The organism is Pseudomonas sp. SMN11, from assembly GCF_052041945.1.
Lineage (GTDB): Bacteria > Pseudomonadota > Gammaproteobacteria > Pseudomonadales > Pseudomonadaceae > Aquipseudomonas.
The window spans coordinates 1-112,012 of record NZ_JBKGGW010000017.1 but is presented as its reverse complement, the minus strand read 5'-3'; the positions used below and the strand labels follow the sequence as shown (position 1 = coordinate 112,012).

The following is a 112,012-nucleotide window of genomic DNA, read 5'->3' as shown; positions in this document are numbered from 1 at the left end:
TGCCTCGGCCATCGCCTCCAGCACCTGGTTCATCTGCCCGCAGATACGCGCCGCACCGACCTCGCCAGGTGTCGTGGCGACCAGGCGGAAGCCTTCGCCCATGTCGTCCACATTGAGGCTCAGCGGGTAGTTGGTGCGCTCCTGCCCGTCGAGCACTTCGATGCCTTGCCAGGCCTTGCGCTGCTCTGCATTGGCCTGGGCACCGTGGCGGTAGTTGAGCATGGCGCTGAACAGTGGCAACGGCGCGGCCACGCCACTGCAGCGCTGGGCCAGTGCCAGCGAGGCGTGCTCGTGGGCCAGCAATGCGCTGAGGCGCTGGTGGGTGGCCTGCGCCGCCTCACGCAGGCTGACGCCGCCCAGGTCGATGCGCAGCGGCAAGGTGTTGATGAACATGCCCAGCGCCCGCTCGGCGCCTTCGCCGCCCTGCAGGCGACCCAGCAGCACGGTGCCGAACACCACCGTGTCCTGACCGCTGGCGGCGCCCAGCAGGCGTGCCCAGGCCAGGTGGAACAGGCTGGCGACGCTGATGCCCAGCACACGGGCCTGATGGCGCAGGCGAGTGGCAAGCGTGCTCGACAGCGTCAGCTTCACTTCCTGCATGTCACGGCCGTCGCCCTGCACGTCGCTGAGGCCGAACGGCAGGGTCGGTGCGTCGATGTCGGCCAATTGCGTGCGGAAGAACGCCTCGTGTTCGGCCTGGCTGGTGCCCAGGCGGGCTTGGGCCACATAGTTGCGGTAAGGCACCGGGGCGTGGGCCGGGGCTGGAGCGCCTTGGAGGAAGCCTTGGAGTTCTTCGCCGACCACTTCCAAAGCGGTGTGGTCGAGCACGATGTGGTGGAACTGGAGAGTCGCGTCGAGTGCGCCATCGCCCTGGGCATGGAACAGCCGGATCAGCGGCGCCTGGTCCAGGCGCATCGCCGGCAAGCTGCCATCCATAGCGCCCGCCAGTATGGAAGGCACTGCGCGCAGGACCACCTGTACCGGCTGCGGCAGCCCCTCCCAAAGCACTGCGGTGCGCAGCACATCATGGCGGGCGACGACCTGGTCGAGGGCGCTGGCAAAGGCCTGCAGGCGTCCGAGGTTGGCGAAGCGCAGGCGCGAGTAAAGCACATACGGGTCATGCTCGGCCGCACTCAGGTGGTGATAGAGAATGCCCTCCTGCAACGGCGCCAGCGGGTAGATGTCCTGCACATTGGCAGCGCCGCCCGGCACGCTGGCGACGATCCGGTCGATGCCGGCCTGGTCGAGATCGATCAGGCTGAGCAGCGCCGGGGTGATGTGGCGGCAGCCCGCCGGGATACGGTTCTCAGGCACCTCGATCTGTTGATCCTGCCCCAAGGTTGCCGCCAGTGCAGCGATGGTCGGCTGGCCGAACAGGGTACGCACATCCACCTGCAGGCCCTGCAGGCGCAGGCGCGCAGTCAGGCTCACAGCCAGCAGCGAGTGGCCGCCCAGTTCGAAGAAGTTGTCGTGCCGCCCTACGCGTTCCACGCCCAACAGCTCGCTCCAGATCGCTGCCAGCAGGGTTTCGGTGCTGCCTTGCGGCGCCTCGAAGGCACGCTGCTGCAACGCGGCGTCAGGGGCTGGCAGCGCCTTGCGGTCGAGCTTCCCGTTGGGGGTCAGCGGCAGTTGGTCGAGGTGAATGTACTGCGCTGGCACCATGTAATCCGGCAGTTGCGTCAGCAGCGCCTGGCGCAGGGCATCCGCCGCGTGTGGCTCACCGGTGTGATAGGCGACCAGGCGTGCATCGAACGCCAGCACCACGGCTTCGCGGACCCCGGCGATGCGGGTCAGGCAGGCCTCGATTTCACCCGGCTCGATGCGCAGGCCACGGATCTTCACTTGCTGGTCGTTGCGCCCGAGGAACTTGAGGCTGCCATCGGCACGCTGGCGCACCAGGTCGCCACTGCGATACAGCCGGTCACCCGCCACGAACGGGCTGTCGATGAAGCGCTCGGCCTGCTGTTGCGCCAGGCCCAGGTAACCACGGGTCACGCCGGCGCCACCGATGTGCAGGTGCCCGACCACACCCCACGGCACCGGCTGATCGCGGCTGTCGAGCACATAAAGCCGGGTGTTGTCGATCGGGTGGCCGATCGGCAGCGTGCCGCCTGGCAGCGCCGCATCGGTTTCCAGCGTCCAGGCGCTGCAGTCGACGGTGGCTTCGGTAGGTCCGTAGACGTTGTGCAGGCGAACGCCCGGAAGGCGCTCGCGCACCATGGCGGCCAGCGCTGCGGTCAGCTCGCCGCCGCCGCAGACAATGTCACTCAGGCTGGTGCAAGCGCTGCACTGCGCCTGTTCCAGGAACTGCTGCAGCAAGGCCGGTACGAACTGCACCACGTTCACCTGCTGCTGCTGGATCAATTGCACAAGATACTGCGCATCACGCTGGCCGTCCGGGCGCGCAAGCACCAGACGCAGGCCGCTGCACAAGGGCCAGAACAACTCCCATACCGAGGCATCGAAGCTGATCGGGGTCTTGTGCAGCACGCTGCCGGCGCCGGCGCACAGGCGCTGGCTCCAGTGCAGCAGGTTGACCACGTTGCGGTGCTCGACCATCACCCCCTTTGGCACGCCGGTGGAGCCGGAGGTGTAGATCACGTAGGCCAGGTGCCGCGCCGTCAGGCCCGCCACGCGTGGGTTGCTGAGCGGCTGCTCACCCCAGGCTGGGCGATCCAGGTCGACCTGCACCGCGTGCCGGGCCAGGTCGCGGGTCGCGGCATGCACCAGCAGCGCCTTGGGCGCACTGTCGTCCAGCATGTGGCGAATGCGCTCGGCCGGGTAGCTCGGGTCGAGCGGTACATAGGCGCCACCGGCCTTGAGAATGGCCAGCAGGCCGACCACCAGCGACACGCCACGCTCGACGCACACCGCTACGCGGTCATCGGGTTGCACACCCAGGGCGATCAGGTGATGGGCCAGGCGGTTGGCCTGTTCGTTGAGCTGGCGGTAACTCAGTTCACCGTCTTCAGCCACCAGTGCCGGTGCATCAGGCGTGCGCCGGGCCTGCGCCTCGAACAGGCGGTGCAGCGGTTGCTGCAGATCGTGTGGCTGCTCGCTGGCGTTGGCCGCGACCAGCAGCTGCTGGCGCTCCTCGGGCGCCAGCACCGGCAATTGCTGCAGCGCCAGTTGCGGCTGTTGCTCCAGCGCATCGAGCAGGCCAACCAGCACCTGCAGCAGTTGCCCGCAGACCCGTTGCGCGCCCACCTGCGGCGAGACCTGGGCGGTGATGCGCAGGCCGTCGCCCAGGTCGTCGACGTTGACGCTCAACGGGTAGTTGCCATGCCCGCCGCTGGGCAGCGCCTGGATGCCTTCCAGGGCTTCGCGTTGCGCCTGCTGCTGGCGGGCACTGGCGCCGTGCCGGTAGTTGAGCATGGCGCTGAACAAGGGCGTGGGCGCCGCCACGCCACTGCAACGCTGGGCCAGCGCCAGCGAGGCGTGCTCATGCATCAGCAGCGCGCTCAGGCGCTCATGGGCCAGGCGTACGCCCTCGCGCACGCCAAGGCCATCCAGGTCCAGGCGCAGCGGCAAGGTATTGATGAACATGCCCAGGCCGCGATCGGCGCCGGCTCCGCCCTGCAGGCGGCCGAGCAGCACGGTGCCGAACACCACGCTATCCCTGCCGCTGGTGGCCGAGACCAGCCGCGCCCAGGCCAGGTGCAGCAGGCTGGCGGCACTCACGCCCAGCTGCCGGGCCTGTTGGCGCAGGCGTTGGTAGTCGCTGCTGGCGAGTTGCATGGTGGCCAGTTCGAAGCCGTCGGCCTGGCCTTGCAGGTCGGTCAGGCCGTATGGCAGCGTCGGTTCGTCGATGTCGCCAAGCTCGGCACGGAAGAAGGCTTCGTGTTCGGCTTCGCTGATGGCCAGGCGGGCCTGGGCCACGTAATTGCGGTAAGGCACCGGCTGCTGGCTGGGTTGCCGGCCTTGCAAGTGGTCGCGGATTTCGTCCAGCACCTCTTTCATCGCAGTGTGATCGAGGGCGATGTGGTGGAACTGCAGGGTTGCCTCGATAGGGCCTTGCGCCTCGGTGTAAATCAGGCGGATCAACGGCGCCTGGCTCAAGTCGAGTGCCGTGTCGCCTGCTTCGCGGGCAAGCCCGCTGCCACAGAGGGCGAGAACCGCCCGGGGTGCCTGGCGCCAGACCACCTGCACCGGTTGTGGCAGGCTGTCCCAGAGCACGGCGGTGCGCAGCACGTCGTGGCGGGCGATGACCTTGTCCAGCGCGCTGGCGAAGGCCTGCAGGCGCGCCAGGCTGTCGAAGGCGACGCGCCATTGCAGCAGGTAGGGGTCGGCACCGCTGGCACTGAGGTGGTGATAGAGGATGCCTTCCTGCAGCGGGGCCAGCGGGTAGATGTCCTGCACGTTGGCAGCACCGCCCGGCACCGTGGCGACGATGCGCTCGATACTGGCCTGGTCCAGGTCGATCAAGGGCAGCAGGTCGGGGGTGATCTGATTGCAGCCGGCCGCAATGCGGTTTTCCGGCACCACGACCTGTCGGCCCTTGCTCAGTGCCGCAGCCAGTGCGGCCACCGTCGGCTGGCTGAACAGCACGCGCACGTCGGTGTCCAGGCCCTGCTGGCGCAGGCGCTCGATCAGGGACACGGCCAGCAGCGAGTGGCCACCCAGCTCGAAGAAGTTGTCGTGTCGCCCTACCCGCTCGACGCCCAGCACTTCGGCCCAGATGGCGGCCATGAGGTTTTCGCGCTCGCCCTGGGGCTCGACATGGCCTTGCTCCGCCGCATCGGGTTCGGGCAATGCACGACGGTCCAGCTTGCCATGGCTGGTGAGCGGCAGTTGCTGCAGGCGCATGAACGCGTGCGGCAGCATGTGCGCCGGCAGGCTGGCTTGCAGCGCCTGGCGCAGCGCATCGAGCTCGACTGCTGTGGCTTCGGTGAACCAGGCCAGCAAGCGCTCGCCACGCACCAGCACCACGGCTTGCTCGATGCCAGGCTGGGCCGCCATGGCCGCCTCGATCTCGCCCAGTTCGACGCGCATGCCGCGGATCTTCACCTGGTCATCGTTGCGGCCCAGGTAGTCGAGGCTGCCGTCGGCATTCCAGCGCACCAGGTCGCCGCTGCGGTACATGCGTGCACCCGGCAGGCGGCTGAACGGGTCGGCCAGGAAGCGTTCCTCTGTCAGTTGCGGGCGGTTGAAATAGCCCCGGGCAATCTGGCCGCCGCCAATGTACAGCTCTCCGGTGACCCCCACCGGCACCGGTTGAAGATGCGCGTCGAGCACATAGACGCGAGTGTTGGCGATCGGCTGGCCGATGTGCAGCGCACCGCCCGGCAGGACCTTGCCGGACGTGGCGACCACGGTGGTTTCGGTCGGCCCGTAGTTGTTCACCAGGTCGAAGCCCGGGTCGCGGTCGAACTGGCGCAGGCGGTCGCCGCCGATCAGCAGGGTGCGCAAGGTCGGGTGCTGGCGTTCGCGACGCAGCGCCTGCTCGGCGACCGGCGTCGGCAGGAAGCTGACCTTCAGCGGTTGCTCCAGCCACCAGTCGAGCAGCTCCTCGACGTGTTCGTTGCCGATGTGCGTGGGCGGCAGGTGCAGCGTGGCACCGGCGCACAATGCCGGCCACACCTCCCAGGCCATGGCGTCGAAACCGAAGCCGGCCACGCTGGAGGTACGCTCGCCGGCACTCAGCGCGAATGCCTGGCAGTGCCAGTGCACCAGGTTGGCCAGGGTCTGGTGCTCGATCATCACCCCCTTGGGCTGGCCGGTGGAGCCGGAGGTGTAGACCACGTAGGCCAGTTGATGGGCATCGAGCCCGGGCACTTGAGGATTGCTGTCGGTTGCAGGCCAGCTCGCGGGCTGGTCGAGGTCCAACCGTGGAAGCTCGCCTGGCAAGCCATCGACGGCCGAATCGGCCAGCACCAGCGCGGGTGAACTGTCGGCCAGCAGGTAGGCGATGCGCTCACGCGGGTAGGTCGGGTCCACCGGCACATAGGCAGCCCCGGCCTTGAGCACGGCCAGCAGGCCGATCAGCCGTTCGATGCTGCGCGGCAGGCACAGCGCGACCCGGTCGCCGCAGCGCACACCGTGTTCGATCAGGCGATGGGCCAGGCGGTTGGCGTGCTGGTTGAGTTCGCCGTAGCTCAGGGCCTGGTCGCCCTGGCTGATGGCCGTGACCTCAGGGGCGCGGGCGGCCTGGGCCTCGATCAGGGCATGGACGGTCTGGCCCTGCGGGTAAGCCTGCGCCGTGGCGTTGAAGCTGCCCAGCAGCTGCTGGCGCGCTTGCTCGCTGACAATCGACAGGCTGTCGACCGGGGTTTCGTGCTCTTGTTCCAATGCCTGCAACAGCTGCGTCAGTGCGTTGGCCATCCATTCGGTGACGCGGGCGGCACCGATGCCTTCGACGGCCAGCACGCTGAAACTGAAGCCCTCGCCGAGATCGTTGACGCTCAGGGTCAGCGGGTAGTTGCTGCGTTCCTCGCCGCCGAGCAGGCGCACACCCTCCCAGATGCCCTCGCCTTCGCGCGGCGCATCGGCGGCGCTGTGGCGGTAGTTGAGCAAGGCGCTGAACAGCGGCACCGACGCAGCCACCCCGCTGCAACGCTGGGCCAGGGCCAAGGGGGCGTGCTCATGGCCGAGCAGGCCCGACAGGCTGCGATGGGTGGCCATCACCGCCGCGCGCGCGCCGGCACGGGTGTCGACCCGCAGCGGCAAGGTGTTGATGAACATGCCCAGTGCCCGATCGGCGCCTTCGCCACCTTGCAGGCGGCCCATCAGCACGGTGCCGAACACCACGTCGCTGCGGTTGGCCAACACGCCCAGCACCCGCGCCCAGGCCAGGTGCATCACGCTGGCGGCGCTGACCCCCAGCTGCCGTGCCTGGCTGCGCAGGCGCAGGCTGAGGCCGGCATCCAGCGCCATGCAGGCGCTTTCGATATGACGCCCGTCGCCCTGCACATCGGCAAAGCCCAACGGCAAGGTCGGTTCATCGACATCCGCCAGCATCTCGCAGAAGAACGCCGCCTGGCTGGCCGGATCGGCCTGGCGGGACTGGGCCACATAATTGCGATAAGGCACCGCCGCCGGCAGCGCTGCGCCCTGGCCGAACAGCAAAGCGCGCATCTCTCGGGCGACCACGTCCATGGCGGTGTGATCGAGGGTCAGGTGATGGAACAGCAGGACCGCCACCACCTGGTGGTTGGCGGGGTCGAGGGTGTAGTACAGGCGCGTGAGCGGTGCCTGGCCCAGGTCCGGGCGGTGGTGGCGTGCATCGAAGCGCGTGTGCAACTGCTCGATGCGTGACACGCCAGGTTGGTCGGCCAGGTCATCGACCTCGCACACCGCCAGTTCCGCAGCCCGCCAGACCACCTGCAGCGGCTGCGCCAGCCCCTGCCAGAGCACCGAGGTGCGCAGGATGTCGTGGCGGTCGATGACCTGCTGCAAGGCACCTGCCCAGGCCAGCAGGCGCTCGACGCTGTCAAAGGCCAGGCGCGTCTGCAGCAGGTACGGGTCGCCCTGTTCGGCGCTCAGGTGATGGTAGAGGATACCTTCCTGCAACGGCGCCAGCGGGTAGATCTCCTGCACGTTGGCTGCCCCGCCCGGCACCGTGGCGACGATGGCATCGATGCTGGCCTGGTCCAGCTCGACCAGGCTGAGCATGTCCGGGGTGATCCGCGCAGCACCCTGGGGCACTCGGTTGGCCGCAACCTTGGCCTCACCGGTGGCCGTCGCGCCGGCCAGCGCAGCCACAGTCGGCTGGGCGAACAGCACGCGTACATCGATGACCAGGCCAGCCTTGCGCAGCCGCTCGACCAGGGTCACGGCCAGCAGCGAGTGGCCGCCCAGCTCGAAGAAGTTGTCATGCCGCCCTACCCGTTCCACGCCCAGTACCTCGGCCCAGATCGCGGCCATGGCAGCCTCGGTTTCACCTTGCGCTGCTTCATAGGCTTGCCCAGGCAGCGAGGCGCCGTCCGGGTCGGGCAGCGCACGGCGGTCGAGCTTGCCGTGGCTGGTCAGCGGCAGTTGGTCCAGGCGGATGAACGCCACTGGCAGCATGTGCGCTGGCAAGCTGGCCTGCAGGGCCTGACGCAACTGTTCTGAGTCTACCGGCGCGGATTCGGTGTACCAGGCCAGCAGGCGCCCTTCGCGCACCAGCACCACAGCGTCGTCGATGCCCGGCCGGGCGGCCAGGGCAGCTTCGATTTCACCCAGCTCCACGCGCACGCCACGGATCTTTACCTGGTCATCGTTGCGACCCAGGTAATCGAGGGTTCCGTCGGCATTCCAGCGCACCAGGTCGCCACTGCGGTACATGCGGCCACCGGGGTTGAACGGGTCGTCGAGGAAGCGCTCTGCGGTGAGCTCCGGGCGATTGAAATAGCCGCGTGCGACCTGCGCCCCGCCGATGAACAGCTCACCACTGACGCCAACCGGTACCGGCTGCAGACCTTCGTCGAGCACATACACGCGGGTGTTGGCGATCGGCTGGCCGATGTGCAGCGTACCGTTGACGATGATCTGGCCGGAAGTCGCCACCACCGTGGTTTCGGTCGGGCCGTAGTTGTTGACCAGGGTAAAGCCTGGGTCGCGGTCGAACTGGCGCAGGCGGTCGCCGCCGACCAGCAGCGTGCGCAAGGTCGGGTGCTGGCGGTCACGGCGCAGGGCCTGCTCGGCCACCGGGGTGGGCAGGAAGCTGACCTGCAGCGGCTGCCTCAGCCACCAGTCGAGCATCTCGTCAACGTGTTCGTTGCCGATGTGTTTCGGCGGCAGGTGCAGCGTGGCGCCCGCGCACAGGGTCGGCCAGAGCTCCCAGGCCATGGCGTCGAAGCCGAAACCGGCGACGCTGGCGCTGTGCGAGCCGGCCGCCAGCGCGAATGCCTGGCAGTGCCAGTGCACCAGGTTGGCCAGGGTCTGGTGCTCGATCATCACCCCCTTGGGCTGGCCGGTGGAACCGGAGGTGTAGACCAGGTAAGCCAGCTGCTGCTCATCGAGCCCGGGCAGTTCCGGGTTGCTGCTGTTGGCGGCAAAGGCGTCGGCCTGGTCGAGGTCGAGGCGCGCCATCGACGGCAAGCCTTCGATCGCGGTGGTCGCCAGCACCAGCGCCGGCGCGCTGTCCTGCAGCAGATAGGCGATTCGCTCCGCCGGATAGGCCGGGTCCACCGGCACATAGGCAGCACCTGCCTTAAGCACCGCGAGCAGGCCGACAATGCGTTCCGGGCTGCGCGGCAGGCACAGGGCAACCCGATCGCCAACCCTTACACCTTGCTCGATCAAGCAATGGGCCAACTGGTTGGCGCGCCGGTTCAGTTCGCCGTAGACGAGGGCCAGGCCGTCCTGCAGCAGCGCGATCGCCTCGGGAGCGCGGGCGGCCTGGGCTTCGAACAGCGCATGCACAGTCAGCCCTCGCGGGTAAGCCTGGGCGGTGCGGTTGAACTGTTCCAGCACCTGCTCGCGCTCGGCCTGGGGCAGCACAGCCAGGTTTTGCATTGGCGTTTCAGGCGCCTGCTCAAGTGCGTCGATCAGGCTTGCCAGCACCTGCTGGAACTGCTCGGCAATGCGCGCAGCGCCCCATTGCGGCAGGCTTTGCACGGTCAGGCGCAGATCATCGCCAAGGTCGTCGACGCTGACGGTCAGCGGGTAGTCGGTGCGTTCTTCGGCGCCGACGATGTCGATACCCGGCGCGACCGGGATGATTTCGGCAGCATCGCCGGCAGCACTGTGGCGGTAGTTGAGCATGCTGTTGAACAGCGGCGCTGGCGCGGCCACGCCGCTGCAGCGCTGGGCCAGGGCCAGCGAGGCCTGCTCATGGCCGAGCAAGGCGCTGAGCCGCTTGTGGGTGGCCAGCAAGGCCTGGCGCACGCCGTGCTGGCCGAGGTCGATGCGCAGCGGCAGGGTATTGATGAACATGCCCAGCGCCTGCTCACCGCCTTCACCGGTGGTCATGCGCCCCAGCAGCACGCTGCCGAACACCACGGCCTGGCGCGCGGACAGTTGCCCGACCAGGCGGGCGAAGCCCAGGTGCAGCACACTGGCCGGGCTCACGCCAAGCTGTCGGGCCTGGCGGCGCAGGCGCAGGCTCAGCGCGGGCGCCAGGGTCAGGCGCGCCTGCTCAAGTGGCTGCTGACCTTTGTCCGGCAAGCCGAAAGCCAGGGTCGGCTCGTCGATGTCGTCGAGCATCTCGCGGAAAAACCGCTCGTGGGCCTGTTCGTCCAGCGCCTGGCGCGCTGCGGCCAGCACGTTGCGAAACGGCATCGGCGGCGCCAGCTGCGCCGACTCGCCGGCCAGATGCGCCTGGATTTCGCGGCGCACGATGTCCAGCGCTGTGTGGTCCATGATCACGTGGTGGAACATCAACAAGGCCACCCATTGCCCGCCAGCGCCACGGGCGTGCATCAGCTGCATCAGCGGCGCCTGGCGCAGGTCCAGGCGGTAGTGATGCGGGTCGAAACGTGCGCACAACTGGGCCAGCGGATCGTCACCCTGGACCTCAATGGCATCACGCACCAGGGTCGCTTCGCGCCAGACCACCTGCACCGGCTCGTCGAGGTATTCCCAATGCAGCGCGGTGCGCAGGATGTCGTGGCGCTGGATCACCCATTGCAGGGCCTGGGCGAAGGCTTCGAGGTGTGCCTTGCTGGCAAAGCGCAGCTGCACCTGGGCCAGGTACGGGTCGCCGTCGGCGGCAGACAGGTGCTGGTAGAGCATGCCTTGCTGCAGCGGTGCCAGCGGGTAGATGTCCTGCACGTTGGCGGCGCCGCCGGGCACGCTGGCGACGATGCGGTCGATGGCCTGCTGGTCGAGCTGCACCAGCGGCAACATGTCGGGGGTGATGCGCAGCGCCGGGCTGAGCCAGTCGTCATCATGCTCGGCGAGCATTTCCAGCAAGGCCGGCTTGTGCCGTGACAGCGCCTCCCACAGGGTGTCGTCCAGGGCTTGGTCGTCGCCCAGGACGATCAAGTCCTGGTCTTCGCGCTGGAGTCGGATTGCATGGGTGGAGAGAACAGCCATCAGTTCGCTGAAGAGCATCGGTAAGCATCCTGCTTTGCCTGGAAGGGAATCGTCGACACGCTAATGGATCGTGACCGGGTGGTCTGACATGGGAAGCGGGGACAGGGTTGGATATGGGGTGGAGCGCGGGGGGCTGTGGTTTTCCTGGCTTGGGATTTTCAGCGCCTGTGAGATCGAGCGCCGCGCGGGCGGCGCTCGATCTCACAGGCAACAAAAACCTCGAGGCGAACGCTTCAGATCCGCCGCCGCTTCCCCCCCAGACTCGGAATGGTCGTCTGCGGTATCACCACCGCCATCTGCTCCCGGCTGGTACTGGCCGCCAGCCCCGCCAATGTCGGCTGGCTGAACAAGGTCCGGGCATCGACATGCAACCCGGCCTGGCGCATACGCGCCACCAGGCTCACCGCCAGCAACGAATGCCCGCCCAGCTCGAAGAAATTGTCCTCGCGCCCCACCTGCTCGATCTTCAACACTTCGGTCCAGATCGATGCCAGTGCGGTTTCCAGATCGCCCTGCGGCGCCTGGTACTCCCGGCTGATCACAGCCTCTGGCCCTGGCGCCGGCAGGGCCCGGCGGTCGACCTTGCCATTGGGGCTCAACGGCAGTTCGGCCAGCGCGACAAACGCCTGCGGCACCATGTACTCAGGCATGCGCGCCAACAGGTGACTGCGCAGGACCTCCAGGGCGGGCGGCGGGCAGCCATCGCGGCAAGTGAAGTACGCCACCAGGCGCTCCTCGCGCATCAGCACCACGCTTTGCCCGATCACCGGATGCGCCGCCAGCGCAGCCTCGATCTCGCCCAGCTCCACCCGCAGCCCGCGCAGCTTGACCTGGAAGTCGTTGCGCCCGACAAAGTCCAGCTCACCATCCTGGCGGTAGCGCACCAGATCGCCAGTACGATACAGCCGGTCACCCTCGACAAAGGGGCTGGCGATGAAACGTTCGGCCTGCAGCTGCCGCAATCCCAGGTAACCTCGGGCCACGCCAACGCCGCCAATGTGCAACTGCCCCACCGCCCCCAGCGGCACCGGGCGGTCATGGGCGTCGAGCACATAGAGGCGGGTGTTGGCGATCGGCCGGCCAATCGGTGGCGCCAGCGTGGGCAACGGCTCGAAGGGCTGCAAGGTCCAGGCAGTGCTGTCGACCGTCGCCTCGGTGGGCCCGTAGACGTTGTGCACGCGGACCTTCGGCAGGCACAGACGAATGCGCTGCAGCAGCGCCAGGGTCAGCTCGCCACCGCCACAGAACAGGTCGGTCAGGCTACTGCAACGCTCGACGCCCGGTTCCTCCAGGAACTGATGCAGCAGCGCCGGCACGAACTTCATGATCGTCACCTGCCGGGCCTGGACCAACTGCACCAGATAGGCCGGGTCACGGTGCCCGTCCGGCCGGGCCAAGACCAGGCGCAGCCCGGCCACCAGCGGCCAGAACAGCTCCCAGACCGAACCGTCGAAACTGAACGGCGCCCGCTGCAGCAACGCACCGCCCGGCTGAGGCGGGCAGATCTGCGAGCCCCAGTGCATCAGGTTGCACAGGCCGCGGTGCTCGACCATCACGCCCTTTGGCGTACCGGTGGAGCCGGAGGTGTACATCACGTAGGCCAGCCGGGACGGCCCAAGTTCTGGTACCTGCGGGTTTTCGGCACTGCACGCATGCCAGTCGTCATCGTCAAGGTCGAGCATCGGCGTGACGAGCGTGTCGAACAGCCCCCATGTGGCCGCGTGCACCAGCAACACGGTGGGTGCGCTATCGTCGAGCATGAAGCGCAGGCGTTCGGCCGGGTAGCTCGGGTCGAGCGGCACATAGGCGCCACCGGCCTTGAGCACCGCGAGCAGCGCGACCATCATCGATATGCCGCGCTCGACGCAGATCGCCACCCGCGAATCTGCAGCGACGCCCAACCCGATCAGGCGATGGGCCAGGCGGTTGGCCTGGGCATTGAGGGTGTAGTAGTCGAGGGCCGCGTCATCCGTTTGTACGGCCAGGGCCAGCGGGGTGCGCCGCACCTGGGCCTCGAACAGTGCAGGCAGGGTGCTGGCCAGCGGGCTGAGGCGGTCTTCGCTGCGGTTGAACGTATGCAGCAGTCGCTCCAGCTCGTCGCCCGGCACGCTGCACTGCGCCGTCAAGGGGCTGTCCATGCCGTCGGCGAACTGGTGCAGGGTCGTCAGCAGGCTGGCCAGCACCCGTGGTGCGCCAACCGCACGGGGTGCTCGCAGGCCAAGCTGCAGCGCGTCGCCCAGGTCGTCGACGCTCAGCACCAGGCCGTGGCTGAGCACTTCGCTGGCCTGCAGCAAGCTCACGCCCGGCAGCACCTCGCCGTGCGGCAAGGCACCCTGGCGGTAGTTGATCAGGCCCTGGAACAGCGAAGTCCCTGCGGGCAACCCACTGCAACGCTGGGCCAGCAACAAGGGGGCATCTTCGTGGCCGAGCAGGCTGGCAAGCCGTGCATGGGTCTCAGCCAGGGCCAGGTTCGCCGGCCGCCCGGCCAGGTTGATGCGCAGCGGCAGGCTGTTGATGAACATGCCCAAGGCGCGGTCGGCGCCGTCACCGGCCATGGTCCGGCCCAGCAGCACGGTCCCGAGCATGACCTCGTCACGGCCCGACAAGCTGCCGAGCACCTGGGCCCAGGCCAGGTGCAACAGGCTGGCCAGGCTGGCGCCATGGCGACGCGCCTGCTGGCGCAAGCGCTCGCTCAGCGCGACGTCCAGCGTGGCGCTATGGCTGTGCAGGTCGTTTTCGTCGACCGCTTTCCCGCCCAACCCGGGGATCGCTGCCAGCGGCTCGACGCCAGCCAGCTGCTCGCGGAAGTAGCTTTCGTGACGCGCCTGCCGTTCGGCATCGCCACTCAGTGCCACGTAGTCGCGGTACGGCACCGGCACCGGCAACTGCCCACCGCGCTGTTGCATGAAGGCTTCGAGTTCGCCCAGCAGCACCTGCAGGGAAACCGCGTCGTTGACCAGATGGTGAAAGCGCAGCAAGCCCAGCCAGCGGCCCTGGCCTGGGTCTTCGGCGGTGACCATCGCCATCATCGGTGCCTGGCGCAGGTCCAGCGGCCGCTGCTGCGGGTCGAAGGCCTTGCACAACTGCGCGGCCGGATCGCCTGGTGCCGGTGCAGCCCAGCTTTCCACTGGCAGGCGGGCCTGGCGCCAGACCACCTGCTGAGGATGATGCAACCCCTCCCAGGCCAGGCTGGTGCGCAGGATGTCATGGCGCTCGATCACCTGTTGCAGGGCTTCGACAAAGGCCTGCAGGTGCGCGTGACTGTTGAAGGCAAACAGAACCTGCTGCTGGTAAGGGTCCCGGGCTTCGCTGACATGGTGGTACAGCAGCCCCTGCTGCAGCGGCGCGAGCGGGTAGATTTCCTGCACATTGGCGGCGCCACCCGGCACAGTCGCGACGATCTGCTCGATGGTTGCCTGGTCGAGCGTGGTCAGCCGCAGCATCTCGGGGGTGATGTGCTGGCATCCCGGTTGCACACCATTGGCGGGCACCGTTGCAATCTCGCCGACCACCACGGCGGCCGCCAGGCTGGCCAAGGTCGACTGGCCGAACAGCACCTGCACGTCAGCCTGCAGGCCTTGCTGGCGCATGCGCTCGATCAGTTGTACCGCCAGCAACGAATGGCCACCCAGTTCAAAGAAGTGGTCCTGGCGCCCTACCCGCTCGACCTGCAGCAGTTCGGCCCAGAGCAGGGCCAGCCGCGCTTCGATGTCGCCTTGGGGGGCCTCATGCTCGCGGCGTACCTTCGCGGTTTCGTCCGCCGCCGGCAAGGCGCGACGGTCGAGTTTGCCGTTGGCTGTCAGCGGCCAGCCAGCCAGGCTGACGTAGGCCACAGGCAGCAAGGTGGCTGGCAAGCGCTCGCGCAAGTGCTCGTGCAACGCACGTGGCGCTACCGCGCAGGCACCGATGTACCAGGCCTGCAACTGCCCCTCGCGCAGCAGCACCACGCTTTCGCGCACGGCCGCATGAGTGTTCAGCGCGGCTTCAATTTCGGCCAGCTCGACCCGCACGCCACGGATCTTCACCTGGTCGTCGTTGCGCCCGAGGTATTCCAGGGTGCCGTCGGCCCGCCAGCGCACCAGGTCGCCGCTACGGTACATGCGCGCCCCCGGGTGCGCACTGAACGGGTCGTCGAGGAAGCGCTCGGCGGTCAGCTCGGGGCGGTTCAGGTAACCGCGCGCCACACCATGGCCGGCAATGTACAACTCACCGACGGCGCCAGGTGGCAGCAACTGCTGCTGCTCGTCCAGCACGTACAGCCGGGTGTTGGCGACCGGCCCGCCGATGTGCAGCGGCTGCCCCGCCCACACTTCGCCCGACGTGGCCACCACGGTGGCTTCGGTGGGGCCGTAGTTGTTGATCACCCGGTAGCGGCGCTCGCGGGCCAGGCGGCGCAGGCGGTCACCGCCGACCAGCAGGGTCTGCAGGGTCGGGTGCAGTTCGCCCTGGGCGAAGGCATGTTCGGCCACCGGGGTCGGCAGAAAGCTCACGTCCAGCGGCTGGGCGCGCCACCAGTGCAGCAAGGCGTCGATATCTTCGCCGCCCTCGCGTACCGGCGCCAGGTGCAGGGTCGCGCCGCTGCACAAGGCTGGCCAGATTTCCCAGGCCATGGCATCGAAGCCGAAACCGGCCAGGCTCGACTGATGACGGCCCGGGCCCGGGTGGAAGGCGTTGCAGTGCCAGTCGACCAGGTTGGCCAACATACGGTGCTCGACCATCACGCCCTTGGGCAGGCCCGTGGAGCCGGAGGTATAGATGACATACACCAGATTGCCCGCTGCCAGCTGTGCGACGGCGGGCGCCTCTGCACTCGGCGCTTGCCAGCTGCAGCGGTCCAGTTCGATCTGCGGCAGGCCGTGGGCTGGCAGGCGTGCACTGAACCGGGAATGGGTCAGCACCACGCACGGCGCGCTGTCTTCAAGCAGGTAGGCCAGGCGCTCCTGCGGGTGCGCCGGGTCGATTGGCACGTAGGCGGCGCCAGCTTTAAGCACCGCCAGCAGGCCGACCAGGGTATCTAGCCCGCGCTGGGCCACGACTGCGATGCGCTGGTCCGGGCCTGCACCCAGGCCGATCAGCCGCCGTGCCAGCTGATTGGCGAGGCCGTTCAGCTCGCCGTAGCTCAGCCGCTGGCCACCGTGCACGGCTGCCAGCGCCGCTGGCCGGCGCCTGGCCTGAGCTTCGATCCGTCGGTGGATCAACGGCTCTGGCTGCCCCTGGGCAACCGCTGCCTGGTGCCAATGCTGCAGTTGCCGCTGTTCTGCAGCCGTTATCAGGTCAAAATCGGCAACGCGCAGCGCCGGTTGCTCCAGCCCCTGCCGCAACACATGCAGAAGCCGCTCGGCCAAGGCCGCGACCTCTTCCTTGCTGAACCAGGCCAGGTTGTGCACCAGGTGCAGGTGGGCCTTGCCGCTGTGCGGGTTGCTGCGCAGGTGCAGGCTCAGGGGCGTCGGTTCGTGGCTGTTGCAGATCATCACCGTATGGCCGCAAGCACCGCCGAAGCGCAGCGCGTTGCCATCTTCTTCATAGGACACCATCAGTTCGAACAGCTGCGGCCGCTCTTCGCGCAGGGCGCCAAGCGTGCGGTTCAACTCGCTGAGGGCGAAGCGCTGGTGACGAAAGTCCTGCTTGAGTGCATCGCGAATGCTGTTCACCAGTTCGGCAAACGACTGGCTGCGGGCAAAATCCATGCGCAAGGCGCTGACCTGGGTGAACAGCCCGAGGGTCGACTTGAAGCGCGCGCTGGCACGGTTGCGCACCGGCACGCCGACCACCCACTGGTCGCGCTGCCAGGTGCGGGTGCAGCACACGTGCATCGCCGCCAGCAGCACGTGGAAGGCCGACGCCTGCAGTTCGCTGCCCAGTGCGTTCATGCAAGCCAGCAGCTGGCTGTCGAAGGGCAGCTCCAGGGCCGCGCTGGGTTCACCAGCCGTCAACCGCCCGCGCTCACGCGGCGCCAGCAAGGCATCGGGCAGCTGCTGGTACTTGCCCAGCCAGTAGTCACGGTCACGTGCATGGCGTGCCGACGCCTGGTATTGGTTGTCGTCTTCGACGAACTCACGGTAACCGGGCGCGCTGTCGGGCAAAGATGCGCCCTGGCCCAGCAGGCCATAGTAGTCGGCGATGCATTTGAACCACAGGTCCACACCCCAGCCGTCGAGGATCAGATGATGCGCCTGCAGTGCCAACAGGTAGCGCTGCTCGCCGAGCCTGATCAGCTGCGTGCCCCACAAGGCACCGGAGCCCGGCGCAAAAGGTTTTTGCATAAAGCTGTCGAGCAGCGCCCGGGCGGCGGTCATGGGGTCTGCGGCATCGCGCAGGTCATGTTCGGCCAACGCCACCGTCAGCGTTTCGGCAAAGCACTGCCGCGGTACGCCCCCTTGGCCCTCTGGCGCCAGCAGCACCGTGCGCAAGCCTTCGTGCAGTGCCACCAGGTGCGCCAGCGCCTGGCGCAGCCGCGCAACATCCAGCGCAGCGTCGAGCTCGACGTAGGCGCCGATGTTGTACAGCGGCGAATCGCCGTGGCCGATCTGGTCCAGCCAGATATCACGCTGGGCAACGGTCAGGGCAAAGGTTTCGGCGGCAGGCATGGGGGGGCAGGTCCTTCTTGGCTTGATCATCCGCGGATTCAAGCACCCCCTCCCCGCACTGTATGGCCCCTTAAACCCGGACAACCGGCGCGCGTATCAAGAGCGGCTGAAAAGCCTGTAGGAAATCAACTATAGCGTGCCGCCCTTGATCGCTTACGCCCACGCCGTTCAGCCGGAAACGGGCGTGCAACGTCAGGGTAATGACGCCAATCGACTGGCTGGCCAGGGCGTTTGCGTTATCGCGACCGTTTCATGCTCCACTCGCCGCGCCATCTTTGATGGCATTTTCTGTCCCGGTTTTCCATTACAGACGCAGCCCCCGCTGCGGGCTTGAATACCGTCACCCACCCACCACCCGGAGCACTTGACCGCGCGACCACCCGCCGTAACGCTTTGAATCAAGGAAGAAAGCACATGAAGCTGAGTGCCAGCCTCGCACACCGCCCCGACCCTCTGCTGTACCTGCAATTGGGCGAACTCATCGCCAGTACCGGCGCCGACGGTTTCGCCGCACAGATGTTACGCCTGGTCGATGCCCAGGTACCGGTCCACAGGCTCGAGCTGAGCGAATGGACCCTGGACCCGCGCCAGTCCCGTGTCAGCCACATCAGGCTGCTGGGCAGTGCCGGCCTGGAGCAGCAACGGCCGGGCAACGAGCCACTGCGCCACCCGCTGCTGCAGAGCATCATGCAGATGGATGACCCGCTGCTGATCGAGTTCAAGGCGCCGCTGGACGCCCAGCATCCCCACCAGTGCCACCTGGTGTCCTGCAGCGGTGACCGGCGCTGGGTCATCTGCTTCCATCGCCTGCCTGAGCAAAGGGCGTTTACCCTGGCTGAACTGTCACAGCTGAAGAGCCTTTCCGACACCTTGCTGCCCTTGGTCGAGCACCATGGCCAGCTGCTCGGCCAGGGCCTTGCGCGTCGCGTCGGCTCGCCCCTGGCCGACCTTGAAGCGGGCTCGTTGCGCCACTCCTTTGGCGAGCGCCTGATCCAGGAAGCCGTCAGGCTTTCCAGCCGTGAGGAGGAAGTGTGCCTCGGCCTGCTGACCGGCGGCACGGTGCCGGAACTGGCGCAGAAGCTGAATGTGAAGAACAGTTCGATCGAAACCTACCTCAAGCGCGCCACCGCCAAGCTGGGGGTCAGTGGCCGCCATGGGCTGGCGAAATGGATGGCCGGCGCCTGACCGTACGAGAGCCCCGTGATGCCCCGACATGCTCTTACCCTGTGCGCCGCACTGCTGTGCGGCTGCTCCCTGGTACCGGACTATCAGCGCCCCGCCGCCCCTGTGCCCGAGCAGTTCCCGCAAGGCCCGGCCTATCAGGGCGACGCGCTGGCGCGCCGGCACGCCGAGGACTGGCGCCAGGTGTTCCAGGACCCGGTTCTGCGCCAACTGATCGACAGTGCGCTGGCCAACAACCGCGACCTGCGCGAGGCTGCGCTGAACGTCGAAGCCTACCGCGCCCAGTACCGCATCCAGCGTGCCGACCTGCTGCCGAAGGTGTCGGCCGATGCTCAAGGTAAGCGCCAGTACCTGCCCCGGGGCATGACCGGTACTGACCAGGGCATGATTACCTCGACCTACGCGGCGAAGCTGGGCATCAGTGCCTACGAACTGGACCTGTTCGGTCGCGTGCGCAGCCTCAGCGACCAGGCGCTGCTGACGTACCTGGCCAGTGAAGAGGCACGGCGCAGCACACAGCTGAGCCTGGTGGCCAGTGTTGCCAGCGCCTACCTGACCTGGCGTGCCGATCAGGAGTTGCTGGTGCTATCGCAGGATACCTTGGCGGCCGACGAGCGCAGCCTGCGCCTGACCACCGCACAGCGACGCGCCGGCACGGTGTCGGCGCTGGATCAGATCCAGTCACGCACCAGCGTCGACAGCACCCGCGCCACGGTGGCGCGCTACAAACGCCAGGTGGCCCAGGATCTCAACCAGCTGACCTTGCTGGTGGGTACGCCGGTGGATGGCGACCTGGCCGCGCTGCCCCTGGCCGACGATCAGATCGCCGGGCTGCCAGCGGGCTTGCCTTCGGACCTGCTGCGCCGCCGCCCGGACATCGTCCAGGCGGAATATCAGCTGCGCGCGGCCAACGCCAACATCGGCGCGGCGCGGGCGGCGTTCTTTCCCAGCATCAGCCTCACCGCCAACGCCGGCAGCACCAGCCCGCAGCTGAGCGGCCTGTTCGACGGCGGCAGCGGCACCTGGCTGTTCCAGCCACAGATCAGCCTGCCGATCTTCACCGCTGGCAGCCTGCGCGCCAGCCTGGATTATGCAAGGTTGCAGAAGGACATCCAGGTGGCGCAGTACCAGAAGGCCATCCAGAGCGCGTTTCAGGAAGTGGCCGATGGCCTGGCGGCACGGGCGACCTATCAGCGCCAGCTACAGGCCCAGCGCGAGCTGGTGGCGTCGAACGAGCGTTACTACAACCTGGCCGAGCATCGTTACCGGATCGGCGTGGACAGCAGCCTGACCTTTCTCGATGCCCAGCGCTCGCTGTTCACGGCGCAGCAAGGGTTGATCAGTGACCGCCTGGCGCAGCTGGTGGCGGAAGTGAACCTGTATGCAGCGCTGGGTGGCGGGTGGCAGGCCGGGGACCCAGGCATTTACTAAAAGCCGGCGCGTACCCTGTGGGAGCCGGGCTTGCCGGCTCCCACAGGGATCGCGCCAGCTGTCAGGCGGCGCTCAGGTGCTCGTAGAGAATGGTCGTACCGACCAGCATCAGCACGATGCCACCCATGATCTCGGCGCGCTTGCCGACCACCGAACCCAGCGCACGCCCGAGCATGGTGCCGATCGTCACCATGGTCATGGTCGCCAGGCCGATCGCCGCGGCGGCCACCCAGATGTTCACGTCGACGAACGCCAGACCGATGCCCACTGCCAGGGCGTCGATGCTGGTGGCTAGAGCCGTGACCGCGAGGATCCAGAACGAATGCTGGCTCTGTTTCTCTTCTTCTTCGTCATCCGGCTTCAACCCGGCATGCACCATGTGCGCGCCGAGCAGCAGCAACAGGGTAAAGGCGATCCAGTGGTCCCACTGTTCGACATACTGGCTGGCCGCCTGGCCCAGCAACCAGCCGATGACCGGGGTGATGGCTTCGATGATGCCGAAGATCAGGCCGGTGCGCAGGGCCTCGGCCAAACGTGGCTTGTGCAGGCTCGAACCCTTGCCGATGGCGGCCGCGAAGGCATCCGTGGACATGGCGAAGGCGAGAAAGACGAGGGAAATGGGGTTCAACGATCGAGCTCCAGCCGGGCAACGAGTCAACGACAGACGACCTGCAGGCCCGGCTTGGCTGCAGGAAGGTCGTTGGTCTCGCCAATCCGCGTGGATGCGCTGGCCATGGCAGGTTGCCAAATATGTTGACCAGAGCGCCTTCGCAGTGCGTGAAGGCAGGCTACTCCCCAATGAGTGGCGCGATGATACCAGCGCAGCGTGAAAAAATCGTGAAAAAGCTTCCACTCCGTTGAGCAATGAATAGGCCAGTTCCCTGACGGCATTTGGAAATGCGCGCTCACCTACTATTTTTGCTAGTTGCCACAATGTCATTAAAAGAAAACTATCCGTACTATCTGAATGCCAGGCACCTGAAGATGAATAGCAAAATTTTTTACTTTTTCGCCGGCGCGCGTTTGAAGAGTGTCGTACAACACCAGCACTCCCGAACCGCTTTTCGGCACAATCAAATCACTCTTGCTGAATTACACAGTGACCTAATCACCCCCATCCTCTTTGCTATCGACTCTCACGGCTCTCCCCTCAGGGTTGGTATCCCACGCGAATCATTTGGCATTGCCTATACACCTTATGGCCTGAATACCCCCTTTCCAATCCCAATCCTGACTGGCTACAACGGTGAGCATCTTGGGCCGGTCGGTGGGCTGTACCTGCTCGGACAACGTCGCATCTACAACCCGGTTAGTATGAGATTTTACTCCCCGGATGAGTACTCACCCTTCTCAACCGACGCAGGGCCCAATTGCTACGCATATTGCGGAGCCGACCCAACAAACTATACAGACCCTTCAGGGCAGATGCGTCGATTTTTCATGCGCAACCATGATGTGATGTGGGGTAGTGGCACTAAAGTCCCATGGCGCTATACATCGGCGAGCTCTCCGTTGAAAAGACTAACCGGAAAGAGTTCGAGCAACAGTCTCGCCAAGAGATCGACTTCACCTGTACACATTTCGCCTTACTCCATGGGCACACGCCATTCAGTAGCAGAAGCTAATCTTTTCCAAAATATTGAGCTTTATGCACAGGCCAGAAAAATTCTGCCTCTAATTCCCCTGACCAAGCAGCAAAAAAAAATACCAGGGTTTCGGCATTATCAAATCGAGGTACTGGATCTGTCTTTCAGAGAAGAAGAATGGATGCATTCCTTTTTTAAGCGCCACCCAACACTTAAAGGCACAAATGAAGCCTTCGATATATTCGAAGGCACGGAAAACTTCCTGGGCAAACTCCATGATGCGATGAGACAAACTCGAACGAGGTGAAACCCGTCTCAGCTGCTCATCAGATTTCAGATCTGCCACTACGCAAAACCACTAGACTGATTGCGTGACTACCCCATGCTTTGAGCACGCAGGGAAAGTCGTAAGACTCTTTACAGCAGGGGGGCTGCCACACGTGGAGGTGTGCGATGAGCCAGTTCAAGCGTCTGTTCGTCATGCTCGGCCCGCAAATGCGCCATACCCCGGCGCTACAACGCGCGGCGGCGCTGGCCGAGTCCAGTGGTGCCCTGCTGGATATCAATGTGTTCGTCGACGATGTCGACACCTTTGGCCTGATGAGCGACGGCCGCGAGCGTGAGCGGCTACTTGGCGACAATCGCCAGTGGCTGGCCGACGAAGCCGAGCAACTGGGCAACGCCGGGCTCGATGTCTCCACCGAACTGCTGTTGACCCGCGACCCGCTGGGCAGCGTGCTTGAACGCATCGAACGGCTGGGTTGCGACCTGCTGATCAAGGACGTGCAGCACGAACCGGTACTCAAGCGCTTGCTGGTCACGCCGCTGGATTGGCAATTGCTCAAGGAAAGCCCGGTGGCCGTGCACCTGGTCAGCGACATCCGCCTGCCGCTGCCCCGGCAGATTGCGGCGGCGGTGGACCTCAACTGCCTGGGTGCCGGCGAGCACCTGGACGATCAGGTAATCCACAGCGCCCATGCCCTGGCCCTGCAATGCAACGCCGAACTGCACCTGCTGCATGTGTGCGATGCGGCCAAGACCCATATCGCCGACTTTGGTGCTGGCACAGTCACCATGCCCGGGTTCGATGGCAGTGTGCGCACGGCGCAGCGTGCGGCGTTCAACCGGCTGGGCGACCACCACCAGATTCCGTTGGAGCGACGGCACTTTGTCGAAGGTGCGGCGATCCGGGCGATTGCCCAGTTCGTCAGCCACAGTCGGGTCGATGTGATCGTGATGGGCAGCCATCGGCATGATGCGATGCAGACGTTCCTCGGCGGCACCACGGCGCATGTGCTGGAGCATCCGCTTTGCAACGTGCTGGCAATCAAGGGATCTGGCTGAGATCCGGGCTGGCTGAACTGGCCCCTTCGCGGGGCAAGCCCGCTCCTGCAGGTATACCACCAGCCTGAAGGGCTGCGCGGGCCTTGTGGGAGCGGGTTTACCCGCGAATAGGATGGTCCTGCCAAACTCATGGTATCTGGCACACCAGTTCTAATTAAAAATAATGCATTTGATAATGATTCGTAGTAGTTTCTCAGCGCTTCCCACACTCCCCCTCAGCGCCCTACTCCAGGATCGTACCGTCGATGCGTCGCACGTTCGTTTCGCTTTGTGTGCTTCAAGCTATCTCCCCGCTGGCCCTCGCCGAGCCCGAGCCGCTCAATGACCCGGCCCGGATCGAACTCCAGGCCCTGAACATCACCAGCAGCGCCGACAGCGAACGCGCCGATGGCCCGGTGGACGGCTACAAGGCCAACCGCTCGGCCACTGCCACGCGCACCGACACCGCCCTGCACGAAACCCCGCAATCGATCAGCGTGGTGCCCAAGGATGTGCTCGAAGACACCGGCGCCACCCGCCTGCAGGACGGCCTGGACTACGCCGGTGGCGTCGGCCGCGCCAACAACTTCGGCGGCCAGGGCCTGACCACCTTCACCGTGCGCGGCTTCACCACCGGCGAGTTCTACCGCAACGGTTTCCCGATCAACCGCGGCTACCCCAATGCCCCCGATGCCAACACCGTCGAGCGCCTGGAAGTGATCCGCGGCCCGGCCACCACCCTGTATGGCCGTGGCGACCCCGGTGGCACCTTCAACGTGGTCAGCAAGCAGCCGCTGGCCGAGCCCAAGGTGACCCTCGGTAGCCAGTTCGATGACCAGGGCATGCACCGGGCGACCCTGGATGCCACCGGGCCGCTGAACGCCGATGGCTCGCTGGCTTATCGCCTGAATGTGCTGGGCGAAGCTGGCGACAGCTTCCGCGACGATGTCGAAAGCGAGCGCTATGACGTGGCGCCGGTGATCAGCTGGCAGGTCAACGATGCCACCAAGGTCATCTTCGAAGGTGACTTCATGCGCAACAATCACCCGCTTGATCGCGGCCTGACCCGCCTGCCCGGCCAGCGCGGCACAGCCTCGCGCGACACCAACATCTGGGAAAAAGGCAGCGACAACCTGCTGCACAACGACAACAACATGGCCCAGCTGCGCTTCGAGCACCTGCTCAACGACAACTGGACCCTGGGCGGCGGCATGCAATGGCTGGACGGCTCGCTCAAGGGCAACGCCGTGGAAGCCAACGGCCTGCAGGCCGACGGCCGCACCCTGGGGCGCAACTTCAACTACCGCAAGCTGGAGTGGACCGACCGCGACTACCAGCTCAATCTCACCGGCCACTTCGACACCGGTGGCTTCGCCCATACCCTGCTGACCGGCATCGAGTACGAAGACTACGACTACAACTCGATCATCCAGCGTTCGGCCGCAGGTACCGGAGCCTACCCGATCGACATTTTCGACCCGGTACTGGGCCAGCCTCGCCCTGCCCTGACCCGCACCACCACCCATGACAAGGAAAACCTCAAGACCTGGGCGGCCTTCATCCAGGACCAGGTGGCCCTGACCGAGCGCCTGAAAGCCCTCGCCGGCGTTCGCGTTGAGCGCTTCGAGCATGACTACGACAACAAGCTGAACAATGCCGGTGACTTCAACAAGGGCGAGAACGGCGTCACCCCACGCTTCGGCCTGATCTACGACCTGACCGACACGGTTGCCATCTACGCCAACACCGCGCGCTCGTTCAAGCCCAACAGCGGTGCGAGCCTGCAGGGCACAGGCTTCGATCCGGAAAAGGGCAAGTCTTACGAGCTCGGCGTGAAGTGGGAAGCGCTGGACCGTCAGCTGAGCGTGGACGCGGCGATCTACCACATCGTCAAGGAAAACGTGCTGACCCGCGACCCGAACGACCCGACCGGCACCTACAGCGTCGCTGCCGGGGAAGTGCGCAGCCGCGGCCTGGACATCAACGTCGCTGGCAACCTGACCCCGGAATGGCGGATGATCGGCGGCTACGCGTACGTCGACGCAGAGGTGACCAAGGACAACAGCATCCCCACCGGCACCCGCCTGGCGAACATCCCGCGCAACAGTTTCAGCCTGCTCAACACCTATGAGTTCCAGGATGGGCTGGCCAAGGGCCTGGGGCTTGGGGTTGGCGTGAAGTACGTGGATGACCGCGCCGGGCAGACGGCGGCCAGTACCTACACCATGGAGCGCTACAGCGTGGTCGACCTGCTGAGCTTCTACAAGGTCAACGAGCACGTGCGGTTGAACCTGGACGTGAAGAACGTGTTCAACAAGGGCTATGACGAGGGGGCGTTCAACACCTACGTATACCCAGGGGCACCACGCACGGTGCAGGCCGGGGTTTCCTACACCTTCTGAAAGGCTGGGGCCGCTATGCGGCCCCAAACATCAGAAGCCCTTGCTGTAGAACAGCGAGTAGGACTCGATGCCGTCGTTCGGTTGCTTGATGCCGGCGTTTGAGTAATGGATGGCACGCAGGCCGACTTTCTGCTCGCCCGGTAGCTTCAGGCCAAAACCGATGCGATCTTCGAAGTTGAATGCCGACCCCATGCGCTGATCGCCCACCTCGGTCTTGGAGAACACCGCCACGCCAATACCCGCTTCGATGTAAGGGGTGTAGCTGAAGCCGCTGAATTCGTAGGTGAATACCGGGCTGAACGAAAGGGAGTGAGCACCGCTGGCATCGCCTCCTTCCCAATAGGTGTAACCGGCATCCCAATAACCGGTTACATAGCCTGTGTCGCTTTCGAGCCACTTCTTGTCCCAGTCGAACGACATGCCGATACGGTAGGTCATGTCGCCCTGGCTGGTGGCACCCACGGCGGCGGAAACCTGCGCTGCCTGGGCCAGGTTGCTTGTGGCGCAGGCCAATACGGCGGCGGCCAGCATGCTGGCGAGACGAATTCTCATCGACGACTTCTCCTGATGGTCAACTAGGCCGTTGCCAAAGGGCGACGGCTTGGCAAACGGGGGCTTGAGCCCCTCGAATTTTGCGGTGACCGGTGCATCCCAACCGGTCACACGAGGTAATACTTTTCTGATTATTGTCCAGATAATCAGAAAGTTGAAAGTGAATTGCCACCATTGGCTGATTTCACCTGCAACACCACGCCTGCCCATCAGTCATATTCGGCCTCCTCATGCTCCCCCAGCAGGCGCCGTTGCCGAGCTGTCGCCTGCTCCAACACCCGTGAATTGAACTGCCAGCTCAGGTATGGGGAGAACTTCTGCGCCACCATGCGCCGGCCGTAATGCACCTGCAGCATGTCCCGCGTGCGGGTGCTGCTGTTGGCCCCGCCGCTGTGCCAGACATCGCTGCGAAACACCAGTACATCCCCCGCCTGGCACAGCATCGGCTGTGCCTCGCGGCCCTGCCATTGCTCCTCGCCGGCTTGTGGCGGGCGCGCAGCGCGGTGGCTGCCGGGGACCACCCAGGTGGGGCCGATGTCGAGGTCGATGTCGCTGAGGTACAGCTGAGCGGTCAGGATCTGCGCAGGCAGGCTGAAATCGCTGCGTTCACGCAGCCATGGCGGCAATGCCATGGGCAGATGATCCAGGTGCAACGCCATGCCTGGATAGCCTGGGTGGCTACGCCAGGCCGTCTGGCCGATGACGTGGCAATCCGCGCCAAGCACCGCTTCGGCCAGTTCGATCACTGGCGGCAGGTCGAGAAACGGCAACCACAGCGGGTTGCGGTTGAAGACGCATTTGTAATGTTCAAGCAACCCTTGGTAATCCCAGTGAATCGGCTGCAGGTCATCGATGGCGCAGCGCAGCAAGGCAATGCGCAACGGCTCGAGCACACCGGGCAGCCACAGGTAGCCTTGCTCATGCAGCTGCTGCAACCGGCCATCGATGCTCATCGGTCATGCCTCAACGCCAGTTCAGGTTGGCCGTGGCCGGTGCCTTGCCGTTTACGGTCACCTGCTGCTGGACAGTGGTGCCATCTGCCTGGCCGATGACCTTGTACTGGCCTGGCGGAAGCTGCACGTAAAGCAGTGGCCCGGCGTCCTGCACGTTCAGCAGCGACTTGCCCTGTGCATTCTGGATTTCGACCGTAGCGCCGCTTTGGAACTTGCCGTCAGGCCCGGTCGAGAGCTCGACATGCAAGTCATAGCCTTTGGTGCGCCGCATGGCATTGGCTTCGTCCTGGCCGATACCGCCTGCCAGGTAACGGATACCGTTCTGTTCCTGGGGCTGCAATTGCACAGCCTGCATGTCGATAGGGGCGTTGTGGTCTTCGACTTCCGCTGCAGCAGCCAGGGTCCAGGGCAGCGCCAGTGCAATCAGCAGCGTGGCGCCCAAAGCATAGTGATGGTTACGCATGGTCAGCTCCTCCTCAGGGAGATGGCTTACCTAATGTTGGACCCCATCCACCGCTGATGTTCAGGCCGTTCGCCGCTCTTCGAGAAGTTTCACGAACATGCTCAGGCTGCGTGAAACCGTGCCGCGACGCCACACCAGCCAGGTCTTCAGGTAGCGGAACTGCTCCTGCATCGGCCAGGCGCAGACCGTGCTGCAGCCGGGCATATTGTCGAGCATGCTGCGCGGCAGCATGGCCAGGCCGGCACCGGCGCTGACGCAGGCAAGCATGCCGTGGTACGACTCCATTTCATGGATCTTGCCGGGCACCGCCTGGTCCTGGACGAACCAGTTCTCGAAGTGGTGGCGGTACGAACAGTTGGCACGGAAGGCGTAGATGCTCGCGCCGTTGACATCCTGGGCGCGGGTGACCGGGGCGTGGTTGAGCGGCGAGATGATCACCATCTCCTCCTCGAACACCGGCATGCCTTCGAGCGTGGGGTGCAACACCGGGCCGTCGACGAAGGCCGCCACCAGTCGCCCCGCCAGCACGCCTTCGAGCATGGTCCCCGAGGGCCCGGTGGACAGGTCGAGGTCGACCGTGGGGTAGCGCTGGTTGTAGGCGGCCAGCAAGGCCGGAATACGCACCGCCGCCGTGCTCTCCAGCGAACCCAGGGCGAAAGTGCCCTGGGGGTCTTCGCCGGCCACGGTCAGCCGCGCTTCGTGCACCAGGTCGAGGATACGCCGGGTGTATTCAAGAAAATTCCAGCCCGCTGGCGAAAGGCGCAGGCGGCTTTTTTCGCGGATGAACAGCTCGACGCCGAGGTCTTCCTCCAGCTGCTTGATGCGCGTGGTCAGGTTCGACGGCACCCGATGGATGTGCTGGGCGGCGGCGCTGATGCTGCCCTGCTCGGCCACGGCCTTGAAGATCTCCAGTTGCACCAGGTCCACAGTCATTCTCCAAACGTGAATGTTTCGCTCATTATTATTCAGTTTTCATTAAAGCCATAGCCCACTAGTCTGGCGTCACTGATTAACAACAACGAGAGTGTCCAGCCATGAGTGCGATCAGCAGCCTGACCCACGCCATCTCCGTCGACCCGTTCAGCGGCGAGCAGATCGGCGCCTACCCCTTCGACACCGACGCCGCACTGGAAGCGGCGCTGCAACGTGCCAAGGCTGGCTACGGCCAGTGGCGCCAAGTGTCGCTGGGTCAGCGCAGCGAGTACCTGCTCGCCCTGGCCAGCACCCTCGAAGCCAAGGCCGAAGCCTTCGCGCAGATGATCAGCCGCGAAATCGGCAAGCCGATCGCCCAGGCCCGTGGTGAAGTCGCCAAGTGCGTCGGCCTGTGCCGCTGGTATGCCGAGCACGGCCCGGCCATGCTCGCCGCCGAGCCGACCCAGGTCGAGAAAGCCCGCATCGAATACCGCCCGCTGGGCCCGATCCTGGCCGTGATGCCGTGGAACTTCCCGGTCTGGCAGGTACTGCGCGGCGCCGTACCGGCGATCCTGGCGGGCAACACCTACGTGCTCAAGCACGCACCGAATGTGATGGGCAGCGCCTACTTGCTGGGTGAGCTGTTCAAGGACGCCGGCCTGCCTGAAGGGGTGTTCGAGGTACTGAACGTCACCCCGGACGGCGTCACCCGCGCCATCAACGACGTGCGCATCGCTGCCGTGACCCTGACCGGCAGCGTGCGTGCCGGCATGGCCATCGGTGCCCAGGCGGGTGCGGCGCTGAAGAAGTGCGTGCTGGAGCTGGGCGGTTCCGACCCGTTCATCGTGCTGGCCGATGCCGATATCGACGCCGCCGTGCAGGCCGCCGTGATCGGTCGCTACCAGAACACCGGCCAGGTCTGCGCCGCCGCCAAGCGGCTGATCATCGAAGAGGGTGTGGTCGAGGAATTCACGCGCAAGTTCGTCGAAGCCACTCGCAAGCTGAAAATTGGCAACCCGTTGGAAGACGACACCTACATCGGCCCGATGGCCCGCTACGACCTGCGTGACGAGCTGGATGGCCAGGTTCAGGCGACGCTGGCCGAAGGTGCCACCCTGCTGCTGGGCGGCAACAAGGTCGAAGGCGTGGGCAACTTCTATGCACCGACCGTGTTCGCCAACGTCACACCGGACATGACTGCCTTCAAGCAGGAGCTGTTCGGGCCGGTGGCGGCGATCATCACGGCCCGTGATGCCGATCATGCCGTTGAGCTGGCCAACGACAGCGAATTCGGCCTGGCATCGACCATCTACACCGCCGACTATGCACTGGCCGAGCGCATGACCGCAGCGCTGGATACCGGTGGCGTGTTCATCAACGGCTACTGCGCTTCCGACCCCCGCGTGGCGTTTGGTGGCGTGAAGAAGAGCGGTTTCGGGCGCGAGCTGTCGCACTTTGGTGTGCGCGAGTTCACCAATGCCCAGACCGTGTGGCTGGATCGTAACTAATTTCAGGCTTTGGGGCCGCGTTGCGGCCCTTTCCGACCGGTCCGGCGCCCCGGCAAGGCCGCTTCTACAGGGGATCGCGTTTCCCTGTAGGAGCGGCCTTGTGTCGCGAGAGGGCTGAAAAGCAGGCCCAGCAATATCAATCCCGAACCTGGTCCTTGACCCAGTCCAGCATCCCCCCCGGCACGATCAGTTCATGCCGCGCCCGCGAACAGGCGGTATACAGCCCCGCCAGCATCCGCGCCCGCTCGGTGCGATTGCCCGTCGTGCTCGGCGCCACCATCAGCTCCGGCGAGACCATCACCCGGGCGAACTCCATGTTCTTCACATCCCGCACCCGCCCGAGGAACAGCTTCGGCGCCTTGTCCCAGCGGTAGCGGCTCTTGGCCTTGGCGAAATGCTCGGCGGTGTAGCCTTTGCGCAACATGCCGGCCACGGCAACAAAGGCCTTGTCATCGCCCTTGTCCTGCTCCAGCGCCTGCCAGCTGGGGTAACGGAACAACATCGGGTGGCGTGCCCGGGTGCCGTAGCGGTGCAGCTCGATGCAGTCCTCGACGAACAGTTCGAAGTCCTTGCGCGCACTTTTCAGCAGCACGAACGGGACCCCTTGATGGGTCAGGCGCTGGAACCAGCCGAACAGGCCCCATTCGTCATCGACGATCAGGGCGGTGGGCTGTTCAGGCACCGTCACCGTGTCGAAGAAGCTCACCCGCGTGTAATGCTCGGCACTGCCACTGAAGGCGGCCTGGATCGCCGCCGGGTGCGCCTGGATCAGCGGGTTGAGCACGCCATCCATGGCTGGGCCGGCACGCAGCGAATGATCGATGTAGCGCTGGCGGATGAAGTTGCCATGGTGCGGGCTGAGGCCATTGAGGTTCTGCAGTTCATCGCCCAGGGCAATCACTGACTGCGGGCTGCGATCGAGCACGGCCAGCATCGGAGCCGAAAGCTCATGGGCCTCGTCGACGATGACGTGGCTGTAGCGGCTGTCGATGACCTCGGCCGTCAGCGACAGCAGCTTGACCCGGTGGTAGTCGCGTACCGGCAGCTGGATTTCACGGGCGGACGGGCGGATCAGTTCGTGCCAGTACAGGCGGGCCTTTTCCAGCAGCACTTCCTGGTCCAGCGGCGTGGTGCCCGGCCCGGCCCAAGGCAAGTGATGCAGCTGCAACTGGCTGTCACCGCTGCGGCAGAAGCTGCGCACGGCCTTGACGCACAGGGCCACCACGTCGCGCGCGGCAAGCGGGCCGATGTCGGGGATGTTCAGCCAGCGCACCACCTGTGCCTCTTGCGGGCGCCACGACAGTTTGGTGCGGTACGGGTCGCGCAGGCGCCAGCCGTTACTGGTGAGGTCACGGTTGAGGATGTCGTCGGCCAGCTGGCCGAAAGTCATCGCAGTGTAGGCTTGGGCATCTTTCACCCGTGCCTGCAATGCCCGCAGCTGGCCTTCGGTGAGGGCCAGCAACAGCGTGCGCTGGGGGTCGAGCAGACGCGCGAACTGGTGGATCAGGAAGGTCTTGCCGGTGCCGGCGAAACCCTGCACGGCAACCGATTCGTCGACGCCGCACAGGAACTCGCGCAGCAGGCGGTTCTGTTGGTCACTGAGCATCAGGTCGCTGGCCAGTGACGGCAGGTAGACCGGGTGCAGCGGGGTTACGCGCTGGCGGTAGCTGTCGGCGAACTGGAAATTCCACTGGCCTTCGGCGTCCTGGAACTCGTCGGCCTGGTACTCGGTTTCGGCCGACACCAGGGCGACGCCGTTCTCACCGAGCATGCCCAGCCCCATGGCGAACGCCTCGCGGTCGAAGTGCTGCGCGACCTGCCGCTGGAAGCGGCCTGGAGCTGCAGCTTCGACTTCGTTGGCGATGCGCACGATCTCGGCGAAGCGGCGCTCCTGTGTGTCCGCCGAGGCGCTGGCCGGTTGGCGCGGCAGGTTCTGCACGAACAGCACGGCGGCAGTTTCCAGCAGGCTGGCGCTCGGGAAGAAGTCGGTGGCGGGGGGCGCGCTGGCCAGGCGGTCGGCCTGGTCGCTGGGCAAAGGCAGGTAGAACATCGGGACCTCGGGTGGAAACTGCCGGGCACGATAGCAATTTTCCAATGGGAATGCTGGGTTGTCTGTACCGGCCTCTTCACGGGTGAACCCGCTCCCACAGGTACCGCGCTGCCTTCAAGACCTGTGATATCCCTGTGGGAGCGGGTTTACCCGCGAAGAGGCCGGTACAGGCAACAGAATTCTCAGGCCCTGCCCCGCTTGAGGGTCTCGCTCGGAAACTCCTTGAACAACTGCCGGTAACTTTCTGAAAACCTTCCCAAATGCCAGAATGACCAGCGCATGGCCACTTCCGCAACGGTCACCTCACCGCCGCGCAACAGATCCCGCCTCGCGCCATTGAGCCGACGCAAGCGCAGCCAGTGCGCCGGTGGCATCCCGGTGAACGCCTTGAACGCCTGCTGCAACTGGCGCAGTGACACACCGGCCACCTCGGCCAGTTCCACCAGGTTGAGGGTTTCTTCCGGGCAATCTGCGGCCCACTCACTGACCCGCTGCATGATCGCCCGCTCCTCGCCGCGCCGCCCCAGCGCCCCGCCCTGCAAGCGCTGGCAGGCGTTATCGAGAATGAACAGGCAGTCCTCGAGCAGCTGCTCAGCCAGTGCCTGCCCTTGCAGCGGGCAGTCCGCTTGGCCAAGGCGGGTCAAGGTGGCACTCAGCCAGCTGCCGAACAACGCATTCTGGCCGCTGCCTAGCGGCACCATGAACAAGCCTTCGAGACGTTGCGGGTCCAGGCCATGGCGGGCAAGAAACGCCTGGTCGAACACCACCGCCACTTCCTGGTAGTTCTCTGGCGTGATCCAGATGTTGCGGCTCTGTTCGTTGAGCAGGTACAGGCTGTTTTCACTCTGGTCGAAACAGAACGCCAATGAACCGCTCGGCGCACGGAAGAATTGCTCGACGCGGGTATTCAGGCGCTCTTCATACACCTCCACGCCGTCGAGCCCCAGGCAGCGCAGCTGGCCGCTGAAATGCCCTGGCGACATCTGCCGGTACTGCTGCTGCCAACCGGGGGTGGCGCGCACCTGTTCTGTGACATCGGTGGTGTGGAAAGCCTGAACCTGCAAGGCATTGGGCGTTATCACGCTTTGTCCTATTTGCACTCTTTTGGTGCATTCATTACCGAAGAAAGTGGATAGATGGCTTTGCGAGCCTGCGCTCAAGATAGTCTCCAGCGCGCCACCTGGGAAGTCACCGGCACCTGCCGCGCACACAAAAACCCAACCAAGAGGTCTGTATGAACGCCCCCTTCGATCAGCTGTCCACCTGGCTGAAAGAACACCGCATCACTGAAGTCGAATGCGTGATCAGCGACCTGACCGGCATCGCCCGCGGCAAGATCGCACCGACCGCCAAATTCCTCCACGAGCGCGGCATGCGCCTGCCCGAAAGCGTGCTGCTGCAGACGGTCACCGGCGACTACGTCGACGACGACATCTACTACAACCTGCTCGATGCGGCCGACATCGACATGATCTGCCGCCCCGACCCGACGGCGGTCTACCAGATCCCGTGGGCCATCGAGCCCACCGCCATCGTCATCCACGACACCTTCGACAAGCACGGCAACCCGATCGAGCTGTCGCCGCGCAACGTATTGAAGAAAGTGCTCAAGCTGTATGCCGACAAAGGCTGGCAGCCGATTGTCGCGCCGGAAATGGAGTTCTACCTGACCCAGCGCTGCGAAGACCCGGACTTGCCCCTGCAAGTACCACTGGGCCGTTCGGGCCGTGCCGAAAGCGGGCGCCAGTCGTTCTCGATCGACGCTGCCAACGAATTCGACCCGCTGTTCGAAGACGTCTACGACTGGTGCGAACTGCAGGGCCTGGACCTGGACACGCTGATCCACGAAGACGGCCCGGCGCAGATGGAGATCAACTTCCGGCATGGTGACGCGCTAGACCTGGCCGACCAGATCACCGTGTTCAAGCGCACCATGCGTGAAGCCGCGCTCAAGCACAATGTCACCGCCACCTTCATGGCCAAGCCGATCACCGACGAACCGGGCAGCGCCATGCACCTGCACCAGAGCGTGGTCGACATTGCTACCGGCAAGCCGATATTCGCCAATGAAGATGGCAGCATGAGCGAGCTGTTCCTGCACCACATAGGTGGCCTGCAGAAGTACATCCCCAAGCTGCTGCCGATGTTCGCACCGAACGTCAACTCGTTCCGCCGCTTCCTGCCAGATACTTCGGCGCCGGTGAACGTCGAATGGGGCGAGGAAAACCGCACCGCCGGCCTGCGCGTGCCGACCTCCAGCCCCGATGCCATGCGCGTCGAGAACCGCCTGCCGGGCGCCGACGCCAACCCTTACCTGGCAATCGCCGCCAGCTTGCTGTGCGGTTACCTGGGCATGGTCGAGAGGATCGAGCCGAGCGCGCCGGTCCAGGGCCGTGCGTATGAGCGGCGCAACCTGCGGCTGCCGATCACCATCGAGGACGCGCTGCAGCACATGGAAGACTGCGAGACCGTGCAGCAGTACCTGGGCAAGCAGTTCGTCCAGGGCTACGTGGCGGTCAAGCGCGCCGAGCATGAAAACTTCAAGCGCGTCATCAGTTCCTGGGAGCGCGAGTTCCTGCTGCTGAGCGTGTGATCCCCGGGGGGCGCCAGGCGCCCCCTTGCACCGAACTCAAAGAACAAGACCAACGAGGTGTCGACATGCGTCATCTGCAAGCCCTGATCCCCGCCACATTCGCCCTGCTGTTCGGCGCCGCCGCACAGGCCACGCCCAGCGTCAGCGTGTACAACTGGACCGACTACATCGGTGACACGACCCTGGCCGACTTCCAGGCCAGCAGCGGGATCAAGGTCGTCTATGACGTGTTCGACTCCAACGAAACCCTGGAAGGCAAGCTGCTCGCCGGCCGCACCGGCTACGACGTGGTGGTTCCTTCCAACCATTTCCTGGCTCGCCAGGCCCAGGCCGGTGCGTTCCTGCCGCTGGACCGCAGCAAGCTGCCGAACTGGCAGCACCTGGACCCGAAACTGCTCAAGCAGCTCGAGCAGAACGACCCTGGCAACCAGTACGCAGTGCCGTACCTGTGGGGCACCAACGGCATCGGCTACAACGTCGAAAAGGTCAAGGCCGCACTGGGTGTGGACCGTATCGATTCCTGGGCAACCCTGTTCGAGCCGGAAAACCTGAAGAAGCTCAAGCAATGCGGCGTGGCCTTCATGGACTCGCCCGACGAGCTGTTCCCGGCAATGCTCAACTACCTGGGCATGGACCCGCGCAGCGAGAAGCCGGGCGACTATGCCAAGGCCGAAGCACGCCTGCTCGAACTGCGCCCGTACATCACCTACTTCCACTCCTCCAAGTACGTCTCGGACCTGGCCAATGGTGATATCTGCGTAGCCTTCGGCTATTCCGGCGACGTGTTCCAGGCGGCCAACCGGGCCGTGGAAGCGAAGAACGGCGTGAAGATCGCCTACAGCATTCCCAAGGAAGGCAGCAACCTGTGGTTCGACCTGCTGGCCATCCCCAAGGACGCCCAGAACCCCGAACAGGCCCTGGCCTTCATCAACTACCTGCTCGACCCGAAGGTGATCGCCAAGGTCAGCGCCACGGTCGGCTACGCCAACGCCAACCCTGATGCCCAGGCCTACATGGACGAATCGCTGGTCGACAACCCCGAGATCTACCCACCCCAGGCGGTACTGGACAAGCTGTACATCTCCAGCACCCCGAGCCCGAAGATCATGCGCGTCATGACCCGCTCCTGGAGCAAGATCAAGTCCAACCGTTGAACCGAGAACGCGCCATGCCTTTCGATAACCAACATACCGCGTCGTACTACGCCGCCACGGCGCGCAACACGACGCCCTACCCCAGCCTCGACGGCGAACTGACTGCTGACGTGTGCGTGATCGGTGGTGGCCTGACCGGGGTCAACACCGCGCTGGAGCTGGCTGAACGCGGGCTCAACGTGGTACTGCTGGAAGGCCGCCGCATCGGCTGGGGCGCCAGCGGGCGCAATGGCGGCCAGCTGATTCGCGGCATCGGCCATGATGTCAGCGGTTTTGCCCGCTACGTCGGCCAGGACGGCGTGCGCTACCTGCAGCAGGCCGGCATCGAGTCGGTGGCCCTGGTTGCACGCCGCATAGAACAATATGCGATCGCCTGCGACCTGCGGTGGGGCTTCTGCGAACTGGCCAATACCCCGGCACAGTTCGCTGCCTTCAAGGCTGAACAGGAAGACCTGGCCAGCCTTGGCTACCGCCACGAAACGCGCCTGGTCGGGCCCGAACGCATACACGAGATCGTCGCCAGCGACCAGTACGCCGGCGGCCTGGTAGACATGGGCTCAGGCCATCTGCACCCGCTCGACCTGGTCCAGGGCGAAGCGCGCGTGGCCCATGGCCTGGGAGTGCGGATTTTCGAACAGAGCCCGGTGCTGCGCATCGAACATGGCTCCACGGTGACCGTACACACGGCACGGGGCAAGGTGCGGGCACAGAGCTTGGTGCTGGGCTGCAACGCCCACCTCGACGAACTGGAACCACGCCTGAGCGGCAAGGTGCTGCCGGCCGGCAGCTACGTGGTGGCAACCGAACCGCTGCCGGAAGCACTGGCGAGCAAGCTGATCCCACAGAACATGGCCATGTGCGACCAGAAGGTTGGCCTGGACTACTACCGCCTCACCGCCGACCGCCGCTTGCTGTTTGGCGGCGCCTGCCACTATTCCGGGCGCGACCCCAAGGACATCGCTGCCTACATGCGACCCAAGGTGCTCAAGGTGTTCCCGCAACTGGCCGATGTGCGCATCGACTACCAGTGGGGCGGCATGATAGGCATCACCGCCAACCGTTTCCCCCAAGTGGGGCGGTTGAGCCAGCACCCTAACGTCTTCTACGCCCAGGGTTATTCCGGGCATGGGCTGAACGTGACCCACTGGACGGCGAAGTTGCTGGCGGAAGGTATTGCGCTGGGGCAGAGCCAGGGGCTGGATGTGTTCAGCGCAGTGCCACACTTGACCTTCCTGGGCGGCAAGGCGCTGCGCTCGCCGCTGCTGGCGCTGGGGATGTTGTGGTACCGGTTGCGGGAGGCGCTGGGCTGAGCGCAAGTCAGGCCAAGCCTGTCGCGGGAGTGGCCTGCTCGCGACAGGCTGATTATTACAAACGACCTTATAGAAACAGCCTAACCACTTGATTTTAATCAACTATATCAACAATCAGGTAAATCGAATTAATCACTTAAAGAATGACCTGCAACCCTTTGATTGCAATGACATTTAGTAACTTCAGTGCAGAGCCTGCCGGACGCGTCTCTCCTTGCTCCCATTTACGCACTGTGGATGCGCTGGTATGCAGATGCAGTGCGAACACCGACTGGCTGAAATTCAGTGCCTCGCGAAGCTGGCGAATATCCTGAGCACTGAAATTCCGCACAGGAGCAGGGCAAAGCATTTCGAAATCCCGAAGCGTAACCTTGCCAACAGCCCCGGCCTCATGAAGAGCGAGAAGATCTTCACGCAACGATTCAACAATTTTGCTGCTCACAGCAAACCTCCATCAGAACACCTGATTGCAATGCCCGCCTGAGGGCTAGCGGACAAAGCTCCAGAAAAACCTTGCCAGCGAAGCTCAGTGCCTTTTGTTCTTCCAGCGTGATGGCATCTGATAGCCTTTGCGCGGCTTGCCAACGCGCAAAATCCTCGCGCTTGAGAACTTCCATGAGTGGCCTCCAAACCATACCCGTTACGGGCATAGTTTTTCAATGGTCGCTGCGATTGCATAGACAGCACATTCCTTACTCATCGTAGGAAAACTCAGCACCGTAGCTCCGTGCGGCCGGAGCCAGCCGTCAGCACTTAAGTCATTGCCCCACATCAAGTCGGTATCGATTGCCAAGCGACTTTCCATTCGACCCACTGGCCATCTTCCAAGCACCTGCTAGCGTTGTTCTGGCCGACCCATCATGGATGCATGATCATCATGAAATCATTGCCTCGCGTTACCTTGTTGTGTGCCGCATTGCTCGCTGTAGCCGCGTGCTCCAGCAACCGCGTGGACCCCAAGGACTATTCCGGCTTCCTCAAGGACTACAGCCGCCTGCAGGAAGCCAAGAGCCCATCTGGCGCACCGGTGATGCGCTGGATCGACCCCAAGGTCGATGTCAATCAATACACGCAGGTCTTCATCGAGCCGAGCCAGTTCTACCCCAAGCCGCAAGCGACGGCGGTCATTTCCCAGCAGACGTTGAGTGAAATCACCCGCTACTTCAACGAAGCCTTGCGCCGCGAGATGGGCAGCGTGCTGACCCTGGCCAAGGCGCCCGGCCCGGGCACCATTGTAGTCCGCCCGGCAATCACCGCGGTGTCCACCAGCAATGAAGGCCTCAAGCCCTACGAATTCATCCCCATCGCGCTGCTTGCGGCGGGGGCCAACACCGCGATGGGCGGCCGCGACCAGGAAGTGGATGTCGGTGTCGAAGCGGCCTTCCTCGATGGCGGCAACCAGAAGGTGCTGGCACAGGTAGTACGCAAGGGCACGGGTAAAGAGCTGGAGAACGACAAGACCCAGCTGACCCTCAACGATGTCAAACCGGTGCTCGACGGCTGGGCCAAGGACATGCGCGCCAGCTTCGTTACCCTCAAGAACAAGAGCAAGTAACGCAAAGCCGCTCCGCTCGTCGGAGATAATGCAAAAACGCCATCACTGCCGGGCAGCCTTGCTTTACTCAAGCGGGCTGCCAGGCAGGCGGCACCGCAGACCAGGGACTGGTTGCACAAGCTGGCTGGCAACAGCCGCTCGCTCCGGGCAAGCAACATCGCCGCCCGGCTCCCTCATCTCCTCGCCTTTTCCGCCCGCCTTCGCAGTTGTGTATCGGTTTTTCATTCATCGAATGCAACGGAGGCAATCATGTCTGATTCACTGCTCGCACCTTCGGTAGGCCTGTTCCCGGTGTCCTACCAGATCGGCAACAACGCCGCTGGCGCCCCGCGCCTGCAGCTGGATCTGCTGGTCCATACCCCGGACCGCAGCCTGAACGGCGCGGCCCAGATCACCCAGGCCATCAACCCCCCGCTGGACCTGCACCTGGACGTCTGGGGCAGCTACACCTACCTCACCGTCCAGCCACCGAGCGAAGGAAGGATCCTGATCACCGCCCAGGGCAACCAAGGCGGGCCGCACGCCAACTCACCGGTGCAGTTCAAGTTCAGGGCGCTGCTCGACCCGAGCTGGCAACACGGCGTGGCCGACTACGAGTACTACAATGGCCAGCGCTGGGTGAACGTGGACAACGTCCCGGTCACGCTGGAAGGCCAGCGCATCCAGCAGTTGGCCAATGTCGACCTGCACAGCGAACTGCACAACGCCACCCTTGAGGCCGCCATCGCCAATGGCGATCTCGCGCACCTCAAGCAGTTGGCCACCGGCGGCCTCGACCAGGCCCTCGCAGTGACCAAGTCCCCGGCTACCAAGGCCGCCAAGAAAGCCTGAGCAGGCAAGGAGAGACACCATGGCAATCGGACTGTTCCATGTTCGGCTGAACGTCAGCAACGGCTTGCTCGGAGCCCCGACGTTGACCCTCGACCTGCTGGTCAACACCGTGACCAAGAAGGTCTCCGGCAAGGCTCGCGCCAGCCAGGCCACCTACCCGTCGCAGCCATTCCAGGCCAACGTGTGGGGTGACTACAGCGAGCTGCAATTCGCGCCGGCCGGCGCGCCGTCGATCGTCCTGAGCCTGGACGGCAGCCCCAGCGGCCCGCTCAGCCAGATCGCGCAGACCTTCCACCTGCACGGCCTGCTGGACACCGGTTGGAACAACGGCTCGGCCAGCTACCGGTACTTCACTAACGGCCACTGGGTCGATCAGCACGGCAGAATGCGCAAAGCGCCGGATGTGACCCACCAGGGCCGTCCGCAATTGGCGCAGCGGCTGAAGGCGGCCGTCAGCCAGCTGGAAAGCGTGTAACCCGCAAGCAGCGTTCGCCGGCAAGGCCACTTGCCGGCGCAACGCCGATCAACATTCGACGAAGGCCACCGCCAGGCCGCCCCGCGACGTCTCCTTGTAGTTGGCATGCATGTCGGCGCCGGTGTCGCGCATGGTGCGGATGACACGGTCAAGCGAGATGAAGTGCTCGCCATCACCCCGCAGGGCCATCTGCACGGCATTGATCGCCTTCACCGCCGCTATCGCATTGCGCTCGATGCACGGCACCTGAACCAGCCCGCCGACCGGGTCGCAGGTCAGCCCGAGGTTATGCTCCAGGGCAATCTCGGCGGCGTTTTCCAGTTGCGGCGGTGTGGCGCCCAGCACTTCAGCCAAGCCCGCAGCGGCCATCGAGCAGGCTGAGCCGACCTCGCCCTGGCAGCCGACTTCTGCCCCTGAAATCGATGCATTCTTCTTGCACAGGATGCCGACTGCGGCAGCGGCCAGCAGAAACGCCACTACATCGTCGTCACAGGCGCTCGGGTTGAACTTCATGTAGTAGTGCAACACCGCCGGGATAATGCCCGCGGCGCCATTGGTGGGCGCGGTAACCATGCGCCCGCCGGCGGCATTCTCTTCATTGACCGCCAGGGCAAACAGGTTGACCCACTCCATGGCGCTCAAGGTCGAACCGATCACGTTGGGCTGCCCGGCCTCCTGCAGGCTGCGGTGCAGCCGTGCGGCACGGCGCTTGACGTGGAGCCCGCCGGGCAGGATGCCTTCGTTGCGCAGGCCGTTGTCGACGCAATCGCGCATTGCCGCCCAGATCCGCAGCAGGCCTTCGCGCACCTCGGCTTCTGGCCGCCAGGCGCACTCGTTGGCCAGCATCAGTTGGCCAACGCTCAGGTTGTTGGCCTTGCACAGGGCCAGCAACTCGGCGCCGCTGGAAAACTCGTACGGCAGGTGAACGGCATTGGCCTCTGCCTGTGGCGCGTCGATCTCGCCCTGCTCGACGATGAAGCCGCCGCCGATGGAATAGTAGGTCTGCTGGAACAGGCTGCCCTGCCCGCCCACGGCTTCCAGAGCCATGGCATTGGGGTGATAAGGCAGGCTTTCGTCCAGCAGCAGCATGTCGCGGGCATACTGGAATTCCAGCGGATGGCTGCCATCGAGCATCAGGCAATGCTCCTGCAGCAGCTGATGGATGCGCGGCTCGATGGTGGCCGGGTCGATGCGGTCCGGCCACTGGCCCATCAGGCCGAGCAGGCAGGCGCGATCAGTGGCATGGCCGACCCCGGTGGCTGAAAGCGAGCCGTACAGCCGCACTTCGATACGCTGTACCTGCGCCAGCAAGCCACGTTCGCGCAAAGCCTGGGCAAAGCTCGCCGCCGCGCGCATCGGGCCTACGGTGTGGGAACTGGACGGGCCGATGCCAATCTTGAAAAGGTCGAAAACACTGATAGCCATACTAATGCCTGAGCGTGTCGGCACTGATTGCTGCCGCACGCTGATCTAAGAAAATTGAACGGTATTGCCAATTTGCGCGATACTGCCGCGCTGACAGGCAGATGACCAACGAAACTTTCTAAGCGAGGCTTTAGCAGGGCTAAACGATGCGACGACAACTCAATGGCCAGATGTTCGTCTGGCTGCATGTTTTCTCCTGTGCGGCGCGCCACCTGTCGTTCACCCGCTGTGCCGAAGAACTGCACATCACCCCCGGTGCGGTCAGCCAGCAGATGCGCCAGCTCGAAGAACGCCTAGGCTACAAACTGTTCCTGCGCCGGGCGCGTGGCGTGGAGCTGAGTGCCGAGGGCCAGCGCCTGGCACAGACGGTCACCGAGGCCTATGGCAGCATCGAGGCCGAACTGCTGCGCCTGGATGCCGGAGAAATCCGCGGCACCTTGCGCCTGCGTTCGATCCCGTCGTTTCTGGCCAAGTGGCTCACCCCCCGACTGCCACGCTTTCAACAGCGCTACCCGGACATCGAACTGCGCCTGGTCGCCGAAGACAGCGCCCAGGCCTTGCACCCCGGGGACTTCGACCTGGCCATCGACCTCAACGACGGCAGTTACCCCGGCATGCTCTCGACCCCGTTGCTGGACGAACAGATCTTCCCGGTCTGTTCACCCGCGCTGCTGCGCGGCCGCCCACCGCTGCATGGCCCGGCAGACCTGGTGCATTACCCGCTGTTGCATGACATCACGGCCTGGCGCGGCAGTTCGGAATACGCGGAATGGGAGTTCTACCTGGAGGGTATCGGTGCCAGCGGGCTGGATGTGCGCCGCGGTCATACCTTCAACCGCAACCACCTGACCATCGAAGCGGCGATCGCCGGCATCGGCGTTGCCATTGCGCGGCGCACGCTGCTCAATGACGAGCTTGAGCGCGGCGCACTGATCGTGCCGTTCGGCCACTCCATCGCCAACCACAAGCGCTACATGGTGCACTACCCGCCAGGCGGGTTGAACCAGCCCGGCGCCCGAGCGGTGCACGACTGGCTGGTAGAGGAAGCCCAAGGCTTTCGCGCCTTGCACCCACTGGTGCTACCGGCCTGATCACTCGGCGGCGATGTGCTTGATGTCGAAGTCGAACGACGGCACATAGCCGGTACCGAGCAGGTGCGGGCACTCGGAGGTCTTGAAGTCATCGCTGAGCAAGTCCTGTGTGCTGTCATAGCCCGGCATCGATATCCCGGTCATGTTCAGCAGCGTGTGCGGTAGCGACGCGATGCTGACCTGCTGATCTTCCCTGGTCTTCAACTTCTGCAATTTGCCCGACTGCTCCGGCGAGAGGTTGCCGCTGGACCAGACAAACGCCGATGTCGCCAGGTCATACTCATTGCCCATGCCATGGCCCAACAGTTGCCGGCTGTCATCCAGAAGGTTCTCGCCATGGTCCGACGAGTAGACCAGCAGCGCTTTCTTCTGGCTGGCCGTCAACTGCTGCATGATCGAGGACAGTAGCCAATCGGTGTAAAGGACCGAGTTGTCGTAATCGGCCGTGATCCGGTCTTTCTGGCTACCGCTGGCAGGCTTGAACTGGGCGAAGTCAGTTGGGAAACGCCGCGCGTACTCGAAGTGGCTGCCCTTGATATGAATGAATATCGCCTGCCGATGCCCATGGGCCTTGCCCAGCACGCTCTGTAACACCGGTATCAGCGATCCGTCATAGCTGCGTTCCAGGTACTGACGGTATTGAGCTTCAGCGGCAATCTGGGGAATGATCCCGCCAAAACTGTCGACCTCCTGTGAAGACAGCCAGTAGGTGTCGTAGCCGGCCGCACGGAAGATCCCTACCAGCGATTTGTTCGACGCAATCAGGTCCCAGTCACGGATCGGTTCCAGGCTGAGCAGCGAAGGCACGGCGACCGAGGTATAGGGCGCGGTCGTGCACATGCGGTTGAACTTGAACAGCCCCGGTTGCTGATCGAGGTGGGGGGTGGTCCTGTTCTGGTAGCCGTACAACGACCAGTTGTGCGGGCGCGAAGACTCGCCGATGACGAACACCAGGGTCTCGATGTCGGCCTGGTCGGAGAGGCTGGTGATCTTCACCTCAGACTCCAGGCGCTGCTTGATGTACCCCTTGGACTCCACATACAAGGTCGCCGTCAGGCCGATCTGCGACAGGTAACCGACGGGCGTGCTCTGGTCTTTCGCCACCAGGTCGAGCACTGCCCCTTTACTCAGCGAGTTGGCCTTGACGGTTTTGTAGAAGTAAGCCCCATAGCCCAGCAGCAAGCCACCCAGCGCCAGCACAAGAATGGCCTTGTTGCGGTACAGCCGACGGCCATGTAACCCGGCCAGCCCCACCCCGTAGCACACTGCGAACACAGCCAGGATGCTGGCGATCGAGCGCCAGTAGGTGGCGAAGAAATCCGCCCCTTCCTTGTAGTTGGTCAAGGCAATGAACAGGTAGGCCGCCGTCAGGCGCGAACCGAAGTTCAGCACTACGAACAGATCGATGCTCGCCAACAGGTAGAAGGGCAGCAGCAGCAGATGCACCTTGAACTGGTTGGCGGATACGAAGCGGATCGCCAGCAGCCACAAGAATGAAATGGCAAAGGTGTACAAGACCAGCAAGTCGACCTTCGCGCATTGGCAATCCGCCAACAGCCTGGCCAGCAGCGGTGAAAACAGAAACGCCCATAGCAGCAGCGAGGGCCACTCGGCTTTCAACAGCCTGGCGGCACCTGCCCCTCCCGCTGACAAGCTGCTCATGCCCCTCCCCCTTTCCGCCGCACCAGGTTCCGGTGTCAGTAAGCCTGCTTGCCGGTAAAGGCATTGACCGTTCGCACCAGGATCACGAAGTCGAGCCACAACGACCAGTTGTTGATGTACTCGATGTCCGAATTGACCCGCTGGATCATCTGCTCGATGTCCTTGGTTTCACCCCGATACCCCCGCACTTGTGCCAGGCCGGTCATGCCGGGCTTGATGTTGTGGCGGGCGAAGTAATCGACGATGTCTTGCGAGTACAGGGTGTCGTGCTGCAAGGCATGGGGACGCGGGCCAACCAGCGACATATCGCCGGTCAGTACGTTGAACAGCTGCGGCAGCTCATCGAGGCTGGTGCGCCGAATGAATGCACCAACCCGGGTCAGCCGCTTGTCATTACGCTGCGCCTGTTCGACCACACCGTTTTCCGGTTGATGCACGTGCATGCTGCGGAATTTCCAGATGCGGAACGACTCTCCGGTCCAGCCCGTGCGATCCTGGCGGAAGAACACCGGCCCCGGGCTGTCGAACTTGATGATCAATGCGACCGCCAACAACACCGGTGAAGCGCACAGCAGGATGAGCGCGGCCAGCACGCGGTCCTCGAGGTTTTTCAGGAACAGGCTGGTCCCGGTCAGTGGCGTTTCCGACAGGGTCAGCACCGGAATCCCGGCGATTTCACGCACGCTGTGGTTGATCAGGCGCAACGAGAAGATGTCTGGCACCCAATTGACCGCGATGCACTTGTCCAGCAACTTGAGGTAGACATCCTGAATGACGGCGGAGCCGCCAAGGGGGGTTACCAGGTACACCGTGCGGATGCCATGCTGGGCAATGATCTCGTCCAGATCGGCGATGCTGCCCAACACTGGCAGGCGCAGCTTTGCATCTTGCGCCTCACGGGCCTGATCCTCCTCCTGGTCGACCCAGATGCAGCCCATTACCCGCTCACCGAACCACGGGTTGTTGCTGATCTTCTGATACAGGAAGTTGGCCAGGTCGCCATTGCCGATGATCAAGGCATTGTCCAGCCGCGCATGGGCCGTGAAGCGCTTCTGCAACTCGCGCATGGCCACATGCAGGAACAACTGGACGATATAGCCGATGACAAACAGTTGAACGACCAGCAGGCGTGAGTAGGTTTCGCTCTGCTTGGTCAGGAAGGCGATGACCACCAGGAAGCAGAACGTCGCCGACCACGCCTTGAACAGCCTGAAGGCCTTTACCGAAAGCCCCACATTGCTGCGGTAGATGGCGTAGTGGTCATAAATGACCGCCAGCGCGCCGATCAGCAGCAGGAGCATGATCACATAGTCTGAGGTGATGTAGCCAAACTGGTCGTAAATCAGGTACCACGCCACACCAGTGACGGCAATGCCGTCCAGACCCGCTTGAATGGCGTTGCTGACGCTGCTTCTACGCTGGAGCAATGACCGACTGCTTCTGGGTTCGAACACCATCGTAAGGCCTCACTGAACTGTGTGTGGCAAATGCCTGACCATCACAACGAAGCGATGGAAACTCACCTCAGGTACCTGAAAAACCTTTGGAAATCTGCAGCACGGCGCCCCGCGTCGATTGATATCACTGTAGCAGCACCCGGCGTTTGCTGCGGAGCCGTTCGACCACCCCGACAGGCAGCATTCAGCTTCATCACGACGCCCGATGCGCAGGTGCCCTGGCATAGAGCAGCGCACGCAACAGGAACAACGGATTACCAATCACATAGCGCGTAAACAGGCGCTTCGGCTCTTTGAGCAACCTGAAAACCCACTCACCGTTCAACCGCCTTACCCAGTGGGGTGCTCGGGTTACCTTGCCGCCCAGAAAGTCGATAATGGCGCCGCCGCATACGATCAGGCAGGGGCTGTCGAGTGCCGCCAGGCAAGCCGCCACCTGCTCCTGTTTGGGCATCCCCATGCCCAGCACGATCAGCGCTGGCTGGTGAGCCAAGGCGAGGCCGAGGTAGGTGTCTACCTCGGCAAAGCCATCGTGCCGTGACACCACGTGCACGCCATATTGCGCTTCGCAGCGCTGAGCGGCCGCGGACAGGAACGGCTCGCGCGTCCCCCAGAATGCCACGCGCCTGCCATTGAAGGCCGCCAGCAGCTTGGGGATGAAGTCCGTGCCGTTCATGTTGAGCCCGGGGGCCAGCCCCAGGCGCCGCAGCAATATCGCCATACCGGCACCATCACGCAGCAGCACGTCCGCTGCCGCCAGTGCCTGACAGTAATCGGCCTTGCCCGCGACCAGGTTCATGGCATGGGCGTTGACGAAGCCCAGCACAATTGCCCGCTGTGGCGAACTCAGCGACACCAGCAGGCGTTGCTCGTCGGTTGCATCCTGGACCAGGCGCAGCCTGCCCATGACCGACTTCCAGCGTTGCAGCCAGGCCCATGCTTCCATCAGCTGTCATCCCGCTTCGAACGCACCCAATCCACCTGGCGCTTGAGTAGAAACCCCAGGTACAGGGGAATTTTCCTGGCCGCATAGAAAGGCGCGTACATCAGTACAGCGAACGGGATCAGCTCCCGTGCGAAGCGCGCCCACGCCAGCAGGACAGCAGCGCCAAGCAGGCCCAACGCCAGCGTGGCAAGTAGCGCGGGCAACAGCACACCGAATACCCCGAACGCCAGCCAGGTGAGCGCAAAAAGCACCATCAGCAGCATTGACAACAAGGCCAGCGGCGGCACCAGCATGTCGGCAGCCATGCCCAACAGCGGCCAGTTGCGTTGCAACAGCGCGCGGCCCAAAAACCTTGGCCCTTCGGCCAGCACCACCCCCAGGTGACCATGCTCCCAACGCTTGCGCTGGATGCTCAGGCCTTCCTGGCTGGTGGGGAAGTGACTGTTGACGACAGCCTCCGGGCAAAACAGCGGCGGTTTGCCAAGCGCAGCACACTCCAGGCCCAGCTTCAGGTCTTCGACCAAGTGCCCGGTTGCCAGGTTGACGGCCGACACGTCTTGCCAAGCAAAGGCCATGCCCGCCCCCATCAACTGACAGGGCAAGCCCGCCCTGGCCCAACCACGCGGGCGGACCAGGTTCTTCACCCGCCAGGCAAAGGCGGCGACCTGCACCTTCAACCCGGCGCCGGCAGGCGCATGCATCAGATACAGCGCTTGTGCGGGCCGGGCGTTGTCGACACAACAGCGCGCCAGTTGTTCGAGCGCACCGGCCCCTACCTGGCAGTCTGCGTCAATGATGATCAGTACCTCGGGGGGCGACTGGCGCAGATGCTGCACCCCGAAGTCCAATGCGTAGCCCTTGCCTCGACGCTGGTGATCCTGGCGCTCGACCACCTGCGCGCCTGCCGCGCGGGCCAGGCTTGCGGTCTGGTCCGTGCAGTTGTCCGCAACCACCAGCAGCTGGTCGCCTTCACGCAATTGCGGCCGGATGCTGGCAAGCGTCGACGCGATCAGCGATGCCTCGTTGTGCGCGGGCACCAGCACGGCAACCCGTGTACGAGGACCTTGGCTGGCGCCTCGTACAGGCGCAGGCAGGCAGGCCAGCACCACCTGGGAGAACAGCACCAGCGTCGGCAACAGGACCAGCAGCGCCGCCAGGCCCAACAGCCCGCTCAACAGGGTCAGCATGTCGGCACCTTGAAATGGCCGACCAGCCTGGCGGCTTCAGTATCGATGTCGTGGCGCGTGAGCACGCGCTGGTAGGCGGCCTCCCCCATGCGCTGCAGAACCTCCACCGGTTGCTGCAGGCAGTCGAGCATGGCCTCGGTCAACGCCTCGACGGAACCTGCCGGGAACAGCCAGCCGTTCTCACCCGGGTGGACCAGTTCAGGAATGCCGGCCACGTAGGTGGTCAGCACTGGCCGGCGCAACGCCATGGCCTCCATGATCACCACCGGCAAGCCCTCGGCAAAACTGGGCAGTATAAGGGCACGCGCGGCGAGGAGTTCGTCCCGCACCTGTGCACTGCTGATCCAGCCGGTGATGCGCACGTGCGCCTGCAAGCCATACCGTGCAATCAACGTCTCGATCGGGCCGCGCAATTCGCCATCGCCGGCCAACACCAGTTCGAAGGCCACGCCCCGACTCAACAGGACACGCGCCGCCTCGATCAGCAGCAGCTGGCCTTTCTGCTCACACAGACGCCCCACGCAAACCAGCCGAGGCACAGCAGGCGGCGCAAGCGCTGTGCCCTCGTGGAAACTGCGCTCCAGCCCACAATGCACGACCTTGACCTTGCCCCAGTGCTCATGGGCCACCCAGCGGTACAACTGGCTACGACCGAAGGAGCTGACGGCAGCCACGAAAGCGGCCCGCCGCACCTTTTCGCCCAGGTGCAGGATCTGCGCCTTGTCGAATTCTTCCGGCCCATGCACGGTGAAGCTGTAGGCCGGCCCGCCGAGGGCATTGGCCAGCATCACCACCTCGGTCGAGTTGGTGCCAAAGTGCGCGTGCACATGTTCCGCAGCGGATGCCTGCAACCACTGCACCACCCGGCACGCTTCGGCCAGGTAGATCAGGTGATAGGGCCATGGACGATCAGCGCGCCAGCCCAGGCGAAGCGCCAGGCGCAGTGCGCCAAGAAACCGCTTGGGTTGTGCCCGCACGATCTCGAACAACGGCTTCAACAAGCCCCTCAGCCCTTCCTGCAGCACGTAGCGGGTTTTGCCCCGCTCAGCCAGGTCCTCGGCGTCGTGCAGTTCGGCATCCCAGCCTCGCAAGGCGATACGCTGAACCTCCATGCCCTGGCGCTCCAGCGCCAGTATTTCGCGGCGAATGAAACTGTGACTGACCTTGGGATACTGATTGATGAAATAAGCGATACGCATAGTGCCCCGAATCTGAGTCCGTTTACTGAATGGCCAGGCCTGCCGTGCTGTGCTGCACAGGGCTGCCGGCCAAGGCGGCTTGTATCTGGCCGAACGCGTCATCCAGCAACGCATGGCGCCTGCGGTACATGGCCCGTTTCTTCGCTGCGACTTCCTCAACCGCGCGTTGCGCGGGTGCCAAGGGGATGATGAAAAAGTCCTCGCGGTCCGAGGGCCCGGCGCCGTTTTCCTGCCAGATCACATCGTAGTTGGCCGCCAGGTCCTGATGCTTGTCGGCGCCAAAATAGGGATGGCGATGGTGGCGGTACTCGTCCCCCACCGCATAGATACGCACGGCCCCCAGCGTTCTTGCCACACACTTGATCGCTTCGATCAACAGGCTTCTGGGGCGCAGGCCTTCGAAGTCCTTGGTCAGGTCGCGGTAGATCGTCAGCGAGGTCTCGCTGTCCACGCCCTTGTGGATGCCCTGCACTGCGCCGATATACAGGCACAAGCCCTGCGCTTCACGGCACAGGGTAAAGGCGAGCGAGGCCACGCGCAGTTCGCCCTGGAACAGGTTGATCACCAGCTCCCCTTCGCGCTTGAACCAGATCGGCCGGTCAAGCACCAGGCTGCAGCCGCTGGAGTATGCCGACAGGTCGCACAGCTGCCGGTGCTCGTCACGTCGCAGCAGCAGCAACGGGGCACATTGCGCAGCGACCACTTCATAGTGCGACGCCACTGCTTCCAGACGCTGCGGGGCGCTCCAGCATTTGCTGATGTAAGGCCACTGAACGACGCCAATGCAATCGACGCCCAACCGCTCGAAGCGGTCCTGGCCCAGTGCCCGGGACATGCGCTGGGCGAAGGCCTGCAAGCCGGACCACTCCCGGGCCATGGATACCGTCAACTTGTACTTGTTGTTGAGCGCGCGCAGCGAATAACCGGGCTGCAAGGTGAGTACGCTCTTGGCCAGCGATCTGAACGTCATCGTCATGTCATTTGTACTCGATCAGCAGCGCCTTGCCGGCCGCATACCTGTTCAGCAGGAACTTCGCCTGGCCGAGCATTTCCGGGAACTTGCCCAGCACCAGGAACACCGCCTGCCACCAGTTTTCCCGCGTCGAACGCTCACCCCGGCGGGCCAGGCGCACGATCTGCAGCGGATAGATCAGCAACAGCAACAGCCCCCAACCGCCCGACAACAGACTCACGGCGAGGATTGCCAGCGGCAGGTTCAGGCCCCATAACCACGCGCGCCGTGATTCACGCAACCAATGGCGCTCCGGCGTCTGACCATGCAGGTACGCGCCTTCGGCGTAGGCATAACCGGCACGTAGACTACGCCGCCACCATTGCCCGAATCGGGTCATGGCGGCATCGTGCAGGGTCATTTCATCGGGCAGGCGCCAGACCTTCCAGCCGCCCGCGCGCAAGCGCACGCACAGCTCCGGCTCTTCGCCGGCAATCAGTTCCGGACGAAAACCGGACACCGCCATGAAGGCGTCGACACGCATCAGTGCATCACCGCCGCAGGCCTTGGCTTCCCCAACGGGTGTGTCCCACTCCAGATCGCACAGCAGGTTGTACACCGAGCGCTGTGGGAACCGTTCGCGGCGGCGGCCGCAAACCACTGCCACGTCCGGGTGCTCGTCGAGGAACGCCTGGGCCTTGCCCAGCCAGTTGGCATCCACTTCGCAGTCGCCGTCGACGAACTGTACATGGCGGATACCGGGCACGATGCCTTGCAGGCAGGCAAAGCCTTCGTTGCGCGCTCTTGCAGCGGTAAAGGGTTGCGTCATGTCCAGCGCCACCACTTCGACGCCCAGCCGATGCGCCAGCTGTACCGAGCCGTCGGAGGAGCCGGAATCCACGTACACCAGCTGGTCCGCACGCCCCATCAGCGACAACAGGCAGCGCTCCAGGCGCTGGCCCTCGTTGCGGCCGATCACCACCACTCCAATGCCTGTATCCATGGGCCTCACTCATCAGCTTCGGGCTGGGTCAGGTGTACTGCACCGCATCGCTGTGCTTGCGCGCCTTGATGGTCGCGGGCACTCCCACTGCCAGGCAGTTGTCCGGCACATCGATCAGCACCACCGCGTTCGAGCCTATCGTCACGTTGTTACCGATGCGTATATTGCCCAGCACCTTGGCGCCGGCGCCGATATCCACGTTGTTGCCGAACACCGGGGCGATGGGTTCGTCGACATTCTTCAGGCCCACCACCACGCCGTTGCGGATCCGGCAGTCATCGCCAAAACGCGCATAGCCACTGATGACGATGCCGCCGAAGTGGTCGATGACGAAGTTGCGGCCAATTACCACCTCGCAGGGCAGTTCGACCCCGGTGATGATCTGCACGAACTTGAACAGCACCTTGTAGACGAAGGAGCACACTTTTCGCAGTAGCGCCGGGCGTACGCCATAACGCCAGCGGCCAAAGCGGTAGACCAGCAGCACCCAGAAGCCCTGGGCGCCCCAATCACCCCCATGCGCGCGCAAGTCTGCACGGATGTTATCGAACATGGTTTCACCTACCGTGTGGGTTGGCTGGCAAACTGGGTCTTGAACAGCAGTGACCAGGTGGCGCGGGCATGCCGCCAGCACGCCTTGATCGCAACCAGGCCGCGGCCTTTGAGCAATGCCTTGAGCGCCAGCACCAGGTCGCCCAGGCTCACCAGCAGCATGTGCAGTGCCAGCCCCGCCGCGCCGTGATGCTTGCGGAAATACAACAGCTCGCTCTCGATCTGATAACCGGATATCTGCCGGCTCGCCGCTTCCAGTTCGGCCACCGACTTGGAGCTTTCACCACCGATATGCACCACGGTGGTGTCGGGGAAGTACACCACTTTCCAGCCGGCCGCCTTCACCCGCTTGCAGTGGTCCACTTCCTCGTAATAAAGGAAGTAGCGCGGATCGAACAGCCCTACCTGGTCGAGCACTTCACGGCGCACCAGGTAGAAGCAACCGGGCAGCCAGTCGCACTCACGTACCGAGGCGTGGTCCCAGTCCATTTCATCGACCATTTTCAGCCCCGGGAAGAAACGCCCGAGCCCGGTGCGCCCGACGAACACGTTCAACGGGGTCGGGAAATAGCGGCAGCTCGGCTGCAGATCGCCATCCCGGCCCACCAGGCGCACGCCAAGAATGCCGCATTCCGGGTGTGCTTCCATGTAGTCGACGGTTTTCTGCAAGCTGTCGGCAGCCACGAAGGCATCGGTATTGAGCAGCAGCGCGTACTTGCCTTGCAGGTGCGCCAGCAACTGATTGTTGGCGCGGCCAAAACCGACGTTGAGCTTGTTGCTCAGCAACAGCGCTTCAGGGCAGACCTTGCCCAGGCGCTCCACCGAGTCGTCAACCGAGGCATTGTCCACCACCAGGTAGCTGGCCAACGCCTCACCACCCGCAGCGCGCAGTGCATCGAACATCGGCTGCAGCAACGCTGCGGTGTTGAAGTTGACCACCATCACATCGACTGGCTTCTTATCCATTGCTGCCGTCCCCGAAGAAGAAGCGACGCCGGTGCATAGCCAACGTTGACTCCAGTGCCGGGTCAAACGAGCCTTTGCGTTGCTTGATCAGGTCTATCCAGGGGTAGGCGTTGCAACGCTCTTCGACCCGCTTGATCAGGTCTTCAGTGGTGCAGATGAACTTGGCCGGGTTGCCGCCGACCACGGTCCCCGGGGGCACGTCCTTGGTCACCACGGCACCAGCAGCCACCACCGAATCAGGCCCGATGGTCACGCGCGGCATGACGATCGCACCATGGCCGACAAAGCTGTTGTCCCTGACATCGATGACACCGACCGAGTCCAGCTTCTTGCCGTAGCACAGTTCGATCAGCGCGACCACGCCGTCGTGGCCAAGCAGCGTGCAATCGGACAAGCCGACGTTGTTGCCGATGCGCACCAGCGCCGGGTCGGTGACGTTGCAGCCCACATTCATGTGAAAGTTGTTGCCCACGGAATAGAACCTGCCCCATCGGTACTGGAATTCGCCCCACTGCCTCGGTGTCGGTTTGCAAAGTTTCAGGTAGGCCGTAACGCCTCGCCCGGTGGTGTTGGCATAATGCGCCACTGCATTGCGTATCCATCCAAACATATGGCAAGCCTCGCAAATCAAGCGATCCTGGACTGTCCCTGAGGCGAACACGGTCTCGTTCTTGTAGGTGCTGACCCTGTCGCACTCAACCCTTTCACACCGCTACTTCAGTTCTGCCGGTTCAGGCCGCCGCTCCCTTTATGGTGTTCATCTTCTCGTTGAGGTGGTCGGCCAGCCTCAAGGCGAACTGCAGCAGTGGCATGGTCGGGTTCGAGGCTCCGCCGGTGGCGAAGATACTGCTGCCGGCGACATAGAGGTTTTCGATGCCGAATACCTTGCAGTTGGTATCGACTACCCCGTCCTTCGCGGCGGCGGCCATTCGCGTGGTGCCCATGTGATGCGCATGCGGCGACAACGTCAGCGGCAGGCTGGTGTCGTAGACGTAATCGCTGAGCTTGATGAAACCCAGGCCCATTTCGGCAAACTGCTTGGCCAATTCGTTGCCGATGCACTTGATGGTGTGCCGGTCATCAGCGCTCAATACCCAGTTGACATTGACCTTGGCCACGCCCAGTTCGTCCTTTTCATCCAGCAACGAGATACGGCTCTGAACGTTGGGGAACTGCTCGATCAGCGTGGTGATCACGCCATCGCCCGGGCAGCTGAACTTGGCCACGAATTCGATCTTGCTGGCCACGCCCATTTCGCAGGCCAGGTTTTCCAGAAAGTGCTTCACTTCCGCCGTGCGGCCATAGGTCCGCACATCATCCAGCACCGACGCCAGTACATTGCCCTTGCCGGCGTGGTATTCGGCGACGAAGGCATCGGTGGTGAAGTATTGACGCGGCTCGGTGTCCTCCCCGCTGCGCAGTATGAACTTGCCCATGTCGATATTCAGGTGCTCCATGAAGCACCGACCGACCAGGCCGTCCTTGCGCACGATGCCCGCGTCCGCCAACGACTGGCTGTTGAGCAGCTGCCTGGCGTTTTCAATGGCGCCCATGGCCAGGATGTAGTTGCGCGCGGTGACCGGCTGACGCTTGCCGTCGTAATCGGACACCTGAACAGCTTTCAACCGGCCGTTGACCTGATCGAACAGGAGGTCGACGCAGTTGCAGTTGATGAACACATCCAGCCCAGGCGTTTCGTCGAGCGCCGTGGCGTACTTCTGCGCAAAGCGTGTTGGCGGGCTGAGCAGGAAACGGTCGGCATCGAAATCGCCACCTTTCAAGCCCGGGTTCACCGCGCGAAACTCCGCGCCCTGGGGCAGATCGACGATCTCCATGGCGCCCGGCAGATAGCGCTCGATTTCAGCGTAGGTGATCGGCCAACCGGGCATGTCGACGGGCGGTGGCACGGCAAAATCAGATTCAGTGAATGGCCGGCAACGCCCCATCCAGTGATTGGAGGTGCCGCCCAGGTAACGCAGGCGGGCTTCGCCGGGATACAGCTCGAGGCCGGTGGAGGTGCACTTGTACAGCGCCTGCGAGCGCGGCGTGTATTCGCGCGCGCCCCCTTCGAGCAACGCCACGCTCCATCCCGCAGCTGCCAGGCGCAAGGCCAGCGTGATCCCCGCAGGGCCTGCACCGATGATGCAGAAGTCGTAAGCATCACGCAGGGTCTTGTCGGTGTCGTAGTCCTTGATCATGCGCGTCCGTCCTGGAAGTACCCCACCGGCAACACCCAGCCATTGATGATGACGAAGCCGCCCTTTGGCTCTGGTTTGCGCGCTGCATTGGCGCTGGCATTGACGCAGACACCGAACACGGCCACTCCGGCACTCAACAAGACACAGTTACGTAGAAAGCCTCTCCGCCCCAGCAACGGAGTACAAAACTGCAGCTTCCCCATGATCACAGCCCCATACCGTTGATTTTCTTATGCCCCGCTCTCTACCGCGGGCCTTGTCGGGCGACCATCAGGGTCAATCGAAAAAGCGCGTCGACAGAGAGGCACTCTGTGCCCCTATCGCAATCATAGGCATAACCTGCGTCACGCGCCTGTGCTGGATTTTTCGCATCGCCACAACTTCAATCGACTGCATGACTTCAATCTCTGACCGAATGGCTAGAACTCACTATAGTTTCATTTAGCCACGATGCTAGCCTCCATCCAGTCCACCGAGGGATAGGTACCTACAACCCATGCCTGAACATTTAAGAGCCCTGGTCGTCATTGTGCTTGTGGCCAGTGTGGTTTTCTTCATGGCCCGGCGTCCGGCAACGGACCTGATCCCCCTGGCGGACTTCAAGCGACGCCGCAACCTGTGGTTTGTCCTGACCCTGGCGGCATTCTTCGCCCACAGCTTCTGGCTGTATGCCGGCGCCGCCACGGTCATCCTGCTGGTTGCCCAGCGCCGCGAGCACAACCCGCTGGCGCTGTTTTTCATGTTGCTGTTCCTGATCCCGCCAGCAATGACCGAAATACCCGGTTTTGGCGTGATCAACTACCTGTTCGACATCAACCATCAACGCGTCCTGACGCTGTGCGTGCTGCTGCCGGCGGCGCTGGTGCTGCGCAAGCAAAGCGAGAGCATTCGCTTCGGCCGCCTGCTGCCCGACAAGCTGCTGCTGGCCAGCCTGGTGCTGACCAGTGCGTTGGCGCTGCGCGAAACCACCGTCACCGACACGCTGCGCCAGGTGCTGAGCCTGTACATCGATGTGTTCCTGCCCTATTACGTGGCCAGCCGTGGCTTGCGTGAACTCAGTGACTTCAAGGACGCCATGCTCGCGTTCGTCCTCGTTGGCTTTCTCCTGGCGCTGCTCGGCGTTGCCGAGTACGTACGTAACTGGCTGCTGTACAACGCCCTGCTCGATGCCCTGGGCCTGCAATGGGACATGAAAGCCTATCTGAGCCGTGGTGGCTCGTTGCGTGCCAGTGTCACCACCGGGCAGGCGATCGTGCTCGGCTACGTGATGGCCGTGGCCATCGGCTTGTTCCTGTTCGTGCAGCACTTCGTGCAACGGCCTGTGCACCGCTACCTGGGCGCCCTGCTGCTGGCCGCAGGGCTGTTTGCCCCACTCTCGCGCGGCCCCTGGATTGGCGCAGGGGTAATCGTGGTGGTGTTCATCGCGCTGGGCAGGCGCGCCGTGTCGCGCCTGGCGTTGCTGGCCCTGGCCGGGGTGCTGAGCATACCGCTGCTGAGCGTCGTGCCCGGCGGCGACAAGATACTCGACCTGCTGCCCTTCATCGGCAAGGTGGACACGGAGAACATCACCTACCGCCAGCGCCTGCTCGACAATTCATGGATCGTCATCCAGCGCAACCCGCTGTTCGGCTCCTTCGACTACCGCAGCACCCCGGAAATGCAATCGATGATCCAGGGCGAAGGCATCATCGACATCGTCAACACCTACGTTGGCCTGGCCCTGCGCATCGGCCTGGTGGGGTTGGGGCTGTTCCTGGGCTTTTTCGGCTGCATCCTGCTGGGTATGCACCGGGCGATGCGCGCGATCAACGACAACGCTGACCCGTATCGCCTGTTGGGGCGGGTATTGCTGGCGACCTTGCTGGGGATCCTGGTCACCATTTTCACCGTCAGCAGCATCACGGTCATCCCGATCGTGTACTGGTCGATTGCCGGGCTCAGCGTCGCCTACATCCAGATGATGCGCCGACAGGCCGCTACAGAGACCAGCCAGGTGACCACCATCAGCCTTCAACCGAGGTAGTTCGATGCCCAGCCTTGCCCTGTGTACATGGACCCGCACATCGCTACTGGTCGGCCTGCTGGCATTGCCAGTGGGCGCCGGGGCATCCGATTGGGTCGTGCGTGTCGACGAACAGAACGGCCTGCCCACGCTGACCCACGGGGGTGGCCCGGCCTTCGTGCCCAGCTTCGACTTCTGGGGCGCGAACTGGGGCTGGACCGGGTTCTATCCTGCGCTCAAGGTCGATGGCCCCTACCGCTACACACTGACCGGCAGCAACAAGGACCTGGACTTCGACCTCAAGGCCGACATCCAGAAGCCCCAGGCGCAAACCCTCACCTGGGACTTCGACCTGCAGGCACACAGCAGGCAGAGCAACGTGATGGGGGGCGGTATCGTCTGGCGCTTCGACCCCACGTTGATTGCCGGGGGAATGGGCGACCCGGTGCTGTTGCCCGATAACCGCGGTTGGGCGTGGGGCAAGAACCCCCAAGGACCACACGTCGAAATGCGCTTCGACCCACCGCTGGCGAAGGTGTATTTCGAACGTGGCAACACCGACCAGGTGCGCACCTTCTTCTACACCGACCCGATCAAGCCTGGGCAACAGCAGATCAAGGCACAGCTGAGCGTGACCGGGGATATCATCATTGGCCAGACCGCCACTGAACGCTTTGGCATGACCGACCCCACGACGTGGCCGGATGACCAGCTCGACTGGCGCACTTCACCGGTTGACCTGTCGTTTCTCAACACGCCGGAAAAACCGGCCGGCAAGCGTGGCTTCGTCAAGGCCGATGGCGAGCAGCTGGTGTTTGCCGACGGCACCCCGGTGCGTTTCTGGGGCACCAACCTGTCAGCCTATTCGCTGTTCCGTACGCCCGACGAGGAAATCAAACTACAGGCCAAGCGCCTGTCGGCCCTAGGCTTCAACCTCGTACGCCTGCACCACCATGATTCCCCCTGGGTGACCCCCAACATCTTCGGCGACCTGCAGCAGATCAAGGACACCCAGCAGCTCAGCGCCGAGTCGCTGAAGAAGATCGACCTGTGGATCAAGAGCCTCAAGGACGAAGGTATCTACGTGTGGCTCGACCTGCATGTGTCGCGGCCAGTCACGGCGGCTGACAACATCTATGGCTTCGACGAGCTGCCCAAGGACCACGCTGTCGCTGGCCTCAAGGGTTACCTGTTCGTCAACGTCACCATGCAGCAGGCCTTGAAGCGCTTTGCCGAGCAGTACCTGACCCACGTCAACAGCTACACCGGGCTCGCCTACAAGGACGACCCGGCGATTGCCGCCGTGCTGATCACCAACGAGAACGATGTCACCCACCACTTCGGCAACGCCCTGCTGCCAGACAAGGATGTGCCCAAGCACAGCCGCCTGTATATGGACCAGGCCAAGGCCTTTGCCCAGCGCCACGACCTGCCTGCGGACAAGACCTGGCGCGCCTGGGAGCACGGCCCGTCGAAGCTGTTCCTCAACGACCTGGAACAGCGTTTCTATGCCGACATGATCGGTTACCTGCGCACGCTCGGGGTCAAGGTACCTATTGCCACCACCAGCACCTGGGGCCTCAATGGCCTGTCCTCGCTACCCGCATTGACGGCCGGTGACGTGGTCGACGCCCACAGCTACGGCGGCCTTGGGCAACTGGAGAAGAACCCGCTGAGCAGCGACGGCATGATCAACTGGCTAGGCGCAGCCCAGGTGCTGGGCAAGCCGATGACCGTCACCGAGTGGAACGCCGAGCCCTTCCCCCTGCCCGACCGCCACACGCTGCCGCTTTACGTGGGCAGCACCGGTAGCCACCAGGGTTGGGACGCGATCATGCAATACGCCTACAGCCAGCAGGCGTTCTTCGAACAATGGCGCCGGGCCGACAACTGGAACGCCTACAACGACCCGGGGCTGATCGCTACCCTCCCCGCGGCCGCCCTGCTCTATCGGCGCCAGGACGTGCACCCGGCCAAGACCCGCTACGTCTTCGCGCCCACGGCAGCGACCCTGTTCAACCAGGAGATCTCACCGGCCAACTCGGTATTGCTGCGCACCGCCATGGAGAAAGGCCGCCTGCAGATCGCCATGCCGCAAACCCCAGAGTTGCCGTGGTTGCAGGCCGGCGTGATACCTGCAGACGCACAGGTGCTGAAAGACCCTGGGCAGTCGCTGATCGATGCCAATGCCAGCGAAGCCGTAAGCGACAGCGGCCAGCTGCGCCACAACTGGCAGCAAGGCCTTTACACCATCGATACGCCCATGACGCAGGCGGCGACTGGCTGGCTGGGTGGCCAGTCGCTGAGCGTGGGTGACATTCAGGTCCAGCTGAAAACCGGCTATGCCAGTGTCGTGGTGCAGAGCCTGGACAGCAAGCCGCTCACCCAGTCGCGCAGCCTGCTCATTTCGCTGGGCAGCCGCGCCATCCCCAGGCCCGAAGACGTCACCCCGTTCCATGTCGAACCGCTCGAAGGCAGCCTGAGCATCAAGGCGCCAGCGGGCTTGAAGCTCTACAGCCGCAGCAGCGACGGCAAGGAAAATACCCTGCCTGCGAGCTACAAGGATGGGCGCTACCTGATCACGTTCGATGGCCTGCACATGGCCAACTGGCTGTTCTTGAAATAGGGCATATCGCCATCTACAGTCATTGAAGCCCTGTATTCCAGGCATTCGACGCTACGTCTGTTCCAGGAGGATTGGATGAAGTACTTGGTTGTCGGTGGTGCAGGTTATATCGGTTCACACATGGTCAAGCACCTGCTGCGTGCCGGCCATGAGGTGGTGGTTGCAGACCTTCACGCGCCGGCGCCCGGCATCGAGTGGGATTGCCTGGACATCGCCGACGGCCACGCGCTGGACGCCCTGTTCAACGACTATCACTTCGATGCCGTGTTCCATTTCGCCTCGTTCATCCAGGTTGGCGAGTCGGTGGCAGACCCCGACAAATACTACCAGAACAACGTCTGTGCGACCCTGAGCCTGTTGGAGGCGATGGTACGAGCAGGCATCAAGCGGCTGATCTTCTCCTCAAGTGCCGCCGTGTACGGCGACCCTCAGTATGTACCCATCGACGAGCAACACTCCAAGGTGCCGATCAACCCCTACGGGCGCACCAAATGGATGGTGGAGCAGATGCTCGAAGATTTCGACCGGGCCTATGGCCTGCGTTCGGTGAGCTTGCGTTACTTCAACGCGGCCGGTGCTGACCCGGACGGCGAACTGGGCGAATGCCACGAGCCGGAAACCCACCTGATTCCGCTGATCCTGCAGGCGGCCTCCGGGCGGCGCGAGGCCGTGACCGTGTTCGGCCATGACTACGACACCCCGGACGGTACCTGCATCCGTGACTATATCCACGTTGCCGACCTGGCTTCGGCGCACGCCCTGGCAGTGGAGTACCTGCTAGCTGGGGGTGCGACTGCGGCCTTCAACCTGGGCAACGGTCTGGGGTTCTCGGTGCAGGAAGTGATCGAGACGGCACGCACGGTGACCGGGCGATCGATCACTGTGATCGAGGCCACCCGCCGCGCTGGCGACCCACCCCGGCTGGTGGCGGATGCTGAAAAAGCCAGGTCGGTATTGGGCTGGCAGCCGGCGCACACTTCACTGGATGAGATCGTGAGCCATGCATGGGCGTGGGAGTTGAAATATCCCTGGAAGTGACGTTGCTGGTTGAAAGACGCTTCGATTCTCTCGCATAGACTCTTAAAATCGACGCGATCCCTCTGGGAGCCGCGCTTGCCGGCGATGGGCTGCGAAGCGGCCCCAGTGTGCAGGAGTCTTGATCGATAGCGATCACTCCCCGAGCGGCGACTTTCGATCTATTGCGGATATTCAAAGCGGGGGCCGCTTCGCAGCCCGTCGCTGGCAAGCGCGGCTCCCACAGGGGATAGCGCCAACTTTGAAAATGGAGCAAGGCGGTTGCTGGCTCCGAGGCACGCGCCCCTAGTAATAAGTCCGCAGCTGCTCATCCGCCTTGTTCAACACCGCCCCTACCAGGTTCGATGAGGCCAGGTGATACAGGCAATCCTCGATGTCCTTCTTGCTGTTCATGCCGTTGGCCACGACCAGCAACACGCAGTCGAACTTCGGCAGCACGGTGATCGCGTCATCCGAACTCAGCAATGGCGGCAAGTCAAAGATGCAGATCCTCGAGTCATAGCGGTCGCGCAGGTCGGTGATCAGGTTGTTGACCTTGGCTGACGACAGCACCTCGGTAGACATCGGTACCGGCTCTCGCGTCGGCAGCACGACAAAGCGTGGCAGTGTCGGGTTGACCAGCGCCTCTTCGAGCCAGGCCTTGCCATTGAGCACGTCGTTGAGCGCCTTCTCCATCGGCAACCCCAGGCTGCTGCCAACCCGTGGGCGGCGCAGGTCGAAGTCCACCAACAGGGCCGTCTTGTTGGTGTGGTGGGCGATGCTCATGGCCAGGTTGACGGCCAGCACCGTCTTGCCCGCCTCGGGGGTTGGCGAGGTGATCGCCAGCGTGCGCCAGCCATTGTCCTCCATGGCCTGCAGCACCTGGGTACGCAGCAGGTCGATCGCCCCGCTCATGTTCGAGTTCTTGTTGAAGGAAACGATCCGGTTACGCTCCAGGTGTTCCGCATTCAGCGGCACTACCTTGGTCTGCACGTAATCGAATTGCCCAAGCTCCCCAGGCTTCTGCATGACCGAAGGCACCTGCGCCGTATCGGAGGTGGCAGGTGAAACCTGGTGAATGTTCTTACCAATAGCCGGCGTACTTCTGTCCATCGCTGCGCTCCCTATTCAAACCGAGCCATAGCTTTGAAAAGCAGGAGGTCCAAAGGCATGTAAAAAATATGGACGCCCACCAACAGGATAGCAACCAGCAGCAATCCGGCACCGATCATCATCGACATCAGCCGCTTGCGCCTGGCTTTGTCCGCCTTGGTCGGGATATACGGCACCGCCACCAGCACGCGCCGGCCCAGTACGCTTTCCAGGGCACCGACACCGCGCACGCGCTGATTGAGCATTTCCAGCAGCATCACCAGGCCACCGCCAGCGGCCGGGGCCAGCACCAGGCCAAGGGCGACGATTTTCTTGCGGTTGGGCTTGACCGGTTTTTCGGGCATCAGCGGCGGCTCCAGCAGAACGAAGCGCTCGGCCTTGTTTTCCTGCTCGAGGCTTTCGGTGATCTTCGCGCCCATCTGCTTGTTGCGTATTTCTTCGTATTTCTTGCGTGCGTTGTCATGGTCACGCAGCAGCGTCACCAGGCCGCGCTCGACTTGCGGCGCCTCGAGGATATCGGCCTCATAGCCTTCCATCTTGGTGGTCAGCTGGCGCTTCTGGTCGGCCAGCGACGCGATGCGCGACTGGGCAGCAGCCATCTTGGTCCGTACGCGCGCGGCGTCGAGGTTGCCGCCGGCCACTGCCGCAATGCCCTGGTTACCGGATGCCTTGAGCGCGTCGATCTTGCGCTTTATCGCCACCACGTCCGGATGCGCTTCGGTGTATTTGGTCAGCAGTCGGGCGTACTCGGCCTTCAGCCCTGGCAGATCCTGAGGGTCTGGGGCAACGGCCCTGCCATTGGCCGCCTGGGTCGGCACGCCGGAGTTGGCCGCCGCCAGTTCCAGTTCCAGATAGCGCAGTTCTTCCTGCGCAGCCTTGTAGTCACGATCCACCTCACGGAACTCCAGTTCCGAGCGCGACAACATGCTCATGCGCAACTGCTGGTTTTCAGGCAAGGCATTGGAATGCGCCTGCTTGAAGTCCGCCAGCTTGTTTTCCAGATCGGCCAGCTCGGCGCCGAGCTTGTCAGCTTCCTGGGAGAGGAACTCGGTGGTTTCGGTGGCGCGTTCGGTACGCTGCTTCATGTTCTCGTTGAGGAACAGCGACACCAGTTCGTCAGCCACTTCCTTGGCCACGTCCGCGCGTTTGTCTTCATACGATACGGTGAAGGCCACGGTGGCCTCGCCGCGCCCCTTGACATACGTGCTGAGCGTTGCGACCACGATCGCACTGCGCATCTGCTCGATCTTGTCGGTTTCGCTGAAGCGGCTGCCGCGGTCAGCGAACAGGTTGTACTTCTCGATGATCCGCGCCAGGTTCTCGCGGGTCATCACCCGCTGGCGGATGACCTCGATACGCTCATCGGCGAAGGTGTTGTTGCCGGCCGAGACCAGGTCTGGGGAGATCTGCTGCGACTCTACCAGAATGGTCCCGGTCGATTGATAGATTGGCGGCACACTGATCGCCACCCCGATGGTAGCGGCCACCACGACCACTATGACGATCGCCAGCAGCAAGGCACGGTCCTTGATGATGGCGACGTAATCTTTGATAGAAAGCTCGTACTCAGATTTCATAGTGGCCACCAATCCGAAATTCAGATGTCGGGGTATCTATACGTCAGCGTCAAACCAGCGATGGTAGCGTCGGCATTGGGCAAGCCACTTTGCTGGCGCTCCTTGTACAGCAACGAAAAACGCAGGTCCCAGGCCGGCGAAAACGCCCGGCTGGCCCAGACGCTGTAGGTCTGCATCGTGTTGGGGTTCTGCCCTTTGCTGTCCTGCCACCAGGCATCTGCGCCGACTCGGGTGGTTTCTGTCACCAGGTAGCTCCAGCTGCCACGCACCATGTCCATTTCCGCCGCACCGCCCTGGGCGTTGGACATCGTGGTGCGGTCGGCACTGAAGCTGGCCTCGTGACGCGAGCCACGGTAGGTCAGCGAGGCGCCGCCTTCACCACGGCGCTGAGTACCGGCACCGTTGGTCTGGTTGACGCCGACATGCGCTGCACCCACCAGGCTGTCGGAAAACTGATACTTGATGCCAATGCTGGGGACATAGCTGTTGGTGGCGACTGCCGAGGTCGTGTCATCTGGCTCGTAACGCCGGGCTTCGAAGCCGCTGATGATGTCGGTGCGCTCGCTCCAGGCATACGTCCAGTTGAAGTCGTTGGCGTACTCGTCGTAACCGGTCAGCGTACTGATGTCGTAACTGGCATGGGAGTAGCGAAGCTCGTTGGACAGGGTGCTGCGCTCGCTCACCGCACTGCTCCAGTTGCCCGTGAGCCTGGACATCTTCTGGGTGCCGTCAGTGGTGGTAACCACACCGGTGTCCTGCACCGCACCGGACAGCGTCGAGCTCTCGTCGTATTGCGCCAGCAGGCCAAAGCCACCGCTTTCGGTTTCGCGCTGCCAGCCCAGGCGCAGGTTCGGGTCTTCACGGTCATCCATCACCGAGCGGTCCGATGAACGCAGCACATGCATGCCCACGCCCATGCGCAACTGATCGCGATCGAACTGACCTACCAGGGTGTAATCAGGCGCAATGATCGTACGCGTCACACCTTTCTCCTTGGACGTCAGGAGCAATGGGTTGCTGTCGTACTCGACAGTCGTGGGAACCTCGACTGAAGACTGCCAGTTGGCGGCATCAACCACCCCGGAGAACGGCATCATCATGATTGCCGTTACAACACTCGTCGTTTTATTGATAGGCACAAGTCGTTCTTAATTATTAGGAGAGTCAGGGTACGACCAGCGTATCGCCAGCCTGAAGTTGGAAGTTGGTGGACATGTCACGCCCAGAAACCAGATCCTTGTAACGCACCGGCATGACCTTTTGGCCGCGAATGACTTTGATGGCACTTTCGTCGGCGAATTTGTCCATTCCACCCGACATGCTCAAGGCCTGAAGCACCGCCGTAGGGCCTGCCATCGGCACCGGGCCGGGCTTGATCACTTTGCCTTGAACATACACAAGATTGCCAGCGGTACTGGTGACGACCACGCTGACATTCGGCTGGGCCAGGTAAGGTTTCAGTGCGGTCTCGATCTTTTTCGCCACGGCGGTGGCTTCGAGGCCGGCGACATCCACGCGACCCGCCAGCGGGAAGGTGATACTGCCATCGGGAAGGACCACGGTTTCCTGACGCAGGGTGTCTTCCTGCCAGACCGAGATCATGACTTTGTCACCGGGACTTAACAGGTAGGTAGAGGAAGTATCGGCGGCGGCGGTGCCAGACCAGACCACCAGGGCGCAGAGAACGGACATCAGCAAACGTACCATGAGGGATCCCTCCGGCCAGTCGGCCCAGGTTAAGAGCACTGAATGAGTACAACGACGAACCTCTCGCTCCGCTTCGCAGCGTATCTGCTGCGATGGCCTCACCCATCCTGGAGGCCCTTTACCGCGATGCCGCCCTGCCTGTCTCTTACTGCTGATCGCGCCGAGGACGCTGGCTACTGGAATATAGCAACAGCTGTAAAATTGACAAGCATTGGCGCCCCCGAAAAAACGTAAAGACCCACGTTTTAGCGTCAACGCATTGGCAACGTGATAAAAATGAGAAAATTTAGATCTTCTTTCTATTGGCGACCGCGATGAAACCGATCACTGCGGAAGCAAACAACCACCCCGCCGAAGACAGCGGAACAATGGTATTTTCAGTCAAGTAAGAGTCGGCCGCTCGCGCTGCACCCGTCAATAATACCAACAGGAAGAAAGACTTGATGAACAGAGTCGAGCGCATGTTCGCCCCCTGCAAGAGGTAAGTTGTTATTGATTTGGCGGAAGAGTGTATCGCTGTTGATTTGAGCTTATGGGCACAATGACATTACGTCAATGATCCGACACCATAATAAATCTCAATGGGACATGCCTGGGTTCGTCAAAATGCCGTCAGCATGATTTTGCTGGGATTTACACCCTGCCAGGGCTGTGTTTCTACGCGCACCCCTGGCAGTCGATTGGCGACAAATCGAGGATCAATAAGGGAACAGATCCAGCGTTCGCTCCACTTCATCGATATCGATGGTGAAGCCTTCTCCCTGCGGCGTCCCGACCACAAAACCAAAGTGCTGATGGTCGCGATCGGTCAGGTATTTGTAGTAACTCACGAAGCGGTTCGGCGGCTGTAGCGCCAGTATCGAACCACCGGGCTGCAAGACATTGACGCCATGCACCAGCTGGCTACCTTCGACGCCAATCACCGTCCTCGCCCCCGCACAGGCGGCGACGATACCTGGCACATCGGTCTTCATCGGGTCGATGATGCGAAAACCGCGGTATTTCTGCAGGTGCGAGGCGACTTCAAGCTCATTGCGCATCAGGCGCAGGTCGCCATCGCTGCCACGCAGTATGAACACCCCCGGGTGCGGCGACGGGTCGACGTGCGACAACAACTTGTCACCCATGGCCCGGTAGCGCGAATACCGGTTGCGGTTGTTGCTGAGGTCGTCGAACAGCACCAGTTCACGAAAGAACGCGCCACGCGTGCGCAGTGGCTGCATGCCCAGCCAGCGTTCATACGCCGGCCCTTGGCTGAACAATGGGTAGCGAGCCGAGGGCGCGGTGGTCACCGGCACGCCTTCTTCGCAGGCCAGGGCGTAGGTCGGGCAGTCTTCCATCAACCAGGTACCGAACCAGGTATTGCCGTTCTGGGTGCAGTAGATGGCCCCGCGGTCGATTTCGTGATCCACCGTGACGCCAGGGAACCGGCTCGGCTTCAACGACAACCAGTGGCTGGCATTGCCCTTGTACAACGCACCGTCGATCAGCCAGACATCCTTCAGCAGGTAGCCGCGTGTCGGCCCCTGCTCGATAGCGATGCCGCCTTCCATGGTCCGCGCAGGATGCACATACGGGTAGAAGCGCTTGGCCTCCCAGCCCGTTACCCGCTCCAACTGGTTGGGCAAGTAGAAGGCCGGTGGCGATACCGTTGTTTCACCGGGCGCGATATCCCAGACCTTCTCGGCGACACGCTTGATATCGATATCAGCCTTGCGTGCCAGGCGCTTGCGCGCGATGTGCTGGTAGGCCGCCAGGGTCCAGGTGTTCTGGCTGGCAACCGAAGAGCCACTGAAGTTCGAAATACCGCTGCCCATGAAACGCCCCTCCCGAAGTGACAGGTGTCTGGCCTGAGGCAAGGCATGCACTCCCGGCATGCCTTGAAGTCGGTTCAGCTGGAAACGACGACCCTTTCCATCGTGGGCGGGGACTGTAGCGTGGCGTAACGGCTGCGCAGGGTTTGCAGGAACGACTCGCCACTGCTCCCGACGCCGTAGAGGTAGATCTTGTGCAGGCCACCAAACACCATCTCGTGATAACGGCTGGCGACCTCATCATCACTGGGCCCTTCCGGCAGGCCCAGGTGGAGCGTCAATTTGTTGCCCTCGACGGCGAACAGCGGGGTGTCCCAAAGGAACTGCGCGGTCCCCGTGCGGGGCAAGCGGACGAACAGGTAGGCATGGTTGCCCAATTCATCGATATCACCGCCACGCCGGCGCTTCCACTTCAACAGGCCGTCGTCCGGCCGTGCCAGGCACATGCCGATGTCGTAGTAGTCGTAACCGTTGGCCAACGCCCACTCGAGGGCCATGAACGTGGTGATCGAATTGACCTCGCGCAACTTTTTCGGGTCTGAGAACACCGCTTCGCAATAGCCGAAACGCAGGGTGCTCCAGTAACGTTTGCCGTCCCGCGTGATCTCGCAGCCCAGGTGGCAACCGATGACCTCATCGCCACAGGTGATCAGATCCAGGCGCCCTACCCCTTTTGCCAGACGAAACACTTCGTCGGTTGGAAACTGCGCCGCATGAATACCCTGCCGGGCACTGGCATAGGGCCGCAACAGCTGTTGATCGGCCATGGCGATCTCGTCATCGGCGAGCGTCTGGCGCATCTGGTAGAGCGGGCGGTTCTTGCGAATGCTGCGGCGCAGTTCACTGTCGTAGCGGGCGGTGATGTCATCGAGCGAGCGGCCCAAGGGCACCACGGCGCTCAGGTAGTGGGGCACCGTCAACGCGCCGGAAGTCGGCATCTCGCTCACCACCACCACATGCCGGGGCTCGGTCGGAGCAGTCTCTTCGGCAGCTTCGGCCAGTTGCTGCTGGCCCTTGCCGCCGATCAGCAGCTTGGCCATTTCGCGCTGCTGCTTCCTGCCGATGTAGAGGATTTCGTAAGGGCTGGCGTGCTGCAGCCGGAAACGCGAGATTTCCCAGCGCCAGAAGCAGGTACGGGCCAGCAGCTCGCGTAACTTGCTTGAAACGGTTCGGATCTCGTAACGCATGGAAGGCGAGATCATTTTTCGCGCCACAGCCGCCAAGTTCTCTTTCATGTCTTCTTCGACGTCCTTTGATGTTGTCAACGGGGCTGATCGGAAAACAATAGAGCGGAGCTTGAAAGCCTGCATAACGTGTTGATTTGTAAACTATCAACGTCGGATGCCGACTTCACATTCAGTAACAATTTAAGATGCAGGTGCGCTGCTTGGCAAGCGGCATTTTGACAGCATCGCAGCTTTATTAATGGCGTCAAATTTATTGGCACAGGCAAAAGTCACGTACTGCTTTTGCTATATATCCTCCCTGTTTCAATACGCTGAAAGTTGTATTACTCCACTACCGCTGCAAGCGATTGCAGATGCTGCCTGATGGCTTCTTTCAACGAAGGAGCCTCCCTATGGCCAGCCCTGCTACCGCTTCGCCTCACGAAGAACTGATTACAACGCAACTGCCCACCTGGACCCGCTACACCACACCCCGGCACTGGCAAGCGCTGCGCCAGAGCCAGCAGCTCGATGCATTCGACCAGGACTGGTACAACAATGCCGCGCCTGACCTGCGTGAAGCCGTGCAGGCCAGCCACACTCGCCTGCTGCGCTCGCAAGCCAGGCTGGCGCGTTCGCTCAAGGGCCTGAAGCAGATCAGCGAATTTGCCGAACCGATCCTGCAGGCACGCCTGGCCGAACTCGGCTTCACGGCACCGCTGCGCGCCAGCGAACTGCTACGCGTCGAGCGCACCTGGAACTGGAACGCACTGGGTTACCTCTACAGCCACCGCCGTGACAATTTACTGCAAGCCGCATTGCAGAACTTTGCCGATGACGAAACCTTCACCCGCGAAAGTGCCATTGCCCTGAGCGGCGCCATCCATGTCACGCCCATCAAGGTGCCCGGAACGGCAGTGACTGGCCCGCAGACTCCCACCGCGCATTTTGCACTGGCATCGGAGCAGTATCAGGTCGAGCGCCTCGACCTCGCGCCCGAGACCTTTGCGCAACACTGCCGCGAACTCGACCTCGGTGGCGCTTACCAGGCCCATCTGCAGCAATGCTTCACTGCGCCCCAGGTGCGTAGCCAGGCCATTGCAGTGCAACAGGACCGCTTGCGCCTGGCAGCGGACCTGGGCTACCTGCGCCAGGCACTGAGTGGCAGGGCTCGCGATCAGGTCGACCGGTTGCTGCAGAACGGCGCCGTGCCGTGTTGGCAGCTGGCCCTGTTCGGCATCGTCTTGCACGAAGTGATGCTGATCGACGCAGACCATACCGGCTGGCTGCTCTATTTGCCTGGCAATACCCCTGCCCTTCACGCCTGTGCAGATCTGGGCGCCGTCAATCAGGTACTGGCAACCCTGCTGCGGGAGCCAGAAAATCGTCAGCGTTTCCAGGCCCACCTGAGCCAGGCCGACCAGCCGCGCTTCCTCGACGTGCTGCAACAGAACCTGGACAACGCCAGCCCACCCAACCTGCACCCCACCGTCCACGCCATCACCGGCGAACCCTTCGGCTTCTATCAGGACCTGCACCTGGCGCGCCTGAAAAGCGAGGCCGAACACCTCGCGGTGCCCACTGCCGTGGCCGACGCACAGGCCCGGGCCAAACGCCAGGAACAATGGGAAAGCCTCGGCCTGGACGCGCTCAACGTGGCAGGTTTCTTCATCCCGGCCATAGGCACCCTGATGCTCGCCGTGACCGCCTTCCAGTTGCTGGGTGAAGTCTACGAAGGTTATGAAGCCTGGCACGAAGGCGACCGCCACCTGGCCTTGCAGCACCTCGAAGCCGTCGGCCTGAACCTGGCCCTGATCGGCGGGCTGGTAACGGCAGGCCATGTCGTGCCAAAGCTGTTCAAAAGCCCTTTGCTGGAGAAGCTGCAGGAAGTTCACTGCAGCGATGGCCGCTATCGCCTCTGGCAGCCGGACCTGGCCCCCTACCGCAGCCCCCTGCAGCTCCCGGAAGGGCTGCAGCCCAATGCGCAAGCCCAGTACCTGCATGACGGTAGCCATTACATTCGCATGGATGGCCAGCTCTATAAACAGCGTTTCGAACCCACCACCCAGCAGTGGCGAATCATCCACCCCGAGGCACCAGATGCTTACCAACCGCCGCTGGAGCACAACGGTCATGGCGCATGGCGCGCTGCCCATGAACAGCCGCAGCAGTGGCCGTTCGCGGTGCTGGCAAGACGTCTGGGCGAAGCTTACACAGCCTATACCCCGGAACAACTGGAACTGGCCGGGCGCATCTGCGGTGTCGATGCAGCCCGCTTGCGCCAGGTGCACCTTGAAGGCCAGCCGGCCCCTGCGCTGATGCTCGACACCTTGAAGCGCATGGCGACGCGTGCTCCGGTCGAGCCGCTCAAAGGCGAAACTGCGCAGCAGCTTCTGCAAGGTCATCGCGAATGGCCGCTGGTACGCGCCCTGCAACAACTCAGCCTGCCGCTGCAGGCGACAACCGACAGTGAGCGGCTGTTGTTCAGCTACCTCGATGACCTGCCTGAATGGCCTGCGGACCTGCGCCTTGAACTGCGGGCTGGCAGCCCGCAGGGCCCGCTGCTCCACAGCAATGGAAGCAACCTGACTGGCAGGGTCTGCCGCGTCGTCAAATCCGCCGAAGGATATGAGGCGGATCTGGGCGAACGCCCCGCCCCTTCGACCCAGGACCCGGACCTGTGCCGGGCGGTCGAGCAAGCACTACCAAGTGCCTGGCGAGAGTCGCTAGGCATCTCGAGCAGTAATGGCAACACCCTGCGCGAGCGTGTACTGGCTTGGACCGAGCCCCGCCGCAGTGAGCTGCTCCGACGCCTCTGGACCGGAGGCATACGCCGCAGGGTCGAACCCGTTGGTTTGAAAGGCGGTCTTGAAACGACACCCAGCAGCCCCTATCGGCGGGAACCCTTGGCACTGCGCTATCGCCGTTTGTACCCCACCGCCACTGACGACCACCTCCGTCAGGCCGAACACGCCTGGCGGCAACAATTGATTTCGCCCACACAGGCCATGCGCGACCTTGAGCAACGCCTGCAGACCTTGCGTCAAAACCTGAGTGAATGGGCACGTCCCGACCCGCAGTTCCCGCACCGCCGCCAGGAGGCCATTACCCCTATCATCAATGCCTGGCGCCGCATATCCAGCCTGCCGCTGGGTCGCGACGCCGAGGTCTATAGCCTGGAACTCCCAGGCCTTGATCTGACGGACCACGACCTGGCCAGCCTGGCCTTGCCGGACGATTTCACCCACATCGAGCATGTGTCATTGTCAAACAATCGCAACCTGAGCCAGTTACCGGCCGAATTCTACGAACGTTTTCCCAGGCTCAAGCGCCTGTACCTGAGTGACTGCCGCTTCAGTCGCCTGCCTCGCCTGGCAAACCCACAGGAACTGGCCTGGCTGGACCTCGACAGTAACCGTATCACTTGGGATAACGACGCCCAGCAGATGCTCGATCAGTTCACCAACCTGGGTGTTCTGGACATGAGCAGCAACCCATTGTTGCGTGCTCCCGACCTTGGCCGCATACCGCGCCTGTACACGCTGTTCCTGGACAACTGCGCACTGACCGAATTGCCGCGCGGGCTGGAAAGCATCATCAGTTCGCCGGTGGCGATCGACCTGGGCGACAATCAGCTGCAACAACTACCAGCTGGTTTCCATGTGCCGCCACCGGTCGCCCAGGCGATGCGCCTTGAGAGCCCATGGCTGAGCCCGAGCATGCTCGATGAGGTCGAAGCCTACAATGCAGCACATCAGGTGGATCTGCTGGTGAACGAGAACGACTATGAGGACTTCTTCCACAATACCGGCCCCACTGAGGCGGCGCTCTGGAACCGTCTGCCACTGCAGTACCGACGAGATTTGCGGGTGCTGCTCGACCTTGAGCCTTTCACATCACACCCGCTCCAAGCCCACGTAGAGTTCTGGCGCCGCTTGGCTGCGATCGACCATAACCTGCCACTACGCCAGCACACCCTTGCACGCCCGGCTTATGAGCTGTTCGACATTACTCTGTAGGGGCCTTGCCGCTACCGCGGCATTCGCGCCCTGAGCGGGTTGCGCGCCACCCACTTCTGCAGCTCGGCGGCCGGCATCGGCCGCCCCAGCAGGTAGCCCTGGCCCTGGTCACACCCGGCATTGCGCAGAAAGTCATACTGCTGCTGGGTCTCGATCCCTTCGGCAGTGATGCGATAGCCCAAGGCATGCCCCAGGTCGATGATCGCCCGGGCAATGGCCACCGCGTCATCGTCATCCGGCAGGTCCTTGATGAACGCCCGGTCGATCTTCAGGTGGTCGATGGGCAAGGCACGCAGGTAGGCCAGCGACGAGTAACCGGTGCCGAAGTCGTCCACCGCTGTGGCCACGCCCATGGCTTGCAGCTGGGCCAGGGCCGCGCACGCCTGTTGCTGGCTTTCCATCAGCAGGCTCTCGGTGATCTCCACTTCCAGCAGATTGGGGGCCAGGCCATGGCGTTCCAAGGCAATGGCCAGGCTCGAGACATAGTCGCTACGCTCGATCTGCAACGCCGCCACGTTGACCGCCAGGGGCCCCGGCAGGCAATCGGCGGCGCGCCAGGCGGCCAGTTGCGCACAGGCCAGGTCGAGCACGCGCTCACCCAAGGGGATGATCAGGCCGGTGCGCTCGGCCAGCGGAATGAACTCGCCAGGCGGTATCAGCCCATGCTCCGGATCGCGCCAGCGCAGCAAGGCCTCGACCCCTTCCAGCTGGCCGCTGAACAGGTCGACCTTCGGCTGGTACCACAATTCGAACTCGTTATCCTGCAGCGCCCGGCGCAAGTTGCGCTCCAGCTCCAGGCGCTGGTGCAGGCGTGCCGTCATGTCCGGGTGATAGGGGCGCCAGGCGTTGCGGCCACCCTCCTTGGCCGCGTACATGGCCGTGTCGGCATGGCGCAGCAGGCTGCCAACATCTTCGCCATGTTGCGGGCACCAGGCCAGGCCAATGCTGCCCGTCACCAGCGCGGCATTGCCATTGAGGTCGAACGGCCGCTGCAGGCAGCGCAGCAGCTGCCGCAGCTGGTGGCTGACCTGGCCCTGGGTGCCCTGGAGCATGAACACGAATTCATCGCCGCCCAGCCGGCATACCCGGTCGCTGGTGTCGAGTTCCTGAAGAAAGCGCGCAGTTGCCTGCTGCAGCAACAGGTCGCCCATGGCGTGGCCCAGGCTGTCGTTGACCTGTTTGAAACCGTCGATATCCAGCAGCAGCACGGCCAGACCATGGCCTTCGGCAGTGGCTTCGGCCAACTGCTGCTGGAACAGCACGCGGTTAGGCAAACCGGTGATGGTGTCGTAATGCGCCAGGCGTTCCAGCTGCGCCTGCGAGCGCTGCAGCTCGCGGTTACGCTGTTGCAGCTGGCGCTGCTTGCGGTTGATCTGCGCGATGAACAGGCTGAGCAGGCCACTACAGGTCAGGGCGAACCAGAACAGCGGCGAGTGGAACAGGCTCGCGTCCTGCTGGCTGTGCTGGCGCTGGATGTCCACATGGCCAAGCGCCATGGACACGCCGATACCGGTCAGGGAAACGCCGACCGGCAACAAGCGGCGAAGGGCGCGGCGCAGCGTGCCGGTAGCCGGTATCTGTTCGTGGGTCATCGGGGAATTGGACGGGGTCATAAGCCTGCAGATATGGGCGATTGCCCCTGTATCGGCGCGGTGCGCGCAAAATTGAGCCAGACTGGTGTTTTTCTTGCCCAGGGTGCATGCTCGCAGCTGAAGCGTTTCACCCGCCAAGACACATGAGGTGCAGTACCCATGGAACATCTGCTCGATTCGCTGTTTCCCGCCGCTGGCGACATTCCCGAGAACTGGCGCCTGGGCGCACCACTGGAACAACGCGACTACCTGGTGAACGGTGAACTCAGGCGCTGGGACGGGCCACTGGCCACGGTGCGCAGCCCGGTCTGGCTGAAAGAAGCAGACGGTGAGCGCCAGGTGGTGCTCGGCAGCGCGCCCTTGCTCGATGCCGACACCGCCCTCACCGCCCTGGACGCGGCGGTAAACGCCTATGACAAGGGCCGTGGCGCCTGGCCGAACATGCGCGTGGCCGAGCGGATTCAGCACGTGGAAACCTTCCTCGCACGCATGCGCGAGCAGCGCACCGCTGTGGTCAAGCTGCTGATGTGGGAAATCGGCAAGAACCTCAAGGATTCGGAAAAGGAATTCGACCGCACCTGCGACTACATCGTCGACACCATCAACGCCCTCAAGGACCTCGACCGCCGCTCCAGCCGCTTCGAGCTCGAACAAGGCACCCTCGGCCAGATCCGCCGGGCGCCGCTGGGCGTGGCACTGTGCATGGGCCCTTACAACTACCCGCTCAACGAAACCTTCACCACGCTGATCCCGGCCCTGATAATGGGTAACACCGTGGTGTTCAAACCGGCCAAGTTCGGCGTGCTGCTGATTCGCCCGCTGCTCGAAGCGTTCCGCGACAGCTTCCCGCCGGGGGTGATCAACGTCATCTACGGCCGTGGCCGCGAGACGGTCAGCGCGCTGATGGCCAGCGGCAAGGTCGATGTATTCGCCTTCATCGGCACCCACAAGGCGGCAAGCGACCTCAAGAAGCTTCACCCACGGCCGCATCGGCTGCGCGCGGCCCTGGGCCTTGACGCGAAGAACCCCGGCATCGTCCTGCCCCAGGTGGACCTGGACAATGCCGTGGAAGAGGCCATTACCGGCGCCCTGTCGTTCAATGGCCAACGCTGCACGGCGCTGAAGATCCTGTTCGTTCACGAGGATGTGGTCGAACCTTTCCTCGACAAATTCAAGCGCAAACTGGCCGCACTCAAGCCAGGCATGCCTTGGGAACCAGGCGTTGCACTGACACCGTTGCCGGAACAGGGCAAGGTCGATTACCTCGACCAACTGGTCGCCGATGCCACGGCCAAAGGCGCACAGGTGATCAACGAGGGTGGCGGGCAGAGCCGCGGCTCGTTCTTCTGCCCCGCCCTGCTCTACCCGGTAAATTGCAACATGCGCGTGTACCACGAAGAGCAGTTCGGCCCGGTGGTGCCGGTGGTGCCCTACCGCGACCTGCAGACCGTGGTCGACTACGTGCTCGACTCCGACTACGGCCAGCAACTGAGCCTGTTCGGCAATGACCCGGCGACCATCGGCAGCCTGGTCGACATCTTTGCCAACCAGGTCGGGCGCATCAATCTCAACGCCCAGTGCCAGCGCGGCCCCGACACCTATCCGTTCAACGGCCGCAAGAACAGCGCCGAAGGCACCCTGTCGGTGCACGACGCCTTGCGCGTGTTCTCCATCCGCACCCTGGTCGCCACGCGCTTCCAGGAAGCCAACAAGGAACTGATCAGCGAAATCATCCGCAACCGCCAATCGAGCTTCCTGACCACCGACTACATCTTCTGACTGCCGCGCTTATAGAGAATCGATCTAGACTCATGGTCGATTTTCCATCTGCGCAGACGACTCTAAGCATCAGGGCGCCCCTCGGCGCCCATTGCAAAGGAGAATCGAACATGGCTGTCAAACCCATTCCGGAAGGCCAGCACAGCATCACCCCGTACCTGGCCATCAACGACGCCGCCGAGGCCATCGAGTTCTACAAGAAGGCCTTTGGCGCAGTGGAAATGTTTCGCCTCGATGCCCCAGGTGGCCGTGTCGGCCATGCCGAGCTGAAGATCGGTGATTCGTCGCTGATGCTCGGTGATCCCTGTGACATGGAAGGCGGCCTCACCGCCAGCCAGAAACTGGCGGGTGCAGGCGTAGGCATTCACCTGTATGTCGAGGACTGCGACAAAGTCTATGCCCAGGCCCTGGCCGCAGGCGGCACTCAACTGCACCCGCTGACAGATCAGTTCTACGGCGACCGCAGCGGCACGCTGAAAGACCCGTTCGGCAATATCTGGTTCGTCTCCACCCACAAGGAGGACCTGACCCCAGAGGAAATCCGCGCCCGCGCAGCCAAGATGTTCGGCGGCAGCTGAGCGACAAGTTGAAAGCGCAGCGCGTTTGCTTGAAGCTTGGGGCTCGTAGCTTGGAGCTGCCTCATGCGAATCATCGACAAAACCGCCGCGCAGGTGCGCAGCCTGACACCGGCCGAAGAGGAACTGCTGGTCGGTTTCGCCACCGGCAGCCTCGCCGGGCCACGCCTGCTGCAGGCCAATCAGCTGCTGATGAAGGTGCGCAGTGCCAACCAGTGGCTGGCCTGCGACTGCCGCAAGGATGCCTTGCCGGTGCTCAATGTGACCCTCAATGGCAGCACCGGCACGCTGTTTCTGAAGAACAACCCCGGCACCGCCGAGCATGCGCCCGGCTGCCCGTTCACCAAGGACGAACGCGAGGCCAGCGAGCGTGAAGACGAGCCAGCCGCACCTGCCGCCTGGCTGGCGCCTGATACCCCGCTGCGCCTGATCGGCGATTACCGCAAGGCCATTGACGACAGTGGTACGGCGGGCGAAGGCAGTGAGCGTCGCGAACAGCAACGGTTGCTGTCGCTGCTGCTGACCTGGATCGAGACCAGCGGCCTGAACCTCTATGCCACGCACCTTAAAAAAGACCTCACCGGCCAGTTCGCCGAGCTGCGCAGTGTCGCTAGCCGCTACCCCTTGCTCGAACGGGTGCCGGCCAGCAATTACCTGGAAACCCGTCTGGACATGAAGCACATGATGATGCTCAAGTCCCGCCTGCGTGAAGCCACGGTGTTCGGCAACCACCGTCGCCATGGCCTGCTGCTGGACTGCGTCGACCAGATCAAGGGGCGCAAGCTGTTCAACAACCGCAGCGAAGACGGCTTCGACTTCCAAGGGCATCACCTGTACTGGGGCGGCAGCCGGGCGTCGGGCCCGCTGTTGACGCTGGCCCTGTACTCGCCCACCACGGCAGGTAGCCACTTCTATGAATTGATTCATGTGGCCAGCGTGCCGGTGCTGTCGCGCGCGCAGATGTTCCCGGTGTACCGCGACGAAGAGCGCGAGCCACTCAAGGCATTGGTGTCGCTGATCGACTGGATGGCCAGCAAAGGGGTGAAGGTGCAGATGCGCCGGCCGGTGATCGGTGGGCAGGTGATGGATGAGCTGGTGCTGACCTCGGATCAGGACCGGGTGCTGTCGGTGTCGTTGTTGGAAAAGCCGATCGGGCCGGAGCCCGATGCCGAGAACTTCAAGCGCTATGCCGACTTCAAGAGCCTGGAGACCTTCCGCAAATATGTGGCGGGATTCTTCATGCGCGAGCGCTGATACACCTAGCATTTTTGCCAGTTGAGCTGAATTAGCCACTGAAACACGATGAGATCTCCCACGCAGGAGATTTCCGATGGCCACTCAAGAGTTCAACAAGGCAGCTGAAGAAGTCAAACAGTTGCAAACAAAACCAACCGACGCAGAAATGCTTGAGCTATATGGCCTTTACAAGCAGGCGACCGTCGGCGACATAAATACCACTAGGCCCGGCATGTTTGACGTCCAAGGCAAAGCCAGGTGGGATGCATGGAACAGTAGAAAAGGCTTAAAAACCGATGATGCCGAAAAGCAGTACGCTGCCATAGCTAATCGCCTTATTAGTACGTATGGCCTTCAATAAGTTAAAAATTTAGGTACCAACCCGCTTCGCGACTAAGCCGCTCATACAGGAACCGCGCCGAATCTGAAGCTGGCGCTATCCCTGTGGGAGCGGCTTTAGCCGCGAAAAGGTCGGTGCAGCCACACAGCTTTATCTATCAGAATGCCGCCCGAAAAATCCCCTCGATCTCGTCCTGGCTGGCCGGCCGCGGGTTGGTCAGCCCACAGGCATCCTTCAGGGCGTTCTCCGCCAGAATGCCCACATCCTCAAGCTTGGCCCCCAGCTCCGCCAACCCCGCCGGAATGCCCACCGCCGCCGCCAGGTGCTCGATGGCCGAAATCGCCGCCCCCGCCCCCTGCTCCGCGTCCAGCCCGCAAACTTTGATGCCCATGGCCTTGGCCACATCGCGCAGGCGCGCGGCACTGACCTTGGCATTGAAACGCTGCACATGCGGCAACAGCACCGCATTGCACACACCATGGGGCAAGTCGTAGTAACCGCCCAGCTGGTGCGCCATGGCATGCACGTAACCGAGCGAGGCATTGTTGAACGCCATGCCCGCCAGGAACTGCGCGTAGGCCATGTTCTCCCGCGCCTGCAGGTCGTTGCCATCGTTCACCGCCTGGCGCAGGTTCTCGCTGATCAGGCTGATGGCCTTGACGGCGCAGGCATCGGTGATCGGCGTGGCTGCCGTGGACACATAGGCTTCGATGGCGTGGGTCAACGCATCCATGCCGGTGGCCGCCGTCAGCCCCTTGGGCATAGCAACCATCAGCGCCGGGTCGTTGACCGACAGGATCGGCGTGACGTTGCGGTCGACGATGGCCATTTTCACGTGGCGGCGCTCGTCGGTGATGATGCAGAAACGGGTCATTTCACTGGCCGTGCCCGCCGTGGTGTTGATGGCGATCAGTGGCAGTTGCGGCTTGCGCGAGCGGTCGACGCCCTCGTAGTCTCTGATATGCCCACCGTTGGTGGCGCACAGGGCAATGCCCTTGGCGCAGTCATGGGGCGAGCCACCACCTAGCGACACCACGCAGTCGCAGCGCTCACGCAGCAACACGGCAAGGCCTGCCTCGACGTTGGCGATGCTGGGGTTGGGCTTGGCGCCGTCGAACACAACCGAGTCGATATCCTGCAAGGCCAGCATGCGCCCGATACGCGCGGCAACGCCGGCCTTGGCCAGGCCCTGGTCAGTAACGATCAGCGCCTTGCGCAAGCCATAACCAGCAATTGCGGCCATGGCCTCGTCGAGGCAGTCGATGCCCATGATGTTCACGGGCGGGATGAAGAAGGTGCTGCTCATGACCGGATCCTCCTGGTGGGTCTGTCTACCAACGAGGATCCGCCCGTTCAATGCAGCGAATGTTGATCCAGCGCAACGTTAGCCAAGGAACAACCGGTAAGCCGGATTATCGGTCTCGTCCCAATAGCGGTAGCCCATCTCGTCCAGCGCCTGGGGCAGACTCGCCTGCTCGTCGGCGGGCACTTCCAGCGCCGCGAACACCCGCGCTTCGGACGCGCCATGGTTACGGTAATGGAACAGGCTGATGTTCCAGCGCTTGCCCAGCCGCGCCAGGAAGCCCAGCAGCGCCCCTGGCCGCTCGGGGAATTCGAAGCGCAGCACCCGCTCATCGGCCCCCGGCGCTGCATGCCCGCCTACGGTGTGGCGCACATGCAGCTTGGCCAGTTCGTTGTCGGTCAGGTCGAGCACGCTGTAACCCTGCCCGCGCAGGCTGGCCAGCAGCTGCTCGCGCGGGTCATGCAACGGGTGGGTCTGCACGCCAACGAACAGGCGCGCTTCCTTGCCCGGGTAATAGCGGTAGTTGAATTCGGTGATCTGCCGCTTGCCCAGGGCTTGGCAGAAGGCCCGGAAGCTGCCGGGCTGCTCAGGGATGGTCACGGCGATGATCGCCTCGCGCTGCTCGCCAAGCTCGGCACGCTCGGCCACGTGGCGCAGGCGGTCGAAGTTGACGTTGGCGCCGGAGTCGATGGCCACCAGGGTCTGCCCCTTGACGCCCTCGCGGGCCACGTACTTCTTGATCCCGGCCACGGCCAGGGCACCCGAGGGTTCGGTGATCGAGCGGGTATCGTCGTAGATGTCCTTGATCGCTGCGCACAATTCATCGCTGCTGACGGTCACCACTTCATCGACAAAATGCCGGCACAGCTCGAAGCAATGGGCACCGATCTGCGCCACCGCCACGCCTTCGGCGAAGGTCCCGACCTGCGGCAGGATCACCCGTTCGCCCGCTGCCATGGCAGCCTGCAGGCAGTTGGAGTCTTCCGGCTCGACACCGATCACCTTGACCTCGGGGCGCAGGTATTTGACGTAGGCAGCAATGCCCGCCACCAGCCCGCCACCGCCAACCGGCACGAAGATCGCGTCCAGCGCACCCGGCTGCTGGCGCAGGATCTCCATACCCACGGTGCCCTGGCCGGCGATCACGTCCGGGTCGTCGAACGGCGGTACAAAGGTCGCCCCGCCGCTGTCGGTCAGTTGCAGCGCATGGGCAAGGGCATGGGGGAAGCTCTCGCCATGCAGCACCACATGGCCTCCCCGCGAGCGCACGCCTTCAACCTTGAGCGATGGCGTGGTGGTGGGCATGACGATGGTCGCCTTCATGCCCAGGTGCGCCGCCGCCAGGGCCACGCCCTGGGCATGGTTGCCTGCCGAGGCGGTGATCACGCCGCGTTCGCGCTGGGCCGTGGTCAGGCGCGACAGCCGGGTATAGGCCCCGCGGATCTTGAACGAGAAGGTCGGCTGCAGGTCTTCACGCTTGAGCAACACCTGGTTGCCGAGGCTGGCAGACAGCGCGGGGGCCGCTTGCAAGGGTGTCTCGATGGCCAGGTCGTACACCGGCGCGGACAGAATGCGGCGCACCTGTTCCGACAGCAGTTGCTGCGCGGTGGACGGGGTACGAGGGCTGACGTTGAGGCTGGTCATCGATTGCAACTCCTTGGCTTTTTTCACATTGCCCAGGAGTCAGAGAGAAAAAACCCGCCTCCAGGGCGGGTTCGGTGCACGTACGCGCTAGCCCGCCAAGCTGATAATGGCGGTAATAATAATGGCGTTCACGTGCAGGAAGGTGTTCATGGGTAGGACGTTATCCCGCCCGCCCTGGCCAAGTCAACACTTTGCTTGTTGCGCCGACAGCGGCACGTCGAACACCTTGTCGAAGCCCCACTGGAACACGAAGGCATAGACGAAGAAGAACACGAACAAGGCCAGGTTGGTGAGCAACGCCGCCCACAGGCTGACATCCAGCCAGTACGCCACCAGCGGCAGCAGGATCAGCACCAGCCCGCCCTCGAAGCCCAGCGCATGCAGGCCCCGGCGCAGCAACGTGCGCTCGCGCTTGCGCTGGCGAGCCTCCCAGCGCTCGAAGGCCCAGTTGTAGGCCATGTTCCAGCTCATGGCGATGCCCGACATCAGCACCGACAGCACCGTCGACTCCGCCATCCCGGCGCCGAACGCCAGCTCCAGCGCCGGCGCCACGCAAGCCACAGCGATGGCTTCGTAGAGAATGGCCTGGACGATCTTGCGTGCCTTGCCTTGCATGTTCAGCTCCCTAAGAAACGACCTACAAAATTACAAGATCAAGCCAGCAAGAAAAAGCCTGAAATACTTTATTGACTGACCGTTCAATCAGAAATTACTAAGCTTTATCGTTTCCGCAACCCCCTTCCCCTGGCGTCCGGCCCCTCCTTGCTCGACACGGCTTCCCCCGATCACGCATTGGACAACCCTGCATGCGACTGCTTGTATCTATCACTTGCAAGCGGCGACATGTCCTACCCCTTCGTCCAGGGAAATGAACGAGGAACAAGACGATGGCGTATAGCGTCATGATGGTGTTCGGCACCCGACCCGAAGCGATCAAGATGGCCCCGCTGGCCCGCGTGCTGCGCAGCTGGCCCGAGGTCGACCTGCATATCTGCTCCACCGGCCAGCACCGCGAGATGCTCGAGCAGGTGCTGACCGCCTTTGGCCTGAGCGTCGACCAGGACCTCAAGGTGATGACCCAGAACCAGACCCTGAACGGCCTGGCCCGCGACCTGCTGGACAAACTCGACCAGGCCTACGAGCAGGTCAAGCCCGACATCGTGCTGGTCCATGGCGACACCACCACCAGCTTCATCGCCAGCCTCGCGGCCTTCCAGCGGCACATCCCCATCGGCCATGTCGAAGCCGGCCTGCGCACCGGCAACCTGCAGCAACCCTGGCCCGAAGAAGCCAACCGGCGCCTGACCGGGGTGCTCGCCGACCTGCACTTCACCCCGACCCGCGACTCGGACGCCAACCTGATCCGCGAAGGCGTGCCTCCTGAGCACATCGAAGTCACCGGCAACACCGTCATCGATGCCCTGCTGTGGATGCGCGACCACCTGGCCGAACGGCAATGGCAGCCGGCCGCCGACTCGCCGTTGAGCGTGCTGCGCCCCGAGCAGCGCATGGTGCTGATCACCGGCCACCGCCGGGAGAACTTCGGCCCCGGCTTCGAGCGCATTTGCCTGGCCCTGGCGCAACTGGCCGAACGTTACCCCGACGTGCAATTCGTCTACCCCGTGCACCTCAACCCACAAGTGCAGAAGGCCGTGTATGGCGTGCTGTCGAACCGCAGCAACATCCACCTGATCGCCCCGCAGGACTACCCGCACTTCGTCTGGCTGATGAACCGCGCCCAGATCATCCTCACCGACTCCGGCGGCGTGCAGGAAGAGGCCCCGGCACTCGGCAAGCCGGTGCTGGTGCTGCGCAAGGTCACCGAGCGCCCTGCCGTGCTCAAGGGCGGCACGGTCAAGCTGGTCGGCACGCTGACCGAACGCATCGTCGAGGAAACCCGCCAGCTGCTCGACGACCCGGTGGCCTACGCACGCATGGCGCGGGTCTATACCCCGTTTGGTGACGGCCACGCCAGCGAGCGCATCGCCGAGCGCCTGACGCGCTGGTTTGCAGAAACGGCCAACCCGCGAGATGACGCATGAGCCTGGCCTTTATCGACTTCCTCACCTATGTGCTGTTCGGCCTCAAAGTCCTGGCGATCATCCTCGCCTCGCTGATGTTCCTGCTCGGCCTCGACGATTTGTTCATCGACCTGTGCTACTGGGGCCGCAAGCTGATCCGCCGTTTTCGCATCTACGACAAGTACGAAAAAGCCGACGAGAAACGCCTGTTCGAAGTGCCGGAAAAGCCCCTGGCAATCATGGTCCCGGCCTGGAACGAGGTGGGCGTGGTCGGCGAAATGGCGCGCCTGGCGGCCTCGACCATCGACTACGAGAACTACCAGATCTTCGTCGGCACCTACCCCAACGACCCGCAGACCCAGGCCGACGTCGACGCCGTGTGCCTGCACTACCCGAACGTGCACAAGGTGGTTTGCGCACGCCCCGGCCCCACCAGCAAGGCCGACTGCCTGAACAACATCATCGACGCCATCCTGCGCTTCCAGGACGATGCCCGCATCGAGTTCGCCGGCTTCATCCTGCATGACGCCGAAGACGTGATCTCGCCCATGGAACTGCGCCTGTTCAACTACCTGTTGCCGAACAAGGACATGATCCAGATCCCGGTGTACCCCTACGCGCCGGAATGGAAGGGTTTCACCGCCGGGCACTACGTCGACGAGTTCGCCGAGAACCACGGCAAGGACGTGATCGTGCGCGAAGCGCTGACCGGCCAGGTACCCAGCGCCGGCGTCGGTACCTGCTTCAGCCGCCGCGCCATCAGCGCCCTACTCGAAGACGGCGATGGCATCGCCTTCGACGTGCAGAGCCTGACCGAAGACTACGACATCGGCTTTCGCCTGAAGCAGAAAGGCATGAAGTGCATCTTCGCCCGCTACTCCATCACCGACCCGGCGCTGGCCCTCAAGCACGAATGGCGGCCGGGCATGAGCCGCGAGTTCTCCCAGGTGATCTGCGTGCGCGAGCACTTCCCGCGCGACTGGCAGCACGCCATCCGGCAGAAGTCGCGGTGGATCGTCGGCATCGTCTTCCAGGGCACCAGCAACCTCGGCTGGAGCCGAACCGGCGCGCTCAACTACTTCCTCTGGCGCGACCGTCGGGGCCTGTTCGCCTACCTGCTGAGCTTCCTGGTCAACCTGTTGCTGCTGGTGCTGCTGGCCATGTGGCTGGTAACCGTGATCGCCCCGGATTCCTGGCGCTTCATGTCGATCCTCAGTGACAGCCAGCTGCTTACCACCCTGCTCTGGCTCAACGGCCTGATGCTGGTCAACCGCCTGTTCCAGCGCGGTTGGTTCGTCACGCGCTACTACGGCATCTTCGAAGGCCTGCTGTCGGCGCCACGGATGATGTGGAGCAACTTCGTCAACTTCTTCGCCAACCTGCGCGCCCTGCGCCAGGTCATGGAGATGGGCGATTCGCGGCGGGTGGCGTGGGACAAGACCACCCACGAATTCCCTGCCCTCGCCTCGCCGGCGCGCACGCCACTGGGCCATCGCCTGGTGGAAAAAGGCTACATCACCGAGGAACAGCTGCAACAGGCGATCACCAGCCCGGTGCGCCGGCGCCTGGGCCGCGAACTGCTGCTGCGGGGCTGGCTGACCAGCGAGCAGCTGGTACAGACGCTGGCCGAACAGCTCGATCTGCCTTGGGCACCGCTCAACCCGTTCAAGCTCGACCCGCAGCTGATTGCCCAGTTGCCACGCCGGCTGGCCACGCACTATGGCGTGCTGCCGGTCGCCGAAGACGGCAACACCCTGATACTGGCCAGCGAAAGCCCGGTCAGCCAGGTGTCGCTGGGGGTGATCAGCCGCCAGCTGAAACGCCCGGTCAGCTGCCGCCTGGCACCCCAGGGCCGGGTCACCCTGGGCCTGCGCTATCACTACCCGAGCCCCTGGCAGAAGCCCGAAACCCACGACATGCTCACCGTGCTGGAGCGGCATCAGGATGATGCCGACCTGATCGAACGGGTGAGCCATCACCAGGTGATGCTTGGCGCCCTGCTGCAGGTGCGCGGCATGGTCCCGGTCACCCTGTTCAACCAGGCACTGATCGATTTCGACTCCGAACAGCAGAGCCTCGGCGAGCACCTGATCGCCCGCGGCATCATTACCGAAGAGGTGCTGCAGCAGGCCCTCGCCGAACAGGCCAGCGAACAGCAGGCTGCCTTTGATCTGACCCGGGAGGTGGCATGAAGCCGCGTCTGTCCCTCACCCTTTCCGGCTTGCTGCTTTGCTCCACTGCGCTGGCGACCCAGGCAGCACCGATGACCGAGTTCCAACGATTCACCAGTTATCCGTTCATGGAGCGCAGTTACCGCGAAGCGAAGAAAGACAACTGGGCCGAAGTCGAACGCCTGACCCGCCATGTACTCAGCCGCGTGCCGAACAACGACGAAGCCCGTACGCTGCTGGTCGAAGCCCTGGCCCACCAGCGCCGCTACAAGGAAGCCGAGGCCATGGCCGAGCAGTTTGGCGATGGCCCCGAATACGCCAACGCCCTGCTGGAGCTGCGCCTGACCTGGATCGAGCAGGACCCGCCAGCGGCCAGCCAGGTGGAAGGCTGGCTGGCCAACGCCGATGGCACCCAGCGGGTACGCCTGTGGCAGGCCTACAGCCTGAGCCTGGCCAAGTTCGGCGGTGCCGGCAAAGCCCTGGAGTGGCTCAACCAGCTGCCGCCACGGGACGATGGCCAGGTGCTGCGCCTGGCCCGGGCCAACTTCGCCGAGCAACTGCGCAACTGGAAGGAAACCATCGAGCAACTGCAGCCTTTGGCCGACAAAGGGCAACTGCCGCCAGAAGACTGGCAGCGCCTGGCCAACGCCTATGTCCAGCAGGTCGATGAAAAGGGCCTGGAAAAGCTGCTGCAAAGCGCCCCCTCTCCCGAAGTCGCCAACCAGACGCGCCTGACCATGGCCAATCGGGCTATCGCCGTCGGCCACAACCAACTGGCGCAGCGCTGGCTGGAAAAATTGCCCACCGAACAGTTGCAGCAACCTGAGCAACGCCAGCAGCTGTGGGAGCTGGCCCGTGAAGGGGATGACGCGCCGCTGGTACGGCAGCTGAGCAACGAGCTGCAGCGCCCTTGCCTGGAGACCGTCGACTGGTTGTCACGCCGCGATCCGGACGTTGCCCGCGAACAATTCAAGGACTGCCCGGCCAGCGCAGACCCGCGCGCTTATGCGGTGCTCAAGCAGCGGCTGTATGGCGACCCGGTGCAGCCGCCACAACCCCGTACAGCCACCGAGTGGGAAAAACGCTACCGGCAGAGCGGTGACCTGGCTGCGCTTGAGCAAGCAACCTACCTGTTGCTGCAACAAGGCCAGAGCGAACGCGCCCGCACCCTGCTGGAGCAGGCCTATGACCGTCGCCAGGGGCGCCTGACACCCTCCCTGCTGCAGCGCCTGGGTAACATCTATGCGCGCAACGATGGCCCGCTCAACAGCCAGCGCATGCTCGGGCTTATCCCCAGAGTCGACGCCAGTACCCGCGCCCAGCTGCTCGGCCGCCTGGCTGAAAACGGCCAGTGCGACGCGGTGCGCCGGGCTATTCCGGCGAACCCGACCGAAGCCGGCCAGTACCGGGCCCTGGGCCGCTGTGCCATGCCCGATCAACCCGGCGAAGCGGTGGTGTATTACCAAGCTGCCGAGCGCCTGGGCGACAGCGGCAACCGCCTACCCCTGGCCTATGCGCTGGAAGCCGCAGGTGACTCCGAAGCAGCCATGCCGATCTGGCGCAACCTGCCGGCCAGCGCCTGGAACGACAACGCCCGCCTGACCGCCGCCCGTGGCGCCTTGAATGCCGGCGATGCCGACGCCGCCCGACGCTTCTGGGACGCCGCCGCGCATAACAGCGCCGATGACTGGGCACTGGGTGCCGCCATCGCCCAACGTCAGGGCGACCTGCACGCGGCGCTGGGCTTCCAGCGCCAGGCCCTGGCGCACAACCCGCGTGCCGACCATTACTACGCCGCTGCCAGTACGGCGCAATTGGCCGGCGACAGTGCGCAGAGCACCGCCTGGCTGGCCGAAGCCGTGCGCCTTGAGCCCAATCAGCCGCGCTATCGCGCCGACTACGGCATGCGCCTGGCCGGCTCGCAGGACAAGGCCCAGCGACAGCAGTCGATCCCTTATCTGGAACGCGCCACCCACGATTTCCCCGAGGACTATCGCCTGGGCGAGACCCTCGCCCTGCGCTACGACGAAGCCGAGAACAGCGCCGCCGCTCGCCGCGAGCTGCGCCGGGTGATCGACGTGGAAGAGAACCTGGTCGATGGCGACGACGAATACGGCAGCCTCGAGGCCCGCAAGTACCGCCAGCGCCGCGCCCATGAAACCCTGTCACGCCGCGACACCATTACCCTGGCCAGCACCTGGTCACCCGCTGGCACCTCGACCAACGACAAGTTCCTCGACAACGGCGAGCGCAGCGGCACCTCGCGGCGCGCGCAATCGCAGAACGTGCAACTGGCCATGTGGGACCACGCCCTGGGCGAAGAACCCAGCCGCAACGGCAGCACCCTGTCGGTCTACGGCCGTGTGCTGTTCGGTGGGCAGAGCCGCACCGACTACGCGCAAAGCATGGGCACCGGCGTCGGCCTGCGCTACAAGCCGCTCGGCCAGGCCAACCTCAACCTGTACGCCGAGTTGTACCACCAGCGGCAGATCGACAACGACCATTACAGCGGCCTGAGCCTTGGCGAGCTGCTGAGCCCGGCCAAGGTCGGCAGCAACTGGGGCGACTTGCGCCACCATGCCGAATCGAGCAACGACCTGCTGCTGCGCGCCACCGCCTCGTTCCTCGACCAGGGCGACTGGCGCAACGACTGGCGGGTCGACGAAGACGACTGGAACGAACGTTTCCTCTACCTCGATGCCGCCTGGTGGACCCGCGCCGGCGACCACGCCTGGCTGTCGCGCTACCAGCAGGGCCATGCCTGGAAGCTGCCCGGTAACTCGCCACAAACGCTCATGCCTTATGGCTTCTTCGAGTTCTCCAGCCAGGACCCGAGCAACGACTGGCGCCAGGACGCCCGTGCCGGGGTCGGTGTGCGCTGGCAGTGGTGGTTCGATGACGACCGCTACAACGCCTACCGCGGCTCGCTGAAAGTGCGTGCCGAGTACCAGCAGTCGCTGGGTGGCAACCTCTACAAGAGCGCCAATGGCGTGCTGGTTGGCGCGGAGATGACCTTCTGATGCGTACGCTCCTGGCAATCTGCATGCTCGCCCTGTGCCTGCCGGCCTTGGCCGACCAGCGCCTGTTCTACCAGCCACTCAACCGCGATGCCGCCGTGGCCCCGGTGCAGTGGCAGCAACTGTGGCGCGCCACCAAGGCGCAAGGCGGCAAGACCCTGATCGTGCAATGGAGTGCCTACGGCGACAGTGATTTCGGCGGTGCCCAAGGCTGGCTGGCCAACAGCCTGCGCGAGGCCCACGCCCAAGGCCTGGAGCTGGTACTCGGCCTGTACCTGGACCCGGCCTATTACCAGCGCATCGACGAACTCGACGGTGACGGCCTGAACAATTACTGGAAGTCGCAATTGGGCCGTTCGCTGGGCCAGTACCAGCAGGTGCGCAAGGACTGGCAACTGCCCGTCGCCGGCTGGTACCTGCCTATGGAACTGGACGACCTGCACTTTCGCGATGCCGGTCGCCGCGAGGCGTTGTACAGCCAGTTGCAGGCCTTCAAGCGGCGGCTGGACAAGCCGCTGCACATCAGCGCGTTCAGCGCAGGCAAACTGGCACCGCGGGTCAATGGTGCCTGGCTGGATCAACTGGCCGGGTTGGGCTTGACTGTGTGGTGGCAGGACGGGGCCGGGACCGGGCGCTTGCCGCCGCTGGTGCGCCTGAGTTACGAACAGGCGCTGCCGTGTCGGGTGGGGGTGGTGCGCGAGGCGTTTCGCCAGGTGAGTGCGCCGGGGCAGGCGTTTCGGGCTGAGCCTGCGGAGCCGAAGCTGAGTGCGGGGTGCCATGCCGAAGCGGTGTTTGCGCTGCGCTATCGCCCTTGGGCCAAGGGTGTTCTGCCACAGAATTGAGTCAACCTGTACCGGCCTCTTCGCGGCGGTTCGGCGCCCCGATGAGCCCGCTCCCACAAAGACTTCACAACATTTGAGTGTTGCGCTGTACCTGTGGGAGCGGGTTTACCCGCGAAAGGGCCGGCACTGGTCACACAGCACTCCCAGGAGCCCGCCGATGTTCAAGACCATCGAAGAGCACGTGCGCAAGCAGGTCGCCCCCGCCGCTCTGCGCGCCGAGTTCCGCCAGCACGAATTCGAATCCATGCGCCCGTTCTGCATGCTGGTGTTCTGCATCAGCACACTGATCTGGCTGATCTTCGACCTGATCGTCAGCTTCCTCGGAGGCCAAGGTTTCACCTGGCTGTCCTACCTGTTCATCGCCCTGCTCGGCTGCCTCACCGTGGTGCTGCGCTTCACCCGCCGCAGCCACCATTTCGACGTGCTCAACCTGCTGTTCATCAGCGTCATCACCCTGGGCATGCGCCTGGTGATCGATGGCATTCCCGAGCCCCTGCGCCCCGTCTGGCTGGTGCTCGGGGTATCGACCGTGCTGTATGCCGTGTCAGTGCTGCCGGTGCGGCGCTGGTCGTTCTTCTGCGCCATGGTCATCAGTTGGGTGATGCTCAACCCGTTCTACCACACCCGTATCGACGCCGATCAACTCGAGGGCGCCATGCTCATCAGCTACGCAGTGTTCCTCAGCGGCCTGGTGAGCTACAGCTACCTGCAGATGCGCCAGGCCAAGCTGCACAACTTCTACCTGTCCAAGGTGCTGCTGGAGCAGGCCTACGTCGATGCCCTGACCGACATCCCCAACCGCCGCTCGTTCATGGCCAAGGCCGAACGCCAGCTGCGCCTGGCTACGCCCGGGCAGTACCTGGCGATGATCGACATCGACAATTTCAAGCGGGTCAACGACCGCTTCGGGCATGACATTGGCGATGAAGTACTCAAGCGGGTGGCCTTGCATATCAAAGCAGGCGTGACCGGCCACGAGTTCGCCCGCCTGGGGGGCGAGGAGTTTGCGATCTTCTTCGAAGGGTTGGACCAGCAAGGGGCCGAACAACGGGTCGACGCCCTGTGCCAGCGGGTGCGCGACGACCTTGGCGTACCGCCCGTGACCATCAGCATCGGCCTGGCCCGGGTCGAAAGCGGGGAGAGCCTGAGCATGGCGCTGGTACACGCCGACCAGGCTCTGTACCAGGCCAAGCACAACGGCAAGGATCAGTTCGTGATGTGGACTAGCCAGCTGGCAGCCGAATCCTGAACTGCGCCCCACCCAGCGCCGACTGCGCCACGGTCAGGGTCCCGCCCTGCCCTTCGATCGCCCGGCGGCTGATCGCCAGGCCCAGGCCAAAGCCACCGGTATTGCGGTCACGGCTGCGGTCCAGGCGGTAGAACGGCTGGAATATCCGCTCACGCTCCTCGGCCGGGATACCGATGCCGTCGTCTTCCACGGTCAACAGGCAGGCACCGTCCGCCTCCAGATGCAACCTCAGCAACAGGCTTTCATCGCAATAGCGCATGGCATTGCGCACCAGGTTCTGCACGGCCCGGGCGGTCAGCCGCGGGTCCAGCACGAAGCGGGGCAAGTTGTCCTCGGCCTGCACTTCCCACTGGATGCCCCGCGCATCGAGTTCCTCGGCAAACCCGCCGAGCACGCTGTCGACCAGCTCCAGCAACGACACTTCGACGCGTTCCCGCGCTTGGTCGGCGTTGTACAGGCGGCTGTACGACAGCAGTTCGAGCACCAGCTCGTCCAGCTCGCGCACATGCCCGACCAGTTCCAGCAGACGCTTGCGGCTGGTAGCAGGCACCTCGTCGAACAGCAGCACCAGGCCGAAATCCAGCCGAGTCAGCGGCGTGCGCAGCTCGTGGGAGACCGCATTCAGCAGCTCGCGCTGCTGGTTGACATGGCGTTCGAGGTCGCTGGCCATGGTGTCGAACACCCCGGCCAGTTCGCCGATGTTCGAGTGCGGCGAGATGTGCGTGCGCTCGGCCATCTGCCCCTGGCCCAGGCGCCGGGCTGTTTCCTTCAGGCGCTCCAGGTCACGCCAGTGCGGCCACACCCACAGCAGCAGGCAACCGAGCATCGCCGCGCCGATCAGCACGGTCACGCCCCAGGACAACACGTTGATGTCCAGTGGGTCTGGCGGTGAATGCAGGCTGACCAGCCAGTCCTTGTCCAGCGGTGCCATCACGGTCTGGTAATAGCCCCAGTCACCGATGCGCACCGCGTACAGCCCATGCTCCAGGCGCGCCTGTTCCTGCGGGCTCAGGCCGGCCTTTTCGCTGCGCAGCAGTTTGACCTCCAGGGGCGCGAAGGCCCTGGCCAGGTCCTCCTCCACTGCTGGCCATTGCGCCTGCGGCGCCTGGCGGAACTGGCGGACGATCAGCGACTGCACGCCCTTGGCCTGGTCCAGGTTGTAGGCCATGAAGCGGTCGTGGAACAGGCCGACAATGGTGTCCGGGATCAACAGCAGCGCCCCGGCGTAAGCGACGATGATCACCAGATACAGGCGCACCAGGATCTTCAGCATGGCGGGTCAGCACTCCCACTCGACACGGCTGAACAGGTAACCCTTGCCCCACACGGTCTTGATCTTGCGCGCCTCGCCGGCACTGTCGTCGAACTTGCGGCGCAGCTTGGAAATGGCCACGTCCACCGAGCGGTCGGTACCGTTGAACTCGATGCCGCGCAGTTGCTGGAGGATGCGGTCACGGCTGAGCACCACACCGGCATTGCGCGCCAGCACCACCAGCAGGTTGTATTCGCCGCTGGACAGTTCCACTTCCTCGCCGCGCCAGCTGACCAGCCGCTCGGCAAGGTCGATGCGCAGACCACCGATGAGGATCTGGTGGTTGTCCAGGCGCGGTTCGTTGACGCTGCTGCGGCGCAGCAAGGTACGCACGCGGGCCAGCAATACCCGTGGCTCGCAAGGTTTGGTCACGTAGTCATCGGCGCCCATCTCCAGGCCCAGCACCTGGTCGTGGCTGTCGTCGCGGGCGGTCAGCATCAGGATCGGCAGGCTTTGTGACTCCTGGCGCAACAGGCGGCACAGCTGCAGGCCATCGATGCCGGGGAGCATCAGGTCGAGAATCACCAGGTCGGGGTGGTCTTGCCGGAAGGCGTCCAGCACGTGGTCGCCACGGGCAATCACCCGGACATGGAAATCGTTGCGTTGCAGGTAGCTGGCGATCAGCTCGGACAGCGCACTGTCATCTTCGACCAGGAGAATGTTGGGCATATGAGAAGGAAATAGATTTGAGGAAAGCTTCACCGGCCTCTTCGCGAGTAAACCCGCGAAGAGGCCGGCACAGGTTCATGGAGAATATAGAAACCTACAAACCGGTAGGACTGTTCTTAACACTTTTTCACACAGGTCCTACAGGTGTTAACAGCCGCCCGAGGAACGGTTGCCTTAGGATAGGCACGGTCATCATCGGAAGATCCGCATGCCTATTACCCTCCCCCCGCGCCTGCGCCCCCTGGCGCTCGTGGCGCTGCTTGCCCTGCCCCTGGCCGGTTGCGACGACGCGGCCGAGCAGGAAGAAAAACAACCCGTTCCCCAGGTCCGGGTCGAAACCCTGCAACTTCAGCCCTTGGCCATCAGCACCGAGCTGAGCGGGCGCATCCTCGCCCCGCGCACGGCAGAAGTGCGTGCGCGCGTCGCGGGCGTGGTGCTCAAGCGGGTGTACCGCGAAGGCAGCGACGTCAAACAGGGCGATGTGCTGTTCCTCATCGACCCGGCGCCGTTCAAGGCCGACCACGACAGCGCCCGAGCGACCCTGGCCAAGGCCGAGGCCACGCTGTACCAGGCGCGCCTGCAAGAGAAGCGCTACCGTCAACTGGTCGACGACAAGGCGGTCAGCCGCCAGGAGTACGACAACGCCCGCGCCGCCTTCCTCCAGGCCGACGCGGCGGTTGCCGAGGCCAAGGCGGCGCTGGAGCGCGCCCGCCTGAACCTGGGCTACGCCACGGTCACCGCGCCGATCTCCGGGCGCATCGGTCGCGCCCTGGTCACCGAAGGCGCCCTGGTCGGCCAGAACGAGACCACGCCGCTGGCGACCATCCAGCAGCTGGACCCGATCCATGCCGACGTCACCCAGTCGACCCGCGAGCTCACCGCCCTGCGCCGTGCCTTGCGCGCGGGTGAACTGCAGCAGGCTGGCGATGGCCAGGCCCGGGCCACCCTGATCCAGGACGATGGCAGCGCCTACCCGCTGCCGGGCAAGCTGCTGTTCTCCGACATCAGTGTCGACCCAAGCACCAACCAGATTACCCTGCGCAGCGAATTCCCCAACCCGGACCTCGACCTGCTGCCGGGCAGCTACGTGCGCGTGCGCCTGGAGCAGGCGGTGCAGCCCAAGGGCCTGAGCGTGCCGCAGCGCGCCATCCTGCGTGACAGCGCCGGGGTGCCGAAGGTGCTGGTGGTCGACGCCCAGTCGCGCATCAACGAACGCCAGGTGGTGCTGGGCAACGCCCAGGGTGATCGCTGGCGGGTCACCGATGGCCTGGCGCCCGGCGAGCGGGTGGTGGTCGAAGGCCTGCAGCACGTCAAGGCGGGCGACCAGGTCCAGGTCGACCCCGGCGCCCAGTCCATCGTCCAGCACACCGGCCAGTGAGGGCCTGATCCATGCCGCAGTTCTTCATCGACCGCCCGATCTTCGCCTGGGTGGTCGCGCTGTTCATCCTGCTTGCCGGCGCCCTGGCCATCCCCCAGCTGCCGGTCGCGCAATACCCCAACGTGGCGCCACCCCAGGTGGAAATCTACGCCGTGTACCCGGGCGCCTCGGCGGCCACCCTGGACGAAAGCGTGGTCAGCCTGATCGAGCAGGAGCTCAACGGTGCCGACAACCTGCTGTACTTCTCGTCGCAGAGCAGCCTGGGCAGCGCCACCATTACCGCCACCTTCGAGCCCGGCACCCACCCCGACCTGGCCCAGGTCGATGTGCAGAACCGCCTCAAGGTGGTCGAGTCGCGCCTGCCGCGCCAGGTGACCCAGCAAGGCCTGCAGGTGGAGAAGGTGTCCACCGGCTTCCTGCTGCTCGGCACCCTCACCTCGGAGGACGGCAACCTCGATGAAACCGCGCTGTCCGACATCCTCGCGCGCAACGTGATGAACGAAATCCGCCGCCTCAAGGGTGTCGGCAAGGCACAGTTGTACGGCTCAGAGCGCGCCATGCGCATCTGGATCGACCCGCAGAAGCTGATCGGCTTCAACCTCACGCCCAACGACGTGGCCGAAGCCATTGCCGCGCAGAACGCCCAGGTCGCCCCCGGCAGCATCGGCGACCTGCCCGCCCGCGGCACCCAGGAAATCACGGCCAACGTGGTGGTCAGGGGCCAGCTGAGCACGCCCGAGGAGTTCGCCGCCATCGTCCTGCGGGCCAACCCGGACGGTTCCAGCGTCACCGTCGGCGATGTCGCCCGGGTCGAGATCGGCGCCCAGGAGTACCAGTACGGCACGCGCCTGAACGGCAAGCCGGCCACCGCCTTCAGCGTGCAGCTGGCACCGGGTGCCAACGCCATGGAAACCGCCACCCTGGTGCGGGCGAAGATGCAGGAGCTGTCGCGCTACTTCCCCGAAGGGGTCAAGTACGATATCCCCTACGACACCTCGCCGTTCGTCAAGGTGTCGATCCAGCAGGTCATCAACACCCTGTTCGAAGCCATGCTGCTGGTGTTTGCGGTGATGTTCCTGTTCCTGCAGAACCTGCGCTATACGCTGATCCCGACCCTGGTGGTGCCGGTGGCCCTGATGGGTACCTTCGCCGTGATGCTGGCCATGGGTTTCTCGGTCAACGTGTTGACCCTGTTCGGCATGGTCCTGGCCATCGGCATCCTGGTCGACGACGCCATCGTGGTGGTGGAGAACGTCGAGCGGATCATGGCCGAGGAAGGCCTGCTGCCCAAGGAGGCAACGCGCAAGGCCATGGGCCAGATCAGCGGCGCCATCGTCGGCATCACCTTGGTGCTGGTGGCGGTGTTCCTGCCGATGGCCTTCATGAAAGGCTCGGTGGGGGTGATCTACCAGCAGTTCTCGCTGTCGATGGCGGTGTCGATCCTGTTCTCGGCCTTCCTCGCCCTGAGCCTGACCCCGGCCCTGTGCGCCACCCTGCTCAAACCGCTGGCCAAGGGCGAACACCATGAACGCAAGGGATTCTTCGGCTGGTTCAACCGCCGTTTCGAAAGCATGAGCAACGGTTACCAGCGCTGGGTGCTGCAAGCGCTAAAGCGCAGTGGCCGCTACCTGTTGCTGTATGGCGTGCTGCTGGCCGTGCTGGGGTATGGTTTCAGCCAGTTGCCCACGGCGTTCCTGCCCACTGAAGACCAGGGCTACACCATCACCGATATCCAGCTGCCGCCAGGCGCGAGCCGCATGCGCACCGAGCAGGTTGCGGCCCAGATCGAGGCGCACAACGCTGACGAGCCGGGCGTGGGCAACACCACGCTGATCCTCGGTTTCAGCTTCTCGGGCAGTGGTCAGAACGCCGCGCTTGCCTTCACCACGCTCAAGGACTGGTCCGAACGTGGCGCCGATGACAGCGCCCAGTCGATCGCCGATCGGGCAACCCTGGCCTTTACCCAACTCAAGGACGCCGTGGCCTATTCGGTGCTGCCCCCGCCGATCGACGGCCTGGGTGAGTCGACCGGCTTCGAATTTCGCCTGCAGGACCGCGGCGGCATGGGCCATGAGGCGCTGATGGCCGCCCGTGACGAACTGCTGGCCGGTGCACACAAGAGCAAGGTGCTGGCCAACGTGCGCGAGTCCTCGCTGGCCGAAAGCCCGCAGGTGCAGCTGGAAATCGACCGCCGCCAGGCCAACGCCCTGGGCGTGTCGTTCGCCGACATCGGCTCGGTGCTGGACGTTGCCGTCGGTTCCAGCTACGTCAACGACTTCCCCAACCAGGGCCGCATGCAGCGGGTGGTGGTGCAGGCCGAGGGTGACCAGCGCAGCCAAGTGGAAGACCTGCTGAAGATCCACGTGCGCAACAACAGCGGCAAGATGGTGCCCCTGGGCGCGTTCGTCCAGGCCAAGTGGGTCAGCGGCCCGGTGCAGCTGACCCGCTATAACGGCTACCCGGCTGTGGCGATTTCCGGTGAACCGGCGGCGGGCTACAGCTCGGGTGAAGCCATGGCCGAGATCGAGCGCCTGGTCGCCCAGCTGCCGGCCGGTACCGGCCTTGAGTGGACCGGCCTGTCGCTGCAGGAACGCCTGTCCGGCAGCCAGGCCCCGGTGCTGATGGCGTTGTCGCTGCTGGTGGTGTTCCTGTGCCTGGCGGCGCTGTACGAAAGCTGGTCGATCCCCACCGCCGTGCTGCTGGTGGTACCGCTCGGCGTGCTCGGTGCAGTGCTGGCCGTGACGTTGCGTGGAATGCCCAACGACGTGTTCTTCAAGGTGGGCCTGATCACCCTGATCGGCCTGTCGGCGAAGAACGCCATCCTGATCATCGAGTTCGCCAAGCACCTGGTCGACCAGGGCGTGGACGCCGCCAACGCCGCCGTGCAGGCCGCCCGCCTGCGCCTGCGGCCGATCGTCATGACCTCGCTGGCGTTCATCCTTGGCGTGGTACCGCTGGCCATTGCCACCGGTGCCAGCTCGGCGAGCCAGCAGGCGATCGGTACCGGGGTGATCGGCGGGATGCTCAGCGCCACGTTGGCGGTGGTGTTTGTGCCGGTGTTCTTCGTGGTGGTGATGCGGCTGGCGGGACGCGGCCGTACCAAGGCCGATCAGACGCAGGCCAGCGAAGCCTGACTGGACAAGCCAGGCGTTGAATGAGAGGGTTCCGGGCATTGACTGCCCGGAACCCTTTTTCATGCCTGCTGCACTGCCCCCCTGCTCTATCCTGATTCTCGCCGGTGGCCGCGGCCAGCGCATGGGCGGGCGTGACAAAGGCCTGCTGGAATGGCACGGTGAGCCTTTGGTCGCGCATATCCAGCGCATCGTGCGACCGCTTACTGATGACTTGGTGATTTCCTGCAACCGTAACCAGCAGGCCTATGCCGCGTATGCCGACCAGCTGGTGGGTGATGCCGAGGCGGACTTCCCCGGGCCGCTGGCCGGGGTGATCGCCGGGCTGAAGGCTGCGAAGCATGATTGGGTGGTGGTGCTGGCCTGCGATGCGCCGCTGGTTGACCGGGATCTGCTCGATGCGCTGCGGCAACTGGCGGTGACCAGCGGCAGTGCCGCAATGGTGCGCCAGGGCGGCTATTGGCAGCCGATGTTCAGTGTATTGCCGTGCTCGGTGCTGCCGGTGTTGGAGCAGGCTTGGTCGGCGGGCGAGCGGAGTTTGCAGAAGGCCTTGTTGCGGGAGACGGTGCGGGGGTTCGAGTGTGCCGAGGATGATCGCAGGTTGAGCAATTTCAATAGTCCGGAGTTGCTGCAGGGGTAAATTTATGACGCCGCCCTTGTAGGAGCGGCCTTGTGTCGCGAAAGGGCCGCAAAGCGGCCCCGGCAATTGATGCAATGACGCTGAGATCCCGGGGCTGCTTCGCAGCCCTTTCGCGACACAAGGCCGCTCCTACAAAGGACCGCGCCGGGCGGTCAACCGGCAGTGAGTTCATCGATACTGATCTCGCGCATCCTGAACTTCTGCACCTTGCCGGTCACCGTCATCGGGAACTCGTCGACGAAGCGGAAATACCGGGGCACCTTGAAGTGCGCGATCCGAGCCTTCGCCCACTCGCGCAGCTCGTCTGCGCTCGCGCTGTGCCCCGGGTGCAGCCGCACCCAGGCGACGATCTCTTCGCCATACTTGCTGCACGGCACGCCGATCACCTGCACATCGGCCACCGCCGGGTGGGTGAAGAAGAATTCTTCCAGCTCCCGTGGATAGATATTCTCGCCGCCGCGAATGATCATGTCCTTGCTGCGCCCGACAATGCGCACGTAGCCCTGCTCGTCCATCACCGCCAGGTCACCGGTGTGCATCCAGCCCTCTTCATCGATGCTCTCGGCGGTGGCCTTGGGGTTGTTCCAATAGCCCAGCATCACGCTGTAGCCACGGGTGCACAATTCTCCGATCTCGCCGCGTGGCACCGTATTGCCGTCGGCATCCACCACCTTGCTCTCCAGCCGTGGCTGGGTGCGGCCTACGCTGGTAACCCGGCGCTCCAGGTCATCGCCGGGGCCGGTCTGCAGCGACACCGGGCTGGTCTCGGTCATGCCGTAGGCGATCTGCACTTCGGCCATGTGCATCTCGCCGATCACCCGGCGCATCACCTCGATCGGGCAAGTGGCGCCGGCCATGATCCCGGTGCGCAGGCTCGACAGGTCGAAGTCACCACGCTGCGGATGATCCAGCTCGGCGATGAACATGGTCGGCACGCCATAAAGTGCCGTGGCCTTTTCCTCGGCCACGGCGCGCAGGGTCGCCAATGGGTCGAAGGCATCATTGGGGTAGATCAGCGTGCTGCCGTGGGTCATGCAGCCGAGGTTGGCCATGACCATGCCGAAGCAGTGGTACAGCGGCACCGGTACGACCAAGCGGTCGTACTCGGTCAGGCCCAGGCTTTCACCAACCATGTAGCCGTTGTTGAGGATGTTGCTGTGGCTGAGCGTGGCGCCCTTGGGGAAACCGGTGGTGCCGGAGGTGTACTGGATGTTGATCGGATCGTCGCAGCGCAGTTGCGCCTGGCGCTCGGCCAAGGCTTCACGGCTCACCGAATCAGCGCGGGCCTGAAGGTCGTGCCAGGCGAGAAAGCCTGGCGGTGGAGTAACGGCCAGGCTCACTACCCCGCGCAACTCCGGGAAGCGCTCGCAGATCACAGCGCCGGGTTGGCTGACTACCAGGCCCGGGATCAGCCCCAGCAGCATGGCGTGGTAATCGGAGGTCTTGAATGCGTCGGCGCAAATCACCCAGCGGCAACCGGACTGGCCGAGGGCATAGTCCAGCTCGCTGGAGCGGTAGGCAGGGTTGATATTGACGAGGATCGCACCGACCTTGGCGCTGGCGAACTGACTGATGATCCACTCGGCGCAATTGGGCGCCCAGATCCCCAGGCGGTCGCCGGGTTGCACGCCCAGGGCCATGAGGGCGCGGGCGTGCTGGTCGACGGCCTCCGCCAGCTGCTGCCAGGTGTAGCGCAGGGTCTGGTGGCGGACCACCAGCGCTTCGCGGTCGGGGAAGCGAGCGACGGTGGTGTCGAAGGCGTCGCCGATGCATTGGGTAAGCAGGGATTTGTCCTGATTGCCCTGGGAATAACTGGGTTGGCTCATCAGATTGCGCACCCTTTGAGATTGCCGGGGGCGCTTTGCGCCCCTTTCGCGACACAAGGCCGCTCCTACAAGAGACCGCATTCCCCTGTAGGAGCGGCCTTGTGTCGCGAAAGGGCTGCGAGGCAGCCCCCCGGCGACTACCTGACAAACACCTGCGGCGTGGTGGTGGACATGTCACCGCCCGGCAGCTTGATGTTTTTCACCTTCTCCAGGGTGTCCGGGTTGAACACCGCCAGGTCATTGAAGGTGCCGCCCAGGTACAGCTTGTCGCCCTTCTTGTCGAAGGTCACGCAGTAATAGGTGTGCTCCAGGTTAGCCGCCTTGATCAGCTTGCGCTGCTTGATGTCGTACTTGGCCAGGCGGTTGAGCACGCCGTAGATCTGGTTCGGATCCTTCGGCGAACGCAGGCCGGTGAAATACAGCTCGGTGAGGTCGGCGAATTCCTGGGTGTGGGTCTTGCCGGTCTTGAGGTCGACGCTCAGGTAGCCGTACAGCAGCTCGGCCTCGTTCGGGTCCTGCTTGGCATCCTTGAACTTGGCAATGGTATAGAGCATCGAGAACTCATGGCGCGGGCTCTGGTGCGGCCAGAAGTACAGCACGTCCGGGGCGCTGTAGCCCTTGCGGTTCCAGGTGCGCAGCGGCAAGGCCACGGTGTACTTGCCGGTCTTCACGTCCATCTTGTAAATGTCCGGCCCGGCGACGAACAGGCTGCCATCGTCGGCGGCGCGCATCAGGTAGACCTGGCGCGGCATCGGGAAGGTACGCACCGGCTTGGCCTCCAGGCCATCGGCAGTGCTGTACACCTCCAGGCGCGGCGGCTTGACCACGTAGTGGTCATTCAGGCGCTGGGTCGGGTTGACCGTGGCGTACACCTCTTTGCCGTCGGGGCTCAGGGCGAACGAGTACATCGACTTGCCGACTTCCCCCGGCACGCTGGACAGGTTGGCGTGGAAAGTGGTCTTGCAGGTGTCCAGGTCGATGCCATAGATGTCGGCATAGTGGTTGTTGAGCACGTAGGCGGTGCGGTTGTCCGGCGCCATCATCGCGGTGCCTGGGCCGAACTTGTCGGGCATCTGGCAGCTCTTGTACAGCGTGTCGCTGGCCACGTCGATGACGTGCAGGTTGTTCGGGTAGTTGGTGGTGATCAGGTATTCCTGGCCAGCCTTGAGGGCCGGCCCGGCATCTTCGGCCTGTACCGCCCAGGCGCAGGCCGTGGCGGCGATGGTCAGCGCGAGTTGCGCGCAGCGTCCAGCTTTCATGCGGTTTCCCCTTGTCATTCTTGTTGGGCCGGTCACTTGTCTTTCGGGAACACGGTGCCGAGGTTGCGCCAGTCTTCCTGGGAGTTGTTCGCCTGGGCGTTCCAGTCCTGGTAGGTGCTCATCATGTCCGGCACCTGGGCCGGCCACCAGCAAGGGTCGGAGCAGCCATAGAGGTCGGCCTCCATCGGCTGGCACAGCGAGCTGACGCCGCCAAAGGCGTCCACCTCCCAACCCGGGTCGGTGGTGGCCGTGCAGCCGGCCACCGCGCTCATGGCCATGACTTCTTCGACGCGGTCTTCGGCGGCGGCCTGTTCGAGGATGCGCGCCTTGTTGTTCAGGGGCTTCAAGTGCTTCATGTCAGTGCGCCTTCCGCGGGGTGATGTAGCGGTCGATGAAGGCCGGGTTGGCGGCCATGATGCGGGTGTAGACCTCGATGCCGAAGTCGACCCAGTCGCGCATCAGCTCGCAGTAGTGATAGGTCGGATGTTGCGGGTCGCCGTAGCGGGCGTAGCTCTCGTGGTAGCAGCCTCCGGAGCACAGGTTGCGGATGCGGCAGCTGTCGCAGCCGGTGTTGCTGCGGTCCAGGCGCTGCGACAGGAAGTCGTTGAGCTGCGCCTGCTTCACGCCCTGGTGCACGTTGCCGAAAGTCGGCAGGCTGGAGCCGGTGAAGCGGTGGCACAGGTTCAGCTCACCCTCGTGGTCCACCGCCAGCATTTTCAGCCCGGCACCGCACGGCAGGGCCTTCTTGTGGCCTTCGTGGATATCGGTGATCAGCTGGTGCAGGTTGGAGAAGCCGATGTTGCGGTGCTCCAGCGCCGCCTCCAGGTACTTGCGGCCCAGTGCCTTCATGTTGGCAAACACCTGCACCAGCTCTTCGCCGGTAAGGTTGAAGTCGGCCATGTCGCCGGAGGTGACCGGGGCAAAACCGACTTCGGCGAAGCCCATTTCGTTGAACAGGTGGTTCCAGATGGTCTCGACGTCGGTGATGCCACGGGTCAGGGTGACCCGCGCGCCCACCGGGCGACTGGTGTAGCGCGACAGTAGCAGGTCGGCCTTGCGTCGCACCACGTCATAGGTGCCCTGCCCGCCCACGGTGATGCGGTTGCGGTCGTGCACGGTCTTCGGGCCGTCGATGCTGATCGACAGGCCGAAGCGGTGGGCGTTGAGCCAGTCGATGATCTCTTCGGTGAGCAGGGTCGCGTTGGTGGTCATGATGAACTCCACCTGCTTGCCGGCTTCGGCGAAGCGCCGCTCGCAGTAGGCGACCATGTGCTCGATCAGCGGCCGATTGGACAGTGGCTCGCCGCCGAAGAACACCACACTGTAGCGTTCCTCGTTGGGCGACTCCTTGAGCAGCATCTCCACCGAAGCCTCGGCGGTGGCAGCGCTCATCTTCTTGCCGGCGGACGGTTTGTCCAGGTCTTCCTTGTAGCAGTAGGTGCAGCTGAGGTTGCAACCGGTGTTGACGTTCAGCACCACGGTATTCAGCGCCGTGCGCTCGACCTGCTTGAGGGCGATTTCCGGGGTCAGCGGCGAGCCGTCGCTGACCAGTTCCAGCGCGATCAGCTCGCGCAGGGTGTCCTGGATATCGTCGCCGGCAAACTGCTGGCCAAGGCGCTGCATCAGCTCCTCGGCCGAACAGCCTTGCTGGCGCAGGGTGTCGATGATGCCGCCGGTCACCGCGTCGGCGGTGAACAGCGAACTGCTGGGGATATGGAACAGCATGCGGTCGGCATCGACCTGCACTTCGTGCAGGTTGCGTTCGACCAGGTTCAGTAGCGCGCCCATGGCGACCTCCCGATAATCGATCCGTTGGAAAACCCGTTACGCCCTGCCCTTACGGCAGCGGCGGGTTGTTCCAGCGCTGGACGGTGACGATCATGTGGCCTTCGCCGCTCTGGCCGCCGTCAGCCAGCGTGGCGATGACTTTCAGGTTGCCGGCGTTGTTGGTCATCATCTTGCGTGCCGGGTTCGGGCCGGCACCGCCTGGCACGAACACCCCGTCAGCCTGCATCTGGCCGGCGAACTTGACGTCCTCGTCCTCGACCGCACGCTCGTTGAACGGCTCGACCTTCCAGCTGGCCGGCAGGTAGCCGATGCGCAATGGCTGGCCGCTGGTGTCCTTGCCCCAGGCTTCGGCTTCGAAGCGCCCCTGGACCTTTGGCACCGAAGCACCGTTCTCGCCGATACGGGCGATGGAGAATGCCGGCACCACCTTCACTTCCTCGACCTTGTCGTAGACCGCCAGGTTGACGCCCTTGAGCTCACCCACGGCCACGTCGCGCTGGCCAGGCTTGGCGTCGGCCGCAGCGCGCGCCTTCACCCGCACCAGGGTCGGGGTCTGTTCCAGCACCTCGGTCACCTCCACGCCAGCCCCCAGGTCAGGCTTGCCGGTGAGGCCCGTACCGACCAGGCTGATCTCGCTTTCAGCACCGGCCTTGATGAACGCTGGCTGCACGGCCAGCAGACGGGCCTTGCCTTCTTTTGCAGCCGTGAAGTCCAGGCCGCGCTCGTCGTGATCGGCCTCGAACATGCGGCCTTTCATTTCGCCATCCAGCGCAGCGAAAACCTGGCGCAGGTTGCTGTCGCCGACCTTCACAGTGCCGCGCCATTCATAACCGTTGTAGAGCATCGCCGTGCCGCTGCCATTGAACGGCGTGCCGTCGGCATAGCTGCCTTTGACCTCGACCTTGAAGGTGTCACCCTGGTCGGCAACCACCGTCATCACCCCACGCACATCGCCCTTGGCCAGCATGTGGCCGCTGAACGCCCACTGCCCCGGCAGCGCGTCGGCGGTCGGCTTGGCCTTCTGCCAGGCCGCCCAGGCCGTGCTGTCCAGCGGGAAGCGCTTGGCCAGGTCCGGTACCACTTGCTTGAGGGCGATTTCCAGCCAGTCGCGGTCACGCGCCTGGGCCTGGTATTCGAGGGACGGCCATTGGCCGAGGTGGAAGTTGACCAGGTGTTCCCATTCTTGCGCCGGGCGCCGCTGCAGGGCGACACGGGCACCGGAGTGGCAGCGGCCACAGGTTTCGCTGAGCTGGGTGTCGAAGTGTTCGACGGTGTTGAGCCGGCGCTCCATGGCGTAGCGCACGCCATCGGTCTCGCTTGGCGCCAGGCCCTGCTTGTCGGCAAGGTACTTGACCAGGGTACGACGGTCGTCGTCGCTGATCTGCAAGCCATGCATGACCTGCATGCGGGCGATGCTCATCAGCCAGCCTTCCGGGGTCTTGCGCTGGTGGCTGATGCGGCTGTAGGTATCGTTGCCCTCGGGGATATGGCACCCCATGCACTTGTTCTGCAACAGGCTCGGGCCCTGCTCGGCCGCCATGGCCTGGGTGCCCAGCAGTGCGGCGGCGACCAGCGCCAGTTTACCCGCATGCCGCCGGAGTCGAGTCGTCTTCAAGGTCAGACCTCCACGGTTGTTGTTCTTATCGTTCTCGCACGCTTTGGTACAGCAGGTGTGCATGTGACGGTTGTGATACAGAAACTATGCCAAGTGCTGCAAAGGCGTTGTATTTCAGGCTTTTAGCTCCTTCATCCAGCTATATGGCTCTGCTGGCCAGGTGGTCGGAGCGTGCCATTTCGCGACAGGGTGTTTCATCCTGAGACAGGGCCTGCTGCGCAGGGCATCGCAGGCAAGCCAGCGCCCTCAGAAACCGCGCAGAGCCCGCGTTCAGCGCTGTCGCTGTGGGACCGGGTTTACCCGCGAAGAGGCCATCACAGCCACTGTTTCATCACCGTCTCACACCGTCTCAATGTGCAACAGCGCAGCCCTGCAATCCCAACCTTGCATCACGGCAAAACCCAGGCAGTTCAGCACCTTGCAGCCATCGGCCGACCTTGGCACGGCCATTGCGCCTACACCGGTCACATCCAATGACAAGAGGCACAGCCCCATGCTTTCCGAACTGCCCATCCTGCCCGCCACCCGCGCCTTCCTCGAGCGCAAGCTGAAGATGCGCATCGGTGCCGACTGGCAGGACGCCGCCAGTGGCCGCACCCTGTCGTTTCGCAACCCGGCCACCGGTGAAATCCTCGGTGAAGTGCCCGCCGCCGAGCAGGAAGACGTCGACCGCGCCGTGCGCGCCGCGCGCCAGGCCTTCGACGACTCGCCGTGGAGCCGTGTGCGCCCCCGTGAGCGGCAGAATCTGCTGTGGCGCCTGGCCGACCTGATGGAACGCGACGCGCAGCAGCTGGCCGAGCTGGAATGCCTGAACAACGGCAAGAGCGCTGTCGTGGCCAGGGTCATGGACGTGCAGCTGGCCATCGACTTCCTGCGCTACATGGCCGGCTGGGCCACCAAGATCGAGGGTAGCACCGTCGAAGCGTCCATGCCGTTGATGCCCAACGACCAGTTCCATGGCTTCGTGCGCCGCGAAGCCGTGGGTGTGGTCGGTGCCATCGTCGCCTGGAACTTCCCGCTGCTGCTGGCTTGCTGGAAGCTCGGCCCGGCCCTGGCCACCGGCTGCACCGTGGTGCTCAAGCCGGCCGACGAAACCCCGCTGACCGCGCTCAAGCTGGCCGAGCTGGTGGACGAGGCAGGCTACCCGGCCGGGGTGTTCAACGTGATCACCGGTACCGGCCTGAACGCCGGCGCCGCGCTGAGCCGCCACCCGGGCGTCGACAAGCTGACCTTCACCGGCTCCACCGAGGTGGGCAAGCTGATCGGCAAGGCGGCCATGGACAACATGACCCGTGTCACCCTGGAGCTCGGCGGCAAGTCGCCGACCATCGTCATGCCCGACGCCAACCTGCAGGAAGCCGCCGCCGGCGCTGCCACGGCGATCTTCTTCAACCAGGGCCAGGTGTGCTGCGCCGGTTCGCGCCTGTACGTGCACCGCAAGCACTTCGACAATGTGGTAGCCGACATCGCCGGCATCGCCAACGGCATGAAGCTCGGCAGCGGCCTGGACCCGGCGGTGCAGATGGGGCCACTGATCTCGGCCAAGCAGCAAGACCGGGTGACCGGCTACATCGAGCTGGGCCGCGAGCTGGGCGCGACCATCGCCTGTGGCGGCGAAGGGTTCGGCCCGGGCTACTTCGTCAAGCCGACGGTGATTGTCGACGTCGACCAGCGACATCGCCTGGTGCAGGAAGAGATCTTCGGGCCGGTGCTGGTGGCAATGCCGTTCGACGACATCGACGAAGTGGTCGGCATGGCCAACGACAACCCTTACGGCCTGGGCGCGAGCATCTGGTCCAATGACCTGGGCGCAGTGCACCGGATGATTCCGCGGATCAAGTCGGGGTCGGTGTGGGTCAACTGCCACAGCGCGCTGGACCCGGCGCTGCCGTTCGGGGGTTACAAGATGTCTGGCGTCGGCCGCGAGATGGGGGCTGCGGCCATCGAGCATTACACCGAGCTCAAATCAGTTTTGATCAAGCTCTGATAGTCACCCTGGGGCTGCTTCGCAGCCCTTTCGCGACACAACGCCGCTCCTACAGGCGTGCGCATACCGACGCCAACTCGATCCCCTGCAAGTGCCACACCCCCAACGGCTGATCCGCCTTCACCACCACCTCGGCCTCATCCACCAAACCATCCCGCAGCACCGGCCGCCGCACCACCCGGACCGCCTACTGCGCGGATAACAACCTCTTTTATAATATCGCTCCATGAGGCTTGGTGGATGGCGGCAGCGGGTCGGTTTAGCGCTCCCATGGTCGCCACAATTGCCGTGGTTGCCGTGGTTGCCGTGGTTGCTGTGCTTGCTGTGCTTGCTGTGCTTGCTGTGCTTGCTGTGCTTGCTGTGCTTGCTGTGCTTGCTGTGCTTGCAGTGCTTGCTGTACTTCCCTTATCTGCCATGCCGGCGGTTGCTCCAACGCCTCCGATATCTTCACTTGGTGAATATCTTCAAAAACTCTAACTGCTAATCCACTAGCTACGCTGCGTATTGCAGACAATTTTTCATCTTTCAAGCCACGCTGCTGCAGGTAAGATATGAGGTCAGGAAACGCATTAGTGCCATCTTCTTTTCTTCTGTGCAAGCTGATAGCAGCCGCGACAAACTCCGGATCAACTTTCGAGTTTCGCAACCTTGGATTGCGAGCTCGATAAATCTGATAAGTCTCTCTACTTTTTTGCATCCGCTCTTCAGGTATAACTATTCCAGAGCTGGTACTCATCGCTAGCCGAGACGCACCAACCTTCGCTCCGCGTACTTTTCCATACCCACTCGAATCAGTGAAATTGATAGGATCGCAACTACAGTATGCATAGCTATTTATCCCCCCTAGACCGAAAGGGCTAAGGGGATCGGAAGAAATAAAGCGCATCAACACCGGGCTGAACGCTCGAACGCCATTGCCTAACAGATCACACTCGATAACATGATCGCGGGGCTGCCCATTAAAACTCAAGATGGCCTGATGCCGAGTCAGATCAGCGTAGCCATATGGTGAATAAGCGGTTGAACGCGCCGCTTGCAACACTGACCCTGTGACAGTTGTTGCAAGCAGCAGCACATTTGTCGCCCCTGCTTTAGCTAGGTCCGCGAGAACATGCTCGCCGCCCTGAAAGACTACGGTTGCATGACCACGTAAAAGCGCAATTGAAAGATCGCTACCTAGATAAAAATATTTATTCACCTCTTTCATCTCCCGAAGTCGAACATGTGCCATAGCAACGCATGCGGCGCTCATGTTCGCAACTAGCAGATTTGACAGGTGCCAGGAATAGAGCGTTTGAAAAAGAGCACCGGCTCTCTGGACAATGCACGCATGCCACTATCCGGGTTGTGCAGCAGCTGACCTTGAAATTCAGCGGTAGCCCTGCGCTATCAGCCAGGACCGCAACATCACCTGATGCTCTACCGTCAGGCTTTTCATGGCTTGTTCGAGCGATAGCCCGGCAAGTAACTCTATCACCACCGGCGCAAGCTCAACCCCTTGCAAATGCCACACCCCCAGCGGCTGATCCGCAGTCACCACGACCTCGGCCTCATCCACCAGCCCGTCGCGCAGCACCGGCCGCCGTTCCACCCGAATCGCCTGCCAGTCCGCCGCCAGATGCAACGGCTGCGCATCTGGCCAAGCTTGTCTGCGCATCCAGAATGCCATCCCAGCACGCCCCTGCTCCTGCTCGTAGAAATCCCGCCCGATGCGGGCAAAGCGCAGAAACAGCTGCTCGATCCGCTGCTGATGAAACTGCTTCGCCAGTGCGGCGCGCTCGGGCCGACGCAGCAAGGTGTTGATCACCACCTGCGCCTGCAGCGCCGATGACAACGACTGGAAAATCCCGTTCCCCGACAGTGGGTCAACCGCCATCGCCGCATCGCCCACTCGCACCCAGTCATCCCCCACGCAGTCGCCCGCGAGGATCGCCGTGCTGCTGCGGGCGTGCACCTGCGCAGGTTCCAGCGCACGGGCATCGAACAACTCGGCCACCAGCGCCGACGCCCGTCGGCGTGCGGCGCAATATTCCGGCAGCGCCGCCTTGCCCGGCAGCCCCTCGGCGTCCAGCGTGATCTGCCAGTAGCAACGTCCATCGGCCAGCCTGGCCATCCAGGCCCAGCCATCGTCCAGGCTTTCCACGGCCGACGCAGGCGTGCCTGGCTCAGCCTGCCAGAGGTTGAGCAGGCTGACCGTTTCCGGGCCACGCAAACGGTCGGCCGCCAACGGCGCCTGGCGACCGCGCGCTTCGACCAGAAAATCGCCCTGCAGCACCTGCCCGTCATCCAGGCGGACTTGGTAACCCTCAGCACGCGAGACTTCGCGAACGCGCCCTTCCACCAAGGTTACCCCTGCCCGCCCCAGGTCATCGCGCAAGGCGCGGTCGAATCGCTGGCGGTCGAGGAGAAATTCCTGATTGAGTTGCAGGTGCTGTCCGTTCCAGCGCACCTGACGTGTCGCCGGTACCGCTGCCTGAGCCAGGGCGCCGCCCAGGCCGGCGTGACGCAGCCCTTCCAGCACCCGTTGCGAAACCCCTTCCACGGCGGCAAAACGCCGCCAGTCGGAGACCACCGTCACCGGGTAGCCCAGCCGGCGCAGGCCCAGTGCGGTAGCAGCGCCAGCCGGCCCGGCGCCCAGCACCAGAATGTGTGGCTCAGGCATCTGCTGCACCTCGTCGTTCCGGGCCGCTGAACGCGGCATGAGCCTGCAGCCAGGCATAGACCTGCTGGCGGTCGAGGCCAGGCTGCTGCTGCAGCAATGCCGCAATCCTCCCGCTCACCGCCGCACAGCCCAGACTCGCACCGGCCCGCCCGCGCTCCCCCACATAGCCACCAAAATCGGCCTGGGCACTGCCGAGCCACGACCACTGCCCTGGCGCACAGCGAGCATCGCCGGTGAGGCGGATAACCCCCGGATACGCAGCCGGGTACACCGCACTGCCCTGCGCCGGGCTGGACGCGCACAGCAGCACGCCGGCCTGCTGCACTTCAGCACAGGCCTGGCGCAGCACCGCCCGGTCCTGCTGCAAGCCAAGGCTGAGGTTGATCAGCGTCACGCCCTGCTCCGCCAGCCAGAACAACCCGGCGGCGACCTGCAGGGCGCTGGTGCTGCCTTGCTCGGTGAAGACTTGAGCCAGCAACAGCGGCAACTCGCCGGCCTCGGCTTGCAAGCTGGCCAGCACGGCGCTGCCGTGGCCGAGCCGGTCCGGTTGCAACTCGCCCTCGCGCAGCACGCCCTCGTCCAGCCAGAAGCGCCGGGCACCGACCAAGGTCTGCGCTGGCGCACAACCACTGTCGATCACGCCGACCCTGAATTCAGCGGCCATGCCTGATCGCCTCCTGGGGCAATATGCGCAGTTGCCCACCTTGCAGGTGCAGGTGCAAGTCGGCATCGGCCAGGGTCGAGGCGCGGTGGCTGATGAGGATGCGCGTGCGCCCAGCGAACAGCTCGTCGATCGCGGCAATCACTTCGCGTTCGGTGGCTTCATCCACTGCCGAAGTGGCCTCGTCGAGCACCAGGATCGAAGGCGCCTGCAGCACCGCCCGGGCGATGGCGATACGCTGTTTCTGCCCACCGGAAAGCTGCTGGCCACGCTCGCCGAGCAGCCCGTCCAGGCCCAGCGGCAGACTTTCGACCAGGCTGTCGAGGTGGGCCAGCCGCACCACCCGCTCCAGCTCCCCACGACTGGCCTGCGGCGCGCCATAGGCCAGGTTCTGCGCCAGCGTGCCGCGGAACAGCACTATGTCCTGGCTGACCACGGCGATGCGCTGGCGCACGGCGGCCAGGTCAAGCTCGCGCAGGTCGGCGCCGTCCAGCAGGATGCGCCCGGCATCCGGGTCGTAGAAGCGCTGCAGCAGGTCGATCAGGGTCGACTTGCCGACGCCGGAGGCACCGCTGATGGCCACTTTCAGGCCACCGGCAATACAGGCATCGACCTGCGCCAGCACCGCGCCCTGGCGCCCGTCATGGGCAAAGCTCACGCCTTCCAGGCGTAGCTCGCCCGGCCCTTCCGGCATCGGCCTGGGCGAGTCGGCCTCACGCACGGCCACCGCTTCCTGCTTCAGCTCCATCACCCGACCCAGGCTCACCGCCATGCGCTGCACCGCCACGTACAGGCCCAACAGGCTCTGCACCGGGCCGACCGCCATGCCCATGTAGGTGGAAAACGCGATCAGCGCGCCGAGCTGCCAGGTGCCCTGGATCACCCACCAGCCACCGACCAGGAACGCGCAGGCGCGGCACCACGAGGTCAAGGTGCCGGGGATTGCCTGGGTGAAGAACTCGGTCACCTGCACCTTGAGCAGCTGGCGCATGTAGCCCTGCCCCAGCTGGTCCAGGCGCCCGGCCTCACGGTTCTGCTGGCCGGACGCCTGGATGAACTTCATCGCCGGCAGGGTCTCGACCAGGAACGACGACACATCTGCCGAGCGCTCGCGCAGGTTGCGCACCTCGCGCTCGACCTTGCGCCGCATCCAGCGCAGCCACAGCACTTCAATCGGGATCAGCAGTGCCAACAGCAGCGACAGTTGCCAGGACAGCATCAGCATCAGCGCCACCGCGCCCACCAGGCCAATCACCGCCGACACTGCCGAGAACAGCGAATCCACGGCAAAACGCTGGATCTCGGCGACATCACCGTCGAGCCGCGAGAGGATGTCACCGGTGCGCCGACGCCCGTAGAAAGTCGGTGACAGCTGCTGCAGATGGCGGTACAGGTCATCGCGCAGGGCGAACAGAATGCGCCCCGACAGGCGCGTGTGCAGGTAGCGGTTGACGCCTGCCAGCACCGTGCCCAGCAGGCCGGCGCCAATCATGATCGCCGCCATGTGCCAGAGGGTCTGGTAATCCTTGGCCAGCAGGCCTTCGTCGATCAGCGTCTTGACCAGCCAGGGTTGCACCAGGGCCAGCAGCGAAGCGCCGAAGGACAAGCCCAGCAGCACGCCGATGGCCCGTTGGTGGGGGCGGACGAAACCATACAGCCAGGCAAGAGCCTGGCGCATGAGTAGCGGGTTGCTGGATTCCACCAGCCTGGCGAACAGGTTGCCCATTTCAGCCGCGCAACTGCTTGAGCTTGCGGTACAACGTCGCGCGGCTGATGCCCAGCGCTTCGGCGGCGGCCGAGACATTGCCCTGGTGGCGCGCCAGGGCGCCACGGATCAGTTCCAGCTCGTTGTCCTTGAGGCTGCCGGAGGGCGTCGTGCCACTGGCCAGTTCTTCCAGCAGGCAATCGGTCAGGTGATCGAGGGTCAGCACCTGTTCGCCATCCTCGCGCATGGCCAGGGCGGTGCGCACGACCATTTCCAGCTGGCGGATGTTGCCCGGCCAGTCGAAGCCTTCGAGCAGCGCCGCCAGGGCCGGGTCGAGGCTTATGCCCTTGGCGCCGGACTTGTCCAGCAAGCCCTCGATGATGCTCGCCAGGTCATCGCGCTCGCGCAGGGCCGGCAGGCGCAGCGATACGCCGTTGACCCGGTAGTACAGGTCTTCGCGAAAGTGCTGTTCCTGGACCAGGCGCTTGAGGTCGCGGTGGGTAGCGCAGATCAGCGCCACGTCGATTTCCTGCTCGTCGCCCGCGCCCAGCGGTGCCACCCGGCGTTCCTGCAGCACGCGTAACAGCCGCGCCTGCAGGGCCAGCGGCATGTCACCGATCTCGTCGAGGAACAGGGTGCCGCCATGGGCCTGCATCAGCCGCCCGACCATGCCACCCCGGCGCGAGCCGGTGAAGGCGCCCTCGCGGTAGCCGAACAGTTCAGACTCGATCAGCCCCTCGGGAATCGCCGCGCAGTTGACCGCAACGAACGGCTTGTCGGCCCGCGGGCTGGCCTGGTGCAAGGCACGGGCGACGACTTCCTTGCCGGTACCGGTCTCGCCCAGCAGCAACACCGGCAGGCCATTGCCCAACCCTTGGCGGGCCATGCGCAGGTTGCGCGCCAGCCGCGCATCACCGCCGGCCAGGGCATCCAGGGCGGGTGTCTTGTTGGCCGCTGCCGGCCTGGCCTGCGCCGCGCTGCCATTGAGCGGGCTGTGCCGTGGCAGCTGCAACGCACGGAAGAAGAATTCGCCCTTGGCCGTTTGCACGTTGCTCACCCCGCCCTGCCACAGGCGGGCGATGAAGGCCGGCGAGCGCTCACCCAGCAGGTCGCTGCTGCGACGCCCGATCAGGCCCTGGCGCGGCACCTGGAGCAATTGGCAGGCGTTGTCGTTGGCGGCCAGCACCTCGCCATCCAGGCTCAGGGCCAGCAGGCCGTGCCAGGCACTGTTGAGGTATTGCGGGCGGCTATGGAACGCCAGCACCAGCTGCTCGGGGTGGCACAGGCCGAACATCCGGCTCTCGATATTGCCAGCCGCCAGCATCAGCATGCTCAGGCTGTCCTGTGGCTGGGCCATGACCCCTTCGCGGGTGATGTCGAGCACGCCGATCACTTCGCCGCGCGGGTCGCGCAGCGGTACCGAGGTGCAGGAGAACGGGCTCAGGCGGTCCAGGTAGTGCTCGCCGCAGTTGATCAGCGTCGGCCGACCTTCGACCACGGCGGTGCCGATGGCATTGGTGCCGCGCAGTGACTCGCTCCAGCAACTGCCGGGGTGCAGGTCGCGCAGGCCTTCGCGCTCCAGAACGTGCTTCTGCCCTTCGATGGCCAGCACGTTGGCCTGGGCATCACCGAGGATGATGATGCCGGCCTTGCCCTGGCGCGAGACCAGGTAGTCCAGCTCGGGGGTGACCGCGTCGACCAGCAGCCGGTTGCGCTCCAGCAGCGCGCGCAGGTCATGGCCCTGTTCCAGGCCCAGGCCGACCTGCTCGCCCTGCAGGCAATCCAGGCCATGGCCGAGGCTGCGGCGCCAGGAGGCGTCGATTTCGTCGCGCAGCATGCCCAGCGGCAGCTCGCCTTCGCTGGCCAGGCGCATGCGCGCCTGGCGGGATTCGTGCAGCGGGTCTTGGGCGTTTGTTATGGGAAATTGTCGCGCCATTTTCTGCTCCAGCTGTGGCCCTTGGGTCAGGGCTACGGGCTTGGTATTTTTTCCGCAGTGTGCGGGAGATTTTGGTGGGCGTCGAGGTGCATGCCTTGAGGGGTATGGCGCCTGTCTCTTCTCCACACCTGACGCTGCCGACGAACTATTGGTGGTGTAGATCTCGGTGGTT

77 protein-coding genes, 1 pseudogene and 1 riboswitch are annotated in these 112,012 nt (G+C 64.0%); of the genes and pseudogenes, 30 read left to right on the top strand and 48 right to left on the bottom strand.

From position 1 onward, the window contains the following. On the bottom strand, positions 1-10,977 hold a 10,977-nt coding region (locus ACLEJU_RS16135; RefSeq protein ID WP_440776686.1), incomplete at its 3' end, for an amino acid adenylation domain-containing protein. Between the two features lie 215 nt (positions 10,978-11,192). After that, positions 11,193-17,546 carry an amino acid adenylation domain-containing protein gene (locus ACLEJU_RS16130; RefSeq protein ID WP_435422757.1) on the bottom strand — a complete coding sequence of 2,118 codons (6,354 nt, stop codon included), beginning with the start codon at positions 17,544-17,546 and terminating at the stop codon, positions 11,193-11,195. 414 nt (positions 17,547-17,960) lie between these two features. On the opposite strand from ACLEJU_RS16130, the gene ACLEJU_RS16125 reads away from it, so the two are divergent. After that, a complete protein-coding gene (locus ACLEJU_RS16125) occupies positions 17,961-18,731 on the top strand; it encodes a helix-turn-helix transcriptional regulator (protein ID WP_435422756.1) in 771 nt (256 codons plus the stop codon). A gap of 18 nt (positions 18,732-18,749) precedes the next feature. Beyond that, complete coding sequence (locus tag ACLEJU_RS16120; RefSeq protein WP_435422755.1) at positions 18,750-20,159, top strand: efflux transporter outer membrane subunit; 1,410 nt, start codon at positions 18,750-18,752, stop codon at positions 20,157-20,159. 61 nt (positions 20,160-20,220) lie between these two features. Here the strand turns inward: ACLEJU_RS16120 and mntP are convergent, their stop codons facing one another. Beyond that, on the bottom strand, positions 20,221-20,787 hold the full coding sequence (gene mntP, locus ACLEJU_RS16115; RefSeq protein ID WP_435422754.1) for a manganese efflux pump MntP: 567 nt from the start codon (positions 20,785-20,787) through the stop codon (positions 20,221-20,223). A gap of 7 nt (positions 20,788-20,794) precedes the next feature. Continuing rightward, positions 20,795-20,968, bottom strand: a riboswitch (yybP-ykoY riboswitch). Between the two features lie 88 nt (positions 20,969-21,056). Between mntP and ACLEJU_RS16110 the strand changes: the two genes are divergently transcribed. From ACLEJU_RS16110 to ACLEJU_RS16100, 3 genes are all read left to right on the top strand, one after another. After that, entirely contained in the window at positions 21,057-22,052 is a 996-nt protein-coding gene (locus tag ACLEJU_RS16110) for an RHS repeat-associated core domain-containing protein (RefSeq protein WP_435422753.1), read from the top strand. A gap of 146 nt (positions 22,053-22,198) precedes the next feature. Beyond that, positions 22,199-23,089, top strand: a complete 891-nt coding sequence (locus ACLEJU_RS16105) for a universal stress protein (RefSeq protein WP_435422752.1) — start codon at positions 22,199-22,201, stop codon at positions 23,087-23,089. Between the two features lie 245 nt (positions 23,090-23,334). Continuing rightward, positions 23,335-25,470: a TonB-dependent siderophore receptor gene (locus ACLEJU_RS16100; RefSeq protein ID WP_435422751.1), complete on the top strand. Its 2,136-nt coding sequence runs from the start codon at positions 23,335-23,337 to the stop codon at positions 25,468-25,470. A gap of 30 nt (positions 25,471-25,500) precedes the next feature. On the opposite strand, the gene ACLEJU_RS16095 is transcribed toward ACLEJU_RS16100, so the two are convergent. The 4 genes from ACLEJU_RS16095 to ptrR form a co-directional block, all read right to left on the bottom strand. Beyond that, positions 25,501-26,022 carry an acyloxyacyl hydrolase gene (locus ACLEJU_RS16095; RefSeq protein WP_435422750.1) on the bottom strand — a complete coding sequence of 174 codons (522 nt, stop codon included), beginning with the start codon at positions 26,020-26,022 and terminating at the stop codon, positions 25,501-25,503. 209 nt (positions 26,023-26,231) lie between these two features. After that, positions 26,232-26,975, bottom strand: coding sequence for a phytanoyl-CoA dioxygenase family protein (locus tag ACLEJU_RS16090; protein ID WP_435422749.1), 744 nt, complete (start codon positions 26,973-26,975; stop codon positions 26,232-26,234). A gap of 10 nt (positions 26,976-26,985) precedes the next feature. Beyond that, entirely contained in the window at positions 26,986-27,438 is a 453-nt protein-coding gene (locus ACLEJU_RS16085; RefSeq protein WP_435422748.1) for a carboxypeptidase-like regulatory domain-containing protein, read from the bottom strand. 60 nt (positions 27,439-27,498) lie between these two features. Then, a complete protein-coding gene (gene ptrR / locus ACLEJU_RS16080) occupies positions 27,499-28,365 on the bottom strand; it encodes a putrescine utilization regulator PtrR (protein ID WP_435422759.1) in 867 nt (288 codons plus the stop codon). A gap of 107 nt (positions 28,366-28,472) precedes the next feature. Here ptrR and ACLEJU_RS16075 point away from each other — a divergent pair, with 107 nt between their 5' ends. Next, a complete protein-coding gene (locus ACLEJU_RS16075; protein ID WP_435422747.1) occupies positions 28,473-29,858 on the top strand; it encodes an aldehyde dehydrogenase family protein in 1,386 nt (461 codons plus the stop codon). A gap of 136 nt (positions 29,859-29,994) precedes the next feature. Here ACLEJU_RS16075 and ACLEJU_RS16070 read toward each other — a convergent pair whose 3' ends face one another. Both ACLEJU_RS16070 and ACLEJU_RS16065 read right to left on the bottom strand, forming a co-directional pair. Continuing rightward, positions 29,995-31,908 carry an AAA family ATPase gene (locus ACLEJU_RS16070; protein ID WP_435422746.1) on the bottom strand — a complete coding sequence of 638 codons (1,914 nt, stop codon included), beginning with the start codon at positions 31,906-31,908 and terminating at the stop codon, positions 29,995-29,997. A 182-nt stretch (positions 31,909-32,090) separates the two neighbouring features. After that, positions 32,091-32,990 (bottom strand): helix-turn-helix domain-containing protein, encoded by a 900-nt coding sequence (locus ACLEJU_RS16065; RefSeq protein WP_435422745.1) that lies wholly within the window; start codon positions 32,988-32,990, stop codon positions 32,091-32,093. Between the two features lie 152 nt (positions 32,991-33,142). On the opposite strand from ACLEJU_RS16065, the gene ACLEJU_RS16060 reads away from it, so the two are divergent. The 3 genes from ACLEJU_RS16060 to ACLEJU_RS16050 all read left to right on the top strand — a co-directional run bounded on the left by ACLEJU_RS16060 (position 33,143) and on the right by ACLEJU_RS16050 (position 36,965). After that, on the top strand, positions 33,143-34,501 hold the full coding sequence (locus tag ACLEJU_RS16060) for a glutamine synthetase family protein (protein WP_103447193.1): 1,359 nt from the start codon (positions 33,143-33,145) through the stop codon (positions 34,499-34,501). Positions 34,502-34,566: 65 nt separating this feature from the next. Then, a complete protein-coding gene (locus tag ACLEJU_RS16055) occupies positions 34,567-35,655 on the top strand; it encodes a polyamine ABC transporter substrate-binding protein (protein WP_435422744.1) in 1,089 nt (362 codons plus the stop codon). A gap of 14 nt (positions 35,656-35,669) precedes the next feature. Next, positions 35,670-36,965 carry an NAD(P)/FAD-dependent oxidoreductase gene (locus tag ACLEJU_RS16050; protein ID WP_435422743.1) on the top strand — a complete coding sequence of 432 codons (1,296 nt, stop codon included), beginning with the start codon at positions 35,670-35,672 and terminating at the stop codon, positions 36,963-36,965. 136 nt (positions 36,966-37,101) lie between these two features. Here the strand turns inward: ACLEJU_RS16050 and ACLEJU_RS16045 are convergent, their stop codons facing one another. After that, complete coding sequence (locus ACLEJU_RS16045; RefSeq protein WP_435422742.1) at positions 37,102-37,407, bottom strand: helix-turn-helix domain-containing protein; 306 nt, start codon at positions 37,405-37,407, stop codon at positions 37,102-37,104. Next, positions 37,388-37,582 carry a hypothetical protein gene (locus tag ACLEJU_RS16040; RefSeq protein WP_435422741.1) on the bottom strand — a complete coding sequence of 65 codons (195 nt, stop codon included), beginning with the start codon at positions 37,580-37,582 and terminating at the stop codon, positions 37,388-37,390. The genes ACLEJU_RS16045 and ACLEJU_RS16040 overlap by 20 nt, the downstream gene beginning before the upstream one ends. Before the next feature lie 260 nt (positions 37,583-37,842). Between ACLEJU_RS16040 and ACLEJU_RS16035 the strand changes: the two genes are divergently transcribed. The 3 genes from ACLEJU_RS16035 to ACLEJU_RS16025 all read left to right on the top strand — a co-directional run bounded on the left by ACLEJU_RS16035 (position 37,843) and on the right by ACLEJU_RS16025 (position 39,826). Continuing rightward, positions 37,843-38,520: a DUF3313 domain-containing protein gene (locus tag ACLEJU_RS16035; RefSeq protein WP_435422740.1), complete on the top strand. Its 678-nt coding sequence runs from the start codon at positions 37,843-37,845 to the stop codon at positions 38,518-38,520. A 249-nt stretch (positions 38,521-38,769) separates the two neighbouring features. After that, on the top strand, positions 38,770-39,351 hold the full coding sequence (locus ACLEJU_RS16030) for a DUF1842 domain-containing protein (RefSeq protein ID WP_435422739.1): 582 nt from the start codon (positions 38,770-38,772) through the stop codon (positions 39,349-39,351). A 19-nt stretch (positions 39,352-39,370) separates the two neighbouring features. Continuing rightward, entirely contained in the window at positions 39,371-39,826 is a 456-nt protein-coding gene (locus ACLEJU_RS16025; protein ID WP_435422738.1) for a DUF1842 domain-containing protein, read from the top strand. 48 nt (positions 39,827-39,874) lie between these two features. Here ACLEJU_RS16025 and ACLEJU_RS16020 read toward each other — a convergent pair whose 3' ends face one another. Beyond that, the gene (locus tag ACLEJU_RS16020) at positions 39,875-41,251 is read right to left on the bottom strand and encodes an L-serine ammonia-lyase (RefSeq protein ID WP_435422737.1); all 1,377 of its coding nucleotides are present in this window, start codon (positions 41,249-41,251) and stop codon (positions 39,875-39,877) included. Between the two features lie 146 nt (positions 41,252-41,397). Between ACLEJU_RS16020 and ACLEJU_RS16015 the strand changes: the two genes are divergently transcribed. Beyond that, a complete protein-coding gene (locus tag ACLEJU_RS16015; RefSeq protein WP_435422736.1) occupies positions 41,398-42,342 on the top strand; it encodes a LysR substrate-binding domain-containing protein in 945 nt (314 codons plus the stop codon). On the opposite strand, the gene ACLEJU_RS16010 is transcribed toward ACLEJU_RS16015, so the two are convergent. The 12 genes from ACLEJU_RS16010 to ACLEJU_RS15955 form a co-directional block, all read right to left on the bottom strand. Further along, positions 42,343-44,004, bottom strand: coding sequence for a phosphoethanolamine transferase (locus ACLEJU_RS16010; RefSeq protein WP_435422735.1), 1,662 nt, complete (start codon positions 44,002-44,004; stop codon positions 42,343-42,345). A gap of 35 nt (positions 44,005-44,039) precedes the next feature. After that, positions 44,040-45,461: an undecaprenyl-phosphate glucose phosphotransferase gene (locus tag ACLEJU_RS16005; protein ID WP_435422734.1), complete on the bottom strand. Its 1,422-nt coding sequence runs from the start codon at positions 45,459-45,461 to the stop codon at positions 44,040-44,042. 193 nt (positions 45,462-45,654) lie between these two features. Then, a complete protein-coding gene (locus tag ACLEJU_RS16000) occupies positions 45,655-46,407 on the bottom strand; it encodes a WecB/TagA/CpsF family glycosyltransferase (RefSeq protein ID WP_435422733.1) in 753 nt (250 codons plus the stop codon). Beyond that, positions 46,407-47,594, bottom strand: coding sequence for a glycosyltransferase family 2 protein (locus ACLEJU_RS15995; protein WP_435422732.1), 1,188 nt, complete (start codon positions 47,592-47,594; stop codon positions 46,407-46,409). Before ACLEJU_RS15995 ends, ACLEJU_RS16000 begins: the two co-directional genes overlap by 1 nt. After that, positions 47,588-48,793 carry a glycosyltransferase gene (locus ACLEJU_RS15990; RefSeq protein WP_435422731.1) on the bottom strand — a complete coding sequence of 402 codons (1,206 nt, stop codon included), beginning with the start codon at positions 48,791-48,793 and terminating at the stop codon, positions 47,588-47,590. Before ACLEJU_RS15990 ends, ACLEJU_RS15995 begins: the two co-directional genes overlap by 7 nt. A gap of 22 nt (positions 48,794-48,815) precedes the next feature. Further along, positions 48,816-49,763 carry a DUF535 family protein gene (locus ACLEJU_RS15985; RefSeq protein WP_435422730.1) on the bottom strand — a complete coding sequence of 316 codons (948 nt, stop codon included), beginning with the start codon at positions 49,761-49,763 and terminating at the stop codon, positions 48,816-48,818. 7 nt (positions 49,764-49,770) lie between these two features. Next, positions 49,771-50,748 (bottom strand): glycosyltransferase family 2 protein, encoded by a 978-nt coding sequence (locus tag ACLEJU_RS15980; RefSeq protein ID WP_435422729.1) that lies wholly within the window; start codon positions 50,746-50,748, stop codon positions 49,771-49,773. A gap of 28 nt (positions 50,749-50,776) precedes the next feature. Beyond that, positions 50,777-51,301 carry a serine O-acetyltransferase gene (locus ACLEJU_RS15975; protein WP_294338275.1) on the bottom strand — a complete coding sequence of 175 codons (525 nt, stop codon included), beginning with the start codon at positions 51,299-51,301 and terminating at the stop codon, positions 50,777-50,779. An 8-nt stretch (positions 51,302-51,309) separates the two neighbouring features. Next, a complete protein-coding gene (locus tag ACLEJU_RS15970; RefSeq protein ID WP_435422728.1) occupies positions 51,310-52,266 on the bottom strand; it encodes a glycosyltransferase family 2 protein in 957 nt (318 codons plus the stop codon). Further along, a complete protein-coding gene (locus ACLEJU_RS15965; RefSeq protein ID WP_435422727.1) occupies positions 52,259-52,876 on the bottom strand; it encodes an acyltransferase in 618 nt (205 codons plus the stop codon). The genes ACLEJU_RS15970 and ACLEJU_RS15965 overlap by 8 nt, the downstream gene beginning before the upstream one ends. A 121-nt stretch (positions 52,877-52,997) precedes the next feature. Next, positions 52,998-54,464: an FAD-dependent oxidoreductase gene (locus ACLEJU_RS15960; RefSeq protein WP_435422726.1), complete on the bottom strand. Its 1,467-nt coding sequence runs from the start codon at positions 54,462-54,464 to the stop codon at positions 52,998-53,000. Continuing rightward, complete coding sequence (locus ACLEJU_RS15955; protein WP_435422725.1) at positions 54,461-54,583, bottom strand: hypothetical protein; 123 nt, start codon at positions 54,581-54,583, stop codon at positions 54,461-54,463. The genes ACLEJU_RS15960 and ACLEJU_RS15955 overlap by 4 nt, the downstream gene beginning before the upstream one ends. 377 nt (positions 54,584-54,960) lie before the next feature. On the opposite strand from ACLEJU_RS15955, the gene ACLEJU_RS15950 reads away from it, so the two are divergent. From ACLEJU_RS15950 to galE, 3 genes are all read left to right on the top strand, one after another. Beyond that, complete coding sequence (locus tag ACLEJU_RS15950) at positions 54,961-56,487, top strand: O-antigen ligase family protein (RefSeq protein WP_435422724.1); 1,527 nt, start codon at positions 54,961-54,963, stop codon at positions 56,485-56,487. A gap of 4 nt (positions 56,488-56,491) precedes the next feature. After that, positions 56,492-59,092, top strand: a complete 2,601-nt coding sequence (locus ACLEJU_RS15945; protein WP_435422723.1) for a glycosyl hydrolase family 5 — start codon at positions 56,492-56,494, stop codon at positions 59,090-59,092. Positions 59,093-59,167: 75 nt separating this feature from the next. Continuing rightward, positions 59,168-60,130, top strand: a complete 963-nt coding sequence (gene galE / locus ACLEJU_RS15940) for a UDP-glucose 4-epimerase GalE (RefSeq protein WP_435422722.1) — start codon at positions 59,168-59,170, stop codon at positions 60,128-60,130. Between the two features lie 282 nt (positions 60,131-60,412). Here galE and ACLEJU_RS15935 read toward each other — a convergent pair whose 3' ends face one another. From ACLEJU_RS15935 to ACLEJU_RS15905, 7 genes are all read right to left on the bottom strand, one after another. Then, positions 60,413-61,219, bottom strand: a complete 807-nt coding sequence (locus tag ACLEJU_RS15935) for a CpsD/CapB family tyrosine-protein kinase (protein WP_400729335.1) — start codon at positions 61,217-61,219, stop codon at positions 60,413-60,415. 11 nt (positions 61,220-61,230) lie between these two features. Further along, positions 61,231-62,796 (bottom strand): GumC family protein, encoded by a 1,566-nt coding sequence (locus tag ACLEJU_RS15930; RefSeq protein ID WP_435422721.1) that lies wholly within the window; start codon positions 62,794-62,796, stop codon positions 61,231-61,233. A gap of 20 nt (positions 62,797-62,816) precedes the next feature. Then, positions 62,817-63,935 (bottom strand): hypothetical protein, encoded by a 1,119-nt coding sequence (locus tag ACLEJU_RS15925; protein WP_435422720.1) that lies wholly within the window; start codon positions 63,933-63,935, stop codon positions 62,817-62,819. A 25-nt stretch (positions 63,936-63,960) separates the two neighbouring features. Further along, positions 63,961-64,503 (bottom strand): polysaccharide biosynthesis/export family protein, encoded by a 543-nt coding sequence (locus tag ACLEJU_RS15920; RefSeq protein WP_103447169.1) that lies wholly within the window; start codon positions 64,501-64,503, stop codon positions 63,961-63,963. Positions 64,504-64,789: 286 nt separating this feature from the next. Next, positions 64,790-64,966, bottom strand: a complete 177-nt coding sequence (eppA, locus tag ACLEJU_RS15915; RefSeq protein WP_181004478.1) for an EPS-associated small membrane protein EppA — start codon at positions 64,964-64,966, stop codon at positions 64,790-64,792. Positions 64,967-65,201: 235 nt separating this feature from the next. Further along, a complete protein-coding gene (locus ACLEJU_RS15910) occupies positions 65,202-66,320 on the bottom strand; it encodes a glycosyltransferase family 61 protein (RefSeq protein WP_435422719.1) in 1,119 nt (372 codons plus the stop codon). 74 nt (positions 66,321-66,394) lie between these two features. After that, the gene (locus tag ACLEJU_RS15905; RefSeq protein WP_435422718.1) at positions 66,395-67,552 is read right to left on the bottom strand and encodes a hypothetical protein; all 1,158 of its coding nucleotides are present in this window, start codon (positions 67,550-67,552) and stop codon (positions 66,395-66,397) included. A gap of 344 nt (positions 67,553-67,896) precedes the next feature. Here ACLEJU_RS15905 and ACLEJU_RS15900 point away from each other — a divergent pair, with 344 nt between their 5' ends. Next, positions 67,897-71,502, top strand: a complete 3,606-nt coding sequence (locus ACLEJU_RS15900) for a dermonecrotic toxin domain-containing protein (protein WP_435422717.1) — start codon at positions 67,897-67,899, stop codon at positions 71,500-71,502. Positions 71,503-71,513: 11 nt separating this feature from the next. On the opposite strand, the gene ACLEJU_RS15895 is transcribed toward ACLEJU_RS15900, so the two are convergent. Then, a complete protein-coding gene (locus tag ACLEJU_RS15895) occupies positions 71,514-73,115 on the bottom strand; it encodes a putative bifunctional diguanylate cyclase/phosphodiesterase (protein ID WP_435422716.1) in 1,602 nt (533 codons plus the stop codon). 138 nt (positions 73,116-73,253) lie between these two features. Between ACLEJU_RS15895 and ACLEJU_RS15890 the strand changes: the two genes are divergently transcribed. The 4 genes from ACLEJU_RS15890 (at position 73,254) to ACLEJU_RS15875 (ending at position 77,045) form a co-directional block, all read left to right on the top strand. Continuing rightward, positions 73,254-74,873, top strand: coding sequence for an NADP-dependent glyceraldehyde-3-phosphate dehydrogenase (locus ACLEJU_RS15890; protein WP_435422715.1), 1,620 nt, complete (start codon positions 73,254-73,256; stop codon positions 74,871-74,873). 110 nt (positions 74,874-74,983) lie between these two features. Further along, positions 74,984-75,451: a VOC family protein gene (locus ACLEJU_RS15885; protein ID WP_435422714.1), complete on the top strand. Its 468-nt coding sequence runs from the start codon at positions 74,984-74,986 to the stop codon at positions 75,449-75,451. A 63-nt stretch (positions 75,452-75,514) separates the two neighbouring features. Continuing rightward, complete coding sequence (locus tag ACLEJU_RS15880; RefSeq protein ID WP_435422713.1) at positions 75,515-76,702, top strand: hypothetical protein; 1,188 nt, start codon at positions 75,515-75,517, stop codon at positions 76,700-76,702. 76 nt (positions 76,703-76,778) lie between these two features. Further along, on the top strand, positions 76,779-77,045 hold the full coding sequence (locus tag ACLEJU_RS15875) for an acyl-CoA-binding protein (RefSeq protein WP_435422712.1): 267 nt from the start codon (positions 76,779-76,781) through the stop codon (positions 77,043-77,045). Positions 77,046-77,181: 136 nt separating this feature from the next. Here the strand turns inward: ACLEJU_RS15875 and yiaY are convergent, their stop codons facing one another. From yiaY to ACLEJU_RS15860, 3 genes are all read right to left on the bottom strand, one after another. After that, positions 77,182-78,330 carry an L-threonine dehydrogenase gene (gene yiaY / locus ACLEJU_RS15870; RefSeq protein WP_435422711.1) on the bottom strand — a complete coding sequence of 383 codons (1,149 nt, stop codon included), beginning with the start codon at positions 78,328-78,330 and terminating at the stop codon, positions 77,182-77,184. A 78-nt stretch (positions 78,331-78,408) separates the two neighbouring features. Continuing rightward, positions 78,409-79,971: a threonine ammonia-lyase, biosynthetic gene (gene ilvA / locus ACLEJU_RS15865; protein WP_435422710.1), complete on the bottom strand. Its 1,563-nt coding sequence runs from the start codon at positions 79,969-79,971 to the stop codon at positions 78,409-78,411. A 183-nt stretch (positions 79,972-80,154) separates the two neighbouring features. Then, positions 80,155-80,586: a PACE efflux transporter gene (locus ACLEJU_RS15860; protein WP_435422709.1), complete on the bottom strand. Its 432-nt coding sequence runs from the start codon at positions 80,584-80,586 to the stop codon at positions 80,155-80,157. A 272-nt stretch (positions 80,587-80,858) separates the two neighbouring features. Between ACLEJU_RS15860 and wecB the strand changes: the two genes are divergently transcribed. The 5 genes from wecB (at position 80,859) to ACLEJU_RS15835 (ending at position 89,271) form a co-directional block, all read left to right on the top strand. Beyond that, entirely contained in the window at positions 80,859-82,013 is a 1,155-nt protein-coding gene (gene wecB / locus ACLEJU_RS15855) for a non-hydrolyzing UDP-N-acetylglucosamine 2-epimerase (RefSeq protein ID WP_435422708.1), read from the top strand. Next, on the top strand, positions 82,010-84,184 hold the full coding sequence (gene nfrB / locus ACLEJU_RS15850) for a cyclic di-3',5'-guanylate-activated glycosyltransferase NfrB (protein WP_435422707.1): 2,175 nt from the start codon (positions 82,010-82,012) through the stop codon (positions 84,182-84,184). Before wecB ends, nfrB begins: the two co-directional genes overlap by 4 nt. Next, complete coding sequence (locus ACLEJU_RS15845; protein WP_435422706.1) at positions 84,181-87,183, top strand: phage receptor; 3,003 nt, start codon at positions 84,181-84,183, stop codon at positions 87,181-87,183. Before nfrB ends, ACLEJU_RS15845 begins: the two co-directional genes overlap by 4 nt. Further along, a complete protein-coding gene (locus ACLEJU_RS15840) occupies positions 87,183-88,022 on the top strand; it encodes a DUF4434 family protein (RefSeq protein WP_435422705.1) in 840 nt (279 codons plus the stop codon). The genes ACLEJU_RS15845 and ACLEJU_RS15840 overlap by 1 nt, the downstream gene beginning before the upstream one ends. A 157-nt stretch (positions 88,023-88,179) precedes the next feature. Further along, positions 88,180-89,271, top strand: a complete 1,092-nt coding sequence (locus ACLEJU_RS15835; protein WP_435422704.1) for a diguanylate cyclase domain-containing protein — start codon at positions 88,180-88,182, stop codon at positions 89,269-89,271. On the opposite strand, the gene ACLEJU_RS15830 is transcribed toward ACLEJU_RS15835, so the two are convergent. Both ACLEJU_RS15830 and ACLEJU_RS15825 read right to left on the bottom strand, forming a co-directional pair. Further along, the gene (locus ACLEJU_RS15830; protein WP_435422703.1) at positions 89,246-90,544 is read right to left on the bottom strand and encodes an ATP-binding protein; all 1,299 of its coding nucleotides are present in this window, start codon (positions 90,542-90,544) and stop codon (positions 89,246-89,248) included. The two genes, ACLEJU_RS15835 and ACLEJU_RS15830, sit on opposite strands and share 26 nt — an antisense overlap. A 6-nt stretch (positions 90,545-90,550) precedes the next feature. Then, entirely contained in the window at positions 90,551-91,252 is a 702-nt protein-coding gene (locus tag ACLEJU_RS15825; protein ID WP_110638964.1) for a response regulator transcription factor, read from the bottom strand. 208 nt (positions 91,253-91,460) lie between these two features. Here ACLEJU_RS15825 and ACLEJU_RS15820 point away from each other — a divergent pair, with 208 nt between their 5' ends. From ACLEJU_RS15820 to mobA, 3 genes are all read left to right on the top strand, one after another. After that, complete coding sequence (locus ACLEJU_RS15820) at positions 91,461-92,630, top strand: efflux RND transporter periplasmic adaptor subunit (protein WP_435422702.1); 1,170 nt, start codon at positions 91,461-91,463, stop codon at positions 92,628-92,630. 11 nt (positions 92,631-92,641) lie between these two features. Further along, positions 92,642-95,764 carry a multidrug efflux RND transporter permease subunit gene (locus ACLEJU_RS15815; RefSeq protein ID WP_435422701.1) on the top strand — a complete coding sequence of 1,041 codons (3,123 nt, stop codon included), beginning with the start codon at positions 92,642-92,644 and terminating at the stop codon, positions 95,762-95,764. A 61-nt stretch (positions 95,765-95,825) separates the two neighbouring features. Continuing rightward, a complete protein-coding gene (mobA, locus tag ACLEJU_RS15810; RefSeq protein ID WP_435422700.1) occupies positions 95,826-96,401 on the top strand; it encodes a molybdenum cofactor guanylyltransferase MobA in 576 nt (191 codons plus the stop codon). Positions 96,402-96,553: 152 nt separating this feature from the next. Here the strand turns inward: mobA and ACLEJU_RS15805 are convergent, their stop codons facing one another. The 5 genes from ACLEJU_RS15805 to peaA form a co-directional block, all read right to left on the bottom strand. Further along, the gene (locus ACLEJU_RS15805; RefSeq protein WP_435422699.1) at positions 96,554-98,227 is read right to left on the bottom strand and encodes a fatty acid CoA ligase family protein; all 1,674 of its coding nucleotides are present in this window, start codon (positions 98,225-98,227) and stop codon (positions 96,554-96,556) included. 137 nt (positions 98,228-98,364) lie between these two features. After that, positions 98,365-99,486: a quinohemoprotein amine dehydrogenase subunit beta gene (gene peaD, locus ACLEJU_RS15800; RefSeq protein WP_435425392.1), complete on the bottom strand. Its 1,122-nt coding sequence runs from the start codon at positions 99,484-99,486 to the stop codon at positions 98,365-98,367. A gap of 32 nt (positions 99,487-99,518) precedes the next feature. Then, the gene (gene qhpC, locus ACLEJU_RS15795) at positions 99,519-99,842 is read right to left on the bottom strand and encodes a quinohemoprotein amine dehydrogenase subunit gamma (RefSeq protein WP_027916687.1); all 324 of its coding nucleotides are present in this window, start codon (positions 99,840-99,842) and stop codon (positions 99,519-99,521) included. A 1-nt stretch (position 99,843) separates the two neighbouring features. Then, positions 99,844-101,274: a quinohemoprotein amine dehydrogenase maturation protein gene (peaB, locus tag ACLEJU_RS15790; protein WP_435425391.1), complete on the bottom strand. Its 1,431-nt coding sequence runs from the start codon at positions 101,272-101,274 to the stop codon at positions 99,844-99,846. A 49-nt stretch (positions 101,275-101,323) separates the two neighbouring features. Next, positions 101,324-102,889 carry a quinohemoprotein amine dehydrogenase subunit alpha gene (gene peaA / locus ACLEJU_RS15785; RefSeq protein WP_435425390.1) on the bottom strand — a complete coding sequence of 522 codons (1,566 nt, stop codon included), beginning with the start codon at positions 102,887-102,889 and terminating at the stop codon, positions 101,324-101,326. Positions 102,890-103,382: 493 nt separating this feature from the next. Between peaA and ACLEJU_RS15780 the strand changes: the two genes are divergently transcribed. Next, positions 103,383-104,876: an aldehyde dehydrogenase family protein gene (locus ACLEJU_RS15780; RefSeq protein ID WP_435425389.1), complete on the top strand. Its 1,494-nt coding sequence runs from the start codon at positions 103,383-103,385 to the stop codon at positions 104,874-104,876. A gap of 52 nt (positions 104,877-104,928) precedes the next feature. On the opposite strand, the pseudogene ACLEJU_RS15775 reads toward ACLEJU_RS15780, so the two are convergent. The 6 genes and pseudogenes from ACLEJU_RS15775 to ACLEJU_RS15750 all read right to left on the bottom strand — a co-directional run. After that, positions 104,929-105,063, bottom strand: a pseudogene (locus tag ACLEJU_RS15775) (flavin-dependent monooxygenase QhpG); the annotation flags it as partial. Positions 105,064-105,135: 72 nt separating this feature from the next. Then, a complete protein-coding gene (locus tag ACLEJU_RS15770; RefSeq protein WP_435425388.1) occupies positions 105,136-106,128 on the bottom strand; it encodes an RHS repeat-associated core domain-containing protein in 993 nt (330 codons plus the stop codon). Between the two features lie 117 nt (positions 106,129-106,245). Continuing rightward, on the bottom strand, positions 106,246-107,538 hold the full coding sequence (gene qhpG / locus ACLEJU_RS15765) for a flavin-dependent monooxygenase QhpG (RefSeq protein ID WP_435425387.1): 1,293 nt from the start codon (positions 107,536-107,538) through the stop codon (positions 106,246-106,248). Next, positions 107,531-108,202, bottom strand: a complete 672-nt coding sequence (qhpE, locus tag ACLEJU_RS15760) for a subtilisin-like serine protease QhpE (RefSeq protein WP_435425386.1) — start codon at positions 108,200-108,202, stop codon at positions 107,531-107,533. The genes qhpG and qhpE overlap by 8 nt, the downstream gene beginning before the upstream one ends. After that, positions 108,192-109,925, bottom strand: coding sequence for an ABC transporter ATP-binding protein (locus tag ACLEJU_RS15755; RefSeq protein ID WP_435425385.1), 1,734 nt, complete (start codon positions 109,923-109,925; stop codon positions 108,192-108,194). Before ACLEJU_RS15755 ends, qhpE begins: the two co-directional genes overlap by 11 nt. Position 109,926: 1 nt before the next feature. After that, a complete protein-coding gene (locus ACLEJU_RS15750; RefSeq protein ID WP_435425384.1) occupies positions 109,927-111,840 on the bottom strand; it encodes a sigma-54-dependent Fis family transcriptional regulator in 1,914 nt (637 codons plus the stop codon). Positions 111,841-112,012 lie beyond the last annotated feature (172 nt).

What these genes read in the sequence shown, in the direction of transcription:
- ACLEJU_RS16130 (WP_435422757.1), bottom strand. Translation starts at nt 17,546, where the DNA reads ATGCCTGCCGCCGAAACCTTTGCCCTGACCGTTGCCCAGCGTGATATC.
- ACLEJU_RS16125 (WP_435422756.1), top strand. Translation starts at nt 17,961, where the DNA reads ATGAAGCTGAGTGCCAGCCTCGCACACCGCCCCGACCCTCTGCTGTAC.
- ACLEJU_RS16120 (WP_435422755.1), top strand. Translation starts at nt 18,750, where the DNA reads ATGCCCCGACATGCTCTTACCCTGTGCGCCGCACTGCTGTGCGGCTGC.
- ACLEJU_RS16110 (WP_435422753.1), top strand. Translation starts at nt 21,057, where the DNA reads ATGCGCGCTCACCTACTATTTTTGCTAGTTGCCACAATGTCATTAAAA.
- ACLEJU_RS16105 (WP_435422752.1), top strand. Translation starts at nt 22,199, where the DNA reads ATGAGCCAGTTCAAGCGTCTGTTCGTCATGCTCGGCCCGCAAATGCGC.
- ACLEJU_RS16100 (WP_435422751.1), top strand. Translation starts at nt 23,335, where the DNA reads ATGCGTCGCACGTTCGTTTCGCTTTGTGTGCTTCAAGCTATCTCCCCG.
- ACLEJU_RS16095 (WP_435422750.1), bottom strand. Translation starts at nt 26,022, where the DNA reads ATGAGAATTCGTCTCGCCAGCATGCTGGCCGCCGCCGTATTGGCCTGC.
- ACLEJU_RS16090 (WP_435422749.1), bottom strand. Translation starts at nt 26,975, where the DNA reads ATGAGCATCGATGGCCGGTTGCAGCAGCTGCATGAGCAAGGCTACCTG.
- ACLEJU_RS16085 (WP_435422748.1), bottom strand. Translation starts at nt 27,438, where the DNA reads ATGCGTAACCATCACTATGCTTTGGGCGCCACGCTGCTGATTGCACTG.
- ACLEJU_RS16075 (WP_435422747.1), top strand. Translation starts at nt 28,473, where the DNA reads ATGAGTGCGATCAGCAGCCTGACCCACGCCATCTCCGTCGACCCGTTC.
- ACLEJU_RS16070 (WP_435422746.1), bottom strand. Translation starts at nt 31,908, where the DNA reads ATGTTCTACCTGCCTTTGCCCAGCGACCAGGCCGACCGCCTGGCCAGC.
- ACLEJU_RS16060 (WP_103447193.1), top strand. Translation starts at nt 33,143, where the DNA reads ATGAACGCCCCCTTCGATCAGCTGTCCACCTGGCTGAAAGAACACCGC.
- ACLEJU_RS16055 (WP_435422744.1), top strand. Translation starts at nt 34,567, where the DNA reads ATGCGTCATCTGCAAGCCCTGATCCCCGCCACATTCGCCCTGCTGTTC.
- ACLEJU_RS16050 (WP_435422743.1), top strand. Translation starts at nt 35,670, where the DNA reads ATGCCTTTCGATAACCAACATACCGCGTCGTACTACGCCGCCACGGCG.
- ACLEJU_RS16040 (WP_435422741.1), bottom strand. Translation starts at nt 37,582, where the DNA reads ATGGAAGTTCTCAAGCGCGAGGATTTTGCGCGTTGGCAAGCCGCGCAA.
- ACLEJU_RS16035 (WP_435422740.1), top strand. Translation starts at nt 37,843, where the DNA reads ATGAAATCATTGCCTCGCGTTACCTTGTTGTGTGCCGCATTGCTCGCT.
- ACLEJU_RS16030 (WP_435422739.1), top strand. Translation starts at nt 38,770, where the DNA reads ATGTCTGATTCACTGCTCGCACCTTCGGTAGGCCTGTTCCCGGTGTCC.
- ACLEJU_RS16025 (WP_435422738.1), top strand. Translation starts at nt 39,371, where the DNA reads ATGGCAATCGGACTGTTCCATGTTCGGCTGAACGTCAGCAACGGCTTG.
- ACLEJU_RS16020 (WP_435422737.1), bottom strand. Translation starts at nt 41,251, where the DNA reads ATGGCTATCAGTGTTTTCGACCTTTTCAAGATTGGCATCGGCCCGTCC.
- ACLEJU_RS16015 (WP_435422736.1), top strand. Translation starts at nt 41,398, where the DNA reads ATGCGACGACAACTCAATGGCCAGATGTTCGTCTGGCTGCATGTTTTC.
- ACLEJU_RS16010 (WP_435422735.1), bottom strand. Translation starts at nt 44,004, where the DNA reads ATGAGCAGCTTGTCAGCGGGAGGGGCAGGTGCCGCCAGGCTGTTGAAA.
- ACLEJU_RS16005 (WP_435422734.1), bottom strand. Translation starts at nt 45,461, where the DNA reads ATGGTGTTCGAACCCAGAAGCAGTCGGTCATTGCTCCAGCGTAGAAGC.
- ACLEJU_RS16000 (WP_435422733.1), bottom strand. Translation starts at nt 46,407, where the DNA reads ATGGAAGCATGGGCCTGGCTGCAACGCTGGAAGTCGGTCATGGGCAGG.
- ACLEJU_RS15995 (WP_435422732.1), bottom strand. Translation starts at nt 47,594, where the DNA reads ATGCTGACCCTGTTGAGCGGGCTGTTGGGCCTGGCGGCGCTGCTGGTC.
- ACLEJU_RS15990 (WP_435422731.1), bottom strand. Translation starts at nt 48,793, where the DNA reads ATGCGTATCGCTTATTTCATCAATCAGTATCCCAAGGTCAGTCACAGT.
- ACLEJU_RS15985 (WP_435422730.1), bottom strand. Translation starts at nt 49,763, where the DNA reads ATGACGTTCAGATCGCTGGCCAAGAGCGTACTCACCTTGCAGCCCGGT.
- ACLEJU_RS15980 (WP_435422729.1), bottom strand. Translation starts at nt 50,748, where the DNA reads ATGGATACAGGCATTGGAGTGGTGGTGATCGGCCGCAACGAGGGCCAG.
- ACLEJU_RS15975 (WP_294338275.1), bottom strand. Translation starts at nt 51,301, where the DNA reads ATGTTCGATAACATCCGTGCAGACTTGCGCGCGCATGGGGGTGATTGG.
- ACLEJU_RS15970 (WP_435422728.1), bottom strand. Translation starts at nt 52,266, where the DNA reads ATGGATAAGAAGCCAGTCGATGTGATGGTGGTCAACTTCAACACCGCA.
- ACLEJU_RS15965 (WP_435422727.1), bottom strand. Translation starts at nt 52,876, where the DNA reads ATGTTTGGATGGATACGCAATGCAGTGGCGCATTATGCCAACACCACC.
- ACLEJU_RS15960 (WP_435422726.1), bottom strand. Translation starts at nt 54,464, where the DNA reads ATGATCAAGGACTACGACACCGACAAGACCCTGCGTGATGCTTACGAC.
- ACLEJU_RS15950 (WP_435422724.1), top strand. Translation starts at nt 54,961, where the DNA reads ATGCCTGAACATTTAAGAGCCCTGGTCGTCATTGTGCTTGTGGCCAGT.
- ACLEJU_RS15945 (WP_435422723.1), top strand. Translation starts at nt 56,492, where the DNA reads ATGCCCAGCCTTGCCCTGTGTACATGGACCCGCACATCGCTACTGGTC.
- galE (WP_435422722.1), top strand. Translation starts at nt 59,168, where the DNA reads ATGAAGTACTTGGTTGTCGGTGGTGCAGGTTATATCGGTTCACACATG.
- ACLEJU_RS15935 (WP_400729335.1), bottom strand. Translation starts at nt 61,219, where the DNA reads ATGGACAGAAGTACGCCGGCTATTGGTAAGAACATTCACCAGGTTTCA.
- ACLEJU_RS15930 (WP_435422721.1), bottom strand. Translation starts at nt 62,796, where the DNA reads ATGAAATCTGAGTACGAGCTTTCTATCAAAGATTACGTCGCCATCATC.
- ACLEJU_RS15920 (WP_103447169.1), bottom strand. Translation starts at nt 64,503, where the DNA reads ATGGTACGTTTGCTGATGTCCGTTCTCTGCGCCCTGGTGGTCTGGTCT.
- eppA (WP_181004478.1), bottom strand. Translation starts at nt 64,966, where the DNA reads ATGCGCTCGACTCTGTTCATCAAGTCTTTCTTCCTGTTGGTATTATTG.
- ACLEJU_RS15910 (WP_435422719.1), bottom strand. Translation starts at nt 66,320, where the DNA reads ATGGGCAGCGGTATTTCGAACTTCAGTGGCTCTTCGGTTGCCAGCCAG.
- ACLEJU_RS15905 (WP_435422718.1), bottom strand. Translation starts at nt 67,552, where the DNA reads ATGAAAGAGAACTTGGCGGCTGTGGCGCGAAAAATGATCTCGCCTTCC.
- ACLEJU_RS15900 (WP_435422717.1), top strand. Translation starts at nt 67,897, where the DNA reads ATGGCCAGCCCTGCTACCGCTTCGCCTCACGAAGAACTGATTACAACG.
- ACLEJU_RS15895 (WP_435422716.1), bottom strand. Translation starts at nt 73,115, where the DNA reads ATGACCCCGTCCAATTCCCCGATGACCCACGAACAGATACCGGCTACC.
- ACLEJU_RS15890 (WP_435422715.1), top strand. Translation starts at nt 73,254, where the DNA reads ATGGAACATCTGCTCGATTCGCTGTTTCCCGCCGCTGGCGACATTCCC.
- ACLEJU_RS15885 (WP_435422714.1), top strand. Translation starts at nt 74,984, where the DNA reads ATGGCTGTCAAACCCATTCCGGAAGGCCAGCACAGCATCACCCCGTAC.
- ACLEJU_RS15880 (WP_435422713.1), top strand. Translation starts at nt 75,515, where the DNA reads ATGCGAATCATCGACAAAACCGCCGCGCAGGTGCGCAGCCTGACACCG.
- ACLEJU_RS15875 (WP_435422712.1), top strand. Translation starts at nt 76,779, where the DNA reads ATGGCCACTCAAGAGTTCAACAAGGCAGCTGAAGAAGTCAAACAGTTG.
- yiaY (WP_435422711.1), bottom strand. Translation starts at nt 78,330, where the DNA reads ATGAGCAGCACCTTCTTCATCCCGCCCGTGAACATCATGGGCATCGAC.
- ilvA (WP_435422710.1), bottom strand. Translation starts at nt 79,971, where the DNA reads ATGACCAGCCTCAACGTCAGCCCTCGTACCCCGTCCACCGCGCAGCAA.
- ACLEJU_RS15860 (WP_435422709.1), bottom strand. Translation starts at nt 80,586, where the DNA reads ATGCAAGGCAAGGCACGCAAGATCGTCCAGGCCATTCTCTACGAAGCC.
- wecB (WP_435422708.1), top strand. Translation starts at nt 80,859, where the DNA reads ATGGCGTATAGCGTCATGATGGTGTTCGGCACCCGACCCGAAGCGATC.
- nfrB (WP_435422707.1), top strand. Translation starts at nt 82,010, where the DNA reads ATGAGCCTGGCCTTTATCGACTTCCTCACCTATGTGCTGTTCGGCCTC.
- ACLEJU_RS15845 (WP_435422706.1), top strand. Translation starts at nt 84,181, where the DNA reads ATGAAGCCGCGTCTGTCCCTCACCCTTTCCGGCTTGCTGCTTTGCTCC.
- ACLEJU_RS15840 (WP_435422705.1), top strand. Translation starts at nt 87,183, where the DNA reads ATGCGTACGCTCCTGGCAATCTGCATGCTCGCCCTGTGCCTGCCGGCC.
- ACLEJU_RS15835 (WP_435422704.1), top strand. Translation starts at nt 88,180, where the DNA reads ATGTTCAAGACCATCGAAGAGCACGTGCGCAAGCAGGTCGCCCCCGCC.
- ACLEJU_RS15830 (WP_435422703.1), bottom strand. Translation starts at nt 90,544, where the DNA reads ATGCTGAAGATCCTGGTGCGCCTGTATCTGGTGATCATCGTCGCTTAC.
- ACLEJU_RS15825 (WP_110638964.1), bottom strand. Translation starts at nt 91,252, where the DNA reads ATGCCCAACATTCTCCTGGTCGAAGATGACAGTGCGCTGTCCGAGCTG.
- ACLEJU_RS15820 (WP_435422702.1), top strand. Translation starts at nt 91,461, where the DNA reads ATGCCTATTACCCTCCCCCCGCGCCTGCGCCCCCTGGCGCTCGTGGCG.
- ACLEJU_RS15815 (WP_435422701.1), top strand. Translation starts at nt 92,642, where the DNA reads ATGCCGCAGTTCTTCATCGACCGCCCGATCTTCGCCTGGGTGGTCGCG.
- mobA (WP_435422700.1), top strand. Translation starts at nt 95,826, where the DNA reads ATGCCTGCTGCACTGCCCCCCTGCTCTATCCTGATTCTCGCCGGTGGC.
- ACLEJU_RS15805 (WP_435422699.1), bottom strand. Translation starts at nt 98,227, where the DNA reads ATGAGCCAACCCAGTTATTCCCAGGGCAATCAGGACAAATCCCTGCTT.
- peaD (WP_435425392.1), bottom strand. Translation starts at nt 99,486, where the DNA reads ATGAAAGCTGGACGCTGCGCGCAACTCGCGCTGACCATCGCCGCCACG.
- qhpC (WP_027916687.1), bottom strand. Translation starts at nt 99,842, where the DNA reads ATGAAGCACTTGAAGCCCCTGAACAACAAGGCGCGCATCCTCGAACAG.
- peaB (WP_435425391.1), bottom strand. Translation starts at nt 101,274, where the DNA reads ATGGGCGCGCTACTGAACCTGGTCGAACGCAACCTGCACGAAGTGCAG.
- ACLEJU_RS15780 (WP_435425389.1), top strand. Translation starts at nt 103,383, where the DNA reads ATGCTTTCCGAACTGCCCATCCTGCCCGCCACCCGCGCCTTCCTCGAG.
- ACLEJU_RS15770 (WP_435425388.1), bottom strand. Translation starts at nt 106,128, where the DNA reads ATGAGCGCCGCATGCGTTGCTATGGCACATGTTCGACTTCGGGAGATG.
- qhpG (WP_435425387.1), bottom strand. Translation starts at nt 107,538, where the DNA reads ATGCCTGAGCCACACATTCTGGTGCTGGGCGCCGGGCCGGCTGGCGCT.
- qhpE (WP_435425386.1), bottom strand. Translation starts at nt 108,202, where the DNA reads ATGGCCGCTGAATTCAGGGTCGGCGTGATCGACAGTGGTTGTGCGCCA.
- ACLEJU_RS15755 (WP_435425385.1), bottom strand. Translation starts at nt 109,925, where the DNA reads ATGGGCAACCTGTTCGCCAGGCTGGTGGAATCCAGCAACCCGCTACTC.
- ACLEJU_RS15750 (WP_435425384.1), bottom strand. Translation starts at nt 111,840, where the DNA reads ATGGCGCGACAATTTCCCATAACAAACGCCCAAGACCCGCTGCACGAA.